The 115,343-nt window shown below is 51.8% G+C and carries 109 protein-coding genes and 1 pseudogene (1 of these 110 running past the window's edge); 64 read left to right on the forward strand and 46 right to left on the reverse strand.

The genetic code is table 11. The annotated features are described in order from the left end of the window. The first annotated feature begins 291 nt into the window (after positions 1 to 291). The gene (locus tag HNQ57_RS02850; protein ID WP_184461127.1) at positions 292 to 1,314 is read left to right on the forward strand and encodes a DUF4382 domain-containing protein; all 1,023 of its coding nucleotides are present in this window, start codon (positions 292 to 294) and stop codon (positions 1,312 to 1,314) included. A 49-nt stretch (positions 1,315 to 1,363) separates the two neighbouring features. Here HNQ57_RS02850 and HNQ57_RS02855 read toward each other — a convergent pair whose 3' ends face one another. Further along, positions 1,364 to 2,824 (reverse strand): flavin-containing monooxygenase, encoded by a 1,461-nt coding sequence (locus HNQ57_RS02855; protein ID WP_221301560.1) that lies wholly within the window; start codon positions 2,822 to 2,824, stop codon positions 1,364 to 1,366. Between the two features lie 131 nt (positions 2,825 to 2,955). Beyond that, complete coding sequence (locus HNQ57_RS02860; protein ID WP_184461128.1) at positions 2,956 to 4,068, reverse strand: SMP-30/gluconolactonase/LRE family protein; 1,113 nt, start codon at positions 4,066 to 4,068, stop codon at positions 2,956 to 2,958. Between the two features lie 105 nt (positions 4,069 to 4,173). Between HNQ57_RS02860 and HNQ57_RS02865 the strand changes: the two genes are divergently transcribed. The 4 genes from HNQ57_RS02865 (at position 4,174) to HNQ57_RS02880 (ending at position 9,025) form a co-directional block, all read left to right on the forward strand. Further along, positions 4,174 to 5,202, forward strand: coding sequence for an AraC family transcriptional regulator (locus tag HNQ57_RS02865; RefSeq protein ID WP_184461129.1), 1,029 nt, complete (start codon positions 4,174 to 4,176; stop codon positions 5,200 to 5,202). A 187-nt stretch (positions 5,203 to 5,389) separates the two neighbouring features. After that, on the forward strand, positions 5,390 to 7,825 hold the full coding sequence (locus tag HNQ57_RS02870; RefSeq protein WP_184461130.1) for a TonB-dependent receptor: 2,436 nt from the start codon (positions 5,390 to 5,392) through the stop codon (positions 7,823 to 7,825). Between the two features lie 121 nt (positions 7,826 to 7,946). After that, positions 7,947 to 8,114: a hypothetical protein gene (locus HNQ57_RS02875; RefSeq protein WP_184461131.1), complete on the forward strand. Its 168-nt coding sequence runs from the start codon at positions 7,947 to 7,949 to the stop codon at positions 8,112 to 8,114. A 200-nt stretch (positions 8,115 to 8,314) separates the two neighbouring features. Beyond that, positions 8,315 to 9,025, forward strand: a complete 711-nt coding sequence (locus tag HNQ57_RS02880; RefSeq protein ID WP_184461132.1) for a cyclic di-GMP-binding domain-containing protein, MshE-related — start codon at positions 8,315 to 8,317, stop codon at positions 9,023 to 9,025. 86 nt (positions 9,026 to 9,111) lie between these two features. Here the strand turns inward: HNQ57_RS02880 and HNQ57_RS02885 are convergent, their stop codons facing one another. The 4 genes from HNQ57_RS02885 to HNQ57_RS02900 form a co-directional block, all read right to left on the reverse strand. Further along, positions 9,112 to 9,969, reverse strand: coding sequence for a PA4780 family RIO1-like protein kinase (locus HNQ57_RS02885; RefSeq protein ID WP_008252050.1), 858 nt, complete (start codon positions 9,967 to 9,969; stop codon positions 9,112 to 9,114). A 128-nt stretch (positions 9,970 to 10,097) separates the two neighbouring features. Continuing rightward, entirely contained in the window at positions 10,098 to 10,673 is a 576-nt protein-coding gene (locus HNQ57_RS02890; protein ID WP_184461133.1) for a PhnA domain-containing protein, read from the reverse strand. A 148-nt stretch (positions 10,674 to 10,821) separates the two neighbouring features. Then, positions 10,822 to 11,214: a bactofilin family protein gene (locus tag HNQ57_RS02895; protein ID WP_184461134.1), complete on the reverse strand. Its 393-nt coding sequence runs from the start codon at positions 11,212 to 11,214 to the stop codon at positions 10,822 to 10,824. Beyond that, positions 11,172 to 12,122: a peptidoglycan DD-metalloendopeptidase family protein gene (locus HNQ57_RS02900; protein ID WP_184461135.1), complete on the reverse strand. Its 951-nt coding sequence runs from the start codon at positions 12,120 to 12,122 to the stop codon at positions 11,172 to 11,174. Before HNQ57_RS02900 ends, HNQ57_RS02895 begins: the two co-directional genes overlap by 43 nt. 255 nt (positions 12,123 to 12,377) lie before the next feature. On the opposite strand from HNQ57_RS02900, the gene HNQ57_RS02905 reads away from it, so the two are divergent. Next, positions 12,378 to 13,301, forward strand: coding sequence for a histone deacetylase family protein (locus HNQ57_RS02905; RefSeq protein ID WP_226968235.1), 924 nt, complete (start codon positions 12,378 to 12,380; stop codon positions 13,299 to 13,301). A gap of 41 nt (positions 13,302 to 13,342) precedes the next feature. On the opposite strand, the gene HNQ57_RS02910 is transcribed toward HNQ57_RS02905, so the two are convergent. Continuing rightward, the gene (locus tag HNQ57_RS02910) at positions 13,343 to 14,686 is read right to left on the reverse strand and encodes a hypothetical protein (protein WP_184461136.1); all 1,344 of its coding nucleotides are present in this window, start codon (positions 14,684 to 14,686) and stop codon (positions 13,343 to 13,345) included. Positions 14,687 to 15,008: 322 nt separating this feature from the next. On the opposite strand from HNQ57_RS02910, the gene HNQ57_RS02915 reads away from it, so the two are divergent. The 15 genes from HNQ57_RS02915 to HNQ57_RS02985 all read left to right on the forward strand — a co-directional run bounded on the left by HNQ57_RS02915 (position 15,009) and on the right by HNQ57_RS02985 (position 31,371). After that, a complete protein-coding gene (locus HNQ57_RS02915) occupies positions 15,009 to 15,467 on the forward strand; it encodes an acyl-CoA thioesterase (protein WP_226968234.1) in 459 nt (152 codons plus the stop codon). Positions 15,468 to 15,582: 115 nt separating this feature from the next. Then, the gene (locus HNQ57_RS02920; protein ID WP_226968233.1) at positions 15,583 to 15,954 is read left to right on the forward strand and encodes a PH domain-containing protein; all 372 of its coding nucleotides are present in this window, start codon (positions 15,583 to 15,585) and stop codon (positions 15,952 to 15,954) included. A gap of 22 nt (positions 15,955 to 15,976) precedes the next feature. Continuing rightward, positions 15,977 to 16,288, forward strand: coding sequence for a hypothetical protein (locus HNQ57_RS02925; protein ID WP_184461137.1), 312 nt, complete (start codon positions 15,977 to 15,979; stop codon positions 16,286 to 16,288). 27 nt (positions 16,289 to 16,315) lie between these two features. Next, positions 16,316 to 16,648 (forward strand): DUF3301 domain-containing protein, encoded by a 333-nt coding sequence (locus HNQ57_RS02930; RefSeq protein ID WP_184461138.1) that lies wholly within the window; start codon positions 16,316 to 16,318, stop codon positions 16,646 to 16,648. A 35-nt stretch (positions 16,649 to 16,683) separates the two neighbouring features. Then, entirely contained in the window at positions 16,684 to 18,486 is a 1,803-nt protein-coding gene (locus HNQ57_RS02935; RefSeq protein WP_184461139.1) for an ABCB family ABC transporter ATP-binding protein/permease, read from the forward strand. Between the two features lie 58 nt (positions 18,487 to 18,544). After that, positions 18,545 to 20,005 carry a WS/DGAT/MGAT family O-acyltransferase gene (locus HNQ57_RS02940; RefSeq protein WP_184461140.1) on the forward strand — a complete coding sequence of 487 codons (1,461 nt, stop codon included), beginning with the start codon at positions 18,545 to 18,547 and terminating at the stop codon, positions 20,003 to 20,005. A 21-nt stretch (positions 20,006 to 20,026) separates the two neighbouring features. Further along, the gene (locus HNQ57_RS02945; RefSeq protein WP_184461141.1) at positions 20,027 to 21,496 is read left to right on the forward strand and encodes an AAA family ATPase; all 1,470 of its coding nucleotides are present in this window, start codon (positions 20,027 to 20,029) and stop codon (positions 21,494 to 21,496) included. 105 nt (positions 21,497 to 21,601) lie between these two features. Then, the gene (locus HNQ57_RS02950) at positions 21,602 to 22,462 is read left to right on the forward strand and encodes a putative RNA methyltransferase (protein ID WP_184461142.1); all 861 of its coding nucleotides are present in this window, start codon (positions 21,602 to 21,604) and stop codon (positions 22,460 to 22,462) included. A 181-nt stretch (positions 22,463 to 22,643) separates the two neighbouring features. Further along, a complete protein-coding gene (locus HNQ57_RS02955) occupies positions 22,644 to 24,071 on the forward strand; it encodes a wax ester/triacylglycerol synthase family O-acyltransferase (protein WP_184461143.1) in 1,428 nt (475 codons plus the stop codon). Positions 24,072 to 24,163: 92 nt separating this feature from the next. After that, positions 24,164 to 25,120, forward strand: coding sequence for an AAA family ATPase (locus HNQ57_RS02960; RefSeq protein WP_008252093.1), 957 nt, complete (start codon positions 24,164 to 24,166; stop codon positions 25,118 to 25,120). Continuing rightward, the gene (locus HNQ57_RS02965) at positions 25,117 to 26,073 is read left to right on the forward strand and encodes a DUF58 domain-containing protein (protein ID WP_184461144.1); all 957 of its coding nucleotides are present in this window, start codon (positions 25,117 to 25,119) and stop codon (positions 26,071 to 26,073) included. Before HNQ57_RS02960 ends, HNQ57_RS02965 begins: the two co-directional genes overlap by 4 nt. Beyond that, positions 26,070 to 26,588: a DUF4381 domain-containing protein gene (locus HNQ57_RS02970; protein WP_184461145.1), complete on the forward strand. Its 519-nt coding sequence runs from the start codon at positions 26,070 to 26,072 to the stop codon at positions 26,586 to 26,588. The genes HNQ57_RS02965 and HNQ57_RS02970 overlap by 4 nt, the downstream gene beginning before the upstream one ends. Continuing rightward, positions 26,581 to 27,630 carry a VWA domain-containing protein gene (locus tag HNQ57_RS02975; protein WP_184461146.1) on the forward strand — a complete coding sequence of 350 codons (1,050 nt, stop codon included), beginning with the start codon at positions 26,581 to 26,583 and terminating at the stop codon, positions 27,628 to 27,630. The genes HNQ57_RS02970 and HNQ57_RS02975 overlap by 8 nt, the downstream gene beginning before the upstream one ends. Continuing rightward, positions 27,627 to 29,594, forward strand: a complete 1,968-nt coding sequence (locus tag HNQ57_RS02980) for a vWA domain-containing protein (RefSeq protein ID WP_184461147.1) — start codon at positions 27,627 to 27,629, stop codon at positions 29,592 to 29,594. The genes HNQ57_RS02975 and HNQ57_RS02980 overlap by 4 nt, the downstream gene beginning before the upstream one ends. Next, positions 29,581 to 31,371 carry a BatD family protein gene (locus HNQ57_RS02985; RefSeq protein ID WP_184461148.1) on the forward strand — a complete coding sequence of 597 codons (1,791 nt, stop codon included), beginning with the start codon at positions 29,581 to 29,583 and terminating at the stop codon, positions 31,369 to 31,371. The genes HNQ57_RS02980 and HNQ57_RS02985 overlap by 14 nt, the downstream gene beginning before the upstream one ends. Here HNQ57_RS02985 and HNQ57_RS02990 read toward each other — a convergent pair. After that, the gene (locus HNQ57_RS02990) at positions 31,334 to 32,236 is read right to left on the reverse strand and encodes a DMT family transporter (protein WP_008252103.1); all 903 of its coding nucleotides are present in this window, start codon (positions 32,234 to 32,236) and stop codon (positions 31,334 to 31,336) included. The two genes, HNQ57_RS02985 and HNQ57_RS02990, sit on opposite strands and share 38 nt — an antisense overlap. Positions 32,237 to 32,365: 129 nt before the next feature. Then, on the reverse strand, positions 32,366 to 32,692 hold the full coding sequence (locus HNQ57_RS02995) for an HvfA family oxazolone/thioamide-modified RiPP metallophore (protein ID WP_184461149.1): 327 nt from the start codon (positions 32,690 to 32,692) through the stop codon (positions 32,366 to 32,368). 201 nt (positions 32,693 to 32,893) lie between these two features. Here HNQ57_RS02995 and HNQ57_RS03000 point away from each other — a divergent pair, with 201 nt between their 5' ends. The 3 genes from HNQ57_RS03000 (at position 32,894) to HNQ57_RS03010 (ending at position 34,484) form a co-directional block, all read left to right on the forward strand. Beyond that, positions 32,894 to 33,511: an HvfX family Cu-binding RiPP maturation protein gene (locus HNQ57_RS03000; protein ID WP_184461150.1), complete on the forward strand. Its 618-nt coding sequence runs from the start codon at positions 32,894 to 32,896 to the stop codon at positions 33,509 to 33,511. Between the two features lie 104 nt (positions 33,512 to 33,615). Further along, positions 33,616 to 34,230 carry an RNA polymerase sigma factor gene (locus HNQ57_RS03005; RefSeq protein WP_184461151.1) on the forward strand — a complete coding sequence of 205 codons (615 nt, stop codon included), beginning with the start codon at positions 33,616 to 33,618 and terminating at the stop codon, positions 34,228 to 34,230. After that, the gene (locus HNQ57_RS03010; protein ID WP_184461152.1) at positions 34,224 to 34,484 is read left to right on the forward strand and encodes an anti-sigma factor family protein; all 261 of its coding nucleotides are present in this window, start codon (positions 34,224 to 34,226) and stop codon (positions 34,482 to 34,484) included. The genes HNQ57_RS03005 and HNQ57_RS03010 overlap by 7 nt, the downstream gene beginning before the upstream one ends. 6 nt (positions 34,485 to 34,490) lie before the next feature. On the opposite strand, the gene HNQ57_RS03015 is transcribed toward HNQ57_RS03010, so the two are convergent. Both HNQ57_RS03015 and HNQ57_RS03020 read right to left on the reverse strand, forming a co-directional pair. Continuing rightward, positions 34,491 to 35,726 carry a sensor histidine kinase gene (locus HNQ57_RS03015; protein ID WP_184461153.1) on the reverse strand — a complete coding sequence of 412 codons (1,236 nt, stop codon included), beginning with the start codon at positions 35,724 to 35,726 and terminating at the stop codon, positions 34,491 to 34,493. 220 nt (positions 35,727 to 35,946) lie between these two features. Continuing rightward, the gene (locus HNQ57_RS03020) at positions 35,947 to 36,570 is read right to left on the reverse strand and encodes a 1-acyl-sn-glycerol-3-phosphate acyltransferase (protein WP_184461154.1); all 624 of its coding nucleotides are present in this window, start codon (positions 36,568 to 36,570) and stop codon (positions 35,947 to 35,949) included. 187 nt (positions 36,571 to 36,757) lie between these two features. On the opposite strand from HNQ57_RS03020, the gene traF reads away from it, so the two are divergent. Then, the gene (gene traF / locus HNQ57_RS03025) at positions 36,758 to 37,888 is read left to right on the forward strand and encodes a conjugal transfer protein TraF (RefSeq protein ID WP_184461155.1); all 1,131 of its coding nucleotides are present in this window, start codon (positions 36,758 to 36,760) and stop codon (positions 37,886 to 37,888) included. A 2-nt stretch (positions 37,889 to 37,890) separates the two neighbouring features. On the opposite strand, the gene HNQ57_RS18140 is transcribed toward traF, so the two are convergent. Then, positions 37,891 to 39,513, reverse strand: a complete 1,623-nt coding sequence (locus HNQ57_RS18140) for a GMC family oxidoreductase (protein ID WP_184461156.1) — start codon at positions 39,511 to 39,513, stop codon at positions 37,891 to 37,893. Positions 39,514 to 39,613: 100 nt separating this feature from the next. Here HNQ57_RS18140 and HNQ57_RS03035 point away from each other — a divergent pair, with 100 nt between their 5' ends. Beyond that, positions 39,614 to 40,261 carry a TetR/AcrR family transcriptional regulator gene (locus tag HNQ57_RS03035; protein WP_184461157.1) on the forward strand — a complete coding sequence of 216 codons (648 nt, stop codon included), beginning with the start codon at positions 39,614 to 39,616 and terminating at the stop codon, positions 40,259 to 40,261. A gap of 85 nt (positions 40,262 to 40,346) precedes the next feature. After that, positions 40,347 to 41,330, forward strand: a complete 984-nt coding sequence (gene pip / locus HNQ57_RS03040) for a prolyl aminopeptidase (RefSeq protein WP_184461158.1) — start codon at positions 40,347 to 40,349, stop codon at positions 41,328 to 41,330. Positions 41,331 to 41,415: 85 nt separating this feature from the next. On the opposite strand, the gene HNQ57_RS03045 is transcribed toward pip, so the two are convergent. The 4 genes from HNQ57_RS03045 to HNQ57_RS03060 all read right to left on the reverse strand — a co-directional run bounded on the left by HNQ57_RS03045 (position 41,416) and on the right by HNQ57_RS03060 (position 47,252). Further along, positions 41,416 to 41,769: a YkgJ family cysteine cluster protein gene (locus tag HNQ57_RS03045; RefSeq protein ID WP_184461159.1), complete on the reverse strand. Its 354-nt coding sequence runs from the start codon at positions 41,767 to 41,769 to the stop codon at positions 41,416 to 41,418. Between the two features lie 124 nt (positions 41,770 to 41,893). Next, complete coding sequence (locus HNQ57_RS03050; RefSeq protein ID WP_184461160.1) at positions 41,894 to 42,661, reverse strand: M48 family metallopeptidase; 768 nt, start codon at positions 42,659 to 42,661, stop codon at positions 41,894 to 41,896. Between the two features lie 27 nt (positions 42,662 to 42,688). Continuing rightward, positions 42,689 to 44,203: a response regulator gene (locus tag HNQ57_RS03055; RefSeq protein ID WP_184461161.1), complete on the reverse strand. Its 1,515-nt coding sequence runs from the start codon at positions 44,201 to 44,203 to the stop codon at positions 42,689 to 42,691. Further along, positions 44,193 to 47,252 (reverse strand): cache domain-containing protein, encoded by a 3,060-nt coding sequence (locus HNQ57_RS03060; protein WP_184461162.1) that lies wholly within the window; start codon positions 47,250 to 47,252, stop codon positions 44,193 to 44,195. Before HNQ57_RS03060 ends, HNQ57_RS03055 begins: the two co-directional genes overlap by 11 nt. Before the next feature lie 193 nt (positions 47,253 to 47,445). On the opposite strand from HNQ57_RS03060, the gene HNQ57_RS03065 reads away from it, so the two are divergent. Then, positions 47,446 to 48,063, forward strand: a complete 618-nt coding sequence (locus HNQ57_RS03065; RefSeq protein WP_184461163.1) for a response regulator transcription factor — start codon at positions 47,446 to 47,448, stop codon at positions 48,061 to 48,063. Here the strand turns inward: HNQ57_RS03065 and HNQ57_RS03070 are convergent. From HNQ57_RS03070 to HNQ57_RS03080, 3 genes are read right to left on the reverse strand one after another with little or no spacing between them, the layout of a single operon-like run. Beyond that, positions 48,060 to 48,386 carry a YqcC family protein gene (locus HNQ57_RS03070; RefSeq protein WP_184461164.1) on the reverse strand — a complete coding sequence of 109 codons (327 nt, stop codon included), beginning with the start codon at positions 48,384 to 48,386 and terminating at the stop codon, positions 48,060 to 48,062. The two genes, HNQ57_RS03065 and HNQ57_RS03070, sit on opposite strands and share 4 nt — an antisense overlap. Before the next feature lie 5 nt (positions 48,387 to 48,391). Beyond that, complete coding sequence (gene dinG / locus HNQ57_RS03075) at positions 48,392 to 50,515, reverse strand: ATP-dependent DNA helicase DinG (protein ID WP_184461165.1); 2,124 nt, start codon at positions 50,513 to 50,515, stop codon at positions 48,392 to 48,394. Then, positions 50,516 to 51,682: a 1-acyl-sn-glycerol-3-phosphate acyltransferase gene (locus HNQ57_RS03080; RefSeq protein ID WP_184461166.1), complete on the reverse strand. Its 1,167-nt coding sequence runs from the start codon at positions 51,680 to 51,682 to the stop codon at positions 50,516 to 50,518. It abuts the gene before it with no gap. A gap of 299 nt (positions 51,683 to 51,981) precedes the next feature. Between HNQ57_RS03080 and HNQ57_RS03085 the strand changes: the two genes are divergently transcribed. Together HNQ57_RS03085 and HNQ57_RS03090 are read left to right on the forward strand one after the other, a co-directional pair. Continuing rightward, positions 51,982 to 52,578 (forward strand): cysteine hydrolase family protein, encoded by a 597-nt coding sequence (locus HNQ57_RS03085; RefSeq protein ID WP_184461167.1) that lies wholly within the window; start codon positions 51,982 to 51,984, stop codon positions 52,576 to 52,578. 21 nt (positions 52,579 to 52,599) lie between these two features. Beyond that, a complete protein-coding gene (locus HNQ57_RS03090; protein ID WP_184461168.1) occupies positions 52,600 to 55,176 on the forward strand; it encodes an ATP-binding protein in 2,577 nt (858 codons plus the stop codon). Positions 55,177 to 55,290: 114 nt separating this feature from the next. On the opposite strand, the gene HNQ57_RS03095 is transcribed toward HNQ57_RS03090, so the two are convergent. Further along, positions 55,291 to 55,533: a hypothetical protein gene (locus HNQ57_RS03095; RefSeq protein WP_184461169.1), complete on the reverse strand. Its 243-nt coding sequence runs from the start codon at positions 55,531 to 55,533 to the stop codon at positions 55,291 to 55,293. 284 nt (positions 55,534 to 55,817) lie between these two features. Between HNQ57_RS03095 and HNQ57_RS03100 the strand changes: the two genes are divergently transcribed. Beyond that, entirely contained in the window at positions 55,818 to 57,311 is a 1,494-nt protein-coding gene (locus tag HNQ57_RS03100; RefSeq protein ID WP_184461170.1) for a lysyl oxidase family protein, read from the forward strand. Positions 57,312 to 57,556: 245 nt separating this feature from the next. Then, the gene (locus tag HNQ57_RS03105) at positions 57,557 to 57,811 is read left to right on the forward strand and encodes a response regulator (protein WP_184461171.1); all 255 of its coding nucleotides are present in this window, start codon (positions 57,557 to 57,559) and stop codon (positions 57,809 to 57,811) included. Between the two features lie 176 nt (positions 57,812 to 57,987). Here HNQ57_RS03105 and HNQ57_RS03110 read toward each other — a convergent pair whose 3' ends face one another. The 8 genes from HNQ57_RS03110 to HNQ57_RS03145 form a co-directional block, all read right to left on the reverse strand. Beyond that, positions 57,988 to 60,258 (reverse strand): TonB-dependent receptor, encoded by a 2,271-nt coding sequence (locus HNQ57_RS03110; RefSeq protein ID WP_184461172.1) that lies wholly within the window; start codon positions 60,256 to 60,258, stop codon positions 57,988 to 57,990. A gap of 78 nt (positions 60,259 to 60,336) precedes the next feature. Further along, positions 60,337 to 61,731, reverse strand: a complete 1,395-nt coding sequence (locus HNQ57_RS03115; RefSeq protein WP_184461173.1) for a parallel beta-helix domain-containing protein — start codon at positions 61,729 to 61,731, stop codon at positions 60,337 to 60,339. Between the two features lie 34 nt (positions 61,732 to 61,765). Then, positions 61,766 to 62,908, reverse strand: a complete 1,143-nt coding sequence (locus tag HNQ57_RS03120; protein ID WP_184461174.1) for a cytochrome-c peroxidase — start codon at positions 62,906 to 62,908, stop codon at positions 61,766 to 61,768. Between the two features lie 15 nt (positions 62,909 to 62,923). Continuing rightward, the gene (locus HNQ57_RS03125; protein ID WP_184461175.1) at positions 62,924 to 63,601 is read right to left on the reverse strand and encodes a c-type cytochrome; all 678 of its coding nucleotides are present in this window, start codon (positions 63,599 to 63,601) and stop codon (positions 62,924 to 62,926) included. Between the two features lie 635 nt (positions 63,602 to 64,236). Continuing rightward, positions 64,237 to 64,467, reverse strand: a complete 231-nt coding sequence (locus HNQ57_RS03130) for a hypothetical protein (RefSeq protein ID WP_184461176.1) — start codon at positions 64,465 to 64,467, stop codon at positions 64,237 to 64,239. 101 nt (positions 64,468 to 64,568) lie between these two features. Then, the gene (locus HNQ57_RS03135) at positions 64,569 to 66,425 is read right to left on the reverse strand and encodes a S8 family serine peptidase (protein ID WP_221301562.1); all 1,857 of its coding nucleotides are present in this window, start codon (positions 66,423 to 66,425) and stop codon (positions 64,569 to 64,571) included. Positions 66,426 to 66,671: 246 nt separating this feature from the next. Further along, on the reverse strand, positions 66,672 to 67,691 hold the full coding sequence (locus tag HNQ57_RS03140) for a DUF2804 domain-containing protein (protein ID WP_184461177.1): 1,020 nt from the start codon (positions 67,689 to 67,691) through the stop codon (positions 66,672 to 66,674). Positions 67,692 to 67,725: 34 nt separating this feature from the next. Next, positions 67,726 to 68,385, reverse strand: a complete 660-nt coding sequence (locus HNQ57_RS03145) for a TetR/AcrR family transcriptional regulator (protein WP_184461178.1) — start codon at positions 68,383 to 68,385, stop codon at positions 67,726 to 67,728. A gap of 159 nt (positions 68,386 to 68,544) precedes the next feature. On the opposite strand from HNQ57_RS03145, the gene HNQ57_RS03150 reads away from it, so the two are divergent. Next, a complete protein-coding gene (locus HNQ57_RS03150; RefSeq protein ID WP_184461179.1) occupies positions 68,545 to 69,357 on the forward strand; it encodes a sterol desaturase family protein in 813 nt (270 codons plus the stop codon). Positions 69,358 to 69,384: 27 nt separating this feature from the next. Next, positions 69,385 to 70,431 (forward strand): DUF7802 domain-containing protein, encoded by a 1,047-nt coding sequence (locus HNQ57_RS03155; protein WP_184461180.1) that lies wholly within the window; start codon positions 69,385 to 69,387, stop codon positions 70,429 to 70,431. 550 nt (positions 70,432 to 70,981) lie between these two features. Here the strand turns inward: HNQ57_RS03155 and HNQ57_RS18005 are convergent. Next, positions 70,982 to 71,110 carry a hypothetical protein gene (locus HNQ57_RS18005; RefSeq protein WP_264299218.1) on the reverse strand — a complete coding sequence of 43 codons (129 nt, stop codon included), beginning with the start codon at positions 71,108 to 71,110 and terminating at the stop codon, positions 70,982 to 70,984. A gap of 201 nt (positions 71,111 to 71,311) precedes the next feature. Between HNQ57_RS18005 and HNQ57_RS03160 the strand changes: the two genes are divergently transcribed. The 19 genes from HNQ57_RS03160 (at position 71,312) to HNQ57_RS03250 (ending at position 86,883) form a co-directional block, all read left to right on the forward strand. Continuing rightward, positions 71,312 to 72,361 carry a DUF3034 family protein gene (locus tag HNQ57_RS03160; protein ID WP_184461181.1) on the forward strand — a complete coding sequence of 350 codons (1,050 nt, stop codon included), beginning with the start codon at positions 71,312 to 71,314 and terminating at the stop codon, positions 72,359 to 72,361. A gap of 41 nt (positions 72,362 to 72,402) precedes the next feature. Next, positions 72,403 to 72,864, forward strand: coding sequence for a group I truncated hemoglobin (locus tag HNQ57_RS03165; protein WP_184461182.1), 462 nt, complete (start codon positions 72,403 to 72,405; stop codon positions 72,862 to 72,864). Positions 72,865 to 72,886: 22 nt separating this feature from the next. After that, complete coding sequence (locus HNQ57_RS03170; RefSeq protein ID WP_184461183.1) at positions 72,887 to 73,489, forward strand: FMN-binding protein; 603 nt, start codon at positions 72,887 to 72,889, stop codon at positions 73,487 to 73,489. 23 nt (positions 73,490 to 73,512) lie between these two features. Beyond that, complete coding sequence (locus HNQ57_RS03175; protein ID WP_184461184.1) at positions 73,513 to 74,409, forward strand: PepSY domain-containing protein; 897 nt, start codon at positions 73,513 to 73,515, stop codon at positions 74,407 to 74,409. A gap of 34 nt (positions 74,410 to 74,443) precedes the next feature. Further along, positions 74,444 to 75,157 (forward strand): cupredoxin domain-containing protein, encoded by a 714-nt coding sequence (locus tag HNQ57_RS03180; RefSeq protein WP_184461185.1) that lies wholly within the window; start codon positions 74,444 to 74,446, stop codon positions 75,155 to 75,157. An 87-nt stretch (positions 75,158 to 75,244) separates the two neighbouring features. Next, positions 75,245 to 75,952, forward strand: coding sequence for an arsenical resistance protein ArsH (gene arsH, locus HNQ57_RS03185; protein WP_184461186.1), 708 nt, complete (start codon positions 75,245 to 75,247; stop codon positions 75,950 to 75,952). Between the two features lie 4 nt (positions 75,953 to 75,956). Further along, a complete protein-coding gene (locus HNQ57_RS03190) occupies positions 75,957 to 76,700 on the forward strand; it encodes a 4'-phosphopantetheinyl transferase family protein (protein ID WP_184461187.1) in 744 nt (247 codons plus the stop codon). A 224-nt stretch (positions 76,701 to 76,924) separates the two neighbouring features. Then, positions 76,925 to 77,584, forward strand: coding sequence for a MotA/TolQ/ExbB proton channel family protein (locus HNQ57_RS03195; protein WP_184461188.1), 660 nt, complete (start codon positions 76,925 to 76,927; stop codon positions 77,582 to 77,584). Beyond that, positions 77,581 to 78,021, forward strand: coding sequence for an ExbD/TolR family protein (locus tag HNQ57_RS03200; protein WP_184461189.1), 441 nt, complete (start codon positions 77,581 to 77,583; stop codon positions 78,019 to 78,021). Before HNQ57_RS03195 ends, HNQ57_RS03200 begins: the two co-directional genes overlap by 4 nt. After that, a complete protein-coding gene (locus tag HNQ57_RS03205) occupies positions 78,014 to 78,442 on the forward strand; it encodes an ExbD/TolR family protein (RefSeq protein ID WP_184461190.1) in 429 nt (142 codons plus the stop codon). Before HNQ57_RS03200 ends, HNQ57_RS03205 begins: the two co-directional genes overlap by 8 nt. Further along, positions 78,442 to 79,233, forward strand: coding sequence for an energy transducer TonB (locus tag HNQ57_RS03210; protein WP_184461191.1), 792 nt, complete (start codon positions 78,442 to 78,444; stop codon positions 79,231 to 79,233). The genes HNQ57_RS03205 and HNQ57_RS03210 overlap by 1 nt, the downstream gene beginning before the upstream one ends. A 2-nt stretch (positions 79,234 to 79,235) precedes the next feature. After that, positions 79,236 to 81,578 carry a TonB-dependent receptor gene (locus HNQ57_RS03215; RefSeq protein WP_184461192.1) on the forward strand — a complete coding sequence of 781 codons (2,343 nt, stop codon included), beginning with the start codon at positions 79,236 to 79,238 and terminating at the stop codon, positions 81,576 to 81,578. Positions 81,579 to 81,642: 64 nt separating this feature from the next. Continuing rightward, positions 81,643 to 82,746 carry an alpha-hydroxy acid oxidase gene (locus tag HNQ57_RS03220; protein WP_184461193.1) on the forward strand — a complete coding sequence of 368 codons (1,104 nt, stop codon included), beginning with the start codon at positions 81,643 to 81,645 and terminating at the stop codon, positions 82,744 to 82,746. Positions 82,747 to 82,754: 8 nt separating this feature from the next. Then, on the forward strand, positions 82,755 to 83,435 hold the full coding sequence (locus HNQ57_RS03225; protein WP_184461194.1) for a Fe2+-dependent dioxygenase: 681 nt from the start codon (positions 82,755 to 82,757) through the stop codon (positions 83,433 to 83,435). A 195-nt stretch (positions 83,436 to 83,630) separates the two neighbouring features. Beyond that, positions 83,631 to 84,461 carry a septum site-determining protein MinC gene (minC, locus tag HNQ57_RS03230; protein ID WP_184461195.1) on the forward strand — a complete coding sequence of 277 codons (831 nt, stop codon included), beginning with the start codon at positions 83,631 to 83,633 and terminating at the stop codon, positions 84,459 to 84,461. A 45-nt stretch (positions 84,462 to 84,506) separates the two neighbouring features. Then, positions 84,507 to 85,322, forward strand: coding sequence for a septum site-determining protein MinD (gene minD / locus HNQ57_RS03235; RefSeq protein ID WP_008252200.1), 816 nt, complete (start codon positions 84,507 to 84,509; stop codon positions 85,320 to 85,322). Continuing rightward, positions 85,319 to 85,570, forward strand: coding sequence for a cell division topological specificity factor MinE (gene minE, locus HNQ57_RS03240; protein WP_008252201.1), 252 nt, complete (start codon positions 85,319 to 85,321; stop codon positions 85,568 to 85,570). Before minD ends, minE begins: the two co-directional genes overlap by 4 nt. A 78-nt stretch (positions 85,571 to 85,648) precedes the next feature. Continuing rightward, the gene (locus tag HNQ57_RS03245) at positions 85,649 to 86,260 is read left to right on the forward strand and encodes a hypothetical protein (RefSeq protein ID WP_184461196.1); all 612 of its coding nucleotides are present in this window, start codon (positions 85,649 to 85,651) and stop codon (positions 86,258 to 86,260) included. 8 nt (positions 86,261 to 86,268) lie between these two features. Continuing rightward, positions 86,269 to 86,883, forward strand: a complete 615-nt coding sequence (locus HNQ57_RS03250) for a hypothetical protein (RefSeq protein ID WP_184461197.1) — start codon at positions 86,269 to 86,271, stop codon at positions 86,881 to 86,883. A 13-nt stretch (positions 86,884 to 86,896) separates the two neighbouring features. Here HNQ57_RS03250 and modA read toward each other — a convergent pair whose 3' ends face one another. Continuing rightward, on the reverse strand, positions 86,897 to 87,649 hold the full coding sequence (gene modA, locus HNQ57_RS03255; protein WP_184461198.1) for a molybdate ABC transporter substrate-binding protein: 753 nt from the start codon (positions 87,647 to 87,649) through the stop codon (positions 86,897 to 86,899). 3 nt (positions 87,650 to 87,652) lie between these two features. Beyond that, a complete protein-coding gene (locus HNQ57_RS03260; RefSeq protein WP_184461199.1) occupies positions 87,653 to 88,102 on the reverse strand; it encodes a YaiI/YqxD family protein in 450 nt (149 codons plus the stop codon). 183 nt (positions 88,103 to 88,285) lie between these two features. Between HNQ57_RS03260 and HNQ57_RS03265 the strand changes: the two genes are divergently transcribed. The 5 genes from HNQ57_RS03265 to sugE all read left to right on the forward strand — a co-directional run bounded on the left by HNQ57_RS03265 (position 88,286) and on the right by sugE (position 95,808). Continuing rightward, on the forward strand, positions 88,286 to 92,053 hold the full coding sequence (locus HNQ57_RS03265) for a response regulator (RefSeq protein ID WP_184461200.1): 3,768 nt from the start codon (positions 88,286 to 88,288) through the stop codon (positions 92,051 to 92,053). Positions 92,054 to 92,111: 58 nt separating this feature from the next. Further along, a complete protein-coding gene (locus tag HNQ57_RS03270; RefSeq protein WP_184461201.1) occupies positions 92,112 to 93,290 on the forward strand; it encodes a methyltransferase in 1,179 nt (392 codons plus the stop codon). A 76-nt stretch (positions 93,291 to 93,366) separates the two neighbouring features. Continuing rightward, positions 93,367 to 94,557: a class I SAM-dependent rRNA methyltransferase gene (locus tag HNQ57_RS03275; RefSeq protein WP_184461202.1), complete on the forward strand. Its 1,191-nt coding sequence runs from the start codon at positions 93,367 to 93,369 to the stop codon at positions 94,555 to 94,557. A gap of 41 nt (positions 94,558 to 94,598) precedes the next feature. Further along, positions 94,599 to 95,201, forward strand: coding sequence for a thiamine biosynthesis protein ThiC (locus HNQ57_RS03280; RefSeq protein WP_184461203.1), 603 nt, complete (start codon positions 94,599 to 94,601; stop codon positions 95,199 to 95,201). A gap of 289 nt (positions 95,202 to 95,490) precedes the next feature. After that, positions 95,491 to 95,808, forward strand: a complete 318-nt coding sequence (sugE, locus tag HNQ57_RS03285; RefSeq protein ID WP_184461204.1) for a quaternary ammonium compound efflux SMR transporter SugE — start codon at positions 95,491 to 95,493, stop codon at positions 95,806 to 95,808. A 449-nt stretch (positions 95,809 to 96,257) separates the two neighbouring features. Here sugE and HNQ57_RS03290 read toward each other — a convergent pair whose 3' ends face one another. From HNQ57_RS03290 to arsS, 4 genes are all read right to left on the reverse strand, one after another. After that, complete coding sequence (locus tag HNQ57_RS03290) at positions 96,258 to 97,289, reverse strand: NADP(H)-dependent aldo-keto reductase (protein WP_184461205.1); 1,032 nt, start codon at positions 97,287 to 97,289, stop codon at positions 96,258 to 96,260. A 31-nt stretch (positions 97,290 to 97,320) separates the two neighbouring features. Then, complete coding sequence (locus tag HNQ57_RS03295; protein WP_184461206.1) at positions 97,321 to 98,361, reverse strand: methyltransferase domain-containing protein; 1,041 nt, start codon at positions 98,359 to 98,361, stop codon at positions 97,321 to 97,323. A 29-nt stretch (positions 98,362 to 98,390) separates the two neighbouring features. After that, positions 98,391 to 98,831, reverse strand: coding sequence for a DUF2834 domain-containing protein (locus HNQ57_RS03300; RefSeq protein WP_184461207.1), 441 nt, complete (start codon positions 98,829 to 98,831; stop codon positions 98,391 to 98,393). 66 nt (positions 98,832 to 98,897) lie between these two features. Continuing rightward, positions 98,898 to 99,851, reverse strand: a complete 954-nt coding sequence (arsS, locus tag HNQ57_RS03305) for an arsenosugar biosynthesis radical SAM (seleno)protein ArsS (RefSeq protein WP_184461208.1) — start codon at positions 99,849 to 99,851, stop codon at positions 98,898 to 98,900. 346 nt (positions 99,852 to 100,197) lie between these two features. Here arsS and purE point away from each other — a divergent pair, with 346 nt between their 5' ends. After that, positions 100,198 to 100,689, forward strand: coding sequence for a 5-(carboxyamino)imidazole ribonucleotide mutase (gene purE / locus HNQ57_RS03310; protein ID WP_184461209.1), 492 nt, complete (start codon positions 100,198 to 100,200; stop codon positions 100,687 to 100,689). Then, positions 100,689 to 101,762 carry a 5-(carboxyamino)imidazole ribonucleotide synthase gene (gene purK, locus HNQ57_RS03315; protein ID WP_184461210.1) on the forward strand — a complete coding sequence of 358 codons (1,074 nt, stop codon included), beginning with the start codon at positions 100,689 to 100,691 and terminating at the stop codon, positions 101,760 to 101,762. The genes purE and purK overlap by 1 nt, the downstream gene beginning before the upstream one ends. Positions 101,763 to 101,791: 29 nt before the next feature. Here purK and HNQ57_RS03320 read toward each other — a convergent pair whose 3' ends face one another. From HNQ57_RS03320 to HNQ57_RS03340, 5 genes are all read right to left on the reverse strand, one after another. Continuing rightward, a complete protein-coding gene (locus HNQ57_RS03320; protein WP_184461211.1) occupies positions 101,792 to 102,742 on the reverse strand; it encodes an AEC family transporter in 951 nt (316 codons plus the stop codon). Between the two features lie 100 nt (positions 102,743 to 102,842). Next, positions 102,843 to 103,871: a zinc-binding alcohol dehydrogenase family protein gene (locus tag HNQ57_RS03325; RefSeq protein WP_184461212.1), complete on the reverse strand. Its 1,029-nt coding sequence runs from the start codon at positions 103,869 to 103,871 to the stop codon at positions 102,843 to 102,845. Between the two features lie 148 nt (positions 103,872 to 104,019). Then, positions 104,020 to 104,463 carry an FAD synthase family protein gene (locus HNQ57_RS03330; protein WP_184461213.1) on the reverse strand — a complete coding sequence of 148 codons (444 nt, stop codon included), beginning with the start codon at positions 104,461 to 104,463 and terminating at the stop codon, positions 104,020 to 104,022. A 71-nt stretch (positions 104,464 to 104,534) separates the two neighbouring features. Then, positions 104,535 to 105,188, reverse strand: a complete 654-nt coding sequence (locus tag HNQ57_RS03335; RefSeq protein ID WP_184461214.1) for a CDP-alcohol phosphatidyltransferase family protein — start codon at positions 105,186 to 105,188, stop codon at positions 104,535 to 104,537. A gap of 388 nt (positions 105,189 to 105,576) precedes the next feature. After that, positions 105,577 to 106,524, reverse strand: coding sequence for a LysR family transcriptional regulator (locus HNQ57_RS03340; RefSeq protein ID WP_338114509.1), 948 nt, complete (start codon positions 106,522 to 106,524; stop codon positions 105,577 to 105,579). A gap of 155 nt (positions 106,525 to 106,679) precedes the next feature. Here HNQ57_RS03340 and HNQ57_RS03345 point away from each other — a divergent pair, with 155 nt between their 5' ends. From HNQ57_RS03345 to HNQ57_RS03355, 3 genes are read left to right on the forward strand one after another with little or no spacing between them, the layout of a single operon-like run. Further along, a complete protein-coding gene (locus tag HNQ57_RS03345) occupies positions 106,680 to 107,381 on the forward strand; it encodes a CoA transferase subunit A (RefSeq protein WP_184461215.1) in 702 nt (233 codons plus the stop codon). Positions 107,382 to 107,392: 11 nt separating this feature from the next. Beyond that, positions 107,393 to 108,049, forward strand: a complete 657-nt coding sequence (locus HNQ57_RS03350; RefSeq protein WP_184461216.1) for a CoA transferase subunit B — start codon at positions 107,393 to 107,395, stop codon at positions 108,047 to 108,049. A 47-nt stretch (positions 108,050 to 108,096) separates the two neighbouring features. Continuing rightward, positions 108,097 to 109,290 (forward strand): acetyl-CoA C-acetyltransferase, encoded by a 1,194-nt coding sequence (locus HNQ57_RS03355; RefSeq protein ID WP_184461217.1) that lies wholly within the window; start codon positions 108,097 to 108,099, stop codon positions 109,288 to 109,290. Positions 109,291 to 109,468: 178 nt separating this feature from the next. On the opposite strand, the pseudogene HNQ57_RS03360 reads toward HNQ57_RS03355, so the two are convergent. After that, positions 109,469 to 110,548, reverse strand: a pseudogene (locus tag HNQ57_RS03360) (NADH:flavin oxidoreductase). Between the two features lie 527 nt (positions 110,549 to 111,075). Between HNQ57_RS03360 and HNQ57_RS03365 the strand changes: the two are divergent. Then, the gene (locus HNQ57_RS03365) at positions 111,076 to 111,855 is read left to right on the forward strand and encodes a 1-acyl-sn-glycerol-3-phosphate acyltransferase (protein ID WP_184461218.1); all 780 of its coding nucleotides are present in this window, start codon (positions 111,076 to 111,078) and stop codon (positions 111,853 to 111,855) included. 37 nt (positions 111,856 to 111,892) lie between these two features. Here HNQ57_RS03365 and trmB read toward each other — a convergent pair whose 3' ends face one another. The 5 genes from trmB to ftsE form a co-directional block, all read right to left on the reverse strand. After that, on the reverse strand, positions 111,893 to 112,588 hold the full coding sequence (gene trmB, locus HNQ57_RS03370; RefSeq protein WP_184461219.1) for a tRNA (guanosine(46)-N7)-methyltransferase TrmB: 696 nt from the start codon (positions 112,586 to 112,588) through the stop codon (positions 111,893 to 111,895). Further along, on the reverse strand, positions 112,588 to 112,962 hold the full coding sequence (locus HNQ57_RS03375; protein WP_184461220.1) for a DUF423 domain-containing protein: 375 nt from the start codon (positions 112,960 to 112,962) through the stop codon (positions 112,588 to 112,590). Before HNQ57_RS03375 ends, trmB begins: the two co-directional genes overlap by 1 nt. 196 nt (positions 112,963 to 113,158) lie before the next feature. Beyond that, positions 113,159 to 114,007, reverse strand: a complete 849-nt coding sequence (gene rpoH, locus HNQ57_RS03380) for an RNA polymerase sigma factor RpoH (protein ID WP_184461221.1) — start codon at positions 114,005 to 114,007, stop codon at positions 113,159 to 113,161. Positions 114,008 to 114,244: 237 nt separating this feature from the next. Beyond that, a complete protein-coding gene (ftsX, locus tag HNQ57_RS03385) occupies positions 114,245 to 115,267 on the reverse strand; it encodes a permease-like cell division protein FtsX (RefSeq protein ID WP_184461222.1) in 1,023 nt (340 codons plus the stop codon). Next, on the reverse strand, positions 115,254 to 115,343 hold the 3' portion of the coding sequence (gene ftsE / locus HNQ57_RS03390; RefSeq protein WP_008252272.1) for a cell division ATP-binding protein FtsE. It continues 591 nt past the right edge of the window; the window shows 90 of its 681 coding nt (coding positions 592-681); the start codon falls outside the window, past its right edge; the stop codon is at positions 115,254 to 115,256. Before ftsE ends, ftsX begins: the two co-directional genes overlap by 14 nt.

Below are 115,343 nucleotides of genomic sequence, written 5' to 3' on the forward strand. Positions count from 1 at the left end.
ACCTGATGGCTCTCTTAAGGGGAGACCCATCTAATGACAGGCTACCCGATATCAATCAGTTAAAGCTCATATGAAAGTTAACGGGACAGCAGTGGCCAGTTTTATTGAAACTCATTTACGCTTTCACGCACAGCACTTGGGCTTAACACACGGATCATTCAGTGACAGGGAACTAAATAGGCGCGGCTGAGTCGAAGTAGTTCATTCAAAAAATGCTAACACCTGCGAATCTACCGCTTCTTGCCAATAAGCTAGAGGCGGCCATTCGCTTGTAATTGCGTGGAGTAGTGCATGATGAATACTAGCCTCAACCGGCTTGCCGGTTATTCCATTTTTGCGGGCCTTAGCCTTTTACTATTATCCGGCTGCGGTGGCTCCAGTGGCGGCTCAGCCAAAACCTCAACCGCCTCATTTTCAGTCACCGACGCCCCGGTGGATGATGTCGAGGCCGTAAAAATCACCTTCAGCCGCATTGACCTCAAACCGACAAACGGCGATATCGTTAGCCTAACCTTTGATGAACCCGTAGTAATTGATAATTTGCTCAGCCTCACCGGTAACGCAGCCAGCCCAATCATATCCGACGCGGTAGTCCCGGCCGGCAATTACCAGTGGCTGCGTATATTTGTTACCGGTGGCTTCCCAGATTCAACGGTACTCCCCAAGCTCGGCAACGAAGCCGATCTGTTTATTCCCGGCCAACAAAACGGCAATAGCAGTAATAACGGCACGCCGCGCTCACTTCAGCTCAACACTGGTTTTACCGTTCCTGCCGGTGGCAACGCCGATTTCACCATCGACTTTGTATTGCACAAAGGCTTAACCAAGCCTGCCAACGACAAGGGTTACTACCTGCTGCGGCCCGCGATGCGCTTACTTAATAATGTTGAGGTTGGCACAATCGCAGGCAGTGTCGACTCCACGGTTATAGCAAGTAATGCCTGCAGCGGCATCACCGGCAGAAAAGTCTATCTCTACGAGGGTGACTTGAACGAAAATGCACAGTTACCCGACGATTTTTACGACCCAGGCATCAATGCGGGCAGCGATGTCGTAGACAGCGATGTGAGTGGTCAACGACCAATTAGTAGTGCCGAAGTCAGCCAGAATGACACTGGCGCTTACACTTTTGAAATTGGCTTTGTTCGCGCTACCAAGGCTGGCTACAGTATTGCCTTTACGTGTCAAGCTAGCTTGGATGAGCCGGAATCTGACGATGACATCAGCTTTACCGAAGTGATCCCCGTTGACGTCACAGCAGGGCAAACCACCACCGTTAGTTTTAGTGAGGTGCCGGTTGCGCCAGAGCCTTAACGCCTAAATACCAGTAAAACGCAGGGACGCGTTTTACTGGTATATCCAATCAAACCACCCTGTAATCACCCCAACACACCCCGCGAGTACGGCGAATATATTCATACGTCGAACCCGGCCAATTGTTAGTAATTTTATTGCCGTCCTTATACCAGCTCGCCTCGATTGCGTTCCACGCCATCTTGCCCAAGCGCCGCTGCATTTCACTGTTATATTTTTCTTCAGCCTCGGCTTTTACCTCAATCGTCGAGTGACCGTCACGATCTAAGGCAGTAATTGCATCACAAATGTAACGAGCCTGAGACTCGGACATAATCACAATGGAGTTGTGACCAAGGTTTGTATTGGGGCCATACAGCATAAATAAATTCGGGAAGCCGCTCGTCATCATTCCTAAGTAGGCCTGAGCACCGTTACGCCAAGCATCACGCAAATGCTTGCCCTCAACGCCGCGTATATCCATTGGCGCCAAAAACGGGTTGGTTTTAAATCCGGTACCGTAAATAATGACATCAGCTGGGATGTCGCGACCGTCGGTGGTGGTAATACCGTGCTCAGTCAATTGCACAATACCGTCGACCTCCAACTCAACATTCGACCTAGCCATCGCCGCGTAGTAGTCATCAGATACCAGTATGCGCTTCGCGCCCATGGGATAATCAGGTGTTAATTTGGCCCGCAACGCTGGGTCGCCAATATGTTTATTAATATAGCGGCGATGCATCCACAAGCCAATTCGGCAATGTAAACGTCGGCCCTGCATTATCGGGTATATCAATAATTCATTTCGCAGCCAAATACTAAAGCGGTAGTAACTCGCCACCAGCGGGACCCGAGCCGACAACCATTGCTCCCATGCCGCGTAGGGTCTATCTAACTTGGGAATTACCCAGTTTGCGCCACGCTGGAACACGGTCAGCTTTGCCGCCGCTGGCGCGATTTGCGGTATAAACTGCAAGGCGCTGGCGGCATTGCCAACAACGGCGACGTGTTTATTACTAAGGTCCACATCATGCTGCCACCGCGCGGAATGAAATTGCGCGCCTTTAAACTCACTCTGACCGGGAATTTCAGGGGTAAATGGGTGATGCAATTGGCCCACGGCGGCCACTAAAAACTGACAGCGCCACTCCTCACCATCGGCGCTTCGTAGGCGCCAACATTTGGCTTGTTCATCGAATATTGCGCTAGCAACTTCCGTTGCGAAATGGATATGTTCATACAAATTGTATTTTTTGGCCGTCCCCTTGAGGTAGTCAAATATTTGCGGCTGCTCAGCCCATTTATATTGCCAATCGGCATTATGTTCAAAAGAATAGCTGTACAGCGCTGACGCAATATCACACTCCGCACCAGGGTAATGATTTTCTCGCCATGTGCCGCCAACCTCGTCGGCCTTTTCCAAAATCGCAAAATCGCGAATACCCGCCTTTTGCAAATGAATCGCGAGGCCCATCCCTGAGAAGCCTGCGCCAATAATGATGATTTTTTTCTTATTACTCTCTAACACTCGTCATCCTCAACTTGCGTTCTTTAGCTTCTCTCGCGATGCGTCACCGGACGCTAGCGTGAAACGATTGTTATTTTTCAAAAATGACCGAATGGCCTCGCAATATCGCGTACCGAGCGCAGCCCATCAAGCTAGTTCACGGATTCGCGCTGCGCCTTAGTGCGAGGCAACGGCAACACTGCCACAGCAGGCATTGCCAAGCTACCCAACCAAATATGACCATCGTACTCATTAACACTGGTCACCGTATGGTAAATGCCAGCCCCCGACTGCAAATTGAACTTAACACTGCCGTCCAAACCTAAACCGATAACAAAGCCATAGTGATCAGACGGCACGAGCAGTTCGGCGGGCAAGCCACCAAGTAATTTGCGTATGAAAGGGTACGACGCCAAAGAATCTATCTCTTTACTTCGCAACGCGGGCATCGCCACCCAAAAGGTATCAACACCGTTAAAGCTGATATTGTCCGGCATACCGGGCAAACCCGCTATAAAGACATCACTCACGCCTGCTTTTGGCCCCTTTAGCCACAGACGGCTTACCCGCGACGCACCCGTTTCATTTACCAGCACCCAGTTATCGTCCGGGCCAAGGGCAACCCCATTCGCAAAATACAAACCCTGTAAATGCACCTTGGTTTGGCCTGTAGTGGGTAAATAACTCAGTAAGCGGCCGGTTGCGCTGGCCTCCACTAAATCGAAAATATAATCGTGTAAACCGAAGCGAGTTGAGACATCGCTAAACCAAATGGTGCCGTCCTCCGCGACATCGACATCATCAATAAAACGTAAAGAGGGATCATCGGCATAATCGACGAGCGTGGTTATTTTTCCCGAGGGTGAAACTGACAGCAAACCTTTGAAAGCATCTGCCACAATCAAGTTTCCGCCGCCATCAAACTGCATACCCAAGGGACGGCCGCCGGTGTTAACAAACTCCTTAGCACTACCGCCGATAACTTGGCCGTCATGAACAGCAAAGTTCACAATACGACCATCCTGGTAACCCGTATAAAAATGACCATCGGGGCCTTTTACAATATCTTCTGGGCCTGTGCCAATATTCTGCAAATATATCGTTGCCGCCGCTAGACGTTCATTTGCTGCGAAGTCGCCGCTCAAACCAACACTAACCGGAGCGCTAAACACCACCGGCTGAAGAGGAGAGCGAACATATAGCGCTAAACCCCCAGCGAATATGAGTAAAGCCACAATGGCACTCGCTCGAAAAAAACGTTTCATTACACACCCTCTTATTGTTATCGCTTTTCAATTTACCGCAATACCGCTATGCTAAATTTAGCATTTGACGACAGTCAGGCCGACTCTTTTTTGTGGATGTAAGCAATGCGCCCCTTAATACGCACCTCCGCCCTAGGCGGATACAACGAACTCGTTCGCGAACTAGGTGGACAGCCAGAACCACTGCTACGGCAATTTAATATTGATCCCGAACGACTCGACGATATCAGTTATCTTATTTTCTTCCACAGCTTAATGCAGTTGCTCGAAGCCTCGGCCGAAAAATTGCAATGTCCCGATTTTGGCCTGCGTTTATCCGCAAAACAAACTATGGAAACCCTTGGCCCAATTGCAATTATGGCCCGCACCTCAAACACGGCAGGCGACGCCCTATTCTGCATTGCCCGCTATATCTCCCACCACAGCCCCGCCATCACACTGGGGCTAGACAACACATCCGCACCGCAATTCCCGCGGATCACGCTCGACATTAATGTCACGGATTTCCCATACCGCCACCAAACAATAGAAATGGCGATTGGCTTAACGGCCAATATTCACGCCATGTTAACGGAAAATCGCAAACGACCTGAAGCCGTATTGTTTCGACATAGCAGGATCTTAGAGCCAAAAGTCTATAAACGACACTTTGGCTGCCCAGTGCTCTTTAATCAAGACTGCAATGCCCTAGTGCTAACCCCGGAGCAACTTGATTTTCCGATTCGCACCGCCGACGCGTTTCAGCGCGACATCATCGCGAATTACCTCATCAAAAAAAGTGCTGGCTCGCCGCTGAGTTTCATCGAGCAAACCAATTTCATTATTAGCCGCCTGCTGCCCACCCAGTGCTGCAATATTAAAAGCGTAGCGAACGAATTGTTTATGCACCAACGCACCCTCCAGCGCCGCTTAAAAAACGAAGGCTATATCTTTGAAGAAATGGTAGACAACATCAGAAAACAGGATGCCCAAAACTTCCTCGCCGAACGACGTATGCCCATGGCGCAAATTGCCGCATTGCTCGGCTACCAGGAGCAAAGTTCATTTAATCGGGCGGCCAAGCGCTGGTTCGGGGTCACGCCCAACCGCTACCGTAAGTCACTACACACCATTGCAGGCGCAAAACCTGAGTAAGCCTTTACCGCCAGTTATAGCGTAATTGCCCAATAGAAATAATATGGACAATAGCCACGCTCAGTGTCGTCAAATGATAAACATATGTCATCAAATGACAATTATTGCCGTAGGAATATCGGCATTCTCCACGCTCGTAAAACTGTCGTACCCGATCAGCCCTGTCATAGTTTTAAAGGAATAGTCCATGCAGCAACGTCGCCCACACGCATATAAGAGTCGCCGGAATCTATTACGCGCCGGTATTTGCCTTGCCATTGCCAGCTCAAGCAGCACTGTTTTTGCTGCGCCAATGCTTGAAGAGGTACTAGTTACCGCGCAAAAGCGCAGTCAAAGCACCCAGGATATACCCGTAGCGGTCACCGGCTTAACGGGCACTCAACTCGACAAATACGGTTTTGAAAATGCCAGCGACATTTCTGCACAGGTTCCCAATATGCAGGTCAGTGGCCCCTACGGCGACATTCAACCAATCTTTGCGATTCGCGGCGTCAGCATGTCTGACTATAGCTCTAACCAGGCCAGCCCAATTGGTGTGTATGTTGACGAAACGTATTTAGCCCCGGTGTACAGCCATGGCGCTAACTTTTTTGACATTGAACGTCTTGAGGTTCTGCGTGGCCCTCAAGGTACGCTTTACGGTAAAAATACCACCGGCGGTGCGATCAACATCATCACTCGCACCCCCCAATTTAGCGACGAGCCCAGCAATTACATCAAGCTCGGTGCTGGCAGCTTTAATGCCACCAGCGCTGAAGCGGGCGCAGAAACCCAGCTCATTGACGGTATTCTCGCGGCACGCGGTGCATTAAGTTTCAAGCGCGACGAAGGTTACGTCGACATTGTCGGTCGTAGTGAAAAAGGCGCCCAAACCGATTTTCAAGGCGGCCGCTTCGCCTTGCATTTTGCGCCCAACGACACCTGGGACGCCGTCTTTAAATACACTACCTCTGGTAACGACGCCCTGAGCACGCCAGCCCGAAATGAAGGTCGCACCGATCTTCTCGGTGCCCCGAATTCAGATTACAACGCCTACTCACGTCAGAGCCGCAATTTAGATTTCCATGAAACTGAGGCCAATGAAGTTGGCGCGCTGATCACCAATACTGAAATCCTCGGCTTAACCGTCACCTTTGCTGGCGATGGTTTCTCTATCACCTCGGTATCGTCTTATTATGACGCCGACTATTATCAAAAAGCAGACACCGACGGCTCGCCCAACGACTTGCTCACCATCACCTGGTCGTCAGACACCATCGGCTACAGCCAGGATCTGCGTTTCTCTTCGGAATTCGACGGCATGTTCAACATCATTGCCGGTGTGTATTTCGGCTATGAAGACCAATATATGCACAATATCTACGACATCTTTGACACACCACCAGATGTACGAGTTGGTCTTGCAAAACCCGATACAGTTCAACAATATCCATTTTTGCTCGATTACGGCATGCTCGATCAGCGCATGGAAACCCAAAAAACTAGTTTAGCCGCTTACTCTCAGATGCGTTTTGATTTTACTGACCGCTTCGGCATGGATTTAGGTCTGCGCTACACCAAAGACGGCAACGAGCAAACCTACTTCAATATTTCCCGGGTCGGTTATGACGGCAGCCCTCGAGGGACTTATGTACCGGGCAACACCACCGGAGTTGACGACGCCTATATTTCGCTACCACTGTCGCAGTCGCAGCTAATTGATATTCTCGGCGACCCAACGCTATTGCTAAACCTACTAAACATCGGCTATACCCACGGCCCCTACACACTCGACTCGGCGCCCGAGCTCGAGGCAAATGAAGCGGAGTGGACTGGCAAACTTGGCCTTGACTACCGCATAAACGAAGATGTAATGGTCTATGTAAGCGCTAGCCACGGCTACCGCAGCGGCAGTTTCAATGGCGGCGCGTACTATCTCGCCCGCCCTATCGAGACCGCCTATGCATCACCAGAATATATTGACGCGTTTGAAGTTGGCTTCAAAGCCGACCTGCTCGACAACAGCATGCGCTTGAACGCAGCACTGTTCTCCTACGATTACACCGACCAGCAATTTATCAACGTCGTCGGCTTCTCTAACTTCCTTGAGAACGCGGGTAGTTCAAAAATTGCTGGCGCCGAAGCAGAATTGTGGGCACGCATAACGGAAAGACTCACCCTGCAAATTGGTCTTGGCTTTTTGCAAACCGAGTTCTCTGAGTTGACCCTAGCCAATACCGAAACCATTGCTGACGCAGATGATCGGGTTGACCTAAGCGGCAATGAGCTAATCTCAGCACCCAAGCTGAACTACAGCATTTCGCTGGATTACGATATTTTGGTGACCGAAGCGGGCTACCTCACCACCAACCTAAATGGCAACTTCCAAGATGACCAGTGGTATAGCGCCTACAACGATGAATACGGCTACGGCGCTATTCGCCAAGACGCCTATTGGTTGTTCAACGCACGCACCAGCTGGCACGCCGCCGACGACAGCTACTCTGTGTCGCTGTGGGTGAAGAATCTGATGGATGAAGAGTACGATAGCTACGCGATTAATCTGCAAGCAGGCTTCGGGCACGACAACTACCTTGCCGGCCCACCACGGAGCTATGGTGCGGAATTTACGTATCGCTTCTGATCCCTTAGCGTCAGCCAGCTGACGCTAAACCTCTGTCGATAGCAGGTCACGCAAGGAAGCGACCTGCTATATACTGCAACCATTACCACGCCCCTCCTCCTGCTCAGCAAAACTCACATTATTGAAGGCCGTGCACTCGCTACGCCGTATCCGTGTGGGGAAAAACCTCGCCGATGAAGAATACGATGTCTACGGTATCAACCCGCAAGCGGGTTTTGGTCACGACAAAACCTTGGCGACCAACCCAGTAGTTATGGTGCGGAGACGACTTATTGTTTCTAATAATTAGCACCGGAATATTAACGTTGCACCGCCATTAACACCCTCTACTTCCCGCAAAAAGAGCGACTTGTCTCGGCACGCTCCAACGCAAACACTAAGCATAAGCTGCGCATTCTACGTATTGAAAGCGTCCTAACAATATAGGCAATATGGTGGCCTGTGTACTCATCCATTCCGCAACACAGCCGGAATAGGAGCCGTAAGTCTATGAACCCTACAATACTTGGCCGCACCCAACCCAGTCCGATTTCGCTGGGGCAACTACTGGTATCAGGCGGGTTCATTACGACTGGCACACTGAATCAGGCCTTGAGCACCCAGCGCTGGAGCCGTCGCCGCCTAGGCGACGTTCTGATGCAGCGCCACGAACTTTGCGCAGTTGAAAAACAAACGATACTCGCCTTGCAAAAAAAACTTGCCTCGCAGGCACTTGAGCTTAAGCCTGACGGCAGTATGCCCAAAGCTCTACAGCTAAGCTTAGGTCAGTTATTGCTAGACAATGGCGAAATCACCCAATCACAACTGGACAAAGCGCTAGCCGAGCACAACAGCCAGCATCGTCGCCTTGGTGAGGTTTTAATTGAGCAGCAGGTACTTTCGCCAATTTGCCTAGCACACTGGCTGCAACTGCAGAAGAAGTTGATTAGCGCCGCCGCGGTCGCGGCTTGGATGATGGCGGGCAGTTGCAATGTCGCCGCCGACGAAAATAAAACTAGCCTCTGGCAAAAATTTATCGCAGGCAAATTAACAATAGAAAAAGCAGCAGACAGTAAGAACACGTGGGGACAGCAAGGCACAGAAAAAGTGTCTAGGCTGAATATAAAAAATCGCGACCTCAGTGAGTTAAGCCGCAGCAGCGATGGCACGCTCACCCTTCGACTTGGTCAACAAGGTTTAAATATTGTGAAGCGGTTTTAAGCTTTCGATGAATGATCACAATAAAAACAAAAATGGCGAGCAATTTATAAGATAGGCGCCGACTCCTTTACTTTGCGCCTTGACACTCAATCCTCTTCATTCGCCTCGCGAATCCGTTCACGGCGCTCGGCTTCTTCGGCCATGACCGCCTTAATTTCCATTAAGACCGCATCAACATCGGCAGCTTCGCCACTGTCTTCAAACAAGCCCGTTAACTCGGTGTCTTCATTGAGTTCGCCCTCTTCATACAAGGCCCAGATTTCATCGGCGTAGCGGGTTTGCAATAACTCGGGGGCGTATTGACCATAGTATTCGGTCATATTATTGACGTCTCTCGTCAACATACTGTGGGCATTATTATTGCCAGCGGCATCAACAGCTTGGGGCAGGTCGATAATCACTGGCCCGTATTCATCGACCAGTACATTAAACTCAGACAAATCGCCGTGGACCAGGCCTGCGCAAAGCATCAGTTTTACGTAGTGCATGACCACCGCATGATCTTCTATAGCCTGTTCGGCGGGCATCGACACATCATTCAAGCGTGGCGCTACGCCACCCTCTTCGTCGGTAACCAGCTCCATCAGTAGCACGCCATCAAAACAGCCATAGGGCTGCGGCACTCGCACCCCGGCTTTGGCTAAGCGATAAAGCGCATCAACCTCGGCGTTGTGCCAGGCGTCTTCCTGCTGCTTGCGTCCAAATTTAGAGCCTTTTTCCATTGCTCTGGCGCGGCGGCTATTGCGTACTTTACGGCCTTCTTGATAAAGCACCGCTTGCTTGAAGCTGCGCTGAGCAGCCTCTTTGTACACTTTGGCACAGCGAATTTCTTCGCCACAGCGCACCACATAGACGGAGGCTTCTTTACCGCTCATTAAAGGCCGCAGCACTTCGTCAACAATGCCGTCGTCAATCAGCGGCTGGATACGTTTGGGTGTTTTCATTGCGCCCTTTTTGGGGTCTGAATCAAGACCATTTAAGAATAGCTGAAAATCAGCGCCGTTCGGCCATTGTAAACGGCCACGCCAAATTAGGCGATCAGCGCTATATTCACAGTGAGTACGGACAAAGCTTAATTGGTTTTCTTAACGAAGGCACTGATAATCACGATACGCGTACCATTTATCCGACCTTCAATATGCTCGGGGTTATTCGTCAGGGAGATATTACGCACGGGCGTTCCACGCTTGCCAACAAAGCTCGTGCCCTTCACATCTAAGTCTTTAATAAGCACCACAGAATCTCCCGCAGCTAGCTGAACGCCATTGCTGTCTAGGCACGGTTCGCGATCATCGCTGGCCGTAACCTCGGTTGCGACAGCCCATTCTTTGACCTCGTCGTCAAGATAGACCATTTCCAGAAGGTCCTGCGCCCACGCCTGTTCACTTAGCCGCGTTAACAGACGATACGACAATACTTGTACTGCGGGAATCGGGCTCCACACGGTGTCATTCAGGCTGTGCCAGCGATTCACGTCCAGTTCACTGCCGTCAGCCAGTTGTTCTCGGCATGCCTGACAGCTCATCACACAGCGCTCAGCGTCGTCATCCCCATAGGGCGCCACCGGAAACACCGCCAAATGCTCGGCAGAAGAACACAGTTCGCATTTAGAGTCGCTGCGCTGCATAAGGGCTTGTTCGGTGTTCATAAGTGCTTGTCCGCGCTAAAAGCGGGGTATTTTACGGCGTATGACGGTGAGAAACGACCTTAAATTTCAACTGGCCGCAACTCGACACCATGGCAGGTGCGGCCTGACTGGCGCCGCAACACCAGCGCTCACCAAAAACCAGCCATTATTAGGCGGTCTTATTTTCCCAATCGCTGTTACTGGCATCTGTGTCAGTGCTTGTGGACGGTGACTCATCAACTGATCGAAGTTGCGGTGCGTCGTGCTTTTTGACTTGGCTGGCGCCAATGAATTGACCACCCGATTCAATCACCAATTCGCGCACTTTAATCTCGCCACTGACCTGCCCCGAAGCGACAATTTCTAAGCGATCAGCGTCAACCTTGCCGTCGAGAATGCCGCTGACCAATACCCGCTTGGCACTAACATCGCCGGTATAGCGACCACTGCTGCCAATCGTCACATCACCATCGGAGTTCAATTTACCTTCCATGGTGCCGTCGAGATGGAAGTTATCGGTTAGCTTGACGTCGCCGACAAGGGTGGTGCCAGCTGCGACCACCGTCGTTCTGGGGCTACCGTCTGTTTTCTTAGCGTTTTTGCCAGTGAATCCCATTTTATCTTCCCCTCGCGCGTAAAAAGTACGTCGTAATTTTCCCAAGACCATTCCATAAACGGACCGGGCGCTAAACGCCGGTGCAAATGCCGCACCTCGTAATGCAGGTGAGGTGCACTGGACATGCCTGTGTTACCGCTGTAGCCCAATAAATCGCCCTGCCTAACATAATCGCCAATGCTAACCGCAGTTTTATTGAGATGACCGTACAGGGTGGTAAAACCAAAATTGTGATCCAACTTCACTAAGCGGCCAAAGCCACTGTCGTTCATGCCAGCCCACTCCACCACCCCATCGGCTGTGGCGTAAACCGGCGTACCGATACTCGCACGTAAATCCGCGCCACCGTGCAAGGCCATGCGGCCGAGTACTGGGTGATTACGCATACCAAATCTGCTCGTGACGTGCGCTTCGGCAAGGGGGTAGCCGCTGGGGATGGTGCTGAGCATAAAGCGTTTTTCGGAGGCGGTTTGACTTGCGGTGTCCAGGCGCTGGTAAAGCGCTGTATCAGGTTCGGGGCTCAGCCCGATCATAGTCTCAATGGTGCCTAATTCATCACTCATCACTGACAAGGCGGCGACTTTTTCTTCTATAGTGGCTTGCAATAGCTTTTGTTGTCGCAGCAAGCTTTCATTTTTGTCTTTTACCAGCGCTTGGTACTCTTGCAATTCAAGTACTTCGCCATTCAAGCTATTAAGCTGATACGAAAGGAAATAAATCGCTAGGAAGCCGCCTAAAAAGCACGTAGCGATAAATATCGCAATGCCCGCCATAAATCGGCGCATCAATTGCGTTACGGTATAGTGTCTGGCACCGCTATAACTTGTTATTGTAATTCCGTAGTGCTCGCGCATTCAATTTCTCGTGGTTTCAGGATGTAAAAACACTGCTATAAGCCTTTTAATTTAAGCGCTAACAGTCCTGCCAAACGATTATGTTTGCGGGCACAAATCGCGCCCAAGTCAATACAGCTGAGCGGATTATGTTATTAGTTCGCAATGGATGCAAATTGTAAGCTAATTCAAGCTATTACATGGCCGAGTAAAACCCATTGCGAGGCGCGTAAAGGTAATGATTACTTCGCCCGCCACGGCTGAGGAGCCCCCGCTTTGAGCGCACAATTACCGCTGGTCAGCAACCCCTTGTACAGCTACCAATTTGCTTCCCACCACCGTTTCCCCATGGAGAAATTTTCTTTATTATTTAAACACTTGTGCGAAATTGGCATTGCCACGCAAGCCAATATCTACCGACCAGGACGGGTTCGCAGCGAGGTCTTAGCGCTCGCGCACTGCCCAGAGTATATCCATGCCTTCTGCAACAATGCGCTCAGCCCCAGCGCCAATCGGCGCATGGGTTTGCCGTGGAGTGAGAGCCTGCGCCAGCGCAGCTTAATTTCACCGAACGGCACCTTACTCACCGCCCAATTGGCGCTGAAATACGGCATGGCGTGTCATTTGGCTGGCGGCACCCATCACGCCCACTATGACTTTGCCTCCGGATTTTGCATCTTCAATGACCTTGCGGTGACCGCACGCACCCTCTTGGCGCAGAAAAAAGTCCAGCGCGTGCTTATTTTCGACTGCGACGTCCATCAAGGTGACGGTACAGCCCGTATTTTGCAGGGCGATGAGGCGGCATTTACCTGTTCAGTACACTGTGAGAAAAACTTTCCTGTTCGCAAAGCGCGTAGCGACCTTGATATCAATCTTGCCGTCGGCTGTGGCGATCAGGAATATTTAGATATTGTGGGCGCGGGCCTGAGCCAGGCATTGCGTCTTGCTCAGCCCGACATCGTGCTTTACGACGCGGGCGTCGATATTTATGAACACGACCCCTTGGGCTTACTCAATATCAGCGCCGCTGGAATCCGGGAGCGAGATCGCTTGGTTTTAGAAAGCTGTGTAGCGCGAGGAATTGCCGTTGCGACCGTGATTGGCGGCGGTTACGACCGGGATCAGCAGGCCTTGGCTCAGCGTCACGCGATTGTTGTCGAAGAAGCCGCCAAATTATTTGGCGGCACATTAAACTAAAAAGCGGCCCGTAGGCCGCGTAATAACTCGTTACCGCTGGGTTATCTGTTTGAAAAAATGCCCAGTATCGATTCTAGTAAACCCTGCAATACCGCCAGTGGGTCAGCACTTGGATTTAGCGTCAGCGCTGCTTGCAAATCACTCACCAGCCCGCAAACGGCGGCAAGTGGTGTCGTTGCCAATGGGCAGGCCCCACCACCCTGCAGCACCGAGGCGACCGGCGTCAGCAAGACATCTAATGGCGTACCAGTAAGACCACTGCCGCCCTGCGCAGACAATGCGGCCTGAATTGGCGCCAATTGATCTAAAATTGCGTCGAGCGGTGTACCGGTTGTACCCGAAGAACCGCCACCAGCCAATGCGCCAGTAATTGCGCTCTGCAAACCACCGAGTACCGTATCGCTCAGCGGCGCAAATAGATCACCACCACCCGCACCAAACAAAGACGTAAAGTCCCCTGCGGTTAAGCCGCTGAGGTCTCCGCCAAGCAGACCCGTTAGACTTGCCACTGCCGCTTCAATTTGACTACTGAGCACCGGCCCCTGACCCGCTTGCTCTTCAATAAAGGCAATGGGTACGACCTTGGTTAAGACATTGTCGAGCACGTTATTCAAAGTGCCAGAAACTGCAGCGCCGGTGGCGTCGGGGTTCATTGTTTCTAGTGCCGCGACGGTAACCGCAAGATCGCTAAACGCCTGATTAAGCGTGACTAACAAGCCACCTAAGATCGGTGCATCAGCCACTTGGCCGGTCGGATCTTGCGCAATGACGGTCGCGAGGCCCTCGCTGAAAGCCGTGCTCAATTGCTGCATCAGCGCGGCCGCGCTAGGTGCACCACCACCGCTGCTACCACCGCCGTTGGCGGCGGCAAACACGGGCGCCAGCGCATCACCCAGTGGCGCCAATGGCGTGCCAGCCAAGGGATTACTGCCACTTTCACCGGCGCTGCCACCAGTACAGCTAGCGCCTGTTAAGGAGGCCAAGGCCACCGGCAGATCGGTCGCCAACTCGGTCACCGATGCCTGTAGGCCCGAAGCTGAATTCGCCAGCAACGCGGCAGGGTCTTGCAGGCTCGCGGGGTCTACCTGCACAAGCACTGAATCTAAAATATCCAAAACGTCAGTAACAACAAAACTACCAACACAGTTTATCGCTCCTTCCAGCGGTGTGCCTGCCGCTGCTCCGGCCAGCTGAGTAATGACCTGCTCAGACAAAGGCTGTTGAACCGCATCAAGCGGGCCTTCAACCTCAGAATAACCTGAGGTAATTGGCTGCTCTGCCGCTGGCCTGCCAGACTTACTACTACCGCCACCACCGCAAGCGGTCAGCGCCAAACTGGCGCCGAAGCTCACGGCAAGAAGGGTTTTTCCTGAAAAGCACTTCATACTAAATACTCCGTTAATTAGCTTAAATAAAATGGTGGACCCCATTTTAGAAAACACGTCCGATCACTCAGCTCTAGCTCTGCAGTAGAGTATTTATAGTTATTCGAGCGCTCTGAGCGTGCTGCGTGCAGTAGAACAAGATTTACAACTGAATCAAGTAAGGGAAAACCGATAAGCAAGACCTAAACGGCGTGAACTCCATCACAAACTTCAACAAAACCCACGCCGCCAATCTCACTGCGAAATTTAGTGCGTCAAAACTTAAATCGCCCTTTGCTCGCCAGTCGGGAATAATAGGTGTTTTATTTGGGACAACAGCCTTATGCCGCAAGCTCCTAACTGGGACAGACCCGCGCCATTCACCATGGACTTTAGCGTGAACAGCAGCCATATCGACGGCATTGGCCATGTAAATAACGCGGTTTATGTCGACTGGTGCCAGCAAGCAGGCTGGAGCCACTCTTTGGCACTGGATCTTAATCTCGAGGATTACCGCAGACTTGATGCCGCCATGGTGATTCGGCGCGCCGATTACGATTATATTTTATCGGCCTACGTTGGCCAGGAATGCGTCATGGGAACCTGGCTGACCGCCAGTGACGGCAAGCTTATTATGGAGCGGCAGTTCCAATTGCAGCGGAAAATCGACGGTAAAACCCTATTGCGAGCCACTTGGCAACTGGTCTCTGTTCGCATGAGCAACGGCAAACCAAGACGGATGCCGCCAGAATTCATCCATCGCTATGGTCAAGCTGTTGTTAGTACACCGCAACAATTCTGACGCCACCTTAAACCAAATGCTCGAGCAAAAATCAGCAAGGTCAATGCAGGCTCCGCCATTAGGTGTAGAATAAAGCTAACTCCCCAACCACATTCCATAAAGAGAGTAGCCACCGGTGACAAGTCAATACGCTGAACACCCCGCCATGTTTCGTAACAAGCCCCTCGGATTCATCCTTGCCGTCATCCTTATTCCGGCGGCCATCGGCATACTTATTCTGATGGTTTGGTATTTGCGGTGTAAGTCGACCAAATTAGAAATTAACGGTAATGAAGTGGTATTGGAACAAGGCCTGCTGAGCAAAGAGCGCACCGAGCTATCGGTCAGTGGTATTCGCACCGTTAAAATTAATCAGTCCTTTTTTAACCGCCTATTCAAAGTGGGTACCGTATCGATTTACACCGCAGGCGATAACCCAGAAATTCAAGCGGCGGGAATGCCTCGACCAGAGGTGTTTCGCGAATTGGTCAAGGCTGCGCAGGCTTAAGGCCTGATAAGGATCTAACAGCATGAGTGAGCAAAACTCAGGCGACGACCGCCAAGCCCTTAAAATTGCCATAGCGTCGTTGGTCATTCTCGCCCTACTCGGTGTCGCGCTGATGCTATTTCTGCCCTTGCTAGGCAGCTTTGTCGATCAGCATTTTAGCGCAGGAATGGGCTTGAAAGACGCCGCCGTGGTGGCTTTCTTCACCACTGTAGTCACTCTTGTTATTTTTGCCGTGGCCGCTGGCGACGGTTTGTTGGGTGAGCTGCAATTTATGCTAAGCGGCTTCTTTGGCTTTTTTTTGGTGTTATGGCTGCTTATTGCATGGATATTTTAATGCGCCAAGTCCCGCAGGAAGCACCGCATGTTTGACCTCGGCGATCTCACTCTAAGTTTTTGCTTTTTTGGCTTACTCGCTTATTTCTGGCGCGCCCAAGGCACCCGCGAACTCGCGCTGCGCGCCACGCGAAAACACCTAGAGCAACAACAGCTGCAGTTATTAGACGGCCATGTCGCCCTGCGCGCGGTGTGGTGCAAACGCGACGCGAATGGCCAAATCAAACTGTGGCGCCGTTATATTTTTGAATTTACCGCCACTGGCCATGAGCGCTACAAAGGTCAGGTGGTGACCCTCGGCAATCGCGTTGAGGGCTTTGAGTTAGAACCCCACCGATTCCCCAACGACATTATTCACTAGGCTCTCACTAAAGCGCCTTACAAAAGAAACTCCTTATGCGCCACGGCACCAGTTTTAACCCCGAGCAAGACGTTAATTGGAAAACCCTAAAAGAGCTAATTCCCTATTTGCTGGCCTTTCGTCAACGTATCGGTGTTGCCCTACTCTGCCTGGTGGCTGCTAAGGTTGCCAGTGTAGGCCTTCCATTTATACTCAAACATATCGTCGATCAGCTCGACAGCCAAGATCAGCCCGCCATTGTAGTCTTGCCCTTGGCGCTGCTACTCGCCTATGGCGCACTACGCTTTGCCAATGTGTTGTTTGGCGAGGTGCGCGACACTATTTTTGGCCGGGTTACCGAGAGCGCCATGCGCAATATCGGCCTCACCGTCTTCAAACATTTGCACTCCTTAGACTTAGACTTTCACCTTAATCGCCGCACTGGCGGCCTGTCCCGCGACATTGAGCGCGGTACCAATGGCATTAATTTTTTACTGCGTTTTATGGTTTTCAATATTGTGCCCACCTTTATTGAAATTGGTTTGGTCGTGGTATTGCTCGGCTGGCGCTACAGTATTTGGTTTGCGCTTATCGTGCTCATTGCCGTCACTTGCTACGTGGCGTTCTCCATTTACGCCACCGAGCGCCGCACGGCCTATATTCGTCGCGCGAACGAGGCGGAGTCCCGCAGCAGCAGCCGCGCGGTAGACAGTCTGCTCAATTTTGAAACCGTAAAATACTTTGGCAATGAGCACTACGAAGCCCAACGCTACGACGAAGAACTGGCCAGCTGGCAATTGGCTCGCCGCCAAAATCGCTTGAGTCTGTTCGCTCTTAACGCTGGCCAAGCCCTGATTATTGCTGCCGCCATGACCGCGGCGATGGTTCTCGCCGCCAGCCAAGTGCAAGCCGAGAAAATGACCCTCGGTGACTTTGTACTGATCAACGCCTTTATGATGCAGATTTTTATGCCGCTTAATTTTCTCGGTTTTGTCTACCGCGAGATGAAAGGCTCCATGGCCAATATTGAAGCCATGTTTGCGCTACTCCGCCAGCGGCCCAGTATTAATGACGCCGCGCAAGCCCCAACGCTGGCGCTGAAGGACGGTTGCATTGAGGTACAAGACCTCAACTTTCAGTACCACAGCGACCGCCCCATTTTAAACAACATCAGCTTTACGGTTGCCGCAAAACAAAAGGTCGCTATTGTTGGCAGCAGCGGCGCGGGCAAATCCACCCTGCTTAAATTATTGTTTCGCTTTTACGACGCCAGCAGCGGCCGAATCCTCATTGACGGCCAAGACATCAAAACGGTCAGTCAGGCATCTCTGCGTGGCGCACTCGGTATCGTCCCCCAAGACACTGTACTGTTTAATATGTCGATACTTGAAAATATTCGCTACGGCCGCATCGACGCAAGTGACGAGGATATTTACGAGGCCATCCGCATGGCCCACCTCAGCGACTTTATCGCGCGCTTGCCGAAGGGCGTCGACACCTTGGTGGGTGAGCGCGGTTTAAAATTGTCGGGCGGCGAAAAACAGCGCGTCGCCATTGCCAGAGCCCTGCTCAAGAAATCCCCTATTATGATATTTGACGAGGCCACGTCGTCATTAGACAGCGCCTCGGAACGGCTTATTTTAGAGGCCATAAAAGATATTGCTCGGGAGCACACCATGCTGGTGATTGCCCACCGCCTATCAACGGTCGTCGATGCAGATCATATTCTAGTGCTCGATCAAGGTGAAATTGTTGAGCAAGGCAATCACGCGTCGCTATTGGCCCAGCAAGGCCAATACGCCCACTTGTGGCTAATGCAGCAGCGCGAGCGCAGCATAGTGCCTACTGCAGAAGAATGATTGCCTGCGCTAACAGACTCTTATAGTCTGAAGACCACCAACACAAAATGAGAATAATATGCAGCAGCTCTCTGGTCAGGACGCCATGTTCATTCACACTGAAGCCACCGGTATACCACAACATATCGGTGCCCTCAGCATTTACGATCAATCCACAAGTGCCGACGGTATTGTCCGCTTCAAACAAATATTGCAGTTAATCGAGAGCCGCGCCCACCTCTCACCCATATTTAAGCGCCAGCTGCGCAGGGTTCCCCTTGGTCTTGACCAACCCTATTGGGAAGACATCGAAAACCTCGACATCGAAAGTCATATACACCATATCGCCCTGCCCAAGCCCGGTGACTGGCGCCAACTCTGCATTCTGGCCTCACGCATTCACTCCCGGCCCATGGACTTGAGCAAACCACTGTGGGAGATGTATGTCATTGAGGGCCTCGACAGCGTTCGCGGCCTGCCTAAGAACTGCTTTGCGGTGATGATAAAAATCCACCACGCCGCCATGGACGGCGCCAGTGGCGCTCAGTTTATTCCCATGATTCACGACCTAAGCCCGGATATTGGCGATGCTGGCACAGCGCCCCAACGGGTCGTACAGCAATATAATAATTGGCATATGCTAAGTCGCGCCGTGGGCAATAACTTAAAAAAACCCAAGCAATTTTTTGACCTCGCTGGCAGTCTAATTCCCGCTTGGCAGCGCATTCGCCGCGGTAAAAAAGAGCAAGATTTTGTCAGTCTCGACGACAAACAAAAAACCCTATTTCAAGGCAAAATATCCCCCCACCGAGTTTGCGACGCCGTACCCTTTGCCTTTGAAGAGCTGCGCGCCATAAAAAATACTGTGCCCGGCGCTACCATCAACGACACCATGCTTTGCGTGGTTTCCGGCGCCCTACGCAAATACCTAAGCGCCAAACAAGCCCTGCCCGAAAAGACCCTTGTGAGCGGCTGCCCAATCGATGTTCGAAGTGACGCAGAGCGCAGTGGCGGCGGCAATATGGTGGGCTTTATGACAGTATCACTGCTTTCCAATATCGCCGATCCCAAGGAGCGGCTGGCGGCAATTCACGACGCCTCCATGAGCAGCAAAGCCTATGCCGAAGCCCTCGGCCCCCGCGTTGCGGTAAATGTGACCGACGTCTTGCCCGGCGGCGTCTTATCGCTGGCCTTGCGCGCCGCTTCGTCCACCGGCCTGACCGAATCTGCGGTGATCTTCAATACCGTGGTCACCAATGTACCCGGACCCAATCAGCAATTGTATTTTTGCGGTGCCAAATTGGTCGACGGCATGAATTTCGGCCCCTTATTACCCAATGTTGGGCTGTTTCACATTGTTTACAGTTCAGTGCTGAATAAAGTGGGCAGTATTTCTATTTCCTTTACCGCTTGCCGTAAAATGCTGCCAGACCCCGAATTTTATTCCGAGTGCTTGCAGGCGTCGTTTGACGAGCTAAAGGCGGCCACCCTCGGCACCACCCAAACGACAAGCCCAGCATTAGACTCAGTACACCAATAGCTAAAGGAGTAGCTCGCAGGCATGAATGACAGTCACGATCTCCGCCTAATCATCGAGTCACGAATCCCCGTGATTATCATTGAAACCTGGGAGGAGCGCCGCGCACTGTCACTGCTGACTAAGCTCGGTATTCAGCAGGGCCTGCCGGTGTTCTCGTGGTCGGTGACCGACGGTTTGCGCCGCGCCGATTTTGATCAGGCGGCCAATCAGCCTCTCACCGCCGAACCCGAGGCCGTGTTAAAACATATTCGCAGCTCCGGCAGTGCCGGGTTATATGCCCTGTGTGATTTTCATCCCTACCTCAACGACGAGCCTCGCAATATTCGTTTAATCAAAGAAATTGCCATGCAAGCCGAAGACAGCGGCAAGAGTTTGGTGTTTATCAGCCACGCCTTCAATATTCCCAGCGAATTCAAACGTCACAGCGCCCGCTTTAACCTGTCGATGCCCGAAGATCACAAGCTCCGCGCCGCCATTTACAAAGAAGCGCAGAACTTCAGTAACACCACGGGCCGCAAAGTTAAAACAGACCGCAACGCGCTAGACAAGCTGGTCAACAATTTGCGCGGGCTACCCTTAGACGACGCCCGCAAGCTCGCTCGCGGCGCCATTATTCAAGACGGCGCCATTACCCATTCCGATCTCAGCAGCGTCAACAAGGCCAAATTCGAGCTACTCGACATGGACGGTGTACTCAGTTTTGAATACGACACCGAAAACTTTGCCAATGTCGGCGGCTTAAGCAAGCTCAAGGACTGGCTAGGCAAGCGCGAACAGGCCTTTCAGCAGGGCGGCGCCGATTCGCCCAAGGGCATTATGATGGTGGGTGTGCAGGGCGGCGGCAAAAGCTTGGCCGCCAAGGCGGTCGCGGGCTTATGGGGCATGCCGCTATTACGCATGGACATGGGCGCGCTCTACAATAAATTTTTTGGCGAGTCTGAACGCAATGTTCGCGAGGCCCTAAAACTGGCCGAAACCATGGCGCCCTGCGTATTGTGGATAGACGAAATTGAAAAAGGCATTGGCAGCGATGACCACGACGGCGGCACCTCCAAGCGGATTTTAGCCACCCTCCTCACTTGGATGGCAGAACGCCAGCACGCCGTATTTATTGTTGCCACCGCCAATAATATTCAGCGCCTACCACCTGAATTAATACGCAAAGGCCGCCTCGATGAGGTGTTCTTTGTCGACCTACCCTCGGAGCAAGTGCGCCAACAGATCTTTGCCATTCACCTTGAGAAGCGCAACTACCCCTTGGCCAATTTCCGCTGCGCCGAACTCAGCGCTGCCAGCGCTGGCTTTACCGGCGCCGAAATAGAACAGGCAATTGTCGCCGCTCGTTACTCCGCCAAGGCCCGCAATGAAGAGCTGTGCACCGCCCATATCATTGCCGAAATCGACGCCACCGTGCCCCTGTCGGTGACCATGAGCGAGCAGCTGGATGCCCTCCGTGCCTGGTGCCAAACCCGCGCCGTCGCGGCCGACTGAGAAATATCGCCTCATCGACCTCGGCAAAGTGACATAATAGCGAGCAAGCCGCTGGGTTTACCCCGCCACGCCTGTTCTGCCATTTCACCTCAACTTGGACCAGCCATGCCCCTGCTCGCCCTAGAACACATGCTCTGCCCGTTAGAGCAATATCCATTACACCGCGACGGTAAAACTTGGCGCTGCAGCAATAATCACTGCTTCGATATTGCCAAGCAGGGCTATGTTAATTTACTGCCAGTACAGAACAAAAAATCCCTAGACCCCGGCGACAGCCAAATAATGATTCAGGCCCGCCGTCAGTTTCTGGATAGCGGCGCCTACGCCCCCCTTGCCCAAGCGCTCGCGACGACGGTTGCCGGTTTATGCAAAGACCGCAATGACCTTGCCATTCTCGATGCCGGCTGCGGCGAGGGCTATTACCTCAACACGGTTTGCAACAGCTTGCTCGCCGCCCAAGCTGAACTTGCGCTCACCGCCACCGGCTTAGACATTTCCAAATGGGCGGTGCGCGCCACCCGCATTCGCAATGCGGGTATCAATGGGCTGGTGGCGAGCAACCGGCAAATTCCACTGCCCGACAACAGCCAAGATATCCTACTCTGCACCTTTGGCTTTCCAGTGTTTAGCGAGTTTCAGCGAGTCGTTAAGCCTGGCGGTCATATTATTATGGTCGACCCCGGCCCCGAGCATTTGATCGAACTGCGCCAGCAAATTTACGACGAGATCAGACGCTCACCCCCGGCAAGCTTGGCCGCAGGCATTAACTCAGAGTGGCAGCAGAGCAGCGAAACCGCGCTAAGCTTTAGCACCCCAATACTCAGTGCAGCGTTATTTGAACAACTGCTAATCATGACCCCTCACCTCTACCGCGCCAGCAAGGCCGGCCGGGAGCGCGCCGCCAAACTTGAACAGCTCGCGCTCACCGTCGACGTCTGCATACGCGTCCTCAGTCACCAAACTTAAGCGCCAGGCCACGTTGAACGTGGCCCAGTTATTGCTATCATTTAAGGACTAAGTTAGTGACAGCCAGTCGCGCGTTTACAGCGAAACAACACCGTCACTTTCTGCCTGTATTCTGGCAATCAACGCCTGCGCACCGCGCAATAATAAGGCGTGCTTGCACACAATAATGGATGGACTCTCAATGCAGCAACTCAATGGTCTCGATGCCCTCTTCGCCCATAATGAACGCCAACATGCCCCCATGCATATTGCCGCGCTCATGGTATACACCCCGCAAACCACCAAGCACAAAAAATTTCGCCTACAAGAAGTCCGCAATACCATTGAACAGCGCCTATCGGTATCGCCGGTATTTCGACGCCGCCTGCTAACCGTCGCTTACAATCTTGATCAACCCTACTGGCTTGAAGATGAAACGTTCAATCTCGACAATCATATTCACAGCCACGAGTTAACAGCTAAAAATAACGAAGCGGATTTCCACACCCTTATTGCCACCCTCCACGCCCAGCCAATGGACATGGGCCGGCCGCTGTGGGAAGCCCATGTAATTCACGGCCTCGGCCGACTAGCAAATTACAGCAAAGGCAGCTTTGGCATTTACATGAAGGTGCATCACGCCGCCTTGGATGGCGTCTCTGGCACCGACATCCTCGCCGCGCTACACGGTATAGAACCACTTGCGTTTAAACCCAGCGCGCTCACCGACACGTGGGCTGGCGAAGCCCCACCATCCCAGTGGGCGGTAAGCCGCAACGCGTATAGGAATAATCTGCGAAAGCCGCTGCAACTGTATCGCCAAGCTCGCCAACTCTTACCCAAGCTCCGTCGAGAAATACAAGAGCCCCCTAGCGACCACACACCGGGGGTCAGCTGGCAGAAATCGCCTTTTAATACCCGCATCGACGCCCAACGTCAGGTGTTTGTGGTGCGCTTCGACTTTTCACGCCTGCGCGCCATTCGCCGCGCTTACCCACGCACCACCGTGAACCATGTCATTCTCTGTATTGTCGGCGGCGCGCTGCGCAACTACCTCATTCAACGCAATGCCCTGCCAAATAACCCGCTGGCATCCCTTGTTCCAGTAAACGTGCGCGGCAAAGATCTCGACACCTGCGGCAATGCCATCAGCATGCTGATTAGCAATCTGCGCACCGACATCGAAGACCCCCTGCAACGTTTAGTGGCGGTACGCGACGCCGCCACGTCGGCCAAAAAGCGCAACGACAGTATTGGCCGCAGTAGCTTGAGCAATATTTTTCGCGTGCTGCCCAGCAGCCTAGAAGCGGCGGCGCTGCGCACCTTGTCGGCCCTGGCCTACTGGCCTGGCGGCATTCCATTACCTGCCTGCACCTTTGTCAGCAATGTACCTGGGCCACCCATACCGCTGTACTTTAACGACGCCAAACTGGTCGACATGCTTGGCCTTGGCCTAATCATGGATCATGTGGGCTTATTTCATGTCGCCATGAGTTACAACGGCGTACTTAGCCTATCTGTCCTTAGCAGCCCCAAAACCCTACAAGACCCAGCGCTTTATCGGTGTTGCTTGGAGGCGTCGTTTTCTGCACTGGATCACGCCATGCAACGACAGGCTAATAAGACATAATCCCAATTTGGCCTTGAAATAAGCGATCAAATCCCCATTTCTAGTGTCACATATCGGCAACACTAAACTCGCTTGCTAAGGGACCGCCCGCAATGACGGAAAAAAACGCTATTGGCCAGTTACGCAACTGGCTGACTTCGCAGATTATTGGCCAACAAAGCCTAGTCGACCGCCTGCTCATCGCCCTTTTGGCCGACGGCCATTTACTGGTCGAAGGTGCACCTGGCTTAGCCAAGACCAAGGCAATAAAAACCTTGTCAGACGGCATTGCCGCGAGTTTTCAACGTATTCAGTTCACCCCCGACTTACTTCCTGGCGATGTCACCGGTAGCGATATTTACCGGCCTGAGACCGGCGCCTTTGAATTTCAGCCCGGCCCAATTTTTCATAATTTAGTATTGGCTGACGAAATCAACCGCGCCCCCGCCAAGGTCCAGTCGGCGCTACTCGAAGCCATGGCCGAACGCCAAGTCAGCGTGGGCAGCAACACATTGCAACTCCCTCCTTTGTTCTTGGTTATGGCCACCCAAAACCCCTTAGAGCAAGAAGGCACCTACCCTCTGCCTGAAGCCCAACTCGACCGTTTCTTAATGCACGTCAATGTCGCCTACCCCGACGCCGCGGCGGAATTGGAAATCCTGCGCCGGGTGCGCGCCGAAGCCAAGGGTGAAATTCACCAGCCCGAGCCACTGAGCCAAGACATCTTATTCGCAGCGCGGGAACAAATACTCAACTTGCACATGGCCGAAGCCGTTGAGGAATACATGGTGCAACTGGTGATTGCCAGCCGCGAACCCGCTCGTCTCGACGCAGAATTGGCGAGCTGGCTAGAAGTGGGTGCCAGCCCCCGCGCCACCATTGCCCTCGACCGCTGCGCCCGCGCCCACGCTTGGCTCAACGACCGCGACTACGTCAGCCCCGACGACGTCCAAGCCGTCGCCCACGACGTGTTGCGCCATCGCCTAATTCTCAGCTTTGAAGCCGAGGCCGACGGCATTCGCAAAGACCATATTATCGACCGCCTCCTGCAGGTGGTGCCGGTGGCATGAGCAGCCTGCCACGGGGCAATTTTAGCGCGCCCGTACAGGGCGCCATTGTGGATCAGCAAACGCTGATCCACACCCGTTTTGCCGGTGCGCAATTGCGCGCCACACCCAAGCGACGGCATTTTGCCAAGCAGAGCGGCAGCCATGCCTCGCCAGTCAAAGGCCGCGGCCTAGCCTTTCACCATGTGCGCGAATATCAGGGTGGCGATGAAATTCGCCACATCGACTGGCGAGTCACCGCCCGCACCGCGAAAGCGCACACCAAGATTTTTGAAGAAGAAAAAGAACGCCCGGTAGTGCTCTGTTTAGACCAGCGCCACGCCATGTTCTTTGGCAGTCGCCACTGTTTTAAATCGGTACTCGCCTGCCACGTTGCCGCCACCCTCGCTTGGGCGGGACTAGACAATAACGACCGAGTTGGCGGTTTGGTATTTACCGACAGCGGGCACCGCGAAGTTCGGCCTCGGCGCAGCCACCGCGCGGTATTGAATTTTATTCACACTGCCGCCGACTACAATCAGCAACTGGCCGACACCTCAACCAGTGGCGACGACAGCATTGCACCGCCGCAAAGCCTCGCCACCGCTTTCGAAGAATTGCGACGTATCACTCGGCCCGGCTCAACCGTCTACGTGGTCAGCGACTTTAACGGTTTCGATCAAGACGCCGAGCGGCAATTGCATTTAATCGCGCGCCACAACGATGTCATCGCGATTACCATCAGCGACCCACTAGAAGAAAATCTGCCGAGCTCCGGCATGTACCCGGTAAGCAATGGCCGTGAGCGCCTGCAACTGATGCTTAACTCTGGCATCCGTCAACAATTTCACGATCGCAGCGAAGCACGCCAAGTCGCCTTAAAGGCCAGCTTTCGCCGCGCCGGTATTCATCACATTGGCCTAACAACCGACGCGCCGTTTTTTGATCTTTTACAGCGGGGCATGATGGGCAAATGAATACGCCAAATCCAACAATACCACCAGGCGGCGCAAGCCCCCTAGACCAGCTAGCGGACATCCATCTTCCGCCAGCGGTGCCTAGTTTTCCCTGGGCGCCCGGCTGGTGGGCATTACTGATTTTAGCCATTGGCCTCATTGCCACTGGCTTTTGGCTGTGGCGGCGCTATCGCCAGCGCAGTGCTTACCGCCGCGCAGCCCAATTAGAATTAACGCGTATTCAGGCTATCGCCGATGATGCCGAATTTGCTCGCCAACTCAATCAACTATTACGCCGAGTGGCTATTCACTGTCAGTCGGCAAGTTCGTCTGCGCCGACAATAGCGGGGCTAGGCGGTGAGCAATGGCAGCATTTTTTGCTTAATAGCTGCGGCGCCAAGCCCGCGTTTACCAATACCACGCTCGACGCACTTGTCGCCGCCGCCTACCAAAGCCAATGTCCTGCGCTAGATCGTCAACAGCTTTTAGGGCAAACGCGGCTGTGGATTCGCCGTCACCGGAGCCAGTATGTTTGAGTTTCAATGGCCATGGATATTTGTTCTGCTGCCGCTGCCCATACTGGTGCGCTGGCTATCAAAAGCCCAGAACCGCGCCAGCGGCGCCGCACTGCGGGTCCCGTTTTTTGCCCAGCTGCGCAGCCTAAGTGGCGAACAAAACACCCCCGCGGTCAGCGGCAACAAATTTCATTTATTGCTCCTCAGTTTGCTGTGGCTGGCGTTGCTCGCGGCCTGCGCCAGACCCATTTGGATTGGCGATGCCGTTGCCATGCCCACCAATGGTCGCGACTTAATGCTTGCGGTGGATATTTCTGGCTCTATGTCCCAGGAAGATATGATCATCCAAGACGAGGCCCTACCCCGCCTCACGGTGGTAAAAGCCGTTGTAAACCAATTTGTGGAGCAGCGTCGGGGCGATAAACTCGGCCTTATTTTATTTGGCTCACAACCCTATATTCAGTCGCCGCTGACCTTTGATCTGGACACGGTTAACACCTTAATGAACGAGGCTCAGGTCGGCTTTGCCGGTAAACAAACGGCTATTGGCGACGCCATTGGCTTTGCCATAAAACGTCTGCGCGAGCGGCCCGAAAATAGCCGCGTAGTTGTCTTGCTCACTGACGGCGCCGACACCGCCAGCAATTTAAAACCCCTCGAAGCCAGCAAATTAGCCGCTGCCGAAAAAATTAAAATTTACACTATTGGCGTTGGCGCCACGGAGATGCGCGTGCCCGGCATTTTCGGCAGCAGCTTCGGTGCCCGCACCGTTAACCCCTCCGCCGATCTCGACGAAGGCACCTTACAAAGTATTGCCGACACAACAGGCGGCGCCTATTACCGCGCCCGCAATCCCGCCGAGCTGCAAGCTGCTTATGCGGCCATTGCCGCCTTAGAGCCAGTGGAGCAAGAACAGGAAATGCTCAGGCCTGAGCGCTCGCTATTGCACTGGCCACTATTGGCCGCCGCCGGTCTTTGGCTACTATTAGCCCTTGGCCGTAATCTGCCTGCGCTGCCGGTACGCAGCAATGCCGTAAACACGAAAAATGAGGCCGCGCAATGAACCTGCCCAGCCTGCACTGGATTCGCCCCGACTTGCTGTGGACCATTATTCCGCTGCTCATTGCCGCGCTGCTTCTAGCCCGCCAAAGTCGTCAACAGGGGGCCTGGCACAAGCATATTGATCCTAGTCTGCTGCCCTATTTGCTCGACGGTCAACGCAGCGACAAACCGGCGCGCTCCATCGCGCTATTACTCTTGGCGGCGCTACTCGCGTGGCTGGCACTGCTCGGTCCCGCTTGGCAGCAAGCTCCCACACCGCTCTACAAGAACAATGAGGGCATGGTGGTGGTCTTGGATTTATCACCGTCGATGCTCGCCGAAGATATTCAGCCCTCGCGGATTCGCCAAGCCCGCTTTAAACTTCGAGATCTACTACAGCTTCGCCAAGACGGCCAAACTGGCTTGGTGGTATTTGCCGCCGACGCATTTGTGGTCGCCCCACTTACTGACGACGTCAACACCTTACTCACGCTGATCCCCGGTTTACACCCAGGAATGATGCCGCAAACCGGCAGCAACCCCTTGGCGGGGCTAGTACAGGCCAAGGACTTATTGGATCAAAGCGGCGGCAATGGCAAAATTTTATTAATAACTGACGGTGTTAATGAGGCGCAACTAAAAGGCTTAAAAAGCTTCCTCAAAGACAGCCCTTACACGCTCTCTGTGCTCGCCGTTGGCAGTCGCGACGGCGCACCCATTCCCCTGCCTGACGGCGGCTTTGCCAAAGATAATAGTGGCAATATCATTGTTCCCGCGCTGAGCAGCAGCGAACTAAAAGCCCTTGCCAGCGCCGGTGGCGGTGAGTATCGGGAGCTAAGCCTAGACGACAGCGATATTCGCGCCTTAAACCCTGACGCCGCCAGCTTGGCCGAAAGCAGCCAAGATCCGTCAAGCACATCCTCAGATCGCCACTTTGACCAATGGAAAGACGCTGGCGGCTGGCTGGCCTTATTACTGCTGCCACTGGCCTTACTGGGCTTTCGGCGCAGCTGGCTGCCCAGCCTATTACTGCCGCTATTGTTGCTGGGCCAAACTCCGCAGGCCAATGCCGTTGAATTCGACGCCCTGTGGCAGACCCCAGATCAACGCGGCGCCGCGTTATTAGACAGCGACCCGGCAGCGGCAGCGGAACAATTTAAAGACCCCGCGTGGAAGGCCAGCGCCCAGTACCGCGCGGGCGATTATGCCGCAGCAGCCGAAAGCTACGCCAAACTCCCCGGCAGCGACGCAGCGTATAATCGCGGCAATGCCCTGGCCAAAGCCGGCAAGCTAGATGAGGCCCTAGCGGCCTTCGACGAGGCATTAAAACATGAGCCCGATATGAGTGATGCCCTGCGCAACAAAAAAATACTCGAAGACCTGAAAAAACAACAAGAACAGCAGCAAAACCAAGACCAGTCTGGCGACGGTGACAAGCAGGACAAAGATCAGCAATCTCAGTCGTCTGAGCAAGAAAATCAACAGGGCCAAGACGGCCAACAAACGCCCTCAGATCAAGAGCAACAGGGCGAGCAAGGTCAGCCGCAATCGGATCAAGAACAATCCGAACAACAAAATTCCAATGACCAAAAAGAGGGCCAGACACCGCCAAATCAAGAGCAGCCCGATTCCTCACCGCAGGAGCAAAGCGAGTCCAGCGCCGAGCAAAAGAAGGCGCAAAAAGAACAGCAGGACGCCGAGCAGCGCCAGACCGAATTAGCCGAGGACTACGCCAAGCAAGCTGCTGAGCAACAAGCTGCGGCGGCCGAGCAAAAAAACGACGCCAACCCAGATGAGCAAAGCGAGCAAACCGCGCTTGCTGAAAGCCAACAACCGCTGAGCGAAGAAGACCAATCCAAAGAACAGTGGCTGCGTAAGATTCCCGATAACCCCGGCAATCTACTGCGCAATAAATTTCAGTACCAGCAACAAATGCGTCAACAACGTGGCAATCAAATTGAGCGAGAGAATTATGCGCCCTATTAAGCACGGCCTAGTTGCCCTGAACAAAATCAATACAGGCACCAGCATGCATGTTCATCAAGTTGGCTTTCGCCAAATAAAAGCCGCCACCCTTGGCATATTGCTGCTAAGCCTGCTCTGCTGGGTACCCAGCGCCTTTGCCGAAACCAATGTGCGCGCCAGCGTAGATCGGCAACAAATTTCTAGCGAAGAAACCTTTACGCTGTCACTGGTCGCAGACAGTATTTTATTTTCTGGCGAACCTGATGTAAGCGCGCTAGAAAAAGACTTTCATATTATTAATCGCCAGCAAAGTAGCCGCACAAATATTATCAACGGCAAGGTCAACAGCAGCCGTCAATGGGATTACACGCTTGCCCCAAAACGCGAAGGCACGCTAACCATCCCCGCCATTCCAATGGGCAAATTTCAGACTCGGGCGCTAACCATTTCCGTCGACAAGGCCAACCGCCAGACTCGCGGCGCCAATGGTGACAGTGTGTATTTAGAGTCCGACGTCACGCCCCGCTCTGCCTATGTGCAGGCGGAGCTGCAATACACCGTTAAAATTTTTACCTCCATTAATTTTTTAGACGCGTCTCTTGAGGCTCCCGAAGTGGAGAATGCCGTGGTGGAAGCCACAGGCGAACAGCGCTACCAAACCCTCGTCGATGGCCGTTACTACCAAGTGATTGAGCGCCGCTATTCCATTTACCCACAAACCAGCGGCGAGCTAAGCATTCCCGCGCTAACCTTGCAGGCGCGAGTAGAAGGCTACCGCCCATCAATGCTCGACCCCGGCCGCTTGGTGGTAAAACGCAGCCAAGAGCACCACCTCAATATTAAGCCGCCACCAGCAGAATTTAAGGGCGCGGTGTGGTTGCCGGCCAAGAAACTAGCCCTGGCCGAAAGCTGGAGCAAAGACCCCGACGGCATCCAAATAGGCGATTCTATTACCCGTACTGTGAACATTCAGGCCAAGGGTTTACTCGGCTCACAGTTGCCTGCACTGCCGACCTATACCCTAAGCAAGGCCAAACTCTACCCAGATCAAGCCAAAATTGAACAGGGCGACGAGCAGTCAGAGTGGAGCGGCGTGCGCAGTGAGTCCGTCGCGATTATCCCGACCGTGGCCGGTGAGTTGGTGTTGCCCGAAGTGCGCATTCCCTGGTGGAATACGACCACCAATAAGGCCGAAGTGGCAGTGCTGCCAGAGCGCCGCATCACCGTTGCACCCGGCATGTTAAACAATGTGAATTCCACGCCGCTCAACACAAGCAATTCAGCACCAAATCAAAGCCTGGCGTCAAACCTAGCGGAGAATACCCCGGCAACCACCAGCAGTGCCGAACAAACAACGGCTAACACCCGCCTTTGGATGGTCATTGCGGCATTGTGCCTGAGCAATATTGGCTTTGCTCTAGCATGGCTGCGCAGCCGCAACGGAGCGATAAACGCCAACAATAGCGTTAGTGTAAAACCGGAAAACGAGAGCGAGGCGGCCGCATTTAGCAAGCTCAAAAAATGCGTCCAAGCGAATGCAGACGCCAGCAGCCTGCGTGGCGCGCTAGTAAACTGGGGGCAATGCTATTACCAGCAAGCCCTAAGCCTTAGCCAGTTAGGCGCACGCGCCAAGGAACTTGAACACTATTGCCAAGCGTTGGACGCCCAGCTTTTCGCTGGTCGCGATGCGAAAATTGACGCCAAGGCGCTGTTAGATGCGGTAAAAAAACTACGCGCCACGAAGCAGCCAAAAAATGCCGCTAGCGCGCCTTTAGCCCCGCTGTATCCGTCGACGTAGGCTCTGGTGGACTGCGCAATACCAACACCCCACCCAGCACCACGCAAATTATCCCGACCAAGGTTAGGTGGTCGGGAATATGATCCCATATCAACCAATCTATAACCCCGCTGAAAACCACCGCAAAATAGCTTATCGGCGCCGATACCGAGGCCGATATATAACGGTATGCCAAGGTATAAAGAACAAAACCCAAATAAATGACCACGCCCATATACACCAAGCCCGGCCATGCCGACAGGGGAATTGGCTGATAATGAAACAAAAAGAAGGGCAAACTCACAATGACAGAGATCAAAAAATAGTAAAACAGTATTCGGTTTTGCGGCTCACCCTGCATTAACTCACGGGTACTGATCATCGACACGGCTAAACCCAAGGCCGACAACAAGGCCAGGACATGCCAGACACTGAATCCGGCAAAGCCTGGTTTTAACACCAGCACCACCCCAATAAAACCAATGAGCAATGGCGGCCAAGCATGGCGACCTACCCGCTGTTTAAACCATAGCAAAATAACAACTGGCACCATTAAGGGGGCCGAAGCCCGCAAGAGGGTCGCCTCCACCAAGGAGATATGACTTAGAGCGAGATAAAACAAATAGAAACAAGCGCAACCACTAACACCGCGCACAAGATGCAAGCCGGGACGACGAGTAACCAAACTCCCCCGTCCAGCCCGCATAATCGACGGCAAGGCAAACAAGAAACTCAGGCCGTACTGCACCATAACAATAGCGGAAACATGGACCTCTTGGGAGACGTGTTTACCTACCGCCGCGACGGTGCTCGACAGCAACACAGTCAGTAAGGACAGTGCCAAACCAGTGAGCAGTTGTTTTTTGGGGGTAGAAACAGTAATCAAGGACAGATCTCAATATTGCCAGCTGCCACACTATAAAGAGGCCTTGATCCATTGGCCAGCGAGATCGATGCGAGACAGTACTCACCCAGCCCAAAACCAAGCAGCTGGGCGAGCACTCAGCGGACGGTATTACTTTTTAGCGCCGCATTTCGCTTCGCCACATTTGCCTTCTTTGGCAGCCTTATCGGCACCGCATTTGGCTTCACCACATTTACCTTCTTTGGCCGCTTTGTCGGCGCCGCATTTCGCTTCGCCACACTTGCCTTCTTTGCTCGCTTTGTCAGCGCCGCACTTGGCTTCGCCGCACTTACCCTCAGCGTCTTTGGCGTAGTCGGCCAACTGGTAGCCACTGCTCATTACTTTGGCAGCAAAGGGGTTGGTATCGGCTACCGCAACAGAGGCCATTGAAGAAGCAAGTATCGCGGCGCTAAAAGCAGTCATCGCAGTTTTTTTCATGTTGTCGTCACCCTTAATAAATGAAGTTTTATATTGGTCGTCCAATGACGACACTCGCCATTAGAGGAATCTTATTGCCGAGTGTTACAAAGCCAATGCAAATAATTTATCGACCTTTTCTGTAACAAGTTTGCGTGCTCTGCGTCTCATTGCCAATCAATCGGCGAGTACCGCATTGCCCTCTTCTACGGAGTTCTGTTCATGGTAGATTTTTTTAGCTCTTTACACCGCGCCCACCACAAACTGGGCGCGACGCTGGCGCATCTTGATGGTATTCCAGCTTTGGGCCTACGTCTCTACTTGGTGCCGGTTTTTTGGATGGCCGGCAGCAGTAAAATGGCCAATTTTGCGGCAACGGCAGACTGGTTTGGCAATAGCGACTGGGGCTTGGGACTGCCCTTTCCCTATGTGCTGGCATTTCTCGCCACCGCAACCGAGGTACTGGGCGCGGGTCTATTGCTGCTTGGTCTCGCAAGTCGCTGGATCGCCATTCCGCTCGCCATCACGATGGTCGTTGCCGCCTTAAGCGTGCACTGGCAATTTGGCTGGCAGGCGATTGCCGATGCCAGCGCGCCTTTTGCCAATACGAGAGTCGCCGAGTCCGTAGACAAGCTCGCCGCCGCTCGCTCGCTGCTAGAAGCTCACGGCAACTACGACTGGCTAACATCCAGTGGCAATATTGTTATTCTCAATAACGGCATTGAGTTCGCGGCGACGTATTTATTTATGTTACTGGCCTTAATGGCCCTAGGTGGCGGCCGCTATGTCAGCGCGGACTACTGGCTAAAGCGAAAATTTGAGCACGCAGCGAAGGTATAAGTATAAGAGCGAGCAGAACTTTATAGCGAAAACGCGGTGACGAGCTTGCGCCAGCACCTCGGGATCAGTGACACTAGCGGCATAATCTGGGTTTGGAAACCTCTGTGTCACAACTCATCAATGATCCTAAGTTTATTGCGCGCCTGCAGTCTGGGGACAATAGCGCCTTTAAATCGCTCATCGGCACCTACCACAGCAAATTGCTGATCGTCGCGCGGGCGATTGCTGGCGATGTGTTTGCAGAGGACGTCACGCAAGAGGCCTGGGCATCTATTTACAAGGCCGTTGGTAAATTTGAAGGGCGCTCCAGCCTGTCGACGTGGATGATCCAAATTGTGAGCAATGAAGCCAAATCACGACTGCGCCGAGAAAAACGCCACAGCAGTTATGGTGATGTCAGTGATATTGGTCAGGGTGTCGACCCCGACGCTTTTGACAGCAATGGGCATTGGAGCAACCCGCCCGCGCATTGGGATATTAATACCCCAGAGCTAATGCTGCAGGAAGATCAGCTGCGCCAATGTATAGAGCACACGTTAACGGTGTTACCAGAAAACCAGAAAGCGGTGTTTTTATTACGTGATGTTGAACAGAGCGATTTAAGTGAAATTGCCGACACACTGGCAATCAGCCAGGCCAATGTGCGGGTACTACTACACCGCGCTAGATTACGGTTAATGACGACGATCAATCACTACCAGGAGACCGGCGAATGCTAAATTGCAAACAGTTTACCGATCTCGCCAGCGATAACCTCGACGCCCAGTACCACGGCTGGAAGCGTATTGATATTCGCCTGCACTTGCTCCTTTGTCGGCACTGCCGCCGCTTCAATCGTCATCTTGACCGCAGTCGTCGCACGGGCGCCGAGCTCGCGAAAACACTCTGGCAAATCGACAGCGCCTCCAGCGAACACATCTTCTCCCGCATTCAGCCCACGACAAAGCAAAATAACGGGGACGGCACGCCTTGATTTGGCCTATGCCGCGGGCAAATACACCCGAAACTCACAGCCTTTATCCAACTCACTAATAACATCAATTCGGCCGTCACACTCATCAAGAATGCGCCGACAAATAGCCAAGCCGATGCCCGTGCCCTCATAGTCACCCTCTCGGTATAAGCGTTCAAATACGCCATATACTCGGGACTGATAGTGACTGCCAATGCCAATACCATTATCGCGGATATAAAATCCCACCTCGTCTTCACCAGCATCGTCCAAGGGGCCGATTTCCACTACTGGCAGCTTTTGATCGCGACTAAATTTCACCGCATTATCGAGCAGGTTCGATAGCAATTGGTATAGGGGTGTCGGCGACATATTCACCGTGCCCAGTGGCTTTCGATGCAGCTCAGTGGCGTATTTTTTCATGGCGCCACCGTGCTCAACAACCGCGCGGTCAAGATACTCATCCAAGGCTAATGGCTCGGCGGGCACCAGCGATTGCGGGGCACAGTACAGCTGTAAATCGTCGATCATTTCGGTCATGCGCTGGGTTGCCCCAACCATGGTCTGCAACCACTTCGCCTCATCCTCCTGAAGGGTTTCACCTAGGCGTTCATTCAATAGCTGACCGAATACCGAAATAGAGCGCAGCGGCTCCTTGATGTCATGCGCCGTTACCTTGGCGTACTCCTCCAATGCAATATTAGAGCGTTCCAATGAGGCATGATTTTTTTCCAGCAAGGTTTTCATGACTAGGGTTTCTGCCAGTTCTTGAGTACGCTCAGCGACCAATTCCTCTAGGTCTTTAGTCAAACGGTCAACCTGCTGCTTTTGGCGCCGATTTTCGTCAGCCTCTTCTCTAAGCTGTTGATTTAAAGCAATAAGCTGCACATTGCTAGGAATGGCTAGGGCCTTGGGAATCAGCGGCCAAACTACAATCGCGGTGCCCACCGAGGCGATGGCGGTAATTAATTTGACGCCGCCGCTAAGCCAATAGGCGCCATACCAAACATTGAAGATATTGACGAGATGGGTTGCGCCGCAGGCGAAGATGAAAATCGCAAACATCACAAATATGTAGTTAAACTTGAGGTCATCGCGCTTTCGTACTAAATACACGAGGGCAACAGGAATGGTGAAGTAAGACAAGCTAATCAGCACATCACTGATAACATGAAGACGAACCAAATCTTCATTCCACAAATAGCAATGCCCATGGGGCGGCATTTCCGGCCCCAGCAACTTGTTCAAAAACTCATTAGCCATAATATAACCGAGCCCGTGTATGCCACGCTCAATTGCTCAATTGCGCAATTTACGAATTTGGGAAATTACCCCCTCAGACCCCTTTATACCAAGGGAGCCCTAAGCCAAGTAACCGGGGAATTCACCTAGATGAACCATGAACACCACACCCACCAAATTTCATAATAGTGCATTATTGCTTAAAGTCATCGCGGGCGTTGGGAGACTTTTCAGGGCGGCCTCACGTTTTATTCGGAAAACTGCAATCCAAATGCGGGTGCTTCGCGGTTATATTCTGATAAAACGCCTGAATTTGGCGTTGATCTTCCCCATAATCGCCACTGGGGAAGTAAGGCGCGGACAAGGAAATGGTTTTTTTTGCGTAATCCAAAGCCGTCGCAACAATGGGCACCCCCGCGGCTGCAGCAATGTGGTAATAGCCGCCCTTCCAGCGGGCAACCTTACTGCGGGTGCCTTCCGGGGCAATAATCAACACCATGCCATCGGTGTCGCCAAACACACCGGCCATTTGCGCGACAAAATTATGCTGGCGGCTACGCTCCACCGCCACCCCGCCAAGCCAGCGCAATAACATCCCCAGCGGCCCAACAAACAACTGATGCTTACCCATAAAGCGAATTTGACGGCCCAAGGCACTCGCCACACCCACCATAATAAAGAAATCCCAATTGCTGGTATGGGGAGCAAGTATTAGCACATATTTCGCGGGTGTCGCGGCGGCGCTGGGTAATTGCCAGCCTCGCAGGGTCAGTATCTTGCCACTGACGCACCTCACTAAATTCAACAGCCATGGGTAACTGCAAATGGTTTTGCGCTGAACAATAGCCACCTCCGTCACCAACATTTCGTTAATCCTCACCTACCACACAACGGAGTCATGCCTTATGACGAAATAGCATTCGGTCGAATATTACACAAAATCAACCTAATGCGCTTGCTCGGGGGAATACGCTACACTATTCTGCCCTTCAGCATCCAAGGCCAATACCAACGCGGGCACATACGGCCCGAATAAGAATGGAGCCCCACTTTTGCCATTATCACTTCGCAAATTATATTCCGGCTTATTTGTCGCGGGCCTGCAGACCTTCGCCTTGGCCGCGCAGGCCACCACTCCACCGCATCAACTCGCCACCGTACAGCAAAACCCTGCGGCGCTCAGCCTCCGCGACGACATCAGCGATACCGTTATGCAGATGGACGGCTATATTTTCATTGATGACAGTGACGAGCTAATTTACAGCCTTAAGAAGGCCAACGACGAAGGCCGCGCATTAGAGGGCCGCTCTCGGGGAATTTTGGTGATACCGGGCGACGAGGCGGAGCTAGTACAACGCCTAGAAGAAATGCGTGACGACACCAATAGCTTTGCCGCTGGCGGTCATTTCACCCTAAGCACCTCATCGCCAGCTTGGCATGTTATTGGCGGCTCAGAATTTAGCGGGAGTGCACGCTTTAATTACGATGAAGACGACGCCAATCGTCTGCGCTTTGCCACGCTAGTCAGTTTATTCAGCTTTGGTGAATTGCAGTCGTCTATGGAGGTCTCGGCGCTGTGGTCAAATTATCTAGGCCTGAATTACCGTTTTAAAATCGATGGTTTTGCCAACACCCAATTCGGCATCACCCCCAAAATCCAAAATATCAGCCTCATTGAGCGCAGCATTCTCATTTCTGAATACGAAGAAGAAAAATTATTCGATTCCGGCCGCGATGTAGATCATACCCTTCAGCTCAATGCCGACCTTGGCATAAGCCATCGACTAAACAGCTGGCTACTTGGCCTGGCAATAAAAGATATTTATCAGCAAGAAATGCAGAGCACAATTGGCACCGTTTACCAACAACGCAGTCGCGTTAATGCCAGTATCGACTACCAAGCAACGTGGGCTGCATGGCGATTTGATGCCGACCTCACGCCACAGGCCGGCTTTGGCGAAATGCCCGCACAGCGCGTTTATAACCTAAAGACCGCTATTCCCCTCAACCAACGGATAGCACTCTTGCTGGGCTACCGCTGGCTAAACAACCCCTACAGTGACGACAGTCCCTCAATTGGCCTGCATTACAGTCTCGACCAGTTACTGCATATCAATGCCGAGTTTAGCTATATTAGCAATAGTGAACTGGGTGGCAGTATTAATCTCCAGCTGCCACTTTAGGTTTACGCCACTTCAACAACCTGAGCTTTTTGCGGAATAAAACTCATTGCATGCTCAGTTAGCGCAGTAATGGTGAGCGAGGGATTCACGCCAAGATTCGATGACAGCATCGAGCCATCACACACCAACATATTACGGTAGCCAAAAACCCGGTTTTGGCTGTCGATCACCCCCTCTTCACTACTTTTACCCATCCCGACACCGCCCATACAATGAGCCGTAGCAGGGATATTAAACAAGACCTCGGTAATCAAGCTGCCAGCCATGCCGCCCAAGCGGCGGGCAGTGCGCAGTGCAAATTCACTGGCCTCGGGAATATGCGCGGGAATCGGCTCACCAACACTGACCATGCGCTTGCGCCATGGCCAATACCAGGCTCGGCGATATTGCATATCAATATGACCATCGAGGGTTTGCATACACAAAAATATCACGGTCTGCCGCGCCAAACCAAAGGGGATCAGCGAGGTTACCGCTTGTTTAGGCGCCTTAAATAACAATTTCAACATGGTGTACAACCACACAAACACCCGTCGCCAGTTTGGCTTGCCACGTGTCATGGCGGTGACCAACAAGCCCATGGCATCCGAGCCACGAGGGTAGCGGGTGGCCTCGATATGGGTTTTGTCGTCGAGGTAAATCCCCGAGCCAATCGCAATGCCCTCATCCATATTTTGCTCGCCGGGCAGGCGCACGCCAATTAATGACTCGGCATTGGTTCTTACTCTACGGCCGAGTTCCGCGGAGATATTGGGCAAGGAGCCCTTATCCCGAAGTTTAAACAGCAGGTCTTGGGTGCCGAGTGACGACGCCGCAAACACCAGCGACTTGGTCCGCCAGCGCCGCTTATGGCGGCGCAGCAAGGACGTGCTCGATACCGTGGTAATTTCATAGCCATCTTCGCCGTCGGCCTTGCCATTTAGCGGCACAACATCAATCACTTTGGTTTCAGCAAAAACCTGCGCGCCCTGCTTTTCGGCAAAATACAGATAATTTTTATCTAGGCTATTTTTGGCATTGTGTCGACAACCAACCATGCAGCCGCCACAGGCGATACAGCTATTACGCTCAGGGCCTTCACCATTAAAATAGGGGTCAGGGTATGCCTTACCCAGCGCAGCACCCTCATCACCAAAAAAAACACCAACCTGGGTTTTATAAAAACTTTCACCGCAACCCCAATCATCTGCGGCTTCTTTTAATAAATGGTCCGCGGGGCCAAGAATACGATTTTCGGTCACGCCGAGCATTTTCTGGGCACTGGCGTAATGCGCCGGCATCTCGGCTTGCCAGTCTTTTAAGCCAGCCCAACTGCCCTGTTGCCAAATTTCTTGCTTGGGTACCAGCAAGGTATTGGCATAGGTAATTGAACCGCCGCCCACGGCATTGCCGTGCAAAACCAATACGTGCTTAAACCAGCGTAAATTGAAAAAGCCCTTCATACCCAGCATGGGCCGCCACAACCAGCGATGAAAATGCCAGTTAGAACGCGGATAAGTTTCGGCGCTCCAGCGTCGGCCCATTTCCATCATGCCCACGCTATAGCCTTTTTGGGTCAGGCGATGGGCCGCCGTAGAACCGCCAAAGCCGGTGCCGATTACTAAATAATCAAAATCGTAGTCCACGTTTTATTCACTCTCTCGCATTGCCCGCTGACGCGCCGACAAATTTGACATGCCTTCGTGTCACTTTACATCTGACAGCACCTCATGTCAAAATCAAAAAATGACCGATTCCCCCACCAAACCTCGTCGCTATCGCGGTGCCAGCGGCGACCAACGCCGCGCCGAACGCTGCCAACAACTCTTAGACGCTGGCCTCAGCGTTATTGGTGATGTCGGCTACCAAGCCTGCAGTGTGCGCAGCATTTGCGCCGCAGCCGGATTAACTGAACGCTATTTTTACGAGTCATTTGCGAATAAAGAAGCACTACTGGCCGAAATCTATCAAGCGCAAACAGATTATTTAAAAGCCAATATGCTGGCCGCGTTTACCCGCGCCGAGCGCAATAGCGAAGCCTTTGCCCACGCCGGACTACACGCTTTTTTTGACACCCTGCATCAAAACCCGGCGGTCGCCCGACTATTATTATTTGAAATTCTCGGTGTTAGCGACACCATGGACAGGCTTTATTACGAGGTAATGGAAGACTTTGCGGTCTTGATCCGCTCACTCGCCAGTTCGCTAGGGCTGGCGGATATTGCGCACACACCCAACCAAGATATTATTTACGCGGGCTTAGTGGGAGCAGTAATTCAAATTGCCCGCCGCTGGGCACTCACCGGCTACCAAGACAGCGTCGACGCCGTGATTGGCAGCAGCCTCTTTCTATTTGTGGCAACCGCGAATTACGCCTCACCAGCCACGCAATAAATCCTCGTGTAGCGAGCCAATCACGGCTTGTATTCAGCGTCGCCAAGCGTCAAGGTAAGCGCACTATTAGCGACGCGTTCTCACAATGCCAACGACCTTATATCCAGCCTCAGCCAGCACCTCGTTCACCCTCAATACCGAGTCAGTTCATCAGCTCTATATTGAAACCAGTGGCAACCCACTGGGGATTCCCGTGGTGTTTTTGCATGGCGGACCAGGATCGAGCTGCAACAATAATCACCGCCGCTATTTTAACCCCGAGCACTATTTCATTACCTGCTTCGACCAGCGCGGCTGCGGCCTCTCTAGGCCCCACGGCGAGCTGGCGGCTAACACCAGCCAAAACCTTATCGCCGACATGGAGCGCATACGAGCACATCTTAATATTGAGCGTTGGCTGGTTTTTGGCGGCTCTTGGGGGGCGTGCTTGGGGCTGCTATACGCCCAAGCCCACCCCCAGCGGGTGAGCGGGATGATTCTGCGCGGCAGTTTTTTGGCCAGAGAGCAGGACTTATTTTGGTTTGCCCAGCACGGCGCGAGCGAAGAATTTCCAGAAGCGTGGCAGGCATTTATAAAAGACATTCCTCAAGACGAAAGACACGATCTGGTCGCCGCTTATTACCAGCGCCTCCATCACGGCGACAACGATACCCAATTAAAATACGCCGCTATTTGGTCGGCTTGGTCTGGCAAAGTCGCCACCCATAATTTAGGCCAGCGTACGGACAAACATTCAGCTAACAACGCCATGACAAGCGGCGCCCAGCGGCAGGCCGATCCTGCCCTCGTCCGCAAAATTAAAATAGAAACCCACTACGCCCAGCACCGCTATTTTATTGCCGAAAACCAAATACTCGACAATCTTCACCGACTGCCCAAGGTGCCGGTAACGATTATTCACGGCCAATTAGACAAAACCTGTTTGCCCACCGCCTCCGGTGCCCTTGCCGCCGGCATTACCAATAGCGAATTTATTCAGCTCGCCGACACCGGCCACCTCATAGAAGAGGCCAATATGATTGCCGCCTTGGTCGATGCTACAGATCGCTTTATCAAAAAATTAAATTAGCGTCCCTCACAAATCAGCGTGGCCGTTATTGATCGACGGTAAAAAGCCTATACGCATTCAAGGAGCATTAAAAACCAATAATTAACTACACCAAAACTTGCCTGGTATTAGCAATGTAGTGATGAACCTGCCGCTCAACCTCGGGATCGACCATCTCGACTGGGCGGCGATCATTTGGGCAGGGCATACGCGGGGTGGTACCAAACAAACGACAAATCAAAGGCCGTTCGCCGTACACCGTGCAGCCCTGAGGCCCAAGGTGTACACAACTCAGCTCACCCAAGGCGGCTTCATGCTCAGCATCGGTTTTTACCGGCAGCCGCGACATCTCTTCTGAAGACGTCGTTACCGGACCGCAACAATCATGACACCCAGGCGCGCACTCAAAGGACGGAATACGCTCCCGCAGTCGCGCAATAATATCTCGGTTTTGATACATTTCTTTCTGCCTTCTTAGCAAGCTTCAGCAACGGATGAACAATGCTAGCGCACACTAACCCTCAAATATCTCCACCTAAATCTGCGAGCTATCGCAATAAATAGATGCATTATCAATGCAACCATCACTCCCGAATGATCACCCCACCACACGCTTCTAGCTCGGCTTTACGCTCTCGCCACTCCGGCATTGCTGCGTCCATTAAGGCGTAAAACCGGGGGCTGTGATTAAACTCCTGCAAGTGGCAGAGTTCATGAACTATTACATAGTCAATACAGCGCTCGCTGGCTTTTATCAGATGGGTATTCAAGCATAAGCGACCACTACTAGAGCAGCTACCCCAGCGCGAACGCATTCGTCGCAAACGCAATGCCGGTATTGTATTTACCCAAGGTAGTTGAGCCGAAAAAAATACCAGGCGTTGCTGAAAATGCTGCTGTGCCTGCTGGCAATACCATTTTTGCAATAAGCGGCTAATGGCATCGGGCGATCGGGTTTGAACTAGCAGTTCGCCGTCAACAATTGCGACTTTCTGACTGCTGGCTATCAATTCTGCGCCGCTGCGCAAAACATAGCTGCGCCCTAAAAATAAATGCGTTTCGCCGTCAATAAAACGAAAACCAATATGGCGGGGCTGTTCTTGCAATTCTCGTCGACGCTGCATAATCCATTCACTATTGCGAAAGATTAGGCCGTCGATTTCGACGCGCCGCGCAGCAAAGGGGGCGCGCACGACCAAGCCACCCTCGGCGTCAAGCTGCAAACTTAATTTACGGCGGCGGCGCCGACTGCGAATTAGGGTAACATTGAGACGCTCGCCGCCGATACAAACGCTGCGTTGCGTCTTTTCCTCGGTATTTCCTCGCAATAAATCCTTAAGCGAAGAGCTCATTTTCCGCGCCTCGCAAAGGAAATCGCATTACTGGTGAGCTGGAAATTCACAATGAAATATCGCACCGCCATCGGGATTATGTTCGTGACGAATACCGCCGCCATGGGCCTGCATAATCGACTGGCAAACAGACAGACCAATCCCCATGCCGCCCTCTTTGGAGCTCACAAAAGGGCTAAACAACTGCGCTTCGATTTCGGGCGCCAAGCCCGCACCGTGATCGCTCACGCTAAAGCACACCATTGCCCCCTTGGCGTAGGTTCGCACTTCAACCGGGCTCTCATTTCCGGCATTAGCGGTGGACTCCATGGCGTTGCGAATCAAGTTCAATGCGACCTGCTGCACTTGCACTTCATCGACCTGGATATCGGGCAGGTTCTCCCCGCCGTGTAAAACCACCGGTATCGCGTTCACGCGAGAATCGACCTCTGCCAGTGCCAGCACATCTTCAAGAACACTGTTTAATCCCAGCACTTCACGCTCACCGGTCGGCTTTTTAACATAGCTGCGCATCCGCTGAATAACCGCCGCGGCACGCTCGGCCTGAATCGTAATTTTGCCGAGTACATCGTGCATTTTTTCCCGCTTGTTTTCGGGAATATCCGCCAATAACCGCTGAGCCACGCGCGCGTAATTTGTCACTGCGGTCAGCGGCTGATTCACTTCGTGAGCGATACCCGCCGCCATCTCACCGCCAGTACTCAGGCGCTCAATATGGGCGAGGTGCTGGCGCTGACTGTCTAACTCGCCGCGCGCAGAATCCAGCGCCGCTTGGCTAGCCAGCCATTCGCTAATGTCGCGCAACACCAAAACGGCGCCGCCTTCTTTCCGCGGAGACGCACTGAGCGCAACATGAACAATAGCGCCATTACGCGCCGTCAATTTGGCACTTTCTTTACGCAGGCTAACACCGCCTTCACACAGCAAGGTCAGCGCCTGATTTAAGCCGATATCATTTGGAAAAAGTTTTAGTTGGGCAAACAACTCGCCGACGGTATCGGCAACGGCGCAGCCAGTTAACGCCGCGGCTCGTGCATTCATCGAGGTCACTCGGCCCTGCACATCTAAACCAAAAATACCTTCCTCAACCGCATTCAAAATACGTTGATTTTCGTCTTCAAGCTCGCTGTTGCGGCGGGCGAGCGCGCGCTCTAAGCGCTGTATTTTAACGTGGGTGCGCACCCGCGCTAAGACTTCGTCGGTCTGAAAAGGCTTCGCGATATAATCTACACCGCCGATGGCCAGGCCGTGAACCTTGGATTGGCTATCGGTGAGCGCCGACAAAAAGATAATGGCGATGTCTGCCGTGTCAGGGTCGGCTTTAAGCCGCTCGCAGACTTCAAAACCGTCCATGCCAGGCATCATTACATCTAACAAAATCAAGGCTGGGTGCGCGCGCTTAGCGGTATACAAAGCCGATTCACCGTCTCGCGCCGCCAACAACCGGTAACCGCTGCCCTCTAGGGTTTTAAACAGAACCTGCAAATTAGTCGGATTATCATCGACCAGTAAAACCTGCTCGCTACCCAATTCATGCGCCATTCAGACTTGCCTCACCAGATGCTTGGCGAAGTAGGCGCGCCAAATTTTCAAAATCAAACTCACTCAGAAACTCTTCTGCTTCTTCAATAAAACCAAGACACTCAGGCCGGCTGCGGCGCAGTTGCCCTAGCAGCTCACGAGTTCCGGTGACATCGCCTAGGTCGACCGCCATTAGCAACTCCTGCAAATCGCAATCTGGGGGCAAGACCACGCTCGAGCGTGGCGCCTCCACTTCCGGCACAACCACTTCAGCGGCGTTGGCAAGGGCCTCAGTTCCGCAGGTACTCGCAACGACTTTTAATAGATCATCAATACCAATGGGCTTAGGTAAAAAGCCATCACAACCGACTTCAACAGCCTCTGCCATCATGTCTTCATCGGTTGTGGCCGAGGCCATGATGATCGACACCCCCGTCATTTTAAGTTCTTGTTTAATAACCCGAGTCGCCTCCATACCGTCCATTTCAGGCATCCGCAGGTCCATCAACACCAATTGGGCAGTGCGCTCTTTTAACAGCGCGATCACTTCTAGGCCATTCGCGGCCTCGCGGATGTCGTCGCTGACATCTTCCAGCATTCCCAGTAAAACATGGCGATTGACCGCGACGTCATCGGCGACAATGATTGCCGGGTTATTGGCCACTTTCGCCAATATGTCTGGTTCAGGTTCTGCAGTAAGCTCAAGTTTTTCACCCGGCTCGCTGACTGTAGCGACATCGAGTAACGGAATTTCAAAGTAGAAACAGCTGCCTTTGCCGAACTCGCTACTCAGATTTAAATTGCCGCCCATCGCTTCAACTAGGCGACGACAAATGGCCAAGCCCAAGCCCGTGCCTTTACCGTCTTGGGGGTTCACTTGCCGGAAAGGTTCAAAGACGTCCCGCAGTTTCTCGTCGGGAATCCCCATGCCACTATCCTGCACACTGAATAGCAATATGTGACGATCTAAATCAACGTCGAGCTTGAGTTCAACGCGGCCCTTAGCCGTAAATTTAACGGCATTATCAAGCAAATTAACCAACACCTGACGCAATTTGACTTCGTCGGCTTGCACTCTATGAGGGACGTCGGCCGCGACATTCACAACAAAATCCAAGCCCTTTGATTTAGCACGATGACCGACAATATCACTGACGCTGGACACGATTTCGCTCAAGTCATTGGCGCGGTAAACAATATCAATATTACCGCTTTCGATTTTCGCCAAATCCAATACATCGTTAATTAAGGTCAGCAGGTGTTTGCCGCAACTTTCAATAGCCCGTAAATATTCTTGGCTACCACTGGGCACACCGGCGTCCCGCTGCAACAATTGGGCATAGCCCAAAACGCCATTTAACGGGGTGCGCAATTCATGGCTGACACTCGACAAAAATTGACTCTTGGCGTGCAGGGCGTCTTCCGCCGCAATACGCGCGTTCACAAGCTCTTGCTCTATGCGCTTGCGATCAGTGACATCGGTCATAATACCCATCGCGCGGATCGGCTTATCGTTGGCATCGTTTTCTACCACATCACCACGGCTGTATATCCAGTGATCGTTGCCAGAACGATCTTTAACCCGGAATTCGACGCTATTCCCCGTTGCCAAGCCCAGCCAGCTGTCTACCGCCGAGGCGATAATCTGCATATCGTCATCATTGGCAATATTTTGAAACGCACCTACTGGATAAGGCTTTGCGGGCACGCCGTAGCCAAGCATCCGAAAAAAGCTCTCGCCAACAGTTACCAAGCCGGTCTGCAAATCTAAATCCCAAAGGTGGTTATGTGCGGCGTCGAGGGCAAGCTGGAAACGTCGCTCGCTCAGCTTTAAAGCACGCTCAGTCTGAGTGCGCTTCTCCACCATGAAATTAGCTTCTTCAGCTAATTTTTGAAACTCAGCAAAAGGCAGGCGGTTAACATCAATCGCGGTTGAACGCTTACTCGCATCGGCAAAAAACTGCTGAAAAATAGTAAAACCCGATTTACTTCGACGCGCCAACCAACGTGCCGTCAAGGTTGAGAACACCATTAGGGCAAACGCAATTATCACAATAAATTGAATATGCTCTTTTACGCGCAGCTGCAACGCGGCATGCTCTTGCCCCAGCTTAATATTCAATTCGTCTAAGAACACCCCTGAGCCCAAGGTCCAGCCCCAGGGCTCAAAGTGGCGAATATAGGAGATTACCGGCTTATTTTCGCCATTTTGGTCAAGCCAACTCAGTTCGGTGAATAGACTGCTGTCAGCGCCACTGACCTGAGTGCTCTTTTGCACGATATTCGGCATCAGTGCGCCGACACTGGCGGGATCATAGGCATTTACCAGCTGTCGCCCGTCGTTGTCGACCACAAACATAATGGAGTTGTCTGGATCGATGGGCACCGCCGCAATTCGCTCAACGACTTCGCGCTTCAAGCGACTCACTTCATCGCGCAGATAAACGCTGGCACCCATATAGAGATCAAGGGGCTTGTAGTAGTAAACAAAACTAAAATTACGCTCTGTTGCGCGATTTTTGCTGTCAGTAAAGCGGTATTCTAAAAAGTCGTAATTTTTGTCTTTAATCGAGTTGCGAATCTGGCTAGAAAACGCATTCAGCGCGTCACGATCTGAGATTCGCTGGCTACCATGGGGATGCTTCGGCGCCAAAATCGGCTTACCCGCGCTATCAAATAGAAAGAAAAAACCTTTATTATCGAGAAAACTCAGCGAGCTCATGGTTGCCCGCAACCGGCTAATTTGCGCCGCGCGGCTCTCGCCGACAAATTCCTTGCGGGTGGTTTCGATTAACGACAAGCCCACCGCAACCTGTTGACGCAAATCATTATAGAGCTGGCGATTAAGCTGGGTGCGCTTAAATTCCAGGTACTCCATCGCCTTATCGACTTCACGGCGCAGAAGCTCGCGGCGAGACTCGATATAACTGTCACGCCATGCCTCGCTCTGCTGGGTATAGCGCTCGTATTCCTTGGCAATCCAGATATAGCCGAGAATCGCCAAAGGGATCGCAGACAAAGCGACTAGGCTTATAAGATATATCTGTACTAAACTGCGCTTAGTACGCATGCGCAACCCTTGTTGTTGTATAGCGGGCGCAAGTGTTTCTTGCGATTTATTGAGACGAAAGCTTATCCAGTCTTAACACTTATCGCCAGTGCCATTCACCTAAAACGTGAATACATTAATTAAGCACAGCAATAGCTTAGGATTTCATGATAGCCTAAGCACACGATAATACGGTAACCGCCAGGACGGAATCATGACAGCAGAAGCCACTGTATACCTCGTTGAAGACGATGACGCGGTAAGAGATTCACTACAAATGGTATTGGAATCGGTCGGCCACAAGGTCGCCAGCTATTCACGGGCCGATGCCTTTTTAGAAGACTACAGCGTTGATATGGCTGGCTGCATGGTACTGGATATTCGCATGCCAGGCATGAATGGCATGGAGTTACAGCGTCAACTCAATGCCCGCAACTCCATTTTGCCTATTATTTTTGTCACCGGCCACGGCGATGTCCCCATGGCAGTTGATGCGATGCAGCGCGGCGCCGTCGATTTTGTGCAAAAGCCGTATCGCGAAGAAGAGCTGCTGGGCAAGATTCAGCAGGCTATTACCGCCGACATCGAAAATCGCGCCGATCTTGAAGAAAAACACAAAATTCGCGCCAAATTGGCCGATTTAACCCCACGTGAAACCCAGGTCATGGAGCTGATGATTGAAGGCAAGGCGAATAAAGTCATCGCTTACGACCTCGATATCAGCCAGCGCACGGTAGAAATTCATCGCGCCCGCGTTATGGAAAAAATGGGCGTGCGCTCATTGGCCCACCTCGTCCGCATGGTAATGGCCGCAGAAGAGAGCAACAGCTAGCGATTACCGCCAAGCAACTCGTCCATCCGCACCAACGCGCTCAGCAGCCCAGCCACCGGCAGCTGTTGACCGCGAAAATATTCCTGCGCCATTGGCGCAATCCCGCATGCATTGGGCAGCGCCTGCTGCTCCGCCACGAGAAAATGCATCTTGGGAATAAAGATAAACTGCAGCCACTGGGCAAAACTCAGCGTATCCACCGCAAACGGCTGTTCGCTCCGCAATGCCTGCGGCGCAGGTGCAATCGCATCCCAACAGCCGATTTGACGCATCTCAGCTTCAATATCAATTAACACTTCCGCGACTTGGTGATAATGACTCATCGCGACTACTCGATAACTTGGCGGTAAGGCGGCATAGACGCTAGCATTTTACGGCCGTAGTGGCGGCTCACCATTCGGCGATCAAGAATAGTAATGCGGCCCGTGTCGGCTTCATTGCGCAGCAGTCGGCCACTGGCCTGAATCAAGCGCACCGCGGCGTCTGGCACGGTGATATCCATAAAGGGGTTGCCCTTGTTGCGACTGATCCACTCGGCCAAGGCCTCTTCAACTGGGTCTTCTGGCACGGCAAACGGAATTTTCGCAATCACCACATGGCTGCAGTATTTACCGGGCAAATCGACACCCTCGGCAAAGCTGGCCAGTCCAAAAATCACACTGCCTTTGCCGTCATCCAAGCACTCGCGATGGCGGCTGAGAATTTCATGTTTGGGTAAATCGTCCTGCGCGAGAATGCGACCCTGCCAGTCAGCCGACAGGCCTTCTCGCACCGCGCGCAATTGCTTGCGGGAGGAGAACAACACCAAGCTCCCCGCATCAGCATCTAATAAGGTCGGCAGCATCTCGATGATGGCGGCGGTATGCGCTTCGGCATTACCGGCATCGCAATCCATGGCCGGAATATACAATTCCGCCGCTTCCGCGTGACGAAAGGGACTGGGCACCACTTCAAAGCTCGCGTCTGTATCTAAACCCGCGCGCATACTAAAGCGATCGAAACTGCCTAGCGCAGTCAGCGTAGCTGACGTCAGTACCGCGCCGTAGCAGCGCGACCACAAGGCCGATTTAAGCGCATTGGCCGCGAGTATCGGGCTGGCGTTTAGCTCAACATCGAATAGCCCCTGCCCGGTTTCTACTAGCGCCAGCCAGCGGGCATTGGGTGGCTTCTCCTTCGTTGCATCACTGGCATAAGATCGCCACAGCGCGGCAGCAGATTCGGCCCGAAAACGCGCCATCGACACCGTGGTTAGCCACTGCTCGTTGGCCTCGCGGTTACCGCTCAGCTCATTATTGTCCATGCCGTCTTGCAGACTATCGATGATTTTTTCGGCCTGCTTAATAACCTCGCTAAAACCCGCCAACAAGCTTTTGGCGTGCTCCGTCAATACTGCGGGCACTATGCCGTCAGCAAAGCGCACACTCTTTATCCCTTGGCGCTCCTGCGCACCGTCAAGCAAGTCTTCCAAGACGGGCCGCAATGGAATAAGTCCCCGTCGCACCGCAATCAATTGGCTCAATAAGCTTTCTAGTTCACTGCGGATACTATTATCCATGGCCGGCAGCGCAATCATCGCGCTCAGCGCCCGCTCTATTTGCTCCATCCACCGCTCGGTGGCCGCCAACCGGAAGTTAGCACTAAAGTGATTAATCACTTTGTCGGGCAGGTGGTGCGCCTCGTCAAAGACGTAAATACACTCTTCCGGCGGCGGCAGTATTGCGCCTCCGCCCAGCGCCAGATCGGCGAGCACCAAATCGTGATTGGCAACAATGACGTCGGCCTGGGTCAAGGACTCACGGGCCTTAAAGAAGCTGCATTGCTTGACATGGCTACAGCGTCGGCCAGTGCACTGGGCGTGGTCAGTGGTGACCCGCGCCCACTTATCGTCGGCGATAACGGTCTTCCAGTCATCGCGGTCACCCGCCCACTTGCCAGTGGCCATCTGTTTGGCAAAATCAGTATACAGCGACAAGCTCTCAGCATCTGGTGCGGCCATGTGCTCGTCAATATACAGGGGCAGCACTTTGGCGTCCGCGCCGGACAGCAACTGATCTAGCTTAGACAAACAAATATAGCGGCGACGGCCCTTAGACAGGCTAATTGAGAAATGCAGACCACTGTTGATCAGCACATCGGGGAGGTCGCGGTAGATAATTTGCTCTTGCAGGGCCACGGTGGCCGTGGAGATCACCAAGGTTTTATCGCAGGCCTTAGCTATGGGCACCGCCGCGAGGGCGTAGGCCAAGGTTTTTCCGGTACCCGTGCCCGCCTCAATCACACAGAGATGGTCGCCACCGCCGCGTTGGTGTTCCTGATTGCGTTTAATGCCGCCCAAGGTCCGGGCGATATGGGCAATCATTAGGCGCTGCCCGTAACGGGCCTTGAGGTTTTTTACATCCAGAAACTGCCGATACGCTTCTTGAATGGTCTTTTTCAGCTCATCGGTGAGCACCTATACCGCCTCGTCAACAATCCGCAGATCCGCGCTACGCAATTGGTTTTTGACAGGATTGGCGTAAATTTCCATGGCCTTTTCGCGATACTCGACCGGCATGTGGCTGAAACGCTTTTCAAAGGCAACATGATCGGCTTGAGTGAGTTTTGGCACGCGCGCTAAGCTCATCCAATTGTCATCGTTATAAACCCGCTGATACGCGATGATATTGCTCGGATGCAGGCGATACTGATCAATAATAATTTCATCCAATGCTGCCGCGACCTCGGCGGCATCACTAAACTCGCCTTTTAATGGCGCGCCGAAGGCAACATGCACATTGCCTTTGTCGCCCACAATACCGGCGGCAATGCTCTTTAAATCTTCATGTTCCGCTTTTTGATAAGCGCCGTCACGGGCAATATGCACCAGCTCTTGGGCTTTGGCGGCATCCAATGGATCCCATTCATAAGAGATCGACACGGGCACGATACTGAGCTTATTCACGTAGTCAGAAAAACGTTCTTCAGGCTTATTCTGCGCCATACCAATCATTTTAATAACAGCGGCCTCGGTCGCGTCATTGCCATCTTTAGCGCGGCCTTCGCGCTGGGCAATCCAAATTGAGCTGCGCTCGTCTAACAGTGAAAAGCGAATATAACTGGCCAATTGGCGAAAAGCGGCCAGCATCTGCCGGGGCCCGCGAGCAGAGCGACGCACAATAAAGCTTTTGTTCAGCCGCATTAAATCAGCAGCAAAGGGCTTGGAGAGTAAATTATCGCCAATCGCGATACGCACCGTATCGCGCTCATGATGATATAGCGCGTAATTAACAAAGGCGGGGTCTAAGGCAATGTCGCGGTGATTGCTAATGTATAAATAGGCTTGGTCTGAATCGAGGTTATCTAGACCAGAAACTTGGAAACTCGTGGTACTGCCTTCAATCATGGCATCCATATAGCCTTTGACGACCCACTGAAAATCGGCAACATTGGCAACGCCTTTCAGCTCACGCCCCAAATACCAGCGCAACAGTGGTCGAACTAGCCATGGCAACGCCTTATTTAAGCGCGGCATCCGTAAGCTAGCAATGATATTGAGCATTTCAGGATCAACCAATAGTTTCGCCAATACCGGCGCCACTTCGTCGTCGTGGTAGGGCCGTATTTCAGCGAAGGTATCCATTGCTCTGTGCTCTCACAAATATAAAGGGGCGTACAATAAAGGATTCAGCAGCAGGCGTCATCTCCCCACCGCTGCAAACGGGCAATTTGGCAAATCTTCGCACTCGGCAAAGCAATTTAAAAAGCATATTGCAAAACCGTAAATTCCGCATGCCCCAAAAACCATCAAAAAAACAATAAAACACTAAAAATCAATGGCTTAAAAAACAAAAACACCCTTGGAATGCAAGTTGCTTTTACATATGCAACTCACAAAAAATCAAGATCAAAGCATTCAGTATTAGCCCAAGGGAGGCAGCCATGAAAAACCCAACACGCACCGCATTGCTACTTATCGGCTTTCAAAACGATTACTTCGCCAAAGAAGGTATTTTGCACTCGGTAATAGAAGAATCCTCGCGGGTTAGCGGGGTATTGCAAAATACCCTTGCGCTCCTTGAGGAATCAGCTGAGCAATTTGACCTTATTATATCGACACCAATCCTGTTTACCGACGGTTATAGCGAATTAGTCGATCCTGTTGGCATACTCCGCACGATAAAAGATGTTGGCGCCTTTAAGGCGGGTCAATTCGGCTCTGAAACAATCCCTGAACTCGATGCCTATAAAGACATTATCACCGAGATACCCGGTAAACGGGGCTTAAACGCCTTTTCCAACACCCATTTGGAAGCCCTATTACGGGAAAATGGCATTGAGCATCTCGTGCTTGCCGGCACCGTAACGTCAATATGCATCGACTCGACCGGCCGCCACGCCGCCGACCTCGGCTTTAAAGTGACGATTCTGTCGGACTGCACCTCAAGCCGCACTATTTTTGAACAGGATTTCTACTGCGAAAATGTGTTCCCTCTCTATGGCAGCGTCTGTAGTTCATCTACACTGAAGGTGGCATAAAATAAAATCAGAGGGCAGTAAATGAGCGCCACCGACAGCGAGCGCGAGCTTTTGCTCCAACACCGCATGGTTGAAGAACTGGCGGCGAAACATCAAGAATTCCAAACCCTAACGGATTTACTGGAAGAAATTGTTTTCCGCTGTGACGACAGTGGAAAACTAACCCTGCTCAACTCCGCATGGACCCGAAAAACCGGCTGGCCAGTTGATGAATGCCTTGGCCGCCGCTTTGTGGAGTTTATTGACGACAGCGAAGCCATTACGCAATTAAACAGCAATCTCTATGACAGCGAACCGCTGATTAGCGAATTGCGTATCGCCAGTCGATTTGGTGACATTAAGACGTTTAGCATGCGTGCCCGACGCAGCGGCAATACCTGGTACGGGTCGCTTTACGACGTTACTGAACTGCATCTGGCCATGGGCGCCTTAGAAGAAAGCCGAGAGCAAGCTAGAAAGCTCGCTCTGGTCGCAAGCCGCACCGACAATTTAGTGATTATCTCCGATGCCAAGGGGCGTATCGAATGGGTTAATGAAAGCTTCACCCTCATTACCGGCTACAGCCTCCAAGAGGTACGCGGCAGATCACCAGGGTCTTTTTTACAAGGCCCGCAAACGGATCACAGAGCCGTTGAGAAGATGCGTGATGGCCTAGCCCAAGGCAAGGGATTTAACGTAGAAATCATTAACTTCAGTAAAAATGGCGCCCCATATTGGCTGGCCATCGACTGCTCCCCGGTGCTCAACGAACACGGTGAGCTGGTCAATTTCATTGCCGTAGAGCGGGAAATCACCGAGCGCAAACAAACCGAACAAGCCCTCCGTGACAGCGAGCGACACTACCGCAACATCTTAAACACCGTCAGCGAACCAATCTTTTACTGCGACACCAGCCTACAAATTCACTTTGCCAATCCGGCCTGGCAAGCGTTAACAGGCAAAGTGTTTGACATTGATACACCACAAAACCTTCACGATTTTATTCACTCTGAAGACATCCCATTACTGCAGCAGGCGCGGGATCATATTTGTGCTGGGCTGCCGCCGAGCCGTCAGGAGGTGCGCCTGCGCGACAGTCGCCTAAACTGGCGCCGAGTGGAGCTACTGCTGTCGAGTAACGGTCACTCGAAGGCCGGACGTACCCAGCATCTCACTGGCGCACTCTTCGACGTAGACGAACGCTGGCAACAAACCCAAGCCATTTTACAGTCTAAAGCCGACGCTGAAGAGCTATCTAAATCGCGAACCCGCTTTGTGGCGAATATGTCCCACGAGATCCGCACACCGCTCAATGCTATTCTTGGTATGGGCTCAGTACTTCAGGAAACCGATCTCTCCCCCGAGCAAAGAGGGTATTTAGACACGCTATGCAATGGCGGCAAGGCATTGCTGGCGCTAGTAAACGACGTCCTCGATTTATCGAAATTAGATTCTGACGAAATTCAACTCGAAAGTATCGAATTCAATCTCGGCGAGGTATGTGAGGAAGCCGTCGATATTATTGCGGCGCGAGTTGAGGAGAAGAACCTCACACTAACGATGCACTGCGCACCCGGCATCCCGCAAATCATCATTGGCGATCCCCACCGCATGCGGCAGCTGTTAATCAACCTCCTTGGCAATGCCGTGAAGTTTACCGCTCAGGGCGGTATCACCATTGCCCTCGATTGGCAGGCAATAAATAACGAACACGGTAGATTACGTCTCGACATTATTGATACCGGCATTGGTATTCCCGAAGATCGAATATCCAGTTTATTTAATGCCTTCATTCAGGCCGACACGTCAACAACCCGCCGTTACGGCGGCACCGGTCTCGGCTTGGCGATTTGCCAGCAAATTTGCACGGCGATGGGCGGCGATATAAGCATCGCCAGTACCGTCGGCAAAGGCACGACATTTCGCTGTCAGTTGCCCCTTAACGCCGTCACACTTACATCGCCGCTGAGCAAAAACACATTGCGCGGAATAAACCTCGATGAGCGCGGTCAACAAGTAAGCCAGTCGCTGGCACACTGCATGGCTTATCAATATGACGCACAGCGCGTCGACAATACCGGCAGCAGCCTCAGCTTGATATCCGCAGACGGCAATATCCTGAGTCTAAAATCCCCCCAGAATTACGCGGTGCTAACACCCAACCGGCTGCTGCGTAAACTTCAAGCCCTAGACAAACAATCGGTTCGACCGTCGATACCGCAACTCGATCGCCGCGAGTCCGCGCTGCGAATCTTAATTGCCGAAGACTCCATCCCCAATCAAATGGTAGTGGATGCGATGCTTAAGCAATTAGGGTACAAACACGTCGTTATTGTTGACAACGGTCAGCTCGCGGTCGATGCCGCAGACGGGAATAATTTTGATTTAATCCTATTGGATATTCACATGCCGGTTATGGACGGTTTAAGCGCTGCGAAGGCCATTCGCGAAAATTTGCAGCACGCGACCCCAATGATTGTTGCCGCCTCAGCCGATGTCACCACCGACGCCCGCAAAGAAGCCAGCGATGCTGGCTTTGACGACTGGCTGCCCAAGCCCTTCACAAGGGAATTACTGCAGGCGCTGCTCGAAAAAACCAGCGCGCAGTTAAATAGCTAAGAAATAGAAAGCGCGGCGCACTCCCGCGCCAAATTTAACACACAAACTTCAAATTAACGCCGTAGGTCAGCGGCGCAATTATGCCCACATGGTAGGTGCCCCGCTCGCCGCCGGTCAATCCGCCGGGCTGAGATACCCACTCATTGCCCAAGAATTTTTACCCCACAGGGCAAACTCATAACTACCGCTTGGTGTGGTCCACGCCCAGCGCGCATTGAGCAAACTGGTGTCGTCACCATAGCCATGTAGGCTATTGAATTTATCTTGATGATCTTCATTTGACTGCTCGATATTTTCCTCGCAAATATAATCGAGATGCCGCAACAGCAGGCCGAAATCCGGCGGGACAAACTTCACTCAAACGCCACGGCACTTCCGCGTGAGCCAACGCTGACAATAATAATGAAATACTCAATATTCCACGCATCAACACTGGCCCCATTTACTCATTCAACGGTGACCCGCTTGGTGCAATTGCACTGGTTTCAGGCACCGTCATTATTCCGATCACACCCGCAGAGACGATGATAAAAACAAGGTAAGTCATTAATATTATTACATTTATATTATTAAAAAATTTCTACATCTAACTGGCGTGATCATTGCGTACCCCTAGTTACTCAACCATCAAGGAACGCAAAATGCGCCAGCCAACATTAATCAAATTGATTTCAATGGCCGCCCTAATGGCCGCTAGCTCAATCGTCTTTTCCGCAGATATACTAAGCGCAGATGACACGGTCTTCTGGGAAGGCACCGAAACCCTAGATGGCAATGTCCCTGCTGAAGCATGCACCGCCATGTCCTGCCCTGTCTATGAGTTAGAGCTCGCCGAACCTGGCGCGCGCTTGCGCGTAGGTATTGCCACGCCTTATCGTACCAACACCATTGCTATTGAGCTTTTAAACCCAGCCGGAGAATTAGTCGCAAGTGACAGCACCGACAACCAATTCAACTCAGAAGCCCAAGTTGATAATCCACAAACAGGCCTATGGACGATCCGCGTTCGCCCAGCTGGCGCAGAAAGGGCAAGTTATCGCTTACGCGCGAAACTTGAGTCAAAAACACAAGAAGCAACTGTTGCCGAAGGCCCTGTGCGTCAGCTATTACCCAACTTACGCACAGTACCGCCCTATGAGTTCACTTTTACTGCTCCGTTGAATCCGCTAAACGGTCTGTATCCACCTGATACGGTTAATCCTCCTGCGTCAGTTCTAGGTCATGGTCTATATAGCTGCACGGCGGACGAAGCCGCGCCAAAAATTGCCGGCGGTGCCGAAGCCAAAATTTGTTTACGACTGACCTCTGGCCCGATCAACATCGGTTCTGGCTTATATGACATGCGCTTTCAACTGACCGAAGACATCCAAGATGGCCACGCGGAACTTCATCCTGAGGAAGCGTTGTCACGGATTGTCGTGGGGCCGATGGAGCAAGCGATTCATAGCTCAGATGGTAGCGTCGAATTTGTGAATGCAGGCACATACTCATTCCACCCAACGCATGCCCACTTTCATGACGATTACATTTTGAGCTATTACCTCTATAAGGTTTTAGACAGTGATACCGGCCTTATGGAACGGGTTGGCGAAGGCTCAAAATCAGGATTTTGCCCGGCAGACCAACTCTGGGGTAACTGGGATAAATTTGAGCAAGGCTTCGAAAAACCAGGCGGCGACAGCCCCGGCGGTAGCTGCTTCTCACCAACTAACGGCGTGGTTGGATTATCCGTTGGCTGGGGTGATGTTTACCGCTGGCAGCGGCCTGGTCAATATGTTGAATTTTATGGCCAAGGAAACGGAAAATACGTCATTTGGTCAATGGTCGACGAGAACAATAATGTTATTGAAGAAGACGAAACCGACAATACCTCTTACGCCTATGTGGAAATTCAGGGCACTGACGTAACTATTCTTGAACGTGGCTGGGGCCAGTCACCATGGGATACTAATAAGACCGTATTCACCGGTCCGCACCCCACTCAACGTAGTACAGACAATAACGAAATGGTTCCAAGCAATCCACCTGAGCAACAATTTAGCGGTGGCGGCTCAATGGGACTCTTTACCATTTTGTTGCTACTGCTGTGGGCGGCACGTCCGATACTACAGCGCAAACCAAGCTTGATTGACTAGCGTGGTATTCCCCCGTGGTGGTACTGACACCACCATGGGAAATTCTAGGGCAAACTCAACAAGAACCTCACTGGCGCGCACTTCGACGCCGACGAACGCTGGCAGCAAACCCAAGCTATTTTACAGTCTAAGGCCGGTGCCGAAGAACTATCTAAATCGCGAGCCCGCTTTGTGGCGGGTATGTACCACCAAATCAGCACGACGCTCAATGCTATTCTCGGCACGGGTATAGCCGAAGAGTGCATTTGGAGCCTGTTCAATGCCTTTACCCAAGCCGACACCTCTACGACACATCGCTGCGCTGGTATCAGCTTTGGCTTTGCGGTTTGTCAGCAGATATGCAGCACAATGGGCGGCAATATTTTGACGTTAAGCTCGCGGTCGACACTGCAAACGAAATCGATTTCGATTTAATTTTACTGGCTATTCACATGCCGGTTACGGGCGGCTTAAGCGCCGCGAAGGCCATTCGCGAAAATTTGCAGATGCGACCCCGATGATTGTTGCCGCCTCAGCCGATGTCACCACCGACGCCCGCAAAGAAGCCAGCGACGCAGGCGTTGACGGCTGACTGCCCAAGACCTTCACCCGAGAATTACTGCAGGCGCTGCTCGAAAAAACCAGTGCGCATTAAATAACTAAGCAGAATGAGGCGCGGCGCATGGCCGCGCCAGATTTAAAAGACAAACTTCAAATCGACGCCGTAGGTCAGCGGCGCAATTATGCCCACGTGGTAGGTGCCCAGCTCGCCGCCGGTCAATCCGCCGGGCTGAGATACCCGCTCATTGCCCAGCAAATTTTTACCCCACAGGGCAAACTCATAACTGCCTCCTGGGGTAGTCCATGCCAAACGCGCATTGAGCAAACTGGTGTCGTCACCATAGCCATTTACGCTATTGAATTTATCTTGATGATCTTCATTTGAAGGCTCGATATTTTCCTCGTAAATATAATCGAGATGGAGTAACAGCAGGCCGTAATCAAACTCCGGAGACCAATCCATGGTCACTGTATATTCCTGCGGCGATGTCGCATTGATCTGATTCGCCTCCTGAAATTCACCATTAGCATCGTAATAGGATTCGCGGCTGGATTCCTGCTCACGATAAGTGTAAATCAAGCCAAAGCGCAGATTGTCATTGACCAGCCAATCTGCCGTTAACTCAATCCCCTGAATATCTTCATCAGTGTTAATAACGGTAGGTATTGCGGCGTTGCTACCTGGCGCCTGCGACTCGATCGACTCTTGCCGGTCATCGATAACCATTTTAAACAAGGCAATTTGAGTGCGTATTTTGTCTTCGAGTAAATCGCCCTTCAGCCCCAACTCGACGTTCGTTACCACTTCCGGCGCCAGTGGCACTTCGCGGGAGCTTGTATTCAAGGAGTCGTAGCCTCCCGATTTATAGCCTGTTGAATAACTCACGAACGCCATAGCACCTTCACTAATTTGTGCATTGGCAACCACGCGCCCAGTAATTTTGTCCCAACTTGCAGAACCTTGCTCGCGACCGTCGGAATTAAAAAAGAAGTTCTCACCCAGAAGTTGAGACACCGGGAAGTCCGTTAGCGGCGCATCCCAGCTGAAGGCCTTTTTATCGTTGCTGTAGCGCAGGCCGGTAATAATATTCAGCCAGTCATTAATGGTGAAATCGAGGTCAGAGAATACGCCATAGGCTTCAAAATCACCCTCGTTGGTCATTCTCTCGGTGACATAGTTGCCCGCTACAGGACCACCAATCAAGGTATTTAATACACCTGCTGGCACCCCGACCATAGCTGACCCCAACTCCACCACCGCGCCATAGCTAAAGGTAAGCGCTGTTTGCTGATAGGTATCTTCTTTGCTGTAGTTAGCACCAAATACTGCGTCGACCCAATCTAGCGCCACATTAAATTGCGCTTCAAAATACGCAATATCGGAATCTTCAATATTATTGGTATCGACGTAAACCGACTCGTCTGACGTCGCATCTTCATCCTGTAAATTATAGGTTTCAAACGCGCGGTAACTGGCGATCAGGCTCATGGTAGTGACATCGCTAATGTCGTACCAAAGCTTGCCGGTGATGCCCTGCATATCCCGTGTTTCGCCACCATTAATGGCATCGGTCTCTAGTTTGCGGTCAGTAGGATCTGGGTAACTCGCATACTCCTCGCTGATGCTAAGTCGCGCTTGAGGACCATTATCAACGCGGTCAATATCATAGGCCATTTGCACGGTAAGCCGGTCGGTAGTTTCCCAGCGCAGCGCCATGCGGGCATATTGATTATTTTGCTCGCCAGGATCGGGCTTAGCTGGGCCTTTGCTGTCAAGCACTGCGCCGCGCTGGTTGTGCATCACATTCATGCGCAGAGCGAGGCTGTCGGTGAGCGGAATATTGCTCATACCCTCAACACGAAACAAATCATAGTTACCCAGCTTGGCGGTCACAAAGCCCTCGCGCTCCTCAAGACTTGGGGCATTGGGAATAAAATTCACCACCCCCGCCGCCGCGTTGCGACCAAACAGGGTGCCCTGCGGCCCTTTCAATACTTCTACTCGCTCCATGTCGGAGAACGGCACGGTTATCGCCGCGCGCGGCAAATAAACGCCGTCGAGAAAAGTCGCCACGGATGGGTCACCGCCAGTACTAATATTAGAACTTTCAATGCCGCGAATAATAAATGACGACTGAGTCGTACCGCCGCCACGCACGCCTTCCCCCACTTTCAGGCCGGGAATATAGGCCTGAATATCTTCCATGGTCAGGGCGCCGGTGTTTTCTAAATCTTGGTTGGTAAAGGTATCAACCGTGACCGGCACCGTCATCGCGCTCTGCTCACGCTTTTGGGCTGTAACCACAACCTCCTCCAGCGCCAGATTCTTAGCGGCATGCGCCAATGGCGCACCCAGTACTGCCAGCCCGATGGTACAGGCTATGCGACTTCTACTTTTGGATGTCATAAACCGCCCTCTCTCGCTATCAATACTGGTGAGCACCATCGCGGTGCCCACTGCGTTCAAAATCAAATACAGGCTAAATTACTTGGTGACCTTCAGCATATACTCAGCCACTTCCTTTCTTAGCTCCGGAGACAAATGCCCCTGTGAAGGCATAGCGGGGTAGTCAGGGCGAACCTTATGTGGCTCACCGATGTAGTCGGCAATACCTTGCGCGTCATTCCGATAAAGAGCTTGCACAGCAAGGGTTGGGGGCCCAATCATACGCATATTATAAGCGTGACAACCGGCGCAAATACCCTGATACAGCAGCTTGGTACGATTGGTAGCCGTCACAGGCTCACTCGGCGCGCCACCGGGAATACGGTAGCTCAACACATCAGCGGTGCTCTTACGCTCGCACTCAGACCATTTCTTTACGCCAAAGCTGGTGTAGCGCTCGCGGTTAATAATGCAGTTATCCTGCTCTTGGGCGGAACCTGGCGTCGCTAAAATATCCGGGCCAGTGCGGCTGAATTGAGTCAGCATAAGGGCTTTAACTTCGGCAACGGGGTCTGCGCCGTTATCGAACATAAGATTGTCGAGAAACACCAAGCGATCAGGGTTGGGTTCAGATTCTGGGTCGCTGGAAATATCGGTGATAAAAGCCAAATCGGTAATAACGATACCCGCCGTTTTATTGCCCGAGACAATATTACCCTCAACAATCACATCGTCCGCGGCCATCACCACAATGCCGATACCCTGCGGCACCTTGGACACAATTGAACCCGGCGCACCAAAGTTTGGGGTATTGTTATTCACCACAAAGTTATTGCGCAAAATCACATCAAAAGTCGTTTTAATTGGCAGACCCGGCGTAATGAAAACCAACAGTCCCGCCGTGTTATCGTGAGCGTAATTATTTTCGACCAAGGCGTGGCGGGTGTTTTCAATTTCGATACCGGCAACATTGTCGAACACTTCGTTATGACGGACATCGACGTTATCGCACATGCCAACATAAATCGCCGCATCTTCGATACCGCTTAAGACGTTGTATTCAATCAAACCGTTCTTACCAAACTGGGGGAAAATCCCGTACACCCCAGTGTCGATGACCTTGTTATAGCGAATGGTAAAATTATTACCAGACTGCCCCATAATGGCATTGCCCTTGTAGTGGGTAATGGTCAGCCACTCCACAGTAAAGTCATTACCGGAGTATAGGATCGCGTCATTGCGCTTGCCCTCACCCTCTAACACCGGCCACTTACCCTCTTCAACGACGCCACGCAGGGTAATATTGTCTTTGTCGATGTAGACACTTTCTTTATAGGTACCGGGATAAATGAGTACCACGTCGCCCGGACTGGCTTTATTCACCGCGTCCTGAATCGACTCGCCGTCTTTTACCGGAATGTCTGCCGCCCACAGACTTGGCATACTGCACAGCAAGCCCAGACACAGCAGCCCCAATCTAATCGGGTTTTTCATTATTACACTCCTCAATTTCCAGGCTCAAAAATAATTAATTCGACTTCCCGTCGATAACCGGGCGCAAGCCTGATGGCACGGCACTCGGCAGCGGCGGCATAAAACTTTCGTCGCTTAGGGTTTTTAAAAAGGCGACTAAGACATCGACTTCACGATCAGTTAAATTCGGTTCCCAAATATGCCAGTGCAAATTGAGTTTCTCGCCTTCCGGTACCGCGTGGCCACGACCACCGGTATAAAATGCCACTGCCTCACGCAGGGTTTCAAAGCGGCCGGAATGCATATACGGCGCACTGAATTCGATATTGCGCAGTGTTGGCACTTTAAATCCGCCGCGCTGGGAGGCGTCACCCGTCACCGCTTGCACACCACTGTCAAAGGCGTGACCATCCGGCTCGGGAGTGCCCAGTATCGCAATTTGCTGGTTGGTGAATGCCGGTGGTGTGTGGCATTCAGCGCAGCGCGCGACAAAGGAGCGAAATACATTCATACCTTCTATTTCGTCTTTGCTCAGTACCTCATGCACGCCATTGGCGTATAAATCGTAACGGCTATTCAAAGACACCAGCGACGATTCAAAGGCGGTAATCGCGGTATAAATTCGATCTAAGCTAATCGCGCTATCGCCAAAGGCTTGTTTGAATAAAGGCGGGTAGGCGGCACTCTCGTTCAGGCTTTTAAGTAATTGTTCGGGGCTATTGCCCATTTCAATTGGCGAGTACAGCGGCCCTTCCATTTGCTCTTCTAGCGAACTCGCTCTAGCGTCCCAGAACAACCGCTTTAAGAAACCGACATTCCATAAGCTAGGGGCTGAGCGATGTGCTAGCTGGCCGTTAATCCCGATACTGAGGCCACGGCCATCAGCAAAGCCCTTGCTGGGCTGGTGACATGAGGAACAGGCTAGCGTGCCGTCACCCGACAACAGCGGGTCAAAAAACATGAGGCGACCCAAGTCAATTTGCTGGGGAGTAAACCCTTCGCGCAGAGGGGGCAGACCGGTTTTCAGGCCACCCACCCCAGAGTCTTGCAGCGACGCGTACTCGCCATAAAGACTCTGCAGGTAGCAGCGGCCCTGCTCAGGCCGAAATCCGGCGGGGCAAACCTCACTCAAACGCCACGGCGCTTCCGCGTGAGCCAATACTGGCAGCAACAATAAAATGCTCAATAGTCCGCGCATTAGCACTGGCCCCACTTAGTCGGCCAGGCTCTGAATATACACCACTACATCTTTGGCAACGTCGGCATCGGGCAGAGTTTTACCCATCATATACATCTGGTAGCCATAGCGATCAGACTCATCGCTACCGCGAATCCCTTTGCTAAAGTGGTCGAACTGTTGCAGTAAATACCAGTCGTCCACCCCCGCCAGTGCAGGTGCCTGCAATTTTTCATTACCTTCTGCAGCAGGCCCATGGCAGGCACCGCAAAGGTTCGAGTAGTAATCCGCACCACGCTTAGCATTACCTTCCAAGCTTGCCGGGGCCACCTTCGCTTTAAAATCGGCAATATAAGCGACCACAGATCTTACCGCTGCCTCATTTGGCAGGGTTTTGGCGATGGCCTGCATTTGCGCGCCAAAGGCGTCATCGGGATGACTGCCCCGCAAACCAGAGCGGAAGCCGAGGAGCTGACGCTCCAGATACCAGCTCTGCTGATTAGTTAAAGACGGTGCACTGAGTGCTTTATTGCCCTCACCATTAACACCATGGCAGGCCACGCAAGCCGAGTACAATTCTTTTCCTGAGGCCGAACTGCTGTTCTGCAGCGCCGTGACTGCGGCACTCGCCGCCTGCTCACTATTCGCACTGGGTGCTTGGTCGCTACTACACGCCACTAAGGCAAGACTCATAAGTAAAATGGCTAATTTCATGCTCTATTTTCCTTGGAAGACCTAAACTCCGAATACAATCGATACTCGACCTTAACGACCGGCCACGGCAATGAGACTTATAGCGCGCATCCGCCGACAGCGCATTAGCACCCTAATATTCAAGCTATGATAAGTGTGAATTAATTCAGACTAGCCTATGTTTACACCGTCATCAATACGTCAAATGGGGTAATTTCCGGCGTAAAACTGGTGATTTCATCGCCATTTATGGAATTTCAGCTATTTTGGCGACTAATACGCAATTGCCCCAAATGAGTAATCCCGCCACGCCCCAGCTGAGGGCCACCCGTCTAGGCACAGGGAGAAACGATCCAAATTAGCACACAACAAAAGCACCAACGCGCCGAGGACGCCTTCAAAACCGACGATTTTTCTAGGCCTGCGCAGTCGAAACCACACTTGTTTTCATCTTGGTGCAAGCACTGAAATAAGACTCTCTAGGCCACCAAGTAGATGCCCTATATTAGCGCTTCTACTCCACGATTTTATAACAACAGCGCAGTGGACCAGCAATGCGCAAATAAGCATATATAGCGCCGACATCGCATCTACCCCCCTTCATAAATTTCAGAATTGGCGGAGTAGTTCACATTTCCAAGGCAACCCTCACACGTTTAAGCTAGACCAGCATCAACATCTACTCCCAGATTGGCTTCATCTCCCTTGCTGGACTCCTCGCCAAGAACGGCATATTGGTTATAGCGCTTGCCAATTAGGCACGAACTAGCATCGGCATTATTTTGGTCGCCGGCATGATTATTGGCGCCTTGTTCACTTTGCTGGTACTGCCCTGTGTTTATTTTTGGCTGGCAGATGAACACCAAACTAGCGTTCTCAGCTCCCATGCAAAAACGGTGTCTGCATAGTAAATTAATCGGCACACCTTATTAGTTATAAATAAAAACGGGCGCTATTAGCGCCCGTTTTTATTTATAGAAGAACTCGCTTAGGGATTATCGGTATACAAAATATACTCCCCCGCCCCGCTATACGACTTTACCCGCCAGCGGTAGGTGCCTGAATTGCCCGAGTAACTTACTGTTTCGTCAGAACTCGCGGTTTCGCCACTGGCGACAACCGACCAGCTTTGTACTAAAAAGCCACCGCGCTTTTCGAGATAGAGATCAAAATCAGTGCCTGCAGGCCCCTGTAAGAAGCCACGAAATTGTCCGCCATTGCTACTAAAACCGCTGCTGTTAGGAGTGTAAGCCTGTGCCCCCGAAGCCAAGGTGCCACTGGTTTGCTCGCACTCTGGGCAAGGCCCGGAACCCGGCAGATCAACTACCACATTTTGGCTTACGCTGTTTTGCTGGGCCGCGCTGTCGTTAACAGTGAGCGTAACGCTATAGCTCCCTGCTGCGCCGTAGTTATGGCTAGCGGTAACGCCACTAGCAACGCTGCCGTCACCAAAAGCCCACTGATACTGGGTAATACCGTTATCGTCGGTTGAGCCAGCGCCGTCAAAGCTACACGCCAGATCACTACAGCTATACGTGAAGGCTGCATTCGGCGGGAAATCAGTAGGTGTGCCGCCACCACCGGCTGCGACCTGTAGCAGCAAATTCGGTGATCCCGCACCGAGACCACTCAGCTTGCCGTTAACGCCGTCGCTTATTAAGCTCGCAAATACTGACGCGGGACTTGCCGACGGGTTTTGCGCTAATAGTAATGCTGCAGCGCCAGCGACATGAGGCGCGGCCATCGAGGTACCACTGATGGTGTTGGTGTCGGTATCGCTCTGATACCACGACGAGGTAATTGCCGAGCCAGGCGCAAAAATATCAACGCAACTGCCTTTGTTTGAAAACGAAGACCGCGCATCATTTGAACTGGTAGAACCCACCGTAACAGCTTCTGCAACACGGTTTGGCGAGCCAGTACAGGCATCAGTATTGTCATTGCCAGCGGCAACCACAAAAGTCACACCCGCACTTATCGCGGCGCGCACAGCGGTATCTAAGGCCTCGCTATTACCACCGCCCAAGCTCATATTCGCAACAGCGGGTTTAATATGATTTCCCGCTACCCAGTCGATACCGGCAATAACGCCAGAATTACTGCCCGAACCATTGCAATCGAGTACCCGTACCGGGTGCAGGGTTGCGCCCTTGGCCACACCCCAGGTTGTGCCCGCTGTCGTTCCCGCTACGTGACTGCCGTGACCGTTACAGTCTTCGGTATTCGCAGGGTCAGTGCTGCCAAACAACACACCACTAGAAACAAAGTTACGACCATTGCCAACCCGACCGCTAAACTCGCTATGTGATTTACGCATACCCGTGTCAACAATATAAATATGTGCGCCGCTGCCATTGCCATTGTATTGGTAGCTGCCATCGAGGGGCAGGCTTGGCTGATCAACGCGATCTAGGCCCCAGGTCGCGCCATTTTGAGTTGTAGCGATTGCCACTGTGCGATCTTGCTCGACTAATTTCACCAGCGGATTTTGCGCCAACAAGGCTGCCGCCTCGGGGCTTAGCTCAGCCACAAAGCCACGCAAAGTGTACTGAAATGTCGTCAACAAATTACCGTCAACACTGCCCAGCAAGCTCGAAATCACTTCATCTAGCGGCGCCGGAACTACGCCCGCAACATCTAACTTATTGAGTAGTACAATGTACTGCCCATCAATTAACTCGCCAGAACTTAACGCGTCGGAAACCGAGGCTTCGATAGCGCCGGTATTGGCCACCACGTCATTGACAACTTGCTGTGCATCTACACCACTACCGCCACCGCATGCAGCTAGCGACAGAAGCATAAAGCCACTCATTAAATGCTGTCGATTTAGATTAATACCCATTGGCGAGTCATCCTCTTTCTGATTAATTATTTTTGCCGACTAGTGTCGAGGCTAAAGCAAGGGCGACTATAGCGAAATAAGAACGTAATGACAGTGTAACCAAAGTGATTATAGTGAGTAATAGCCCGAAGTGTGACCAAGCTCTAATTCAGCAAGTAAAAAGAGCGGGGTCAAAAACAATATTTCGCGCCGCAAGTCACTCGTCAGTCACTATTACTCAGCAAACAACTATCGCACAATAGCGTTCTACCAGCGAGCGTAGTGATCTTCGGCAAAGCCCCATTGGCCCTGTATTTCTATCACTTCATTCTCCAGACGAATCTGGCCCTGGAAAACACCAAAGTGCTGGGTGAAATTGGACGCGATCAAGAGGGCATTTAACTTTTCTTTACGCTGACCTGCGGGCGCAAAACTTAAGTCGACAATGCCATCTGTGGAGCGAACTCGCCACTCACTTTCGGGTTGATACCGAGAGAACTGAAAGTCCACCGTATCGACCTTAATTAGCTGATCGTCTAGCCAAAGGGCATTTTCTGTAAAACCGGTTTCGTTCACACCCGCCGCCAAATTCAAACCTAAGCGCCGACCATCGGCAAGGGTTGCCGACAGACTGGCCCAATTCCAAAAAGTTTCTCCTCGCATATAGCCCGCAGTCCAGTCGACTGAAGCAAGCGTATTCAACGCCGCTAAATCAAGCGTCTTTCCCTGCCACGTCACGCGCCCCAAACAAGGCAGTGCTGCGGTCTTTTGCGTGTACACCCACCCCTGATAGCCCGCACGCGAGCACATCGCCAAAGGCGCGCAGTGCGACTCATCTATCAAAGCATCAATCTCGACACCCGCCGACAAGGAAACACAAACTCGGCGCTGCATTGCACTTTCGTCCGCGATGATAGATATCGAGTTACCGCCTTTCCTAAATACGGCCTCACTATTATTGGGGTACAGGCCTATCGATGTGCTTAGCGCCAATGGCTGCACAAAACTAAATTCCTCAAACGCGCCATCTGCAGGTCGGTAGAGGTATACAAAGGCATTGCTGACGAGTTTCAAATCAACAATCGCAATACCCACTATTAACTCTGGGCTCACTAGGGCGACAAATTGAAATTGATTAAATTTAAACTTTTTAGACCACGCGCTTAGTTTGCGATCCATAGGGCTGCGCAAGTCGTAGTCGAGGTAATTAATTTCGCTTACGCCACTCGGGAAAAGCCCGAACTCAGGCTGACCCGCACTATTGATCAATCTCGACTTTACTGACATAAACATTCTCTTAAAAAATAATTTTAAATACGCTCTACTCGGCGCGGAAAATAAGGCCTTCGATCATCGTCACATAAACGTCCATCGCTTCGCGAAGTGAACCACTACTTTGCAGCCCATACTGGAACAACGCCACCCCAACCCCTCCGCCGAGAAATGCCGTTACCAAATTATCCAGCGACGCCTCAGTCTGAATTTCGCCGCTTTGTTTGGCCTCGGCAAAAATCCCCTTCAATGCGTCCATCACATCATTATTTTGGCCGTTCAAGGCCTGATTTAATTCTGGATGGCGGCGTATTTCAATGGGCACAGCGGCCAACAGGCCGGTAATGGAGCTGTCGCAATCATGGGCGTCTGCAGAGGCCAGCAACACCCCAACAATTTGCTCTCGTAGTGACCCACCGCTGGCGATGGCATCTAAATAGCGAGGCAGTAGCAGTGCCTGAGTATCGGCCAATGTCGCAAGATACAGGTCAAGCTTGGCGGGAAAATAACTGTATAGCGCCGCATGGCTAATACCAATGGCGGCGCCAACATCTTTAAACGTGGTCTGCGCATAACCTTTTTCAGCAAACAACTGCCGCGCCGCCGGAAGCAGCCGCGCAATGGTGTCTTCTTTACTACTGCCACGAGGCCGACCAACCAGGGTCGCAGGCTTAGTCTTAGCAGTAACTGGCTTGTTAGGAGTCGCCATAATATTCGCAGGATAATTCAAAGCCACATAATACCCAACAAATTACATCAATGTAACTTACTTGCCAAAACCCGCGCACTGCATTAAGTTACATTCAAATAACTTACTTTGATGTAACTTAATTCCTACGACAAACCAGTCAATCTGGTGGAGCGCTCTATGCAACTCGGCATGGCTATGTGGCAGTACCTATTAATTGGCTTAATAGGCGGCAACGCCCTCTTTATCGGGCTGGGCGGCATAGTCCACTGGTGGTACTACGTGCGCAACCGCGACAACAGCCAACGCTGGAAAATTCAGCCCGAGCGATTTTTAGCAAAACGCCTTGATCGCGAGGCAATGTGGCTGGGGATTTTCAACTACAATCTTGCCACCGTTGTGATGGCAACACTGGCCTGGGGCGTATTTGAACACGGCTGGTCCCGCCTGTACTTCGACTTTGCCGAACACGGTTGGGACTACACGGTGCTGAGCTTGTTCTTGTGCTGGCTATTTATAGAGGCGGCGGCCTATTACATGCATGCTGGTGGACACCTACCCTGGTTCTACAAACGCTTTCACTACATACACCACCGCTATAGCACACCAACCTTCTGGACAATCTCGGCAATGCACCCGCTAGAGTGGATTGCTCATGCATCTTATATAGCGCTTCCCGCCTTTATCATCCCCATGCATATCGGGGTGTATATGAGCGTAGTAGCAATGACGTTTATTTTGGGCTACTGGGACCATTGCGGCATCAAGTTTCCACGCATTCCCCTGCATGGCTCCAATCGATTCCACGACGATCACCACAAATACTTCCATGTAAACTTTGGCTTCACCTGCAATTTGTTTGACCGCATTCACGACACGGCTCGCCGCGAGGGACATCACTACGACGAGCTGACCTTTAATGGTGGCCAAGGCATTGTGCGTAAACCTGAAGCATTGGGTGAGCGCGCCATGGGGCCCGCACTAAAATACTGAGCCAACGCCACATAATAAGAGAGCACTATGAACGAACATATTTCTTACGCCATGCAGAACGAGCTGGCGACCAATAGCTTTATTTACTTCAATCCGCCGTCGGCACTCAAAGATTGGAGCTTTCTCGCCATTGAAGCGATATTGCTGATTGGCTTCATCTTAACCGTCGTCCACGCCATTCGTCACAGCAAAAAGACGGCTAGCCCCGCCGCGCTATACACCCTAGTGGCGGCATTTATGTATGGCTTAGTAATGGACATCATCTCTTACTACACCGTCGAAAACTTTTGGCACGGTGAGTTCACGGTGATGTTCCTCTACAACCGCCTCCCCCTCTATATCGCGTTGTTCTACCCAACGTTTATGTACCACGCCTATATGACCATTAGGCGCTACAATTTTAAACCTAGCGTCGAGGCCATTAGCGTTGGCTTTTTTGCTGGCCTAAGTTATCTGATTTTCGACAATCTAGGGCCACAATTAGGCTGGTGGATCTGGGATCGCAGCAATCCAACAACATGGCCCTATGTCAGTAGTGTGCCGCTAACCAGCTACCATTGGTTCTTTCTCTTTACCGGTGCATTCGCTTTTTGGGCGCGCAAAATCTGCTGGGACTGGCCGCAACAAGGCAAGTCGACCACCGCAATTTATCTCGGCATTACCGCTATTCCCGTCGCCACGATCATCCTCGGCGCGGTGTTATTTATTCCCTACAATATCTTTTCCAAGAATATGCCACCGTGGGACATGGCGCCGTGGGCCGCCAACTTTGGTCTCGCCTCCCTCACTCACGCGCTTGCGTTCTTTGCTGCCGGCCTGGTGTTTCTGTTCAACTACCGGCGCCCAACAGAATCCCGCGACAATGTCCTTATACTATTCCCCCTGCTCTACTTAGCAGGCCACCTTTATATGTATATTGCCAAATTCGACCTATTTTTCTCCCTGAACCCAACGGGGCTTACTCAAGAGGGCTTGGCAATCGGCAATCCCATTGCCGTGGTGGTTGCGATCATAGCGTCGACGGCTATCGTACTCTTTAGCCACCCACTCCCCAGCGACAAGCCCGATAAATGAAGCCATCTGTATTGTTAATTAGGGTATATATTTTTAACAGTGCCCAATGCGTTCAGCGTCAATACGCGGGATACTGACATATTACTGTCGACGGTGGGCGTCGGCAGTAATCAGCAAAGTAGAACATGCAGCACACGCTTTCATTAATTCACTCACTGCCTATAGGTCGCGAGTACGGACCGTACTTTTCGATATGCGCGCGAATAAGTGAGGCACCACCCCTACTTAATTACGCTTCGCCGCCAACACCCCATGGCGCGTATCCCGCGTTCATTTTCAAAATAGCGACACTCATCACACTTAACGGCGCCCAGCCATTTACATAAAACCAACTGATTACGGCCATTAACAGGCATAAATAAGTATTTCGCCCCAAATTGTGCCAAGCACAAGAAATTCAACGTCATAAAATGGCCACATTTTTGTGCAATACCGGAAATCACCATTTTAATGCATCCTCAAAAACTCAAAAAACAGCTCCAATAATAAAAAAATAAAAATGCCCGAAAATTTTCATTAACTTAAAAAATTGTTCCAAAATAAATCGTCGCTAATTTAAACCCCAATTTCCGCCCTCTTTAATAGCAATATTTTTTCTTCCCCTAAAAAAATACGCACCAAAAAAAAGCACCAAAATTTCTTCCGCAGCACTAAAAACATGACCATTAGCATCTGGCACACCCATTGCTAAGTGTGTAATGCACCCTTAAGAAGACGGATAGCGTGTTTTAGATCGGCAACAATTTGGAGCGTATAAGTGCTTGTCGAAAGGCAATTTCTTATAAAAATCCACTGCACCGATACTACTACTAGACATTTCTGCAAAACGCGGGGCGCGTTACTCAAGCACGGTAGTTTTCTATTGATTAGGAGCATCAAGATGGAAGAAGCAAAAAAAAACGGCTTGCGTCTTTATAAAAGCGCAGCCCTTGTTGCCGCAATCCTTGCGAGCAATATAACTCAGGCCGAAATGTTTAATACCGGCAAGGTACTCGCGACCGGCGGCGTTAGCATGATCGACGGCGCAGGCGGTGGTGGTATCACTCCATGGGCAACTATCACTGGTTATGCAACCCGTGACGGTATTAACGGAAACCTTCATTACACCTATGCGCCACTGGCAAACTACACCCTGCACTCGGTCGGCGCAGCGGTCGGATTCTGGGATCGCTTCGAGTTATCATATACCAAAAGCTCACTCACAACGGGCTCTACTTTCGACACAGTTGGCCTAATTGCCGACACTGCTGGCGGTCCTTCTGGGCAATTAGCAGGCACCCCAATCAACACCGGTATAGAACCCTTTAACACCACAATTGACATGGACATTGTCGGCGCCAAGGTACGCGTTTTTGGTGAAGCCATTTACGATTCAGACAATCTTATTCCACAGATTGCCATCGGTGGCTTCTACAAAAAGAACGAAAATGAAGATCTCTTAAAAACGCTGAAAGCAGCAAAGGCAAAAGATTGGGAAGCCTATATTTCGGCGACCAAAATATTCTTTCCTATTAACACGCTAATTAATATCACCGCGCGTTACACCGCGGCAAACCAAACCGGTCTTGTCGGCTTTGGCGGCCCCGGCGGCGACGACAAGGAAATTCGGCCTGAAATATCCCTTGCTTATCTGCTCCGTAAAGACACCGTTATTGGTATTGAATGGGCCAAACACGGAGACAATTTAGAAGGGGAAAGTGTCGAGATTGGCGGCCTAAATTTAACTGAGCTGCAACCAACATTAGACAGTTTAGGTATGAGCAATCTTTCAGGCACATTAACTCAGCACGAAAGTGACTGGTTTGATGCCTTTATTGCCTACTTCCCAAACAAAAATCTGTCGATGACATTCGCCTACGCAATGCTTGGCGACATCACGATTACCCCTGACCAGCACGGATTCTATCTTTCACTTCAGGCCAGCTTCTAAAAACCGTATTAGCTAAGTCTACTCGATCTCAGGAGAGCATCATGAAACCGATATTTCGCACTATCGCCATTGCAATACTGGCAGGCACTGCCGCTCTGCCGAGCTATGCCCAAACTGCAGAAACAAACACTTTTCCAGGCCTTGACGACGACGCTGTTCAACAATGGGGCGGCGAAGAAGGGGTCCGTAACTGGGTGGAAAGTTTGTTTTACTACATTATGCTGGACAACCGGATCAATCATGTTTTCCGCGAGTTCGGCAATATTGAGCGTCAGATATATTTAAACACTCAGCTAACACAGCTTGTATTAGGTGGTGCAGTAGAGTACCAGGGTGCCAGCATGGCAGCGGCCCACGCCGACCTTGGCATTACCGTAACGCAATTCAATGCCGTTGTTGAAGCAGCTTATCTGGCTTGTGAAAGAGTCACCGTAACCTACGAAGCTTGCAACCAGCTAATCGCTGCTCTGGCGCCGTATGAACGCGTGATTGTAACTCGCTAATTAGTCGCACTACGGAGAACACATGCTCAATCCATTTGTAAAAATGGGCGGCACGGCATCTACTTCAGATGCCGTTGCGCGGCGCCCACTAGATGCAGAAAAAATAATTTTATTATTGTTTTTTCTTATTATTAGCAGCCTCTATTCAGGAAATGCAAAAGCGTTTGAACTGTATAAAACATTTCAGACACCGGATGTCTTTCTCGCCGAAATGTTTAACAACCAGGTGCCCGCACCCACTGTGCTTAATTTAGACGCCAAAGCACAAAGTGAGATACGTGCGGTATTTAATCGCCCTTTTCCATCTCAGCGAGTGCGCTACTGGAAAGACGCGAATAAAACCGTGTGGGTTTTTGATGATATAGGTAAAGAGGGCTATGTGCCGACCACTTCAGGATTTGCTGTGAGCAACGGCGCTATCGAGACTGCTCGCGTCCTCATCTACCGAGAATCTCGTGGCGAACAAGTTGCAGAACCGTCTTTCCTTAACCAATTAAAAGGAGCAAAGGCATCCGGAAACATGCTAAGCAATAAGGTGGACAATATTACCGGCGCTACTCTTTCAGTACAAATGATGGAACGCATGGCACGAACCGCTCTCACCTTAGATACTTTAAGTCACTAATAAATGGCCTTCTGGGAGGCTCTATGAACACTCAACATGCCCTTCGCGCCGAAGCAGACGGGGCGACCTACAATGATTCACAAACACCAACGGTTAAAAAAATTGCTATCAAACCCGTCTCGTCTACGCAGAAAAAACCGGCCGCCGCAAAGCGCAATACGTCATTACTATTGCGCCAGTGGCACCAACGCCTAGGCATATTTGCCTTTGTGTTTATGGGCTGGTTAGGTTTCAGTGGTATTTTACTTAATCAAAGCGTCAGCATGGGACTCGACGCTATTCGCGTCGGGTCCAGCACACTAATGTCGCTTTATGGCTTACATACCACGATTCCGGAAAACGGCTATTTTTCTGCTGGGCACTGGCTGGTTACTACGACAGAAAATACCGTTTTAAACGATATCGCCCTCGACCGGCATATTCCCTCACCGCTGGGATTTGTCGATATCAAAAACAACGGCGACGAACTCTTGTTTGTTGCGACCAATGACAAGCTCACCTTGTTATCGCCCGCAGGTGTGCTCATTGAAGAACTCAGCGGCTATATGCTCCCCGTAGGCCATATTCGCGGTATTGGCAGCGTGGAACAGCAAGACACGTCATTTTTGGCTCTTCAAGGTGAAGGGACTTATATTAGCGCCGATGGATTAAGTTGGCAGGAATTTGAAAACAACGAAGCCATAACCTGGTCGTCACTTACCCAGCTCGACGAAGATGCAAAATCCGACGTCGAGCCCTATGCCCACCCTACCGTTGCCCTAGAGCAAGTATTAATTGACCTACACAGCGGTCGCTTGTTTGGCTCAATTGGCTCCAGCCTAATTAACTTAGTAGGCGCCGCCGCCGTCTTATTATCGATTAGTGGCATTTGGATGACATGGCGTACCAATCGCATGCGCAAAGCTCGTCAGAAAAAATAATTGCCGATTCAAAAGAGTCGATGTGGAGGTAAAAGTGAAAGTCTATTTATTGTTTACGTCATTAGCCGCGCTAATCATGTTTGCTGGTGCAGCAATTTCTTCAGATATGATGGCAGCCAGAGGCGGCGCGATAAAAATTCAAAGCTACGCATTTGGTCCCAATACGATAACTAGCCAACCAGGCGAAGAAATTGTATGGATCAACAACGACAGTTCCAGCCACAGTATTCTAATCGACGGCCACGAAAGCCCGCGCTTAAGAAAAGGCAGCGAGTACCATTACACCTTTTCGGCTGCGGGAGAATACCATTACCAATGTGGTATTCATCCAGCGATGAAAGGCACGATCATCATCGCGGATGATGGCGCGAAAAATGCATCTCAATCGACACCAACTAGCCCTAAGCCTCGTCCTGTCATGGAGAAGTCTATGTCTACTATGTCGTCTGCTTCCATCTCAACACCGCGCCCCAAAGTCGTTCAAAACGACATTTCAGCGGGAAAAGATACCGTATCCATTGTCGATTTCATGCGATTTTCCCCGGCGGTACTCACGGTAACCGCCGGTACCGAGGTCACCTGGAATAACCACGACGGCTCCAATCACATTATTCAAGCTGGTAATATTCGCAGCCCGCGATTGCGTCACGATGCGAGTTTTTCCTACCGTTTCGACGAGCCCGGCGAATACCCTTATATCTGCGGCATTCACGGCAACAAAATGTCGGGGAAAATTATCGTAAAGTAAATTCCCACCGTCATTAGCACGGCGGTTGATCCACCTTCTCGGCTAGGGCAAACTTAGGCCTTTATTGCTGCCACGCTGCCCTAGACTATGACTGATATCGTCAATTGCGACCCCGACGCCCTAAGCCCCATCAACACAGATCAATTATTACACGCAGTCAGCGATGACAGCCCAATAAAAATCTTAATCCTCTATGGTTCACTGCGCAGCCGCTCATTCAGCCGTTTGCTCGCCCAAGAGTGCGCGCGGTTACTGAATTATTATGGCGCCGAAGCCAAAATATATAATCCGTCACAGCTCCCCCTACCTGACGATAGCGGCGATGACCACCCTAAGGTCGTCGAGCTGCGCGAACTCGCCCAATGGTGCGACGGCATGGTGTGGTGCTCGCCAGAGCGCCACGGCGCCATGACTGGCATTATGAAAGCGCAAATCGACTGGATTCCCCTTAGCATCGGCGCAGTGCGGCCAACGCAGGGTAAAACCTTGGCGCTAATGCAAGTCAACGGCGGTTCTCAATCCTTTAACGCGGTCAATCAAATGCGCATATTAGGCCGTTGGATGCGGATGTTTACCATTCCCAACCAATCCTCAGTAGCCAAAGCGTGGCTAGAGTTCGACGATAACGACCGCATGAAGCCCTCGGCGTATTACAATCGGGTCGTCGACGTTATTGAAGAGCTAGTGAAATTCACGCTGCTACTCAGGAACAAAAAAGATATGTTGGTCGACCGTTACTCCGAGCGTGTTGAGTCTGCCGAAGCCCTGCGCCAGCGACTTAGTGTGCGCAGTTAAGGCCATGAGCAAAACGCCGCAAAAGGCACTCACAGAATTTATCTGTATAGACCCTGTAGACCAGCGCCTTAATCCCGCTGTTTTAATGTCAGGGACATTCAAACTTGATCAATTTGACGAGGTATTCTTTAGCGACGCCGCTATCCACTTACCCGCCGCAATCAGCCGCGCCAGCGACAAGCGCAAGGCCGAATATTTTTGCGGCCGCTATCTTGCCGCTCTGGCGCTACATCATTACGGTGTGGAACATTTTGACCTGCTCGCCGACGACAAACGTTGCCCCCAGTGGCCCGCAGGGTTTATTGGCAGCATTAGCCACACCGACAATTTTGCCGTCTGCGCCCTTGCCCCCAGTAGCGAATTGAGCGCGATTGGCATAGATTGCCAAGAGATCCTCAGTCCAGCCAAAGCCGAAAAACTTTGGCCCAAAATTCTCGACAGCAACGAGTTCGACATCATCACCGGCTCAAGCGTCGAGCTGAACTACGGGCTAAGCCTGTGCTTCTCAGCCAAAGAGAGTATTTATAAAGCGCTCTACCCTTTTATCAGAAAATTCTTCGGCTTTAGCGCCGCCAAGCTCTGCGCAATAAATTCTGAGCAGCAATACTTGGAATTTAACTTCTCCGCACAGCTAGCAAAACCAATTGGTATCAAGCATTCCCTCAGAGTTTATTACCGCATCGACAGCAATCGCGCGCTAAGCTATGTGCAACTCAGTCCCGAGCAACTTAGCACCCAAGCACAATAACCCCCCGCAAAGTTAAGTGCCGCCTATATTAAGTCGCAAACAATACGTCACTGCTTAGCCCCGACCGTGAACAGGATTTCTGCACCACGTCAGGCGCCGGGCTCGCTCACCCACGCCAGCCTAATTACATAAATGTTCCGCATACGATTGACAGCAGCCTCTTTTTATATCTTAATGATAACCGTTCTCATTACGATTACCATTAAATATACTTTGAGCCTACTATGTTGCAACTTCTTTTCACCGGCGGCCCCGTTATTTGGTTGCTGTCTCTTTTTTCACTCCTCGGGCTAACCGTTGCCAGCTATAAAGTATGGCAGCTATTTGGCCAACTAAAGCTCAATGACGACGCCGCCGCACGGGCGTTTAAGCTACTCGAAGAAGGCCGGAAGCCCGAGGCCTTAATGCTAATCAATGGCCACCAAAACCCCAGCGCCAAGGCGCTGAGCCGCTGCCTACAACTGTTTAGCAACAAATACCTCAACCTCCCGCAAGCCCGCGATGAAGCTTACCGCGGTGCGCGTCTACAAGCCGAGCAGCTCAGCAGCCATCTCCGCATGTTAGAGGTGATCGCCACCCTCGCCCCGCTGCTTGGCCTTCTCGGCACGGTACTGGGCATGATCGAAGCCTTCCGCGCGATGGAGACCGCCGGAGAGCAAGTTAATCCCGCGATTCTATCTGGCGGTATTTGGCAGGCACTGCTTACCACTGCCGCTGGCTTGATAGTGGCAATTCCGATTTCGGTATTGCACAGCTGGCTAGAGCGCTGCACTGAACGCCAGACCCAATCTATTCAAAATACCATCGAGTACGCCTTTACGCTGAATAGCCAAACGAAAAGCGCAATTCACTCGACAGCCAAAGATGCGAGTGAACTGGCGTGAGCGCAGTACTCTCTTTAGCAAGCGCGCCAGCGCTAAGCACTGCGCGACGTAAAAATAATATTAGCCTCACCGCTTTAATTGATGTGGTGTTTATTTTATTAATGTTTTTTATGCTGACATCCACCTTCAGCAAAGAGCAAAGCATCGGCCTTAAAAAATCGCAGGGCGTTGCAGCGCCAAGCAGCTCCACCGCGCCGCAATTACTATTAGCTTACAAGGATGGCAGTTTTGCCTATTTCAATAACTCGCTGACCGCCCTCAGTAGTTTGGCTGAGCTCAATACACTTGCCAGTAAAGATCAAGGTGTAAACCTGTTACCCGCCGCTGAATTGCGCGTACAGGACATTGTTATTCTGTTCGAGCAATTAAAGTCCAACGGTTTTATGCACGTCAGTTTGGGCGAGCCGCTACCCGAGGCGAGCAAGCGCGATGAATAGAAACCTTTTGCCCGCGGCAAAGAAAATTAGCGGCGACGAAAATTTAATCCCCTTAATTAATATTGTTTTTTTACTGCTGATTTTTTTCATGGTCGCGGGGCAATTTAAAACCGCGCAAAGTGGCGCGGTGCAGCTGCCCAGTAGCAGCCAGAGCAAGGTCGAGAATAGCCAAGCCATCAAAATCATTATTAACCAGCAAGGCGAAATATTTCTTAATCAAACAGGGGCTACATCGCACGCTATCAGCCCACAGGCTCTGAGCGAATACTTTAATCAGCTGCCAAGCGCCGAGCCAACAAAGGTTTCGCTGTACGCGGATCAAAACCTGAGCGCGGCGCAATTACACCTCGCGCTAGGCGCGATGGCAAACTACCCGCAGCTCAGCATTAACTTGCACACCCGCAACGGTGGCCGAGACTAATGCGCCTGCTGCCATGGATTATTGCCTTTGTATTTGCAGTTGGCGTACACGCCTCGCTGCTTTACCTCGCCGAGCAGTCGCCGCGCCCAACACCGCTTATCGGCGCCGATGCCGAGGGCAGAGACGGATTAGAAATTGGCCTCGGCATGAGTGGTTCTTATGCCGACGTCGCCAAACACATCGCGCAGAGTGAGGTCGTGCCCGAGCCTAGCCCAGCGCCCAAGCCTAAACATCAGCCAGCGCCTAAATTAAAACCCAAACCCGCACCAGCTAAACCGCCGACCAAGCCGCAAGTTAAAGCCGAGGCGGCAATACACGGTTATCAAAGCGCCGTCGACCCTTCAGCAAGCCGCCAAGCCAAGGCAGAAACGGCTAAGCCTGAGGCTACAGCTCACCAAAACACGAGTGCCGACACCTCAACAAACGCCATGGTTCGCGCCAGTGGCTCGGGCATGCAACGCAGCGCCGGCGGCAAGAAAGGAGACAGCAGCCACTATTTTAGTCAAGTCATGGCGCAGCTCAGTCATTACAAAACCTACCCGCCTGAGCTTAAAAAACGCAAAAACCAAGGCGTGGTGACACTTAAATTCGGCATCCGCCGCAGCGGTGAAATTTTTGCCGCATCAATTAAAACCAGTTCTGGCCATGGCGCCCTCGACGACGCGGCGCTGCAAATGCTCGCCGACGCCTCACCGCTGCCGCCACTACCTGCAAGTATAAAAAAAGAAGAGATCCATCTCGTTATACCTATTGAGTACTCCCTTATCACCAATGACTTCCATGAGGATTAAACATGAACAGGAACGCTAAACTTAAACCCACAAGCCTAAGGTCATCCGGGCTAGCGCCGACACGCTTCAAGACTAGCGCAAGCGCTATCGCACTGGGTATTCCCACACTATTAATGGGCAGCGTCAGCTTTGCCCAGAACGAAGATGCCTTTGTGCTCGACACCCTTAAAATAGAGGAGCGCACCGTTGACACCAACCCCTACGCCGAAGCGGGTGCGCCCTATAAAGCCAAGATTTCTGGCGATAGTCGCCATGTAAAAGAGCTGGCCGACACCCCACAAACCATCAATGTGCTGACCCAAACCCAGATTCAAGAATCGGGCAAATCTGATTTGCGTGATGTATTAGCTGCTCAGCCTGGTATTACCCTTGGCACCGGTGAAAACGGCAACGCCTTTGGCGACCGCTATATTATTCGCGGCCACGAAGCCCGTAGCGATGTGTTTGTCGACGGTCTTAGCGACCCCGGCATGACCACTCGCGAAAGCTTTGCCACCGAGCAAGTCGAAATCACCAAGGGACCAAGCTCCACTTTTGCTGGCCGTGGTTCTACCGGCGGCGCGGTAAATAGCATTACCAAACAGGCGAGCACCGAGTACGACTTCAATAAAGTGAGCGGCGGTATCGGCACAGATAATTACCAGCGCCTTAGTCTCGACAGCAATAACTCTGTTAGCGACGACATCGCGCTGCGCGTCAACTTGCTCTATTCCTTTAAAGACGTTCCCGACCGTGAACCAGCGGATAAAAGCCGTCGCGGCTTTGCCGTGTCCGGGCTATTTAAAGCCACAGAAAAACTGCAATTACTCGGCGATGTCTATTACCTCAATGCGCAAGACAGCCCAGATTTAGGTACCTACATCGTTTCTGGTGGCGGCAAACCGGTTGATGATTTCCCCGTCTATTTACAAGAACAGGATTTTCTCAAGTCGACGGTCAGCGTTGCCACACTGCGCGCCAAATACGAAATTAACGATAGCAGCCGTATTGAAAACGCCCTGCGCTACGGCACCACCGACAACGGCTACGTAACCACCGGTGCGCGGGGCACCAATCGCGACGCCACCGACCCCGACGCTCCCGGCGCGGCAACCGCGTCGCTTAGCACCCATCAAGGTTGGCAAGAAGTAGAATACGTTGTTAACCAGTTTAATTTCTTTACCGACATGGATATTGCTGGCAAGAAAAACCAGCTGGTCTTTGGCGTCGAGCTTTCTAAACACAATGTCGTTAACGGCGTGTACAACGTCAACAACAACGGCACCAGCAATTGTATTGTCAGCGGTCGTGGCGGCGCTGGTCCCGGCTATTGCACCACCGATGCCAATGGCAATACCCCGAGTAATATAAACACCATCATGGGTCGCAGTATTACTAAGGGCGAGCAAGACTCAGACTACAATATTGAAACCATCTCGCTGTCGTTGATGGACACCATTGAACTGAGTGAAGACTGGTCTTTGTTTACGGGTATTCGCTTGGATGATTTCGACTACGACAATACCGTTAATAGCCGCGGCACCATATTAAACTTCAAATATTCCGACACCCTGTGGAACGGCCATATTGGCGCAGTGTATCAAATTAATGACGACGCCAATGTCTACCTAACGTACAGCACCTCGGCCAACATTAACGGCGGGGAATCTGATGTCGGCGGCAGCTGTGGCTACGGCGGTTTGTGTGGTGACCCTGAACAGGCCGCCAATAGTGAACCCGAAATGACCGCCAATATCGAGTTGGGCACCAAGTGGAATATTCTCAATGACAAGCTCTTGGCCACCGCTGCTATTTTTCAAATCACCAAAAGTGATGTTATGGAAAGTGTCGGCGACGACTACGCCACCCTCGGCACCTTGAACACCGGCAAAAACAGGGTGCAGGGCATTGAGTTTTCGTTGGTTGGCAATATCAGCAGCAAACTCAGCACCCAGTTCGGCGCCAGCTTTATGGAATCGGAAATTCTCGAATCTTATAATACCGACTCCGAAGGCAAGGTGCTGAGCAACTTCGCCGACGACAGTGTGTTCCTGCAATTGCGCTACCAAGCCAGCCCCAAATTTTCCTTTGGCGGCACACTGACCTACTCCAGCGAACTCTACGCTGGCCAGCCAGACTCAGCCGCAGGCTTCAGCAGTGCAACGGGTGAGTACTCTTATGAAGTGCCTAGCTATACCGTGTTCGACGCCTTTGCCAGCTACCAGTTTAGCGAGCAGCTTAAGGCGCGGGTAAATATTGGCAACGTCACCGATGAAGACTACTACCTAGCCGCTTATCGCAGCGGTGCCTTTACCTATATTGGCGAAGCCCGCAACGCCCACCTCAGCGTGGACTACGAGTTCTAAGCTCGCCCTGCGCTGTGCTCATAGAATATGAGCACAGCGCGTTTATCCATTACGGAATACAGTGATGAAATACACCCCGCCCTTGCAAAATATCCCCGCAGATATTGTCTGCCTCGATGACTACCAGCGTTACGCTAAAGACTTTCTCGCCCACGATATTTACGAATACATAGCTGCCGGTGCCGCCGATGAGTACACCCTCAATCGCAATCGCAGCGCCTTTGCCAATATTGAATTAAAACCGCGCTTGCTGCGCAGCTTCAGCACCGCGTCAACCCAGACCACCTTGCTCGGCCACGACTTGGCCCACCCCTTTTTACTGGCGCCACTGGGCTATCAACAGCTCTGCCACGCCAGTGGCGAACTCGCCACGGCAATAGCAGCCGATGCCATGGACACCGCCATGATCGTCAGCACACTGGCCACCGCCAGCCTCGAAGACATTGCCGCGCAAACCGACGCGCCAAAATGGTTTCAACTGTATTTTCAGCCCCAGCGCAGGGATACCTCGGCGCTCTTAGCCCGCGTGGAAGCCGCTGGCTATTCGGCGATCGTCGTCACCGTAGACGCGCCACTGAGCGGCCTGCGCAATCGCGCCCAGCGCGCGGGCTTCCAAATACCGCCAGAGATAGAGGCGGTAAATATTTCGCCAAGCCAAGGCACGCCAGCACCAACGTTAAAAGGCCAAAATTCGATTCTCCAGCAGCTCATGGCACCAGCGCCCCAATGGCAAGACCTCGCCTGGTTAAAAAAACAGACCACCCTGCCAATAATTATTAAAGGCGTAATCAACCCCGACGACGCCGTGCAACTCGCCGACATGGGCATGGACGCTATTATTGTGTCCAATCATGGCGGCCGCTGCCTCGATGGCCTGCCCGCCAGCATCGACGCCCTGCCCGCCATTCGCGATGCGCTGGGCGCTGACTTCCCGATTTTATTAGACAGCGGAATTCGCCGCGGCAGCGACATTATTAAAGCCATTGCCCTGGGTGCCAACGCGGTACTCATTGGCCGCCCCCAAGCCTTTGCCTTGGCGGTTGCCGGTGCCTTGGGCGTTGCCCACATGTTACGTTTACTAAAAGAAGAGCTCGAAATCACCATGGCACTGTGCGGCTGCCCGCACATCGCCGATATTAATCGCGACTGTATTTTTACGCCCCGCTGAGGATCAATATGCTCACTGTTATCAATAATTTTCTCAGCGCCAGCGAGTTAGCGCACTTTCGCCAAACACTCGACGGGGCCAACTGGCGTGACGGCGCCCTGAGCGCTGGCCAACTTGCCGCGCCACTCAAAACCAATTTGCAGGTAGATGACACAAGTACCGAAGCCCGCAGCTTAGTAACAAGCCTCAGCGCTAGATTAAGCCAGCACCCGCTGTTCATCAGCGCGGCGCTGCCCGACAAAATTTACCCGCCCAAATTTAATTGCTACCAAAACGGCGGCCACTACGGCCAGCATATCGACAGCGCGATTATGCGCTGCGCCGACGGCAACAACCTGCGCAGCGACCTGTCGGCCACCGTATTTCTGTCTCAAGCCCAGGACTACGAGGGCGGCGAGCTCTGCGTTGAAATAGGCGGCTGCCTGCAAGAAATTAAACTCGACGCCGGCGATATGATCCTCTACCCCGCCAACTGCTTACACGAGGTTAAGCCGGTGCCTAAGGGGCAGCGCTTAGCAGCCTTTTTCTGGGTGCAAAGCCTAATTCGCAGCCACCAGCACAGACAGCAACTATTTGAGCTAGATCAGAGTATTCAAGCTTTAACGCTAAAGCTGGGAAGTGGCGACGAGGAGGTGCGGCGCTTATCTGCGCTGTACCATAATTTATTACGGGAGTGGGCCTACGCCTAAGTGATTTTCTAGGTGCCGCTATACTGAATCACGCGTAAAATCAGCGAAGTACCGACAAGTCGGTGCTAAACCCATAAAAACAGTTGAACAATCGTGGCGATGCCTTACTCTAAGAGGCTGAAATTTTGATTACCCATAGCCCACTCCAATACGCGTCGTGCGTGCTGGGGGTTTAGCCACACCTAGGAAAGCAGATTGCCACGTTTAAAGCCGAAAGCCAGCGATAGTTCAGCCGTCACCGCCACCTTCCGATTGAAGGGTGGTTTATTCCCCCTCACACTTTTGGAAATTAGCCGCTTTGACGCGGTAGATTTAGAGCAGCAACTGCGCGACAAGGCGGCCGCCGCGCCGGGTTTTTTCAAGCAAACCCCTGTGGTGCTAAGTTTTGATGATTTTATCGGCGAGTTAAGCACCCTGCCCCTGGCTGATATTCTAGCCATATGCCGCAGCCAAGGGCTATTACCAGTAGCGCTGCGCAGCGGAGTCGAAAGCTTAACGCAACAGGCCCGGGCCTTAAACTTAGCGATTATGCCCGCGACCCGGGTCAAACCGGCGCCAGCACCACTAGCTGAGACGCAGACCGAGCCCGATGAACAGGCTGAGACAGGCAGCGCCGAAGCGAGTGCGCCCGAACCAGCCCCCTCGGCATCAATGCAATTGGAATTAAGCCCTTCTAGCCACGTTGAAATCAACCGCAACCCCAGTAAAATCATTACCACGCCAATCCGCTCTGGCCAGCAGGTTTACGCCCCCGGCGGCGACCTGATTATTATGGCGGCGGTGTCAGCGGGTGCCGAGGTACTGGCCGACGGCAATATACATGTTTATGGCGCCCTGCGCGGCCGCGCCCTAGCGGGCGTAAAAGGCGATCTTAGTGCGCGAATTTTCTGTCAAAGTCTGGAGGCCGAGCTGGTTTCCATTGCTGGCACCTTCAAGGTAGATGAAGATTTACGCAACGAACACTGGAAAACCGCGGTCCAAATTGGCCGAGACGAGCAATCACTGTGCATTACGCCACTCGTTTAATGCCAAACCACTTACACTCATCATGCCCTAAAAAGGATTAGACCCTTGGCTAAGATAATAGTAGTTACCTCAGGAAAAGGCGGCGTGGGTAAAACCACGACCAGCGCTGCGATCAGCAGCGGCATTGCCATGCGCGGCCATAAAACCGCCGTTATCGATTTTGATATTGGCCTGCGCAATCTCGACATTATTATGAATTGTGAGCGCCGCGTGGTGTACGATTTTGTCAATGTCATCAATGGCGAGGCCAAGCTGCGCCAAGCCCTGATTAAAGACAAACGCGCCGAGAATCTCTATATTCTGCCCGCCTCGCAAACCCGCGACAAAGACGCACTAACGATTGACGGTGTTGAGCGGGTGCTAAAAGAGCTGGCGGATGACGGTTTTGAATATATTATTTGCGACTCCCCTGCGGGTATAGAACATGGCGCGTTTATGGCTATGTACTTCGCCGATATGGCCATTGTTGTCGCCAACCCCGAAGTGTCTTCAGTACGTGACTCAGACCGTATTTTGGGCATACTGCAAAGTAAGTCGCGCCGCGCCGAGCAAGGTGAGCGCGTCGAAGAATGCTTACTGCTAACGCGCTACAACCCCGAGCGCGTGGAAAAAGGCGAGATGCTCGGCGTTAAAGACGTAGAAGAAATTCTGGCGACCAAGTTACTGGGCGTTATCCCAGAGTCAGAAACCGTACTCAAAGCGTCTAACCAAGGCATACCGGTAATTCACGACACTGAAAGCCCCGCGGGCCAAGCCTACTCCGACGCCGTAGCGCGAATTTTAGGCGAAGAAGTAGAACACCGCTTTATGAGCGTTGAACAAAAAGGCCTCTTTCAGCGACTGTTTCGGAGGAGCGCATGAGCATATTCGACTACTTCCGCAATAGTAAAAAAGCGACGGCGTCGATCGCCAAAGAACGCCTGCAAATTATTGTCGCCCACGAGCGCAATCAGCGCAGCCAGCCAGATTACCTGCCCAAATTACAGCAGGAGCTACTCGATGTGATTCGCAAATACGTCGACGTAGACCAGGATCAGGTCGAAGTTCAGCTCGACAACAACGGTAACTGCTCGGTATTAGAATTGAATATTGTGCTGCCCGATCGCTAAATAGCACCGCATTATTCTAGGCACCATTGGCGGGGAGCCCCCGCCAATGGGAACGGATTCTCAGCCCTAGCCATTCTTATGCATCTTAAAGACTATCTCAGCTTAACCGCTATTGCCTTGACGTTTATTGGCTTTGCGCCCTATATTCGCGGCATCCATCGCGGCACAGTCCACGCCCATGTGTTCTCGTGGGTGATCTGGGGCATCACCACCATTATCGTATTTTTTGCCCAGCTCGATGCCGAGGGCGGCAGTGGCGCTTGGCCCATCGGCGTGTCTGGCACCATCACTCTTTATATTGCACTGCTTGCGTATCAACGGCGCGGCGATACCAAAATCACCCGCAGCGACTGGCTATTTTTTTGCGCCGCGCTGTCCTCGCTGCCAATTTGGTATGTTAGCGCTGACCCAGTATTTGCGGTCATCGTGCTCACTACTGTCGACCTCCTCGGCTTTGGCCCAACCCTGCGCAAGGCATACCGCCAGCCCTACGCCGAAAGTCTGACATTTTTCGGTTTGTTCGCCCTGCGCAATGCCCTGGTCGTTTTAGCGCTGGCCAGTTATTCACTCGCCACGCTCTTATTTCCAGTCGCCGTTGGGATTGGCTGCCTGTTCTTGATAATATTAGTATTCTTTCGTCGTCGTTTTTTACGAGTCAACGCCGCCCCAAGCAACGACTTGTCCAACTGAGCTTTACTATGCGCGTCTATTTTGCCTGCCTAATACTCTTTTGCCTGCCCGCATTGGCTAGCGCCTCGTCTTGCGAAGACAGCGATATTTACACCGAAACCTTGTTAACGAGTGCCATCGCGCACCTGCTCAATACCTACGGAGCCGACGCGGTTAAACAACCAGTAGAAAAATGCACGTCCGGGCCCGGCGCCATTTGGCACTTGGCATTAGCAGCGCACGAAGAAGATGAACATTTCCAATATTACCGCGTTGTTAGCTGCACACCATCCAAGGAAAAACGGGCGACCAGCACCTTGCAATGCCAGAGCCAAGACGCGAGACGGCTTAAGTATCGCGGTCAGCTGCTCGACACCTTAAGCGAAGGCGACCCAGTCGAACTCGTTCACGCACTCGACTGTTTTAACGAAGCACTGCGCGCCGGGAACATCAAAATTAGTAAGTACAACGCGCTGTTAGACACTAATTTAAGCATCCCGCTCACGAGCAGCCAGGACATTAGTGCCATTAGCGCGCAGCCGCAGTTTAAACGCTTTACCGTAAAAGCCTTGGAAAATCGTTACCGCTTTAGTGTGGAGTTAGACAAGGAGTTTGGCTGTTTCATTGAGCCACTGCGCAGCTAGTCCGCCGACCGAGCTAGTCTGCCAATAAATAGCCCGACTCAACAATAAGTTGGCGGATTTGCTCACTTTGTATAAAACGCATCAAGGCCACGGCCGCGGGTTTTTCTGCCGCAGATTTCAACAACACGGCGTCTTGGCGGATTGGGCTATGCATGGCGGCGGGCACCGGCCACTGCGAACCCACATCACTCAATCCTGAATCGCGCAGCTGCGACAAGGCGACTAGCCCCAAATCGGCGCTACCGGTTGCTACAAACTGAAACGTCTGGGCAATATTTTCGCCTTTCACCATTTTAGATCCTAGCCGCTCATAGCAAGCAAGCCGCTGTAAAACCTCAACCGCTGCCTCACCGTAAGGTGCCAGCAGCGGGTTGGCGATGGCCAGCATTCGGAAGTTTCCGCTGTTGAGAATATTCGGACTATTATCAATTAACTCTGGATTGATCGACCACAGCACCAAACGACCAAGCGCATAACTAAACTGCGAGTCCGCCACCGCCAAACCCTTAGCCACCAGTGCCGCAGGTTTACTTTGGTCAGCCGACAGAAACACATCAAACGGCGCGCCGTGGCTTATTTGCGCGTAAATTTTACCCGACGAAGACACGGCCATTTCGACGTGGTGGCCACTTTCTAGCTCAAATAAGCGGGCGATCTCCCGCATTGGCCCCGCAAAGTTAGAGGCCAGCGCCACCCGCACAGTATCGGCCTGCAAACCGCCGCAAAACGATAACAGAACAGCAAGAACCAGCAATGCACGCCGCATAATTTAACTCCGCAACCGGCTTAAGTAGCGATCTAATTGATTGGCAAACGTCTGTTTGTCTTGCTGAGAAAAGGGGGCCGCGCCACCGCTGTGAACACCCGACGAGCGCATGGTATCCATAAAGTCACGCATATTCAGCTTGGCGCGAATATTGTCTTTATCAAACAGTTCGCCGCGCGGAGTAAGTGCTAGCGCGCCTTTTTCGATCACTTCAGCGGCAAGGGGTATATCGCTGGTAATTACTAAATCACCGGACTCAGCCCGACGTACAATTTCATTGTCGGCGACATCAAACCCGCTGCTCACCTGCACCGCGGTGATATTCGCCGCTGCAGGTACCCGTATAGCTTGATTAGCGATCAAGGTCAGAGCCACCCCGGTGCGTTCTGCGGCACGGAATAACATATCTCGAATCACTACCGGACACGCGTCCGCGTCTACCCACACTGTCATTACCGCCACCCCACGACTATAGAGTCGCTATTATCAAACGAATGCCCAACAAAGAACACCGCGCTATTCGACAAGATAAGACCTAGGGGAAGTACGAATATTGCGCTGGCCGCTAACAATCTATGATGAAGCTTATTATTACGTCCTGTCTAGGCACTACCAAAGGCCGAAGAGACCCAGTCCATGCCACCTACGCCCGCTAATGACCATCAGCGCGACACTAAATCTAGCGCAGTGGATCAATTCCATCGTCGCCAATTCGCCAGGCTTAAATGGCTGCAGCGTGGCGCCTTATTAATTTCAGCGGCCGCACTGCTGGCCGGCGGCTTTTACATTGATTATCTGAACAACAAAAATTACAAATGGTTGTTCCGCAATAATATGCAAAACCAGCTCAACTTGACGGCGAGTAAACTAGAGGGGCTAGTTCGAGCGAATTTACAAACCTCAAAGGGCATGATTTCAGCCGTGCGGGCCAATCCCAATCTGAACGAAACCGATTTCGCTTTTTTTGCGGCACCGCTGTTCGATGGCAGTGTCCAGCTGAAAAACATTACCGCCACCCAAGACCTTAAAATCAAGTTCGTCTACCCCTTGACCGGCAACGAAAAAACACTCAATTTCGATTTCAGAGATCGTCCTGATCAGCTTAGCGACCTGTTGCGCGCCAGAGAAAGCGGCGAGGTCGTTCTGTCTGGGCCATTCACCTTAATTCAGGGTGGCCAAGGTATTGTCGCGCGCATTCCCGTTTTTGTGCCGAAAGCGGGCGCCGAGTCGGACGAGCTTTGGGGAACCATTTCGGCGGTCATTGATTTAAACCAGCTCTACACCGCGATCGGCCTCTACGCTACCGATTTGCCCATTAACATCGCTATTCGCAAAACAAGCCCCCAAACCGACACCGACACCACGCCGTTCTTAGGCAGCTCCGCCGCGTTCACCTCAGCGGCGCGGCCGGTTATTACGGCTATTTCGCTGCCTTCTAATGAAGCCTGGGAACTGGCTGGCGTGCCGAAAAATGGCTGGCCGCACAAGGCCGACAACGCCACCGGCCTGCGAATTTTACTCAGTTTAGCGGGCGCCTGTATCTACGCTTTATTTATGACCGTAGGTCGCTTACTAAGTCGCCGTCAGCGCCATAATTTATTGCTGCACAGCCTATTCGATATGGCGCCCATCGGTATTGCCTTAAGTGATTTTAATACCGGCAAGTTTTTACAGGTTAACAACGCCTTGTTGAATAGCACCGGCTACTCAAGAGAAGACTTTGACGCGCTAAATTACTGGCAAATCACCGCGAGCAGCGCCGAGGAAGTCGAACAGCATCAGCTGCGTTCCTTACAAAAAACGGGCCGCTACGGTCCCTACGAGCGCGACTATATTCGCAAAGATGGCAGTAAATTTCCCGTCCTCTTAAATGGCGTGTTGATTCAAGACAATAGTGGTCAATCCTTTGTCTGGTCGATTATCGAAGACATCTCGGCCCAGAAAAAAGCCAGCGATATTGTTCAGCGCCAAGAATCGTTGATGCGTTCAATGGGCTCCCAGGCGAGGGTCGGTGCCTGGGAATTCATGATCACCAGCAACAAACTCTACTGGTCAAAAATGACCCGTAAAATTTTCCGCGCCGACGACAATTTCATTCCCGTTGCCGCGCAAATACACAACTTTGCAAGCAGCGCGCAAGACCTTAGCCGCTTCAGAATTTCTGTAAAAGAGGCGATCAAAAAAGGCATTCCGTTCAGTGACGAGCTAAAAGTGATCACTGCAACCGGCCGCGAAACGTGGGTACATATTACCGGACAAGCTGAGTTCAGTAACAAAAGGTGTATCCGGTTATACGGCTCAGTACAGGACATTGACAGTCGCCGCAAAGCACGGGACGAGTTAATTTCGGCCAAAGAGCAAGCCGAGGCTGCCGTGCGAGCCAAGAGTGAGTTTTTGGCGGTCATGAGCCACGAGATCCGCACCCCCATGAACGGCGTGCTAGGTATGCTCAATTTGCTAGAAAGCACCCCGCTAAATCAAGATCAAGACCACAAAGTCCATATTGCGAAAAGTAGCGCGCGCTCATTATTGAGTTTAATTGATGACATCTTGGACTTTTCCAAAGTTGACGCGGGAAAACTGCAGCTAGAAACGATTGAGTTTGATTTGCGCCAAGCCCTCGACGAGTTTGCGGAGAGCCTTGCTCATTATGCCCACGACAAGGGCTTAGAATTAGTGGTTGATCTCAGCAAAGTTCCGCTGGGCAGTGTCGTTGGCGACCCCTCCAGACTTCGTCAAATTGTGACTAACCTACTGGCCAACGCCATTAAATTTACCGAGCACGGCTCGGTGATTTTACGCGCCAGCCTGCGTCAAGAAAGCCATGGCCTAACCTTAAGCTGCGCCATTATCGATAGCGGTATTGGTGTTGCAGAGGAAGACCTCGGCAAATTATTTTCGCCATTCTCACAAATAGACAGCAGCACCACTCGAAAATACGGCGGTTCAGGTTTAGGCCTTTCTATCTGTAGCAAGCTTTGTGAGCTAATGGGGGGCAATATTCTGGCCACCAGTAACCTCAATGAAGGCAGCACCTTTAGCTTCACTGTGCAACTAACGCCAAGTAGCACCTTGCCCGAGCCGGCCCCTGAACTCAACGGCCGCTGCGTCGCTATTATCGACGGCAACGTCAGTTTTAGACACAGCTGCCGCCGCCAATTAGAATACTGGGGCGCCACCGTTATTGAGGGCGACAATGCGCAAACCGCAATCAACTCACTAACAATAGACTCGACACCATTACAGCGCTGCGACCTTGTGCTACTCGATGAGCAAGCTGCCAACGGCAACGCCAATGCGGTGTTGACGCAGCTGCGCCAACACCCTGCATTTCAAAACGCTGCCATTGCAGCTCTTGGCACCAACTTTAGAAAATCAGCCCAGCCCCTTGATGAGCAATACATCAATGCTCGGTATTTAAAGCCGCTGCCTAGCAACGATCTGATTGCCGCCCTGTTATTAACAAATCGTGACAAATTACAGCATCAGCCACCCATGTTGACTAAGCAAGACACCACATCGCCCAGTTCAGCAATTAGCCACAGTGCGCCAGCATTTATTGGGCACAAAATATTACTCGCCGAAGACAACCCCATCAACCAAGAGGTTAGTCGTTGCATGCTCGACGAACTTGGTATCTCGGTAGACATTGCTAACGACGGAATTATGGCTCTGCAAATGCTGTGTAATAACGACAGTCGAAGCCCCTATTCGTTAATTCTGATGGACTGCCAAATGCCCAAAATGGACGGCTATGTTGTGAGCCGTCGGATTCGCAATGGCGGCGCAGGCGACAGCTATCGAGAAATTCCCATCATTGCACTAACGGCTAACGCCATGAGTGGCGACAAGGAGAAATGTATTAACGCCGGTATGAACGACTATCTCAGCAAGCCCATGGAAGCCGCTGACCTGCGCGAAAAACTCACGCAGTGGCTAAACAGCTCACCTCAAACGTCCGCCACTGCCGAGTCAGCAACAGCTCAGCCCTTCCCCCAAGAGGGAGAGCCAAGCAATGGGCCGGAAGTCTGGATAGCCGCCAAGGCATTAGAAAGCGCCATGGGCCGCAAAGACACCCTACGCAAACTGCTGGAAATGTTCATTAGCCAACTCGACACCCAATTAAGCGACTTTGCCCAAGCGGTTCAATATGAAGACAGCGCTCAAATAAAGGACATTGCTCACGCAATAAAAGGCAGCGCCGGACAGTTGCATGGTCGCCGCTTACAACTCAGTGCCTCAGCACTCGAACATGCCGATCAACATAGTAGCGCAGAGCAACAGCAGGAATTACAAGACCGCTTTGTCGCCGAGTGCCAGGCTTTAAAAGCGTGCTTCAGTGCTTACCTACAAGATCAAGACACCGACTTAAAGCCCATTAAGCGCCCTCATCCCGTGAGCTAAAGATAAGTGCGAAGTCGGCGTAGACCGCTATAATAGCCATATTTCTCAACGGAATTTTATGGACTTCGCCCTCCGCGCTTCACGCCTCGATTCCTTACTATTGCGCCACCAGCAGTGGTGGCGATTTAATGTCTACGCCGGCGCGGCAGCAACACACCTCGACAATCACAATACTCTACGCGACTATTTACACAGCCTCAGCCACGCCGACATACACGATTTACAAGGTGACGATCAACGCTTGCTCACCGCCTTACGCCCGTATTTTGAACCTGCCACCGAACTTGCCGAGCTCATCAACATCACGCCCGCAGGGCCACAACTAAGTCCGCAGGAACCGCCAAAAGGCATACCCGGACGCAAATGGCAGCAAATCAATGCCTTTATTGCCGCGCAAGCCAATATGCACCGCCCCGTTCTTGAATGGTGTGCCGGCAAGGGCTATTTAGGCGAGGCCATTAGCCAGCACTACCAGCTGCCCGTCACCGCATTGGAAATAGACCCGCACTTGGTTGCCGCAGGCAATGCCCGCGCCAAAGGCGATTTGCCGCTGCGCCAAATCATTCGCTGTGACGTTTTGACCGACGACGTCCACCAGCAACTAACACCAACACAGCACCTTGTTGCCCTTCACGCCTGCGGGGGCTTACACCAACGTTTACTCCGCATTGCGGTAGCGCACAACAGCCCCCAGATCAGCTTAGCGCCCTGCTGCTACCACCGCTTCAATGGCAGCTACACGACCTTGTCGCAGCAGCTCAAAAACTCCGCACTGCATATTTCCAGCAGTGATCTACGCACTGCGGTGCGGCAAACCAATACCGCTCGCCAAGGTGAAACTTCCGCGCGTAGAACCCTGCAAGCCTGGCATTTAGGGCTACGCGAACTCCTCCCCTTACTTGGCGCGGACAAAACCACCAACCTGCCCAGCCTGCCGCAGCACTGGAGTAAACGCAGCTTTGCCGAGTTTGTTCAAGTTCAGCTCGACCATAAAAACATACGCCATGCGCTTCCCAGCGGTTTAGCCGATTTCGAGCAGGCTGGCTGGCAGCAACTGCACCGCGCCGAAGCCGTCGACTTACTCCGCATGGCGTTTCGCCGCGCTCTTGAGCTGCGCTGCGTACTCGACAGCCTGCTATTTTTAGAAGAGCACGCCTATCAGTGCACTCTTAATGCGTTTTGTAGCCCCACACTCAGCCCGCGCAACCTGCTGATTCAGGCCAAGAAGCGCCAGTAAACCCGAAAAGTTTCACCTCGCATCCGATATCGACGATAATGCCCCCCGAATTCATCGCCCTGCCCAGGAAAACACTATGAGCCTCCAACGCCTACGCCTAGCCAAAAATGAAGACAAACGTCTGCGCAGCGGCCATTTGTGGATTTACAGCAACGAAGTCGACACCAACGCAACGCCGCTGCGCAATTTTGCCGCCGGTGAGCAAGTCATCGTTGAGAATCAACAGGGCAAGGTTATGGGCGTCGCCTACGTCAATCCACAGTCATTAATCTGCGCGCGCATGATGACCAACGACGAGCGCCCGGTTGACCTCAACACCCTCAAAAAACGTATTAAGTCGGCACTGGCTCTACGCGAGCAGTTATTTGACCAGCCTTGCTATCGCCTCATCTATGGTGAAAGCGATTTGCTACCCGGTCTCGTGGTCGACCGCTTTGGCGACCATCTCTGTGTGCAGCTCAATACTGCCGGTATGGATGCCATGCGCGATATCGTTATTGAAGCGCTGGTCAGAATGCTGCAACCCGTTTCCATATTACTGCGCAATGATGCCGCCGTTCGCAAGCTCGAAGGCCTGCCATTAGAAGTAGTAACCGCCTACGGTGAAGTACCCGACGAAGTCGAGCTGATTGAAAACGGCGTACGCTTTTTAGCACCGCTCGCTGCCGGACAAAAAACCGGTTGGTTTTACGACCAGCGCCCCAACCGCGAATGGCTGCGCAATATTGCGCCCGGCAAACGGGTATTAGACGTATTTAGCTATGTCGGTAGCTTTGGTGTGCAGGCCGCCGTGTTTGGCGCCGACGATGTGTGGTGCGCAGACATCTCAGAAAGCGCACTGGATATGGTGCACAAAAACGCCGAACTCAATGGCGTGGCCGACAAACTCAGCACCGTGCAAGGTGACGCCTTCACTACCCTGAAATCACTAAAGGAAGCAGACGAACGCTTTGACGTGATCATCGTCGACCCACCGGCCTTTATTAAACGTAAAAAAGATCAGAAAGAAGGCATGCTCGCCTATCGCCGCATCAATGAAATGGCTATGCGCCTACTCAACGACGGCGGCTTCCTAATTTCCGGCTCATGCTCCATGCATATGCCAAGAGAAGAGCTACTGGATTTAGTGCGTGCCTCGGCAAGACACATTGACCGCCACGCGCAAATTCTTGCCGAAGGCATGCAGGGTATGGATCATCCGGTTCACTCTGCCATTCCAGAAACGCGATATTTAAAAGCGGTGTTGAGCCGTATTTCGCGGGTGTAATGCTGCCAAGTGCAATAAATACAAAGACAAAGGATGCAACCATGGAATTTACTAAAATACGAACTGCTCAAATCACATCGTATTTACTGTTGGCGCTAGCAGTGACCCAGGCACTTTATACCATTCTCCACATAGCCGAGGTAAACGTTCCACGGCAACTACTATGGGGGCTGGAGGGCTTTCTCTTCACCATTCTTACAGCTTTTGCCGGAGCCGCGATGGTGCAGGCCAAAAACTATCAGGTGGGATGGTCTGCCATTGCGTTCAGTGCAGTACTCAACGTAGTGCAAGTTAGTATTGGGCTCACTATGTTCGGGCCATTTCGTGAGGCCTCCAGTCAACTCGAGGCACTTGGCCCATTGGCCGGGGCAGTCGTAGCCTTGTCCTTTATGATCTATTACGCAGCAAAGCTCTTGCTCGGCCTTGCTGCACTCGTTTTCGGAATTGCAAAGCTGACCGGCGGAGCTAAGGCACTGGGAGGCTTAACTGCGCTGGTTGGCGTTGTTGCCATGTTCGCTAATACGATTATGATCGTGTTTGGGCGTGACGCGTTTCTATCCTCCGCTGTCGCTGGAGGATCGGGCGTCCTCGCGACCTTGCTTCTTGCGCTCTGCTTGACGAGTGTTGTGCGCGAAGACCAATAGGTTCTCAAGAAAAGTCTGTAACGCAAATGCACATATGCGTAAAAAGGCGTTGAGCTAATTTCTCATACTGGAACGACTGGCAATGGTCGCACGACCGTATTAGAAGACATATGTTTGATATTCCGTCTAACAAGGTATTCAATTCATTCCAGCCACAAAAGACGCGGCCGCCACGGAACAACCTACGCTTTGCTTCGGTTGTCCATTAGCACGGCGCTAGGCATCCCGAAGTGAGGACGACCTCACCTCTCAAGTCCCAGGGGACGACCCCTATAATTGAGAGGTGGTTATGAACTGGTTTATTCTTTTCGTGGCAGGACTGCTTGAGGTTGGCTGGGCAATTGGGCTGAAGTATACCGAGAGCTTTACTAAATTTTGGCCAACAACAGGAACTATACTAGCGTTAGTTGCGAGCGTTTTTTTGCTAGGCATAGCAATGAAAACCTTACCTGTTGGCACAGCCTACGCGGTATGGGTAGGCATTGGCGCTATCGGGACGGCAATACTAGGGATTATGTTGTTCAATGAGCCCACTGATACACTAAAAATCCTTAGTCTTAGCTTTATTTTTATTGGTATTGTCGGCCTAAAGTTGGCGCACGTCTAATATATGAAAGCAGTCAGGATTTTTACCGCCCGCCTATACCGATTGATTCAACGGATAGGCGCAACACATACGTTAAATCGATCAGCTGGTGTATCGTAGTACATTTTTTTGCTCGGACATGCGTTGAACAGCCTAAAAATAGAGCTTAGTTTTAACTGTGAGTGAACTGATCGACCTTTGCCTTTTGGCAGATAGCCTCTAAATAACCGATTGGTATTTTCATTCCTGCTAGGCACCAAAGGCCGCGACCGAGACAATGTAAACGGCTGCGACTCAAAGAGTTCTGATTTCGGCCGATTGCACTTAAGCAAAAAAAACATCACGGGCTAAGATTTCGACCTGACACAGTCCGTCCTCCTTGACACTACAAAAGCAATATAAGCTGCTAATGAAGTGCGCTGAAAACCACCTAAGTATTTTTAATTTTCCCGCCAATTCAAACCTACTGCTCAAGGTGCCGGATTAGAGTAGCGCTGATGAATTTTCGAAATTCCCGAGAACACCTCATCAGTTAACCGTATGTCAGCGCTGGCGATATTTTCCTTGAGCTGCGCCATTGTCGTGGCGCCAATAATATTACTGGTCACAAAACGCTGTTGATTTATAAATGCCAAGGCCATTTGCGCTGGTGCTAAGCCGGCCTCTTCTGCCAATTGCAAATACGCTTCAGTAGCTGCTTCCGCCTGAGGGTTACTGTAACGCTTAAAGCGCTCGAATAAGGTAATGCGGCCATCTGCCGGGCGCGCACCATGACGGTATTTGCCGCTCAACATGCCGAAGCCAAGGGGCGAGTACGCCAAAAGGCCTACGTGCTCGCGAATGGCCATTTCGGCCAAGCCAATTTCAAAGCTTCTGTTCAATAAACTATAGGGGTTCTGAATACTGGCAACGCGCGGCAAATTATATTGCTCAGCAAGGCGTAAATAGCTCATTACGCCCCAAGGCGTTTCATTGCTAATGCCGACCGCCCGCACCTGACCGCTGGCCACTAACTCGTCAAGGGCCTGTAAAATAACGTGGATCTCGTCATCGTCGCCGTCACTGCTGTGCTCATAACCCAATTTGCCAAAAAAATTGGTGTCGCGATTTGGCCAGTGAATTTGGTATAAGTCGATATAATCGGTTTGCAGACGCGCTAGGTTGCCTTCGAAGGCCGACAATATTGCAGCGCGATCCAGCGGCTTAGCATTGCGAATATGGGCATGACCGGGACCAGAGGCCTTGCTCGCCAGAATGATATCTTTGCGCTTGCCGGTTTGTCGAAACCACTCGCCAATATATTGCTCGGTGCGCCCCTGGGTTTCGGGAATGGGCGGCACTGGATACATCTCTGCGGTATCAAAAAAATTAACGCCCTGCGACACCGCGTAATCCATTTGTTCAAAGGCGTCGTCCTGGGTATTTTGTTGCCCCCAGGTCATCGTGCCTAAGCAGATTTCGCTGACCTTAATGCCGGTACGCCCTAATTCACGATAATCCATTTATCCTCCAATCAGCTATTTACATTAAATGTTAACAACAGGGCGCACCATCGGCGCCAAACTGAGTGCTGTCAAAGGGCAGCCCCACCCCGCAGCCCTCAAAAATGCCAAAGTGTTTGTTGAAATCGCCGATAAAATCAAAATGTTCGGCAAAGCGACTGTCGTGCAACATACGCCAGGTATTACCACAGACGGGGAATATTTTTCCGGCCTGAATATCGTGGTGCTTATCCAATACAAAACGGTGCGGGCTATTTTTTATACTGCCTCGGTAAATGACCGCTTGGCCGTAGTCCTCACAATCACTCTCTAAAGCATCTAAATTAAACAAGCGGTAGGTTGCCGAAAAAAACTTTATGTTTCCGCAGCGCTCAGCAAGTACCGGATCGGTAATCTCCAGAGGTCGATCTTCAACCAAGCGAGAATCAGCGAAACCCTGTCGCTTAGCGAGCTGAATAAAATCGTTCCAATACAGCGCGCCGCCCAAACACTCGCCATACAAAACGGGGTCGTTTTTGACCGTTTCAGGTATACGGCGATCAGCATAAACATCGGAGAAATAAAACTCGCCGCCGGGCTTTAGTAGGCGCTTGACGCTACGCAGCACCGCATCTTTGTCTGGCGATAAATTAATTACACAATTAGACACCACTACGTCAAAACTACCGGCCTCCAAATCCAGCTCATCTAACTTTTCAATATAGCCTTTTAAAAACCGTACATTATTAAAGCCAAATTTTTCTGCATGGTAGTCTTTATACTCCTCGGCAATCGCGAGCTGTTCGTCGGTCATATCAACCCCGACGACTTCACCACTTGCACCGACCATTTGCGCCAGGGCATAGACGTCGCGACCGCTGCCGCTGCCCAAATCCAGTACCCGACAGCCTTCTAATAGCGGCGGACAGACCAAGCCGCATCCGTAGTAGCGCGACAGCACCTCGCCATGAATATTGCTCAGCAGTGGCTTTAGCCACTCCGGCATCGCAGTGAAATCACAGCAGGCAGTGGTTTTTAAATCTGCCGAGCTTTGCAGTTGTTTGCCGTAATAATCTTGTACGAGGTCGTGCATGACGTCTCCCAATTAAACAAACAAAACCGTTACAGTATCGCGAACGCGGCGAATACACCGATTAAAAATAACGCCACCAAGGTAATTACATCTACCGTCTTAATTTTATAGCCGGTAAAGTGCTTATCCGTCGCAACCAGCCGCAATTCTCTGGCGGCCATGAACAAAGGAAATGCAACGCTAATCGCAATAACGATCCCAGCAATAACATAGACATACACATATTTAACGCCGATACGCCGCGCTTCGATAAACATCCACACATTGCAGGCAAACGCGAGAAACAAAACATCTACTGCTAAAAACTTGCCGGCGGGGTTCGCATTAAACAGTGCGTCATTCCAAAACTGGATATTCGCATCCGCAAAACCACTGCCAAAATACGCGGGCAAATGAGCCCAGCTCATCAGTAGCGCCAGAAATGCCGTTAGTAAATACACTGCCACCAATACTCTAGACTTTAATTCCATGCTTGCTCCTTATTATTTTTTTAAAAACACTTATTAAACTACATTTGCTGTGCAGTGTATTTAGCACTACAAGGCGCCACCGCAGCTACTGCCCTGACCAGCCGTACACCCATAACAATGATCGGCAATAGCTATGTCGTGGTCGTGTAAATCGGCGACGAGTAGATCGCGCAAATGACGCACTTTTTCCGACGGCAGCGAAATACCAAGTTGCTGATTAAAATCGCAGTCGTATAAATTACCCAACCAATCCACACTGACTAAATTACGGCACATTACAGATTCTAAGTTTTGTTCACTAAAACTGCTTTTCAGTAATTTCATATACGGCTGAAATTGGCCCTTGGAAATCAAGGTTGAGCCAAAGCGTTTTATGGGCATATTTGCGAGCGCAAACAGTTGATTAAATTCAATATTAAAGTGCGCCATCAGCTCTCTACGATAATCCGCTTCCAGCGCTTGTTGATTTGGCGGCAGCGACGGCCCCTGCGGGTTGTAAACCAAATTTAAGCTTAAGCCGGAGCCAGCCTTGCCGTAACCCAATGAATTAAGCAGCTGCAAACCTGCAATACTCTTGTCGAACACGCCCTCACCACGCTGGGCATCTACGTTCTCAAGGGAATAACACGGCAGAGAGGCGACCACCTCAACGCGGTTTTCTGCTAAAAATTCCGCCAAGCCCTCTTGGCCGGGTTCAAATAATATAGTGAGATTACAGCGATCAATCACCTTTACGCCCAGCGCCGTCGCCGCAGACACCAACTCCCGAAACTGTTCGTGCAGCTCAGGCGCACCGCCAGTCAAGTCCAGGGTTTTAATTTTCCGGGCTTTTAACACCTCGGGGATCAGCGCAATGCTATCCGCAGCCATCATTTCGGTGCGCGTTGGGCCCGCATTTACATGACAGTGCAGGCAGCGCTGATTGCATTTATAGCCGAGATTCACCTGCAAGGTGTCGAGGGGCTTTCGGGATATTGCGGGGAAGTCGGTCACTTCCAATAATGCCAAGGTATCGTGCATAGTGGCCCTATATTTAGGTGCTGGATTTATTAGGCTCGCTCAGCGGTCATTTGTTACAAATTCGCTCGCTGCGGGTTCTACGTGGCCAAGAGTAAAGCAGACCTTAAGCTATATTGGTACGAAGGTACAAAAATAGCCCTATTGCACTCATCCCTTGCGTGTTTTGTAGGGCAAGCAGCGATTCTCAATTTACGTCATGAATACAATTACTTAGAGCAATATTCGGGAAATAAAATCAGCTCCTAGCCATGTAATAAATCGACTTTCACCACGATTTGCACACAGATTCGGTCTCTGGCGATAATTCCCGTATAATACGCGGCTTTCACGCGAAGAGAACCAAGCAATGACCGCAAAAGTTGCCCTGATCATGGGGTCAAAAAGTGACTGGGAGACCATGCGCCCGGCCACCGAGATCATGAGCGAACTCGGCGTTGAGCACCACGTCGAAGTGGTATCTGCCCACCGCACCCCCGATAAACTGATGGAATTTGCCGATCAGGCGATTTCACGCGGCTTCGAGGTCATTATCGCAGGTGCCGGCGGCGCAGCGCATCTGCCCGGCATGGTTGCCGCCAAAACTCGGCTACCAGTATTGGGTGTGCCAGTGCAAAGTCGTGCGCTTAGCGGTGTCGACAGCTTGCTTTCTATTGCCCAAATGCCAAAAGGGATTGCCGTGGGCACCCTGGCTATTGGCAGCGCGGGCGCCTTTAACGCCGGCCTATTGGCTTGCCAGATTCTTGCACTGAATGACGCAGCCCTAGCCACCAAGCTCGAGGCTTTTCGCGCCAAACAGACTCAGGATGTACTCGACAATCCGGACCCGAGGGAAGTCTAATGCCAACGGTATGGGTACTCGGCGCCGGCCAATTAGGCGCCATGCTAAAACAGGCCGCTTATCCGTTAGCGCTCAATGTTGAGCCTGTGGAGCCTGATAGTGAGCACTTACCTAACATTGCCGCTGACGACATCGTTACCGTCGAGCGCGAGCAGTGGCCAGACACCCCGGTGACTCGCCACCTGAGCAGCCAAGCCGGCTTTATTAATGCTGATATCTTTGGCCGCATCGCGGATCGTTTTCACCAAAAATCCATGCTCGATGATTTGGCGATTAGCACCGCGCCATGGCGTGTAGTGAACACCGACAGCACCGCCCAGGAGATGCACGCCGAGCTTGGCGCCCATGTATTGCTCAAGCGCCGCGAAGGTGGTTATGACGGCAAGGGCCAACATTGGCTGCATAAAGATGATGGCGGCGCGATCCCCGCCGACTGGTTGGGCACCGGCATAGCCGAACAAAAAATCCCCTTTGATGAAGAGCTATCCCTCGTTGGCGCTAGAGACAAAGACGGCAATAAAGTCTTTTATCCGCTCACGCTGAATTTGCACGTTAACGGCATATTAATGGCGTCGATTTCGCCCTTAAGCCGAGTCGCTCACCTGCAATCGCAAGCAGAAGCGATGCTCGGCAAAATCATGGACAGCACCGGCTATGTCGGCGTGATGGCCATGGAATGTTTCAGGGTTGGCGACGCATTAATGGTCAATGAACTCGCACCACGGGTTCACAACAGTGGCCACTGGACTCAAGCTGGCGCCTGCGTCAGCCAATTTGAAATGCATTTACGCGCGGTAAGTGGTCTGCCACTTAAGGCGCCAGACGTCCGCGGCCAAAGCGTGATGATTAATGTGATTGGCGTTGAGCGCAATATTGGCTGGCTAAAAATCCCTGCCACTCAGTGCTACTGGTATGGGAAAGACGTGCGTCCGGGGCGTAAGCTCGGCCATATCAACCTTAACCACCCACAGAAAAGTGTTGTGCAAACGGCATTAAGCGAACTGCACACCTTGCTGCCGCAAAATTACGACCAAGTGTTTGCCTGGGTAAAGCAAGAATTAGAACGCGCCTAACAGCGCGTTCGCTAGCACTCCCGCACGAGCTAGACCAACGCAAAACCGCGCAACAAGAACATAATTAAGCTGGTCGTGACCAGCGAACCCAGCGTCGTCAATACAATAATATTGGCCGCCAAAGTCGCATTACCGCCCATAGCCCGGACCATCACATAACTCGCTGCCGCCGTTGGCGCCGACGACATCAATGCCAACACCCCCAGCTCAACACCCCGAAAACCCAGCCCAATACCGGCAGCAATGAGCAGCAGAGGTACCAGTAACAATTTACACACGGTGCTAATAAGCGCACCCCGGTAGTCTGCCCGCAAAGCTTTAAAGTTTAAGCTCGCGCCGGTGCACAGCAGCGCCAATGGCAGGGTAAGTTGCGCAAAGTACTCACCGCTGTGCTGAATCAAAGCCGGCAGACGCCAATCTAGTCCGGCAAAAAGCAGGGCCGCAACAATACTGACAATGAGTGGGTTGCGCACAATCCCCCGAAACGTCGCAGCCAGACCGCCGTCGCGATTCAATGAGCGACTCAGGGTAATGACCGCCAAAATATTGTATAAAATCGTCACCAAGCCCAAATATAAAGAGGCCGTGATCAAACCACTGTCGCCATAGGCATTCATGCAATAGGCCAGCCCGATAATCGCCAAGTTCGAGCGAAACCCACCCTGCACCACCACGCCACGATCTTCCCGCGTAGCCACTAGGAATCGCGCCATCAACTCCAGTAAGAAATACACCAACAAAGTGGCAATTAAACCGAAGACCACCAGCGACACATTCGCCGATTCGCCAATGCTGGTTTGGCTGATACTCAAAAATAGCAACGCCGGCAAGGTGATATTAAAAACGAGCTTGGTGCCTATTTCGACAAAATTGTCGTTAATCAGCTGGATTCGGTTGAGGTAAGCGCCCAAGGCCAAGACCACAAAAATCGGCCCGGTAATGGAAAATGAAAAGGACAGTGAGTGTAAAAAAGCCTGCATCTGAAGCGCTCTTTAGCATTATTAATGTGCCGCTGAGTAACGGGCTTTACGCAACCCGCAGCTCAAATATTTCGCACATCAATGGTTCGGGACTACTGGGCTAGAAGCCTTCTAAGACTATCTTGCCAATCGCCGTAGCTGACTCCAATTCGGCATGGGCCGCCTTGAGATTATCGGCATTGATAGTACCAAGGTTTTTACCGCTAGTCGTTTTGATATACGCCTGATCGACAAGGTCTGCCACTTGCGTTAGCAGCTTACCCTGCTCGCCCATATCGGCAGCCTGGTACATAGCCCGAGCAAACATAAACTCAATATGCAGGGACTGACTTCTGGTTTTCAACTTCATGACATCTAATGGCATCGCCGGATCGTCAATCATCGCGATTTTGCCAAAGGTCGCCAGCATCTCTGGGTAGCTGTCGAAGTAGCTGCCGGTACCGTTTAGGCTGGCAATATGGGTGACCGGCTTAATCCCCAGCGTCTCTATTTGCGGCAACATCGGCTTACTATGATCGATAACGTGATGAGCACCCAGCGCTGCAACCCACGCACGGGAGCTGTCACGTGAGGCTGTGGCGATGATGGTGGCGCCCGTAATTGCCTTGGCAATCTGAATCAAGATAGAGCCTACGCCGCCGGCTGCGCCGACCACCAAAATCACTTCGTCAGATTTTTCTGTCGAATTCGCGGCCTGCTGCTTTATCGCAAGATGCTCAAAAAGCAGCTCCCACGCGGTGATGGTGGTTAGCGGCAAAGCCGCCGCTTCAGCGAATGACAAGGACTTGGGCTTTCTGCCCACAATGCGCTCATCGACTAACTGGTACTCCGCATTACTGCCTGGGCGGGTGAGATCGCCTGCGTAGTAAACTACATCGCCTGGTTTAAATTTACTTACCGCGCCACCAACTGCAACCACCTCACCCGCGGCGTCCCAGCCAATCACTTTAAAGCTGCCGTCGGCGTTTACCGCCTTTTGACGAATTTTAGAATCAACGGGGTTAACAGCAATAGCCTTAACCTTCACCAACAAATCACGCCCAGTGGCAATAGGCTGAGGAAGCTCGATGTCGATTAATGACGCAGCGTCGTTAATGGGCAGTGATTTTTTGTAGCCAATTGCTTTCATGGGGGGGTGTCCAAGTGATGAGTCATTGCCAAACGGTGCCGACCTTGCGCTATTCAAGATAGTCGGTATTACACAAGGGACATTATCGAATGCTCGTCGGCGATGCGCAATACGACCTCACATCACACGCGATAGCGAGCTGCCTTAGCTAGGCGACATGTTGTTCAATGTAACGACTATTATCTGTTTGCGCGATGGTGTGCTTTTTTATTCTGCTGGACGAAGTACGCGGATTGTAAAGCACCTGAATAATTTGTTTTCCCTGGCTTTTCAAGTAAGCCTCTACTTCAAGGTTGTGGCGCTTTTTTCCCCAGTCTTCACCCACCACAAAAATATCGGCCTCTACCGCTTTGCAGCCAGAAACATACTCTAGCTCGTGGTAAGGCTGCACAATATCAACGCAACGCAGGGCTTTTAACATTTCCAGTCGTTGGTCGAGGGGAATTACCGGTGTATTCGGTTTATAGGAGTTCACCACGCGATCAGAGGCAACACCCACCGCCACCACGTCACCCAAGGTTTTACAGTACTCTAGCAAAGCAAGATGCCCTACGTGCAACAAATCAAATGTACCTACAGTGTATACAACCATTACCCTATTTTACTCCTCGATTACATTAGTGTTTTCTGCTGTTCTGCTCAATTTCGTTTTGCGTTTTTCGACTACAAGAGTTTCCAGCCATAAATGGCGGTAATTGCCAGCGTATACACCGCTAGGCGATAAACATTCGCCGGATCACCCGAAAGTTTAGGTGTCTTAATCTGAGACACATTAAGCGCTGCAAGCCCGACACCGCTGATGTAAAGCACAACAGAGAAAACGCCCTGACTTAAAAAACTTTCAAACAAAAATATAAATACCAGAATAATATTGTTGTTATCGAGGGCCAGCCCGGTGTATTTCGCCTCACCAGACAGCCCAAACGTGCTGAAATAACTCAGCCGTATCGCGCTCGCGGCGAGCATAACAAAAGCACCAACCAGAAAGATTGGCGCAAAGCCGCCGAAACTCAACAGCAGTACCGCTGGCGTAACGCCATAGCTCACAATATCGATTAGCAAATCGAGCTGACCACCAAAAATGCGGTCACTGCCCGTGCGCCCTTTCATTCGTCGCGCCACCAAACCGTCGGCCCAATCAAAGGCTACAGCCCAGATCATGCCGATCATTGCCGCGTAGAAAACACCTAATATGCTGAAGTAAATGGCAAGAACGGTGCAGGCCAATCCCGCCAATGAACAGATATTCGGCAGGTCTTTTACAAAAGAAAGTATGCTGGGTTGCTGCTCTTTAAATTCAGTATTGCCCGTAGTCATAACACTCCAATAAGTGGCGCTTGATGATCATTACTGATATCAAGAAGATAGAAAGATTCGCCAGCATAGCGCTAGAATGTGCGGGCAACATAGGATGTAGCTTTACAGGGTGTAGATGGAAAATCTAAATCTTGAGAACCGCAGAGCCCAGTATTGAGGTGACGGTGATAGAAATCGCGCGATTGATGCCACGCTGAAAAAACGCAGAAAGAACAACAAGAGCAGCAATATACCACACATAGCCTAACTAATCGCGGTGTATAAGGAAGAGTAGCGATAAGTGAGCCGCTGAGCGGCCTTTATCAATGGCTATCGGCCGCCCCTTAATGGCAACTAACATCAATTGTTAGAAATCCCCCGCCCCGCCAATAAAAGCCATGACGGAAAACTAATAAGCGCTTGCGACACCTTCAGCAAAGCTTTCCTGAAGGATATTAGCCATAGCTTGGCAGGCAACCGACAAAGGGTAATTACGATGGGTAATCAGTCCGACTTGCTGGCGGATAATAGGTTTTAACAATGGTCGACAATGTGCGCCAAGTTCATGCATCTGCTTTTGGCAAAGTGACGGCACCACGCTCACCCCAAGACCGTTGGCGACCATCCGGCCAATAGTGGCCAATTGATGGGTTTCATACGCGGGTAAAATCGAAAGCCCTTGGCTGGCACACTCTCTGAATATCACTTTGCGAACAACAGACGGCGCTTGCAGGCTGATAAAGTCAAATTCAAGCAATTCTTCGGCACTCAGCTGGGTCTGTTTTAGCAAAGCGTGCTCGGGGGGAAGCACCGCTACAAAACAGTCATCAAACAGCGGTGTAAAGATTAGGTCTTCATTACCTAGGCGCTTGCCGTCGCCTGGGTCAAAACTGATGCCTAGCTCCACTCGCCCGCTGCGAACCATGGCCACAACCTCTTCAGCAATAACATCATTTAGGGTTATTTGGACCTCGGGGTAATTGTTTTTGAAGTTGCGAATGGCAATGGGTAACTGATTACTCGCAAAAGACGGCATAGCGGCAATGCTGATCTTTCCTTCCCGAAGTGCGAAACGTTTATGCAGATCATTCAAGGCGCCATCCCAATCGGCAAGCAGGCGCAGCGCCACGGGGTAAAAGCTCTCGCCTTCAGGTGTTAAGGCGAAGGTGCGCGTGGTACGAACCAGCAGCAGCCCCCCAACTGTGGACTCCAGCACTTGTATTGCGCTGCTCAAGGCTGGTTGTGACAGATGCAGAACAACGGCTGCTTCAGCAAAGCTGCGTGACTGCACTACTGCTACGAAGGCCCGAAGCTGCTTTAAGGTGACGTTAATGGTGATGACCTTTTGCCTATTTATTCAATAAATCTATTAATCTATAAAATATATCCATTTGATAAATATATAGAAGCACGCCATTGTTAGCAAGGTAGTGGGCGTACGCCCTTCATCAGAATGCTGGTTTCACGAGCGCTGAGCTCAGGAACCCAGCCTTTATCTAGGAGCGCGCGGCAATGGCTGGTTTTAATAAAATAGTGGGTAGTTATAGTGAGGCGATGGCTGGCCTAGAAGATGGCATGACCATCATCGCTGGCGGTTTTGGCCTTTGTGGCATTCCAGAAAACCTTATAAGCGAGATCAAGCGTAAAGGCTGCCGCGACCTCACGATTGTCTCTAACAACTGTGGTGTGGATGGGTTTGGCTTGGGCATACTGCTGGAAGACAAGCAAATCAAAAAAATGGTGTCGTCATACGTGGGCGAGAACAAACTTTTTGAGCAACAGCTATTGGCGGGCGAGCTCGAAGTTGAGCTAACCCCCCAAGGTACACTGGCCGAGAAAATGCGGGCCGGTGGTGCTGGCATTCCCGCCTTTTACACCGCTACCGGCTATGGCACACCCATTGGCGAAGGCAAAGAAGTTCGCGAATTTAATGGTCGCAACTATATCCTTGAAGAGGCCATTACTGGCGACTTTGCCATCGTCAAAGCGTGGAAAGCAGATTGCTATGGAAACTTAGTTTTTCGCCACACTGCGCAAAACTTCAACCCAATGGCCGCTACCGCAGGCAAAATTACCGTTGTAGAAGTTGAAGAGATCGTCGAATTAGGCGCGCTAGACCCTGCCCACATCCACACTCCAGGGATATATGTAGACCGCCTCATTCTAGGCAGCTTCGAAAAACGCATTGAACAACGCACCGTACGCAGCGCATAAGGAGAATCATCATGGCATTAACTCGCGAACAACTGGCGCAACGTGTGGCACGTGAATTACAAGACGGGTATTACGTAAATTTAGGCATTGGCATCCCAACCTTGGTTGCGAACTACGTACCCAAAGGCATTGAAGTGATGCTGCAGTCGGAAAATGGCTTACTGGGCATGGGCCCCTTTCCAACAGAAGATGAAATCGACGCCGATATGATTAATGCGGGCAAACAAACCGTCACCGCAGCCAAAGGCGCATCGATTTTCTCGTCAGCGGAATCCTTTGCCATGATTCGGGGCGGCCATGTGGATTTAACCGTATTGGGCGCGTTCGAGGTAGATGTTGCAGGCAACATCGCCAGTTGGATGATTCCAGGCAAGCTGATCAAGGGCATGGGTGGCGCGATGGACCTCGTCGCCGGCGCCGACAATATTATCGTCACCATGACTCACGCCAGCAAGCATGGCGAATCTAAGCTGTTAACCAAATGCAGCCTCCCTCTCACCGGCGCCGGCTGCATAAAAAAAGTGGTCACGGACTTAGCGTATATCGAAATTGCCGACAATAAATTTTGGCTAAAAGAACGTGCGCCCGGCGTTAGTGTCGACGATATTATCAGACTCACAGAGGGTGAACTCGTTGTACCAGACGTTGTACCTGAGATGACATTTTAAGCCGGATCACATTACCATCATTAATCACTCAACACCGGAGAAGCAATATGATTGCAGCCCCAGAACGTAAAGTCGTCATTGTTGACGCAGCTCGCACGGCAATAGGTAATTTCAATGGGGCACTGTCGGCCGTCCCCGCCCATGTCCTCGGTGCCACGGTAATAAAAGCGCTGCTTAGCCGCTCCGGTATTAGTGCCGAGCAGATTGACGAAGTGATTTTAGGTCAAGTGCTTACTGCCGGTGCGGGCCAGAATCCTGCTCGGCAAGCCGTTATTGCCGCTGGCCTTCCAGAAACCTGCCCAGCGATGACAATCAATAAGGTTTGCGGCAGTGGTTTAAAAGCCGTGCACCTTGCCGCGCAAGCGATTCTCTGCGGCGACGCCGATATCGTGATTGCCGGTGGCCAAGAAAATATGAGCCTATCGCCACATGTCTTGCCTAAATCCCGCGACGGCCAAAAAATGGGCAACTGGGTTTTGAAAGACAGCATGATCGAAGACGGTTTGTGGGACGCTTTCAACGATTATCACATGGGCGTTACCGCCGAAAATGTCGCTAAAAAATACGATATTAGCCGCGACCAACAAGATCAGTTTGCTGCCGCCTCCCAAGAAAAAGCGCAACAGGCAATCGCCAATAATAAATTTGACGACGAGATTGTGGCCGTCGAAATTCCCCAGCGCCGCGGCGACCCTATCCGCTTTACTGCGGATGAATTTCCGCGCAAAGGCACCACCGCTGAATCGCTAAGCAAGCTGCGTCCAGCATTTGAAAAAGACGGTAGCGTTACCGCCGGCAATGCCTCAGGCCTAAATGATGGCGCTGCGGCGCTACTGATCATGAGCGAGCAAAAAGCGCAGGAACTCGGACTAAGCCCCCTCGCAACTATTGCTGGTTATGCAAGCGCTGGTGTCGATCCTGCGATTATGGGCACTGGCCCCGTGCCCGCATCAAAAAAATGCCTCGCCAAAGCGGGCTGGGCTATTAGCGAGCTGGACCTCGTGGAGTCCAACGAAGCCTTCTCAGCACAATCCTTGGGGGTAAACTGCGAACTAGGATGGGATACCAGCATTATTAATGTTAATGGCGGCGCAATCGCGCTAGGTCACCCGATTGGCGCTTCTGGAGCAAGAGTTCTGGTTACCCTGCTCCATGAAATGAAACGCCGAGACGCCAAGAAAGGCTTGGCGACACTGTGTATTGGTGGCGGCCAAGGCGTAGCCATCGCGATTGAACGCTAAATTACAATTTGGCGTAAGTAAGCACTTCCCGTTTACTCTGAGCCCAAAGCTCAGGTGAAAAGAAGGGCTACACTACGCAGAAAACGTAAATCACCCTTGCCGCTATGGCATGGTGATTTACGTCTAAAATACCGGCAGCAGTTAACATCGCGCCATATTGAATGCTGTCGCTACTTAATTACCCCGAAATAAAATCAGGCCACATACTGGCAATGTATTCGAGGAATTGTTCGCTCAAGCCTTCTGCCAATAAATGCTCACGGCTCACCGGCGTGCGCTTGGGCATAAAGCTCGCATTATCGCGGAGTAAATGCGGATAGTTATGATGCAGCATGGCCGCCCGCCCAAGTAACGCAAAATCCAAGCCCTGCTCAAAGCAGTAGTAAACATCTTCAGGGCTATATACCTTGCCTGCCGCCCCCAACCGAATTTCGCCGCGATCGAGCTCGCAAAAATACGACAGCAAGCTACGCCCCTGGAAGGCAGCTTCTACGGGCTCTTTGAAAACATTCCACGCAGAGATGTCGAGAAAGTCGATTTCTTGCGCAGCAAACAATGCCTTTGCCGTACCCACCGCCTCTTCCAAAAGAATGCCGTGACGCTCGGGTGACAGCCGCACCCCAATTAAAAACTCCGCGCCACAACGCTTGCGGATACCGCTAATAATGTCGAACAACACCTTGCTGCGATTCTTCAAAGAACCGCCGTATTCATCGGTGCGGCGATTGAACTCTGCACTTAAAAATTGGCAAATAACATAGTTATGGGCCCCGTGGATTTCGATGCCGTCAAATCCCGCTTGCTTGGCGCGCTCTGCGCCGCGAATGAAGTCTTCAATTAAGCTCTGCACTTCACCATGACTCAGGCCTCTAGCGCCAAATTTCTCCGACGGTGAGGGTGCCACCGGCATATCACCGATCAACTCTCTGGGCGCACGAAACCCCGCGTGATGAAGCTGCACTACGGCAAGACTGCCCTGCGCCTTTATTTTTCCTGCCAATGTCGTCAGCCCCGGCAAATGCTCGTCACTAAAGATGCCAAGCTAGCCGGGAAAACCCTGCCCCAAGGGATTAACATGAGCAGCAGCCGTCATTGTTAAGCCGAAGCCTCCCTTGGCGCGCATTACCAGCCAATGAATTTCATGCTTGCTTAGGCGACCGTCCGCCTCGCTTTGAGTGTTCGTTAGCGGCGCCAACACCATCCTATTTGCCATCGCTTTACCGCAGGGGAAACTCAGTGCTTCAAACGCCTTTGTCATTCAATTCCTTCCTAATACTTAAGCAAAATCACATTATTCAAATACATGTCAGCAGACGTCTGCATGCGCGGCCACCAAAAACCACATCATACCGACTTACCGTGCCTGCGGGCGATATTCTCACCGCCAAAAAATTTACCTCAGGCGCTATCGCACACTATACTCAAAATAACGCAGGTCATCCCGCCAAGGGAGGCCCTATAGACGTCGAGAATGAAAGCTTGCGGCTCTACGCCACAACGAGTCTACTTCGCCCACGACGGTAAAATTCAAGAGAAAAGAGTAGTGCGTTAATGATATGGCTTACCCATCACACACTTGCCCGACGATTAATATCAATTTCCCTCGTCTTCTCTCTAGCGGCAATCCTCCTGGGCTTGGCACCGCTTTGGCTGCCGCTCTTTTGGGCATTAGGGCTCATGCTAAAAGCAGCCCATTCAAGCTTGCGCTGCCTTAGCTTTATTTGTCTATTCCTGCTTTGTGAAATAGTGGGGGTTTTAACTAGTGGGTGGCTATGGTTGCTACACGTGGTACTGCGCACGCCTCGACAGGCCTACCTACACGCGAATAGCACACTGCAATTTTGGTGGGCAGACACACTGCGCCGCGGTGCTGAAAAATTATTTCGACTGAATTTTGTTATTGAGAGTGAAAATGCCCTCGCGGGGCCTGCGGCTATTGTACTGCCTCGCCACACCAGCATTGGTGACACCATACTACCCGTCTCGTTTTATGCCAAAGCAAAGCAGCTAAGAGTGAGCTACGTGTTGAAGCGGGAGCTATTGCTAGACCCCTGTTTAGATATTGTCGGTAACCGCCTAGCCAATGTCTTTCTAAATCGCGTGGCCGAAGATATGGGGCCAGAGCTCGCTGAACTAGAAGCCCTCGCTGCCAGCGCCACCGACCAAGACAGCTTGGTTATTTATATGGAGGGCACTCGGTTTTCCAGCACAAAACGGCGCCGCGTTTTAAAATTGCTTGCTGACAAGGGCGATGACGAGGCACTGCATCGCGCGGAGGCCTGGCCTAACTTACTCCCCATAAGGCCAGCTGGCGCCCTGGCTTTAATGAAGGGCGCCCCAGACAAAGATCTTTTGTTTTTGGCTCACAGCGGGTTTGAGGGCTCGGCAAATTTCGCCAATCTTTTTAATGGCAGCTGGATGAACACCACTGTGCACCTGCGTTTTTGGCGAATTAAGGCAGCAGATATCCCCGCCGCCGAGCATGACCGCAGAGCATTGCTATTTAGTCAGTGGGATTTAATGCAGCAAGCCGTCGCAGAAATGCTTGCCGCAGAAAGTGATTAACAGGCGATAGCGCCGCCAAGAAGTCCGCTCGAGAAAACTAGCTGACCTTAGAAAACAACAAGTCCCATACCCCGTGACCCAATTGTTCACCCCGTTTTTCAAACTTGGTACTAGGGCGAAAATCAGGTTTAGGCGAATACTGCTGGGGGCCGGCGTCGTTTTGATAGCCTTGCGCAGCACTCATCACCGCCATCATATGCTCAGCATAGTTTTCCCAGTCAGTAGCGAGGTGAAGTACACCACCCATGTCTAATTTACTGCGCAACACCTGTACAAACTCAGCTTGAATTAAGCGTCGCTTTTGGTGACGCGCTTTATGCCAAGGATCCGGAAAATAAACTTGAATACGGCTGAGGCTATTGTCGGGAATACAGTGGGCGAGCACTTCAACCGCGTCATCGCAGTAAGCCCGCAAATTCACCAGCCCCGCTTGATCACTCAGGTACATTAGGCGACCAACACCAGGGGTATGCACCTCAATACCTACAAAGTTCAGCTCAGGCGCTTGGATTGCCATTTCGGCGAGGGAATCGCCCATACCAAAGCCAATCTCAAGCACCGTCGGTGCCTGACGACCAAATACCTCGGCAAAGTCCACGGGGCCGTTAGCGCGCTTTAAACCCAGCGTTTTAAAATTGATATCGTAGGCGCGTTTTTGACCGTCGGTCATCCGACCAGTGCGCAGTACAAAGCTTTTTATCCGACGACGCATCGGAGCCGCTTGTTCAGTCATTACATTGTTTTCCACGCTGAATAGGCCAAGCAGGCCCACGCTATTAAGAACATCAGACCACCAATGGGGGTTATGGCGCCAAGAATTTTAATTTCGGTGATCGCCAGCGCGTAGAGGCTACCGCTGAATACCAGCACACCGAGAAAGAACAAAACCGCCGCAATTCTCAGCGATAGGTGTTGCACACCACTGTGCATGAGCAAACCCACCACTAGCAGCGCCAAGCAATGATAGAAGTGGTATTGCACAGCGGTTTGATAGACTGCCATCATCTCAGCAGACAAACTTGCCTTAAGACCGTGGGCACCAAAGGCACCCAAAGCGACCGCGAAGAAGCCGAGTATTGCCGCCATAAAAAGCGCTAACGAAGCCATAGTGCCGTCCTGCCTGCATTTAAAGGCGCTATTGTACGGATGTAGACCGCGTTTCAAAAGCGTCATAGCTGGGCAAGGACTGAAACTGGCCGTAAATTAGGGCAAAAAACCGGAATTAATAAGAAATTAACACTGAAATACGAAAAAGCCCCGCTCTGCGGGGCTTTTAACGGTTTCGATACGGCAGTTATAGCGTTTAGGCATCCATCACCGCGCGTAGCTTTTTCATCGCCGCCTGTTCAAGCTGACGAATACGCTCAGCAGAGACACTGTAGCGAGCCGCCAAGTCATGCAAGGTAGCCTTATTGTCCGTCAGCCAGCGACTTTGAAGGATGTCGCGACTGCGCTCATCTAGGTCAGCCAAGGCTACACTCAGGTGCTGGTGATTGCTCTCTTCCTGATTGTCAGACTCTAATAACAGAGCCGGGTCAGCACTGCGATCTTCTAAATAATGCACGGGAGCAACCGGGCCACGCTCATCGTCGGTATCGGCGTCGAAACCAACATCAACTGAGCTTAGGCGACCTTCCATGCGGCGCACCTCTGCCACATCCACACCCAAGTCAGCGGCAACGGCGTTAACTTCGTCGTTACTGAGCCAAGAGAGCTCTTTCTTAGCACGACGCAGATTAAAGAACAGTTTGCGCTGAGCCTTGGTCGTGGCAATTTTAACAATGCGCCAGTTACGCAGCACGTATTCGTGAATTTCAGCTTTGATCCAATGCACGGCAAACGACACTAAGCGCACACCTTTTTCGGGGTCAAAGCGCTTAACGGCCTTCATGAGGCCAACATTACCCTCTTGAATCAGGTCCGCCTGAGGCAAACCGTAGCCGTTATAACTTTTAGCAATATGGACTACAAAGCGCAGATGGGACATAACCAACTGGCGGGCAGCTTCAACACTTTCATGGTAGAAGAGATCTTCGGCTAATTCACGTTCGCGTTCGGCGCTGAGCACCGGAATACGACCAACCGACTGAATATATGCAGAGAGATCGCCACCCGGTACAAGCTGTTGTATCGGCTGTAGATGGGTGCTCATTGCACTCCTCCTAAATACTTGGATAAAAAAACACTGGTGCTTATTAGAGTCCCAAACTAATCAAAGTTCAAGTCCCTGCGCTCAAAAGCTGATGATACGCAGGATAGCGCCCTAATTTTCACCAATACTAAGCCACCTAGTTCTTCACCACCTGCCATTGAAGTTGCTGCTAATCCAAGCCCGGTAAATGATGAGTTCCGCACTACATGCCATAACATGACTTACTAAAGTAAACACTTATTGCGGTTCGATCGCCCGCAATTCTCGCCCAACCACCAGCCAGGCCCCCAGCAATCCTAGGCTTCCAGCAAACAGCCATAACAATAAACTGTCGAGCACGCCCAAACCTAATAGCTGAAAATCACTTTGATACGACACCGACAATTCGGCAATTGGCGCCCGCAGCCATAACAGGCCACTTTGCACCAAGACCCACGCCGCCAGTCCGCCACTCAATCCATACCAAAAACCGGTGTACAGAAAGGGCCGACGTACAAAGGCATTGGTGCCGCCAACTAATTTTACGACCAAGATCTCACTGCGCCGACTTTCTATGGCTAATTTAATGGTATTGCCAATAATCAGCAATACACCTACCGCGAGCATCCCCGCCAGCGCGAGCGTTAGCCGACGCCCCAACTCGGTAATTTGATTTAAGCGCTGCAGCCACGCCATATCGAGCTTAGCGAGTTCAACTTCAGGCAACTTTGCCAAAGCTGCCTGAAGCTCAGTTACCGCAACCGCCGAGATATTGGCCTCGCGAGGAGTTACCACAACCAAGCCCGGCAGCGGGTTGCTGTCTAGTTGGTCAAGTACATCGCCAAAACCTGAACTGGCGCGAAATTCAACTAACGCGGCCTCCGGCGAGATATATTCGGCGCTCTGCACCCCGTCGCGGGTGGCAATGCTACGCCGCAGGTTTTCGGCCTGACTCGCTGTAACATTGGGCTTTAAAAACAAAGAGATGCGGGCAGCACCCTCCCAGCCACTGCTCACCGCCTCGATATTATTCAAACCAATATACAGGCTCGTCGGCAGCGCAAGTGCAATGGCAATGACCAAGCTGGTTAATAAGCTTGCCGCCGGACGACGTAATAGGCGCTGCAAGCTGTCCAGCGCAACTTGGCGATGATGGCTGCGGTAGCTGGCAAGACGATCACGCAAGCCGGTTTTGTGACGGCGCGCGCCCTTAACGTCTTTGCGGGCGGCGGGCGACTGCAATTGCCCCAAGCGCCGCTTATTAAGCTTATTCTGGGCCATTATCGGCCCCTCCTGCGGTAACGAGACGACCATTGCGCAGCGTGAGTAAGCGATAAGGCATTCGGGCAATCAACGC

This window comes from Zhongshania antarctica, from assembly GCF_014202945.1.
Taxonomy (GTDB): domain Bacteria; phylum Pseudomonadota; class Gammaproteobacteria; order Pseudomonadales; family Spongiibacteraceae; genus Spongiibacter; species Spongiibacter antarcticus.

Bases quoted from the DNA above. Each gene is read 5' to 3' on its own strand.
- HNQ57_RS02850 (WP_184461127.1), top strand. From the start codon at position 292: ATGATGAATACTAGCCTCAACCGGCTTGCCGGTTATTCCATTTTTGCG.
- HNQ57_RS02860 (WP_184461128.1), bottom strand. From the start codon at position 4,068: ATGAAACGTTTTTTTCGAGCGAGTGCCATTGTGGCTTTACTCATATTC.
- HNQ57_RS02865 (WP_184461129.1), top strand. From the start codon at position 4,174: ATGCGCCCCTTAATACGCACCTCCGCCCTAGGCGGATACAACGAACTC.
- HNQ57_RS02870 (WP_184461130.1), top strand. From the start codon at position 5,390: ATGCAGCAACGTCGCCCACACGCATATAAGAGTCGCCGGAATCTATTA.
- HNQ57_RS02880 (WP_184461132.1), top strand. From the start codon at position 8,315: ATGAACCCTACAATACTTGGCCGCACCCAACCCAGTCCGATTTCGCTG.
- HNQ57_RS02885 (WP_008252050.1), bottom strand. From the start codon at position 9,969: ATGAAAACACCCAAACGTATCCAGCCGCTGATTGACGACGGCATTGTT.
- HNQ57_RS02890 (WP_184461133.1), bottom strand. From the start codon at position 10,673: ATGAACACCGAACAAGCCCTTATGCAGCGCAGCGACTCTAAATGCGAA.
- HNQ57_RS02900 (WP_184461135.1), bottom strand. From the start codon at position 12,122: ATGCGCGAGCACTACGGAATTACAATAACAAGTTATAGCGGTGCCAGA.
- HNQ57_RS02910 (WP_184461136.1), bottom strand. From the start codon at position 14,686: ATGAAGTGCTTTTCAGGAAAAACCCTTCTTGCCGTGAGCTTCGGCGCC.
- HNQ57_RS02915 (WP_226968234.1), top strand. From the start codon at position 15,009: ATGCCGCAAGCTCCTAACTGGGACAGACCCGCGCCATTCACCATGGAC.
- HNQ57_RS02925 (WP_184461137.1), top strand. From the start codon at position 15,977: ATGAGTGAGCAAAACTCAGGCGACGACCGCCAAGCCCTTAAAATTGCC.
- HNQ57_RS02930 (WP_184461138.1), top strand. From the start codon at position 16,316: ATGTTTGACCTCGGCGATCTCACTCTAAGTTTTTGCTTTTTTGGCTTA.
- HNQ57_RS02935 (WP_184461139.1), top strand. From the start codon at position 16,684: ATGCGCCACGGCACCAGTTTTAACCCCGAGCAAGACGTTAATTGGAAA.
- HNQ57_RS02940 (WP_184461140.1), top strand. From the start codon at position 18,545: ATGCAGCAGCTCTCTGGTCAGGACGCCATGTTCATTCACACTGAAGCC.
- HNQ57_RS02945 (WP_184461141.1), top strand. From the start codon at position 20,027: ATGAATGACAGTCACGATCTCCGCCTAATCATCGAGTCACGAATCCCC.
- HNQ57_RS02950 (WP_184461142.1), top strand. From the start codon at position 21,602: ATGCCCCTGCTCGCCCTAGAACACATGCTCTGCCCGTTAGAGCAATAT.
- HNQ57_RS02955 (WP_184461143.1), top strand. From the start codon at position 22,644: ATGCAGCAACTCAATGGTCTCGATGCCCTCTTCGCCCATAATGAACGC.
- HNQ57_RS02960 (WP_008252093.1), top strand. From the start codon at position 24,164: ATGACGGAAAAAAACGCTATTGGCCAGTTACGCAACTGGCTGACTTCG.
- HNQ57_RS02965 (WP_184461144.1), top strand. From the start codon at position 25,117: ATGAGCAGCCTGCCACGGGGCAATTTTAGCGCGCCCGTACAGGGCGCC.
- HNQ57_RS02970 (WP_184461145.1), top strand. From the start codon at position 26,070: ATGAATACGCCAAATCCAACAATACCACCAGGCGGCGCAAGCCCCCTA.
- HNQ57_RS02975 (WP_184461146.1), top strand. From the start codon at position 26,581: ATGTTTGAGTTTCAATGGCCATGGATATTTGTTCTGCTGCCGCTGCCC.
- HNQ57_RS02980 (WP_184461147.1), top strand. From the start codon at position 27,627: ATGAACCTGCCCAGCCTGCACTGGATTCGCCCCGACTTGCTGTGGACC.
- HNQ57_RS02985 (WP_184461148.1), top strand. From the start codon at position 29,581: ATGCGCCCTATTAAGCACGGCCTAGTTGCCCTGAACAAAATCAATACA.
- HNQ57_RS02995 (WP_184461149.1), bottom strand. From the start codon at position 32,692: ATGAAAAAAACTGCGATGACTGCTTTTAGCGCCGCGATACTTGCTTCT.
- HNQ57_RS03000 (WP_184461150.1), top strand. From the start codon at position 32,894: ATGGTAGATTTTTTTAGCTCTTTACACCGCGCCCACCACAAACTGGGC.
- HNQ57_RS03010 (WP_184461152.1), top strand. From the start codon at position 34,224: ATGCTAAATTGCAAACAGTTTACCGATCTCGCCAGCGATAACCTCGAC.
- HNQ57_RS03015 (WP_184461153.1), bottom strand. From the start codon at position 35,726: ATGGCTAATGAGTTTTTGAACAAGTTGCTGGGGCCGGAAATGCCGCCC.
- HNQ57_RS03020 (WP_184461154.1), bottom strand. From the start codon at position 36,570: ATGTTGGTGACGGAGGTGGCTATTGTTCAGCGCAAAACCATTTGCAGT.
- HNQ57_RS03035 (WP_184461157.1), top strand. From the start codon at position 39,614: ATGACCGATTCCCCCACCAAACCTCGTCGCTATCGCGGTGCCAGCGGC.
- pip (WP_184461158.1), top strand. From the start codon at position 40,347: ATGCCAACGACCTTATATCCAGCCTCAGCCAGCACCTCGTTCACCCTC.
- HNQ57_RS03045 (WP_184461159.1), bottom strand. From the start codon at position 41,769: ATGTATCAAAACCGAGATATTATTGCGCGACTGCGGGAGCGTATTCCG.
- HNQ57_RS03050 (WP_184461160.1), bottom strand. From the start codon at position 42,661: ATGAGCTCTTCGCTTAAGGATTTATTGCGAGGAAATACCGAGGAAAAG.
- HNQ57_RS03055 (WP_184461161.1), bottom strand. From the start codon at position 44,203: ATGGCGCATGAATTGGGTAGCGAGCAGGTTTTACTGGTCGATGATAAT.
- HNQ57_RS03060 (WP_184461162.1), bottom strand. From the start codon at position 47,252: ATGCGTACTAAGCGCAGTTTAGTACAGATATATCTTATAAGCCTAGTC.
- HNQ57_RS03065 (WP_184461163.1), top strand. From the start codon at position 47,446: ATGACAGCAGAAGCCACTGTATACCTCGTTGAAGACGATGACGCGGTA.
- HNQ57_RS03070 (WP_184461164.1), bottom strand. From the start codon at position 48,386: ATGAGTCATTATCACCAAGTCGCGGAAGTGTTAATTGATATTGAAGCT.
- HNQ57_RS03080 (WP_184461166.1), bottom strand. From the start codon at position 51,682: ATGGATACCTTCGCTGAAATACGGCCCTACCACGACGACGAAGTGGCG.
- HNQ57_RS03085 (WP_184461167.1), top strand. From the start codon at position 51,982: ATGAAAAACCCAACACGCACCGCATTGCTACTTATCGGCTTTCAAAAC.
- HNQ57_RS03090 (WP_184461168.1), top strand. From the start codon at position 52,600: ATGAGCGCCACCGACAGCGAGCGCGAGCTTTTGCTCCAACACCGCATG.
- HNQ57_RS03100 (WP_184461170.1), top strand. From the start codon at position 55,818: ATGCGCCAGCCAACATTAATCAAATTGATTTCAATGGCCGCCCTAATG.
- HNQ57_RS03110 (WP_184461172.1), bottom strand. From the start codon at position 60,258: ATGACATCCAAAAGTAGAAGTCGCATAGCCTGTACCATCGGGCTGGCA.
- HNQ57_RS03115 (WP_184461173.1), bottom strand. From the start codon at position 61,731: ATGAAAAACCCGATTAGATTGGGGCTGCTGTGTCTGGGCTTGCTGTGC.
- HNQ57_RS03120 (WP_184461174.1), bottom strand. From the start codon at position 62,908: ATGCGCGGACTATTGAGCATTTTATTGTTGCTGCCAGTATTGGCTCAC.
- HNQ57_RS03125 (WP_184461175.1), bottom strand. From the start codon at position 63,601: ATGAAATTAGCCATTTTACTTATGAGTCTTGCCTTAGTGGCGTGTAGT.
- HNQ57_RS03130 (WP_184461176.1), bottom strand. From the start codon at position 64,467: ATGGGAGCTGAGAACGCTAGTTTGGTGTTCATCTGCCAGCCAAAAATA.
- HNQ57_RS03135 (WP_221301562.1), bottom strand. From the start codon at position 66,425: ATGGGTATTAATCTAAATCGACAGCATTTAATGAGTGGCTTTATGCTT.
- HNQ57_RS03140 (WP_184461177.1), bottom strand. From the start codon at position 67,691: ATGTCAGTAAAGTCGAGATTGATCAATAGTGCGGGTCAGCCTGAGTTC.
- HNQ57_RS03145 (WP_184461178.1), bottom strand. From the start codon at position 68,385: ATGGCGACTCCTAACAAGCCAGTTACTGCTAAGACTAAGCCTGCGACC.
- HNQ57_RS03150 (WP_184461179.1), top strand. From the start codon at position 68,545: ATGCAACTCGGCATGGCTATGTGGCAGTACCTATTAATTGGCTTAATA.
- HNQ57_RS03155 (WP_184461180.1), top strand. From the start codon at position 69,385: ATGAACGAACATATTTCTTACGCCATGCAGAACGAGCTGGCGACCAAT.
- HNQ57_RS03160 (WP_184461181.1), top strand. From the start codon at position 71,312: ATGGAAGAAGCAAAAAAAAACGGCTTGCGTCTTTATAAAAGCGCAGCC.
- HNQ57_RS03165 (WP_184461182.1), top strand. From the start codon at position 72,403: ATGAAACCGATATTTCGCACTATCGCCATTGCAATACTGGCAGGCACT.
- HNQ57_RS03170 (WP_184461183.1), top strand. From the start codon at position 72,887: ATGCTCAATCCATTTGTAAAAATGGGCGGCACGGCATCTACTTCAGAT.
- HNQ57_RS03175 (WP_184461184.1), top strand. From the start codon at position 73,513: ATGAACACTCAACATGCCCTTCGCGCCGAAGCAGACGGGGCGACCTAC.
- arsH (WP_184461186.1), top strand. From the start codon at position 75,245: ATGACTGATATCGTCAATTGCGACCCCGACGCCCTAAGCCCCATCAAC.
- HNQ57_RS03190 (WP_184461187.1), top strand. From the start codon at position 75,957: ATGAGCAAAACGCCGCAAAAGGCACTCACAGAATTTATCTGTATAGAC.
- HNQ57_RS03195 (WP_184461188.1), top strand. From the start codon at position 76,925: ATGTTGCAACTTCTTTTCACCGGCGGCCCCGTTATTTGGTTGCTGTCT.
- HNQ57_RS03205 (WP_184461190.1), top strand. From the start codon at position 78,014: ATGAATAGAAACCTTTTGCCCGCGGCAAAGAAAATTAGCGGCGACGAA.
- HNQ57_RS03210 (WP_184461191.1), top strand. From the start codon at position 78,442: ATGCGCCTGCTGCCATGGATTATTGCCTTTGTATTTGCAGTTGGCGTA.
- HNQ57_RS03215 (WP_184461192.1), top strand. From the start codon at position 79,236: ATGAACAGGAACGCTAAACTTAAACCCACAAGCCTAAGGTCATCCGGG.
- HNQ57_RS03220 (WP_184461193.1), top strand. From the start codon at position 81,643: ATGAAATACACCCCGCCCTTGCAAAATATCCCCGCAGATATTGTCTGC.
- HNQ57_RS03225 (WP_184461194.1), top strand. From the start codon at position 82,755: ATGCTCACTGTTATCAATAATTTTCTCAGCGCCAGCGAGTTAGCGCAC.
- minE (WP_008252201.1), top strand. From the start codon at position 85,319: ATGAGCATATTCGACTACTTCCGCAATAGTAAAAAAGCGACGGCGTCG.
- HNQ57_RS03245 (WP_184461196.1), top strand. From the start codon at position 85,649: ATGCATCTTAAAGACTATCTCAGCTTAACCGCTATTGCCTTGACGTTT.
- HNQ57_RS03250 (WP_184461197.1), top strand. From the start codon at position 86,269: ATGCGCGTCTATTTTGCCTGCCTAATACTCTTTTGCCTGCCCGCATTG.
- modA (WP_184461198.1), bottom strand. From the start codon at position 87,649: ATGCGGCGTGCATTGCTGGTTCTTGCTGTTCTGTTATCGTTTTGCGGC.
- HNQ57_RS03260 (WP_184461199.1), bottom strand. From the start codon at position 88,102: ATGACAGTGTGGGTAGACGCGGACGCGTGTCCGGTAGTGATTCGAGAT.
- HNQ57_RS03265 (WP_184461200.1), top strand. From the start codon at position 88,286: ATGCCACCTACGCCCGCTAATGACCATCAGCGCGACACTAAATCTAGC.
- HNQ57_RS03270 (WP_184461201.1), top strand. From the start codon at position 92,112: ATGGACTTCGCCCTCCGCGCTTCACGCCTCGATTCCTTACTATTGCGC.
- HNQ57_RS03275 (WP_184461202.1), top strand. From the start codon at position 93,367: ATGAGCCTCCAACGCCTACGCCTAGCCAAAAATGAAGACAAACGTCTG.
- HNQ57_RS03280 (WP_184461203.1), top strand. From the start codon at position 94,599: ATGGAATTTACTAAAATACGAACTGCTCAAATCACATCGTATTTACTG.
- sugE (WP_184461204.1), top strand. From the start codon at position 95,491: ATGAACTGGTTTATTCTTTTCGTGGCAGGACTGCTTGAGGTTGGCTGG.
- HNQ57_RS03290 (WP_184461205.1), bottom strand. From the start codon at position 97,289: ATGGATTATCGTGAATTAGGGCGTACCGGCATTAAGGTCAGCGAAATC.
- HNQ57_RS03295 (WP_184461206.1), bottom strand. From the start codon at position 98,361: ATGCACGACCTCGTACAAGATTATTACGGCAAACAACTGCAAAGCTCG.
- HNQ57_RS03300 (WP_184461207.1), bottom strand. From the start codon at position 98,831: ATGGAATTAAAGTCTAGAGTATTGGTGGCAGTGTATTTACTAACGGCA.
- arsS (WP_184461208.1), bottom strand. From the start codon at position 99,851: ATGCACGATACCTTGGCATTATTGGAAGTGACCGACTTCCCCGCAATA.
- purE (WP_184461209.1), top strand. From the start codon at position 100,198: ATGACCGCAAAAGTTGCCCTGATCATGGGGTCAAAAAGTGACTGGGAG.
- purK (WP_184461210.1), top strand. From the start codon at position 100,689: ATGCCAACGGTATGGGTACTCGGCGCCGGCCAATTAGGCGCCATGCTA.
- HNQ57_RS03320 (WP_184461211.1), bottom strand. From the start codon at position 102,742: ATGCAGGCTTTTTTACACTCACTGTCCTTTTCATTTTCCATTACCGGG.
- HNQ57_RS03325 (WP_184461212.1), bottom strand. From the start codon at position 103,871: ATGAAAGCAATTGGCTACAAAAAATCACTGCCCATTAACGACGCTGCG.
- HNQ57_RS03330 (WP_184461213.1), bottom strand. From the start codon at position 104,463: ATGGTTGTATACACTGTAGGTACATTTGATTTGTTGCACGTAGGGCAT.
- HNQ57_RS03335 (WP_184461214.1), bottom strand. From the start codon at position 105,188: ATGACTACGGGCAATACTGAATTTAAAGAGCAGCAACCCAGCATACTT.
- HNQ57_RS03345 (WP_184461215.1), top strand. From the start codon at position 106,680: ATGGCTGGTTTTAATAAAATAGTGGGTAGTTATAGTGAGGCGATGGCT.
- HNQ57_RS03350 (WP_184461216.1), top strand. From the start codon at position 107,393: ATGGCATTAACTCGCGAACAACTGGCGCAACGTGTGGCACGTGAATTA.
- HNQ57_RS03355 (WP_184461217.1), top strand. From the start codon at position 108,097: ATGATTGCAGCCCCAGAACGTAAAGTCGTCATTGTTGACGCAGCTCGC.
- trmB (WP_184461219.1), bottom strand. From the start codon at position 112,588: ATGACTGAACAAGCGGCTCCGATGCGTCGTCGGATAAAAAGCTTTGTA.
- HNQ57_RS03375 (WP_184461220.1), bottom strand. From the start codon at position 112,962: ATGGCTTCGTTAGCGCTTTTTATGGCGGCAATACTCGGCTTCTTCGCG.
- rpoH (WP_184461221.1), bottom strand. From the start codon at position 114,007: ATGAGCACCCATCTACAGCCGATACAACAGCTTGTACCGGGTGGCGAT.
- ftsX (WP_184461222.1), bottom strand. From the start codon at position 115,267: ATGGCCCAGAATAAGCTTAATAAGCGGCGCTTGGGGCAATTGCAGTCG.